Source organism: Chryseobacterium suipulveris (assembly GCF_022811685.1).
In the GTDB taxonomy this organism is placed as follows: domain Bacteria; phylum Bacteroidota; class Bacteroidia; order Flavobacteriales; family Weeksellaceae; genus Kaistella; species Kaistella suipulveris.
On record NZ_CP094532.1, the window covers coordinates 1,377,590 to 1,492,932 of the forward strand.

General features: G+C 40.5%; 105 protein-coding genes, 1 tRNA gene and 3 pseudogenes (2 of these 109 running past the window's edge). 59 read left to right on the forward strand and 50 right to left on the reverse strand.

The annotated features are described in order from the left end of the window. The 11 genes from MTP09_RS06560 to MTP09_RS06610 form a co-directional block, all read left to right on the forward strand. Nucleotides 1-292, forward strand: the final stretch of a protein-coding gene (locus tag MTP09_RS06560; protein WP_243551317.1) for an electron transfer flavoprotein subunit alpha/FixB family protein. Its footprint begins 656 nt before the window's first position; the window shows 292 of its 948 coding nt (coding positions 657-948); the start codon falls outside the window, past its left edge; it ends in the stop codon at nucleotides 290-292. Between the two features lie 157 nt (nucleotides 293-449). Further along, nucleotides 450-1,736, forward strand: a complete 1,287-nt coding sequence (locus MTP09_RS06565; RefSeq protein WP_243551319.1) for a sensor histidine kinase — start codon at nucleotides 450-452, stop codon at nucleotides 1,734-1,736. A gap of 161 nt (nucleotides 1,737-1,897) precedes the next feature. Further along, entirely contained in the window at nucleotides 1,898-2,494 is a 597-nt protein-coding gene (locus tag MTP09_RS06570; RefSeq protein WP_243551321.1) for a bifunctional nuclease family protein, read from the forward strand. A gap of 14 nt (nucleotides 2,495-2,508) precedes the next feature. After that, complete coding sequence (locus MTP09_RS06575) at nucleotides 2,509-3,768, forward strand: nucleoside permease (protein ID WP_243551323.1); 1,260 nt, start codon at nucleotides 2,509-2,511, stop codon at nucleotides 3,766-3,768. Between the two features lie 131 nt (nucleotides 3,769-3,899). Further along, on the forward strand, nucleotides 3,900-5,081 hold the full coding sequence (locus MTP09_RS06580) for an acetyl-CoA C-acyltransferase (RefSeq protein WP_243551325.1): 1,182 nt from the start codon (nucleotides 3,900-3,902) through the stop codon (nucleotides 5,079-5,081). 54 nt (nucleotides 5,082-5,135) lie between these two features. Next, nucleotides 5,136-5,456 (forward strand): four helix bundle protein, encoded by a 321-nt coding sequence (locus MTP09_RS06585; protein ID WP_317618776.1) that lies wholly within the window; start codon nucleotides 5,136-5,138, stop codon nucleotides 5,454-5,456. Nucleotides 5,457-5,566: 110 nt separating this feature from the next. Then, nucleotides 5,567-7,036: an MFS transporter gene (locus tag MTP09_RS06590; protein ID WP_243551327.1), complete on the forward strand. Its 1,470-nt coding sequence runs from the start codon at nucleotides 5,567-5,569 to the stop codon at nucleotides 7,034-7,036. 57 nt (nucleotides 7,037-7,093) lie between these two features. Beyond that, nucleotides 7,094-7,243: a hypothetical protein gene (locus tag MTP09_RS06595; RefSeq protein WP_243551329.1), complete on the forward strand. Its 150-nt coding sequence runs from the start codon at nucleotides 7,094-7,096 to the stop codon at nucleotides 7,241-7,243. A 190-nt stretch (nucleotides 7,244-7,433) separates the two neighbouring features. Next, the gene (locus MTP09_RS06600) at nucleotides 7,434-8,360 is read left to right on the forward strand and encodes a mevalonate kinase family protein (protein ID WP_243551331.1); all 927 of its coding nucleotides are present in this window, start codon (nucleotides 7,434-7,436) and stop codon (nucleotides 8,358-8,360) included. Between the two features lie 126 nt (nucleotides 8,361-8,486). After that, nucleotides 8,487-9,368, forward strand: coding sequence for a UbiA family prenyltransferase (locus MTP09_RS06605; RefSeq protein ID WP_243551609.1), 882 nt, complete (start codon nucleotides 8,487-8,489; stop codon nucleotides 9,366-9,368). 149 nt (nucleotides 9,369-9,517) lie between these two features. Then, nucleotides 9,518-10,627, forward strand: a complete 1,110-nt coding sequence (locus MTP09_RS06610; RefSeq protein ID WP_243551333.1) for a pseudouridine synthase — start codon at nucleotides 9,518-9,520, stop codon at nucleotides 10,625-10,627. Between the two features lie 238 nt (nucleotides 10,628-10,865). Here the strand turns inward: MTP09_RS06610 and rclC are convergent. Then, nucleotides 10,866-11,441 (reverse strand): annotated as a pseudogene (gene rclC / locus MTP09_RS06615) (reactive chlorine resistance membrane protein RclC). 627 nt (nucleotides 11,442-12,068) lie between these two features. After that, entirely contained in the window at nucleotides 12,069-12,893 is an 825-nt protein-coding gene (locus MTP09_RS06620) for a helix-turn-helix domain-containing protein (protein ID WP_243551335.1), read from the reverse strand. An 83-nt stretch (nucleotides 12,894-12,976) separates the two neighbouring features. On the opposite strand from MTP09_RS06620, the gene MTP09_RS06625 reads away from it, so the two are divergent. After that, nucleotides 12,977-13,471: an RNA polymerase sigma factor gene (locus MTP09_RS06625; protein WP_243551337.1), complete on the forward strand. Its 495-nt coding sequence runs from the start codon at nucleotides 12,977-12,979 to the stop codon at nucleotides 13,469-13,471. Between the two features lie 125 nt (nucleotides 13,472-13,596). Further along, on the forward strand, nucleotides 13,597-14,187 hold the full coding sequence (locus MTP09_RS06630; protein ID WP_243551339.1) for a hypothetical protein: 591 nt from the start codon (nucleotides 13,597-13,599) through the stop codon (nucleotides 14,185-14,187). 59 nt (nucleotides 14,188-14,246) lie between these two features. Here MTP09_RS06630 and MTP09_RS06635 read toward each other — a convergent pair whose 3' ends face one another. Beyond that, a complete protein-coding gene (locus MTP09_RS06635) occupies nucleotides 14,247-15,626 on the reverse strand; it encodes a TrpB-like pyridoxal phosphate-dependent enzyme (RefSeq protein ID WP_243551341.1) in 1,380 nt (459 codons plus the stop codon). A 345-nt stretch (nucleotides 15,627-15,971) separates the two neighbouring features. Continuing rightward, nucleotides 15,972-18,188, reverse strand: a complete 2,217-nt coding sequence (locus MTP09_RS06640; protein ID WP_243551343.1) for an NADP-dependent isocitrate dehydrogenase — start codon at nucleotides 18,186-18,188, stop codon at nucleotides 15,972-15,974. A gap of 203 nt (nucleotides 18,189-18,391) precedes the next feature. Between MTP09_RS06640 and MTP09_RS06645 the strand changes: the two genes are divergently transcribed. Further along, nucleotides 18,392-18,544, forward strand: a complete 153-nt coding sequence (locus MTP09_RS06645) for a hypothetical protein (protein ID WP_243551345.1) — start codon at nucleotides 18,392-18,394, stop codon at nucleotides 18,542-18,544. On the opposite strand, the gene MTP09_RS06650 is transcribed toward MTP09_RS06645, so the two are convergent. The 7 genes from MTP09_RS06650 to ku all read right to left on the reverse strand — a co-directional run bounded on the left by MTP09_RS06650 (nucleotide 18,541) and on the right by ku (nucleotide 25,275). Continuing rightward, nucleotides 18,541-19,269 (reverse strand): DNA-formamidopyrimidine glycosylase family protein, encoded by a 729-nt coding sequence (locus MTP09_RS06650; RefSeq protein WP_243551347.1) that lies wholly within the window; start codon nucleotides 19,267-19,269, stop codon nucleotides 18,541-18,543. The genes MTP09_RS06645 and MTP09_RS06650 overlap by 4 nt on opposite strands. Before the next feature lie 2 nt (nucleotides 19,270-19,271). Beyond that, nucleotides 19,272-20,375, reverse strand: a complete 1,104-nt coding sequence (locus tag MTP09_RS06655) for a DNA topoisomerase IB (RefSeq protein WP_243551349.1) — start codon at nucleotides 20,373-20,375, stop codon at nucleotides 19,272-19,274. Further along, nucleotides 20,376-20,639: a hypothetical protein gene (locus MTP09_RS06660; protein WP_243551351.1), complete on the reverse strand. Its 264-nt coding sequence runs from the start codon at nucleotides 20,637-20,639 to the stop codon at nucleotides 20,376-20,378. A gap of 29 nt (nucleotides 20,640-20,668) precedes the next feature. Next, entirely contained in the window at nucleotides 20,669-21,529 is an 861-nt protein-coding gene (locus MTP09_RS06665) for an SDR family oxidoreductase (protein WP_243551353.1), read from the reverse strand. Nucleotides 21,530-21,531: 2 nt separating this feature from the next. Then, nucleotides 21,532-21,696, reverse strand: coding sequence for a phosphatidate cytidylyltransferase (locus MTP09_RS06670; RefSeq protein WP_243551355.1), 165 nt, complete (start codon nucleotides 21,694-21,696; stop codon nucleotides 21,532-21,534). 80 nt (nucleotides 21,697-21,776) lie between these two features. Continuing rightward, complete coding sequence (ligD, locus tag MTP09_RS06675) at nucleotides 21,777-24,317, reverse strand: DNA ligase D (RefSeq protein WP_243551357.1); 2,541 nt, start codon at nucleotides 24,315-24,317, stop codon at nucleotides 21,777-21,779. Nucleotides 24,318-24,495: 178 nt separating this feature from the next. Beyond that, entirely contained in the window at nucleotides 24,496-25,275 is a 780-nt protein-coding gene (gene ku, locus MTP09_RS06680) for a non-homologous end joining protein Ku (protein ID WP_243551360.1), read from the reverse strand. Between the two features lie 151 nt (nucleotides 25,276-25,426). On the opposite strand from ku, the gene tpx reads away from it, so the two are divergent. The 8 genes from tpx to MTP09_RS06720 all read left to right on the forward strand — a co-directional run bounded on the left by tpx (nucleotide 25,427) and on the right by MTP09_RS06720 (nucleotide 30,467). Beyond that, the gene (tpx, locus tag MTP09_RS06685) at nucleotides 25,427-25,924 is read left to right on the forward strand and encodes a thiol peroxidase (RefSeq protein ID WP_243551362.1); all 498 of its coding nucleotides are present in this window, start codon (nucleotides 25,427-25,429) and stop codon (nucleotides 25,922-25,924) included. A gap of 76 nt (nucleotides 25,925-26,000) precedes the next feature. Further along, nucleotides 26,001-27,221, forward strand: coding sequence for a DUF763 domain-containing protein (locus tag MTP09_RS06690; protein WP_243551364.1), 1,221 nt, complete (start codon nucleotides 26,001-26,003; stop codon nucleotides 27,219-27,221). A 75-nt stretch (nucleotides 27,222-27,296) separates the two neighbouring features. Then, complete coding sequence (locus tag MTP09_RS06695) at nucleotides 27,297-27,872, forward strand: Crp/Fnr family transcriptional regulator (RefSeq protein WP_243551366.1); 576 nt, start codon at nucleotides 27,297-27,299, stop codon at nucleotides 27,870-27,872. 427 nt (nucleotides 27,873-28,299) lie between these two features. Then, nucleotides 28,300-28,626, forward strand: coding sequence for a cupin domain-containing protein (locus tag MTP09_RS06700; RefSeq protein ID WP_243551368.1), 327 nt, complete (start codon nucleotides 28,300-28,302; stop codon nucleotides 28,624-28,626). Between the two features lie 68 nt (nucleotides 28,627-28,694). Beyond that, nucleotides 28,695-29,150 carry a DinB family protein gene (locus tag MTP09_RS06705; protein ID WP_243551370.1) on the forward strand — a complete coding sequence of 152 codons (456 nt, stop codon included), beginning with the start codon at nucleotides 28,695-28,697 and terminating at the stop codon, nucleotides 29,148-29,150. An 83-nt stretch (nucleotides 29,151-29,233) separates the two neighbouring features. Continuing rightward, complete coding sequence (locus MTP09_RS06710; RefSeq protein WP_243551372.1) at nucleotides 29,234-29,599, forward strand: nuclear transport factor 2 family protein; 366 nt, start codon at nucleotides 29,234-29,236, stop codon at nucleotides 29,597-29,599. A gap of 20 nt (nucleotides 29,600-29,619) precedes the next feature. Beyond that, the gene (locus tag MTP09_RS06715) at nucleotides 29,620-30,063 is read left to right on the forward strand and encodes a VOC family protein (RefSeq protein WP_243551611.1); all 444 of its coding nucleotides are present in this window, start codon (nucleotides 29,620-29,622) and stop codon (nucleotides 30,061-30,063) included. A 2-nt stretch (nucleotides 30,064-30,065) separates the two neighbouring features. After that, nucleotides 30,066-30,467 carry a VOC family protein gene (locus MTP09_RS06720; RefSeq protein WP_243551374.1) on the forward strand — a complete coding sequence of 134 codons (402 nt, stop codon included), beginning with the start codon at nucleotides 30,066-30,068 and terminating at the stop codon, nucleotides 30,465-30,467. Between the two features lie 40 nt (nucleotides 30,468-30,507). Here the strand turns inward: MTP09_RS06720 and MTP09_RS06725 are convergent, their stop codons facing one another. After that, on the reverse strand, nucleotides 30,508-30,918 hold the full coding sequence (locus MTP09_RS06725; RefSeq protein ID WP_243551376.1) for a hypothetical protein: 411 nt from the start codon (nucleotides 30,916-30,918) through the stop codon (nucleotides 30,508-30,510). Between the two features lie 92 nt (nucleotides 30,919-31,010). Between MTP09_RS06725 and MTP09_RS06730 the strand changes: the two genes are divergently transcribed. The 10 genes from MTP09_RS06730 (at nucleotide 31,011) to MTP09_RS06775 (ending at nucleotide 38,067) form a co-directional block, all read left to right on the forward strand. Continuing rightward, entirely contained in the window at nucleotides 31,011-31,424 is a 414-nt protein-coding gene (locus MTP09_RS06730; RefSeq protein ID WP_243551378.1) for an SRPBCC family protein, read from the forward strand. A 53-nt stretch (nucleotides 31,425-31,477) separates the two neighbouring features. Then, nucleotides 31,478-31,894 (forward strand): SRPBCC domain-containing protein, encoded by a 417-nt coding sequence (locus tag MTP09_RS06735; protein WP_243551380.1) that lies wholly within the window; start codon nucleotides 31,478-31,480, stop codon nucleotides 31,892-31,894. A gap of 29 nt (nucleotides 31,895-31,923) precedes the next feature. After that, nucleotides 31,924-32,277 (forward strand): hypothetical protein, encoded by a 354-nt coding sequence (locus tag MTP09_RS06740; protein ID WP_243551382.1) that lies wholly within the window; start codon nucleotides 31,924-31,926, stop codon nucleotides 32,275-32,277. Between the two features lie 80 nt (nucleotides 32,278-32,357). Beyond that, on the forward strand, nucleotides 32,358-33,008 hold the full coding sequence (locus MTP09_RS06745; RefSeq protein ID WP_243551384.1) for a hypothetical protein: 651 nt from the start codon (nucleotides 32,358-32,360) through the stop codon (nucleotides 33,006-33,008). A 36-nt stretch (nucleotides 33,009-33,044) separates the two neighbouring features. After that, entirely contained in the window at nucleotides 33,045-33,911 is an 867-nt protein-coding gene (locus MTP09_RS06750; protein WP_243551386.1) for a VOC family protein, read from the forward strand. Nucleotides 33,912-34,386: 475 nt separating this feature from the next. Continuing rightward, nucleotides 34,387-34,797, forward strand: coding sequence for an SRPBCC domain-containing protein (locus MTP09_RS06755; protein WP_243551388.1), 411 nt, complete (start codon nucleotides 34,387-34,389; stop codon nucleotides 34,795-34,797). A gap of 264 nt (nucleotides 34,798-35,061) precedes the next feature. Further along, a complete protein-coding gene (locus tag MTP09_RS06760) occupies nucleotides 35,062-35,637 on the forward strand; it encodes an RNA polymerase sigma factor (protein WP_243551389.1) in 576 nt (191 codons plus the stop codon). A gap of 4 nt (nucleotides 35,638-35,641) precedes the next feature. Further along, nucleotides 35,642-35,986 (forward strand): hypothetical protein, encoded by a 345-nt coding sequence (locus tag MTP09_RS06765; RefSeq protein ID WP_243551391.1) that lies wholly within the window; start codon nucleotides 35,642-35,644, stop codon nucleotides 35,984-35,986. Between the two features lie 777 nt (nucleotides 35,987-36,763). After that, nucleotides 36,764-37,027: a hypothetical protein gene (locus MTP09_RS06770; RefSeq protein WP_243551393.1), complete on the forward strand. Its 264-nt coding sequence runs from the start codon at nucleotides 36,764-36,766 to the stop codon at nucleotides 37,025-37,027. Nucleotides 37,028-37,209: 182 nt separating this feature from the next. Further along, on the forward strand, nucleotides 37,210-38,067 hold the full coding sequence (locus MTP09_RS06775) for a c-type cytochrome (protein ID WP_243551395.1): 858 nt from the start codon (nucleotides 37,210-37,212) through the stop codon (nucleotides 38,065-38,067). On the opposite strand, the gene MTP09_RS06780 is transcribed toward MTP09_RS06775, so the two are convergent. Both MTP09_RS06780 and MTP09_RS06785 read right to left on the reverse strand, forming a co-directional pair. Next, complete coding sequence (locus tag MTP09_RS06780; RefSeq protein WP_243551397.1) at nucleotides 38,061-38,942, reverse strand: DsrE family protein; 882 nt, start codon at nucleotides 38,940-38,942, stop codon at nucleotides 38,061-38,063. The genes MTP09_RS06775 and MTP09_RS06780 overlap by 7 nt on opposite strands. After that, nucleotides 38,936-39,193 (reverse strand): hypothetical protein, encoded by a 258-nt coding sequence (locus MTP09_RS06785; protein ID WP_243551399.1) that lies wholly within the window; start codon nucleotides 39,191-39,193, stop codon nucleotides 38,936-38,938. Before MTP09_RS06785 ends, MTP09_RS06780 begins: the two co-directional genes overlap by 7 nt. 116 nt (nucleotides 39,194-39,309) lie before the next feature. On the opposite strand from MTP09_RS06785, the gene MTP09_RS06790 reads away from it, so the two are divergent. Both MTP09_RS06790 and gcvP read left to right on the forward strand, forming a co-directional pair. Continuing rightward, nucleotides 39,310-39,963 carry a J domain-containing protein gene (locus tag MTP09_RS06790; protein WP_243551401.1) on the forward strand — a complete coding sequence of 218 codons (654 nt, stop codon included), beginning with the start codon at nucleotides 39,310-39,312 and terminating at the stop codon, nucleotides 39,961-39,963. A 168-nt stretch (nucleotides 39,964-40,131) separates the two neighbouring features. After that, nucleotides 40,132-42,990: an aminomethyl-transferring glycine dehydrogenase gene (gene gcvP, locus MTP09_RS06795; protein WP_243551403.1), complete on the forward strand. Its 2,859-nt coding sequence runs from the start codon at nucleotides 40,132-40,134 to the stop codon at nucleotides 42,988-42,990. A gap of 75 nt (nucleotides 42,991-43,065) precedes the next feature. Here the strand turns inward: gcvP and MTP09_RS06800 are convergent, their stop codons facing one another. Then, entirely contained in the window at nucleotides 43,066-44,166 is a 1,101-nt protein-coding gene (locus MTP09_RS06800) for a hypothetical protein (protein ID WP_243551405.1), read from the reverse strand. A 101-nt stretch (nucleotides 44,167-44,267) separates the two neighbouring features. On the opposite strand from MTP09_RS06800, the gene MTP09_RS06805 reads away from it, so the two are divergent. The 6 genes from MTP09_RS06805 (at nucleotide 44,268) to MTP09_RS06830 (ending at nucleotide 48,076) form a co-directional block, all read left to right on the forward strand. Continuing rightward, a complete protein-coding gene (locus tag MTP09_RS06805) occupies nucleotides 44,268-44,519 on the forward strand; it encodes an AbrB/MazE/SpoVT family DNA-binding domain-containing protein (protein WP_243551407.1) in 252 nt (83 codons plus the stop codon). Continuing rightward, a complete protein-coding gene (locus MTP09_RS06810; RefSeq protein ID WP_243551409.1) occupies nucleotides 44,507-44,833 on the forward strand; it encodes a type II toxin-antitoxin system PemK/MazF family toxin in 327 nt (108 codons plus the stop codon). The genes MTP09_RS06805 and MTP09_RS06810 overlap by 13 nt, the downstream gene beginning before the upstream one ends. Next, entirely contained in the window at nucleotides 44,830-46,188 is a 1,359-nt protein-coding gene (dgt, locus tag MTP09_RS06815) for a dGTP triphosphohydrolase (protein WP_243551412.1), read from the forward strand. Before MTP09_RS06810 ends, dgt begins: the two co-directional genes overlap by 4 nt. A gap of 87 nt (nucleotides 46,189-46,275) precedes the next feature. After that, entirely contained in the window at nucleotides 46,276-46,587 is a 312-nt protein-coding gene (locus tag MTP09_RS06820) for a hypothetical protein (RefSeq protein ID WP_243551414.1), read from the forward strand. After that, a complete protein-coding gene (locus MTP09_RS06825; RefSeq protein ID WP_243551415.1) occupies nucleotides 46,577-46,876 on the forward strand; it encodes a type II toxin-antitoxin system RelE/ParE family toxin in 300 nt (99 codons plus the stop codon). The genes MTP09_RS06820 and MTP09_RS06825 overlap by 11 nt, the downstream gene beginning before the upstream one ends. A 270-nt stretch (nucleotides 46,877-47,146) precedes the next feature. Continuing rightward, a complete protein-coding gene (locus tag MTP09_RS06830; protein ID WP_243551417.1) occupies nucleotides 47,147-48,076 on the forward strand; it encodes an SPFH domain-containing protein in 930 nt (309 codons plus the stop codon). A gap of 33 nt (nucleotides 48,077-48,109) precedes the next feature. Here the strand turns inward: MTP09_RS06830 and MTP09_RS06835 are convergent. Beyond that, nucleotides 48,110-48,421, reverse strand: a pseudogene (locus MTP09_RS06835) (Mpo1-like protein). 6 nt (nucleotides 48,422-48,427) lie between these two features. Further along, the gene (locus tag MTP09_RS06840) at nucleotides 48,428-50,116 is read right to left on the reverse strand and encodes an APC family permease (RefSeq protein ID WP_243551419.1); all 1,689 of its coding nucleotides are present in this window, start codon (nucleotides 50,114-50,116) and stop codon (nucleotides 48,428-48,430) included. A gap of 402 nt (nucleotides 50,117-50,518) precedes the next feature. Between MTP09_RS06840 and MTP09_RS06845 the strand changes: the two genes are divergently transcribed. The 5 genes from MTP09_RS06845 (at nucleotide 50,519) to MTP09_RS06865 (ending at nucleotide 59,469) form a co-directional block, all read left to right on the forward strand. Continuing rightward, a complete protein-coding gene (locus MTP09_RS06845) occupies nucleotides 50,519-53,692 on the forward strand; it encodes a T9SS type B sorting domain-containing protein (RefSeq protein ID WP_243551421.1) in 3,174 nt (1,057 codons plus the stop codon). Between the two features lie 402 nt (nucleotides 53,693-54,094). Continuing rightward, nucleotides 54,095-57,055 (forward strand): tetratricopeptide repeat protein, encoded by a 2,961-nt coding sequence (locus MTP09_RS06850; RefSeq protein ID WP_243551423.1) that lies wholly within the window; start codon nucleotides 54,095-54,097, stop codon nucleotides 57,053-57,055. 108 nt (nucleotides 57,056-57,163) lie between these two features. Continuing rightward, nucleotides 57,164-58,936, forward strand: a complete 1,773-nt coding sequence (locus MTP09_RS06855; RefSeq protein ID WP_243551425.1) for a TonB-dependent receptor — start codon at nucleotides 57,164-57,166, stop codon at nucleotides 58,934-58,936. A 70-nt stretch (nucleotides 58,937-59,006) separates the two neighbouring features. Continuing rightward, nucleotides 59,007-59,080 (forward strand) — tRNA-Arg (locus MTP09_RS06860). 212 nt (nucleotides 59,081-59,292) lie between these two features. After that, entirely contained in the window at nucleotides 59,293-59,469 is a 177-nt protein-coding gene (locus tag MTP09_RS06865) for a DUF4160 domain-containing protein (protein ID WP_243551427.1), read from the forward strand. A gap of 152 nt (nucleotides 59,470-59,621) precedes the next feature. Here the strand turns inward: MTP09_RS06865 and fsa are convergent, their stop codons facing one another. From fsa to MTP09_RS06925, 12 genes are all read right to left on the reverse strand, one after another. Further along, nucleotides 59,622-60,275, reverse strand: coding sequence for a fructose-6-phosphate aldolase (gene fsa, locus MTP09_RS06870; protein ID WP_243551429.1), 654 nt, complete (start codon nucleotides 60,273-60,275; stop codon nucleotides 59,622-59,624). Between the two features lie 175 nt (nucleotides 60,276-60,450). After that, nucleotides 60,451-62,358, reverse strand: coding sequence for an acetate--CoA ligase (gene acs, locus MTP09_RS06875; RefSeq protein ID WP_243551431.1), 1,908 nt, complete (start codon nucleotides 62,356-62,358; stop codon nucleotides 60,451-60,453). A gap of 113 nt (nucleotides 62,359-62,471) precedes the next feature. Further along, nucleotides 62,472-64,358: an AMP-binding protein gene (locus MTP09_RS06880; protein ID WP_243551432.1), complete on the reverse strand. Its 1,887-nt coding sequence runs from the start codon at nucleotides 64,356-64,358 to the stop codon at nucleotides 62,472-62,474. A 135-nt stretch (nucleotides 64,359-64,493) separates the two neighbouring features. Next, nucleotides 64,494-64,883 (reverse strand): response regulator transcription factor, encoded by a 390-nt coding sequence (locus MTP09_RS06885; RefSeq protein WP_243551434.1) that lies wholly within the window; start codon nucleotides 64,881-64,883, stop codon nucleotides 64,494-64,496. A 106-nt stretch (nucleotides 64,884-64,989) separates the two neighbouring features. Continuing rightward, on the reverse strand, nucleotides 64,990-65,175 hold the full coding sequence (locus MTP09_RS06890; protein WP_243551436.1) for a hypothetical protein: 186 nt from the start codon (nucleotides 65,173-65,175) through the stop codon (nucleotides 64,990-64,992). Nucleotides 65,176-65,245: 70 nt separating this feature from the next. Next, nucleotides 65,246-65,596, reverse strand: a complete 351-nt coding sequence (tnpA, locus tag MTP09_RS06895; protein ID WP_243551438.1) for an IS200/IS605 family transposase — start codon at nucleotides 65,594-65,596, stop codon at nucleotides 65,246-65,248. Between the two features lie 109 nt (nucleotides 65,597-65,705). Continuing rightward, a complete protein-coding gene (locus tag MTP09_RS06900; RefSeq protein WP_243551440.1) occupies nucleotides 65,706-68,369 on the reverse strand; it encodes an ATP-binding protein in 2,664 nt (887 codons plus the stop codon). After that, complete coding sequence (locus MTP09_RS06905; protein ID WP_243551442.1) at nucleotides 68,362-68,556, reverse strand: hypothetical protein; 195 nt, start codon at nucleotides 68,554-68,556, stop codon at nucleotides 68,362-68,364. The genes MTP09_RS06900 and MTP09_RS06905 overlap by 8 nt, the downstream gene beginning before the upstream one ends. A gap of 156 nt (nucleotides 68,557-68,712) precedes the next feature. Continuing rightward, the gene (locus tag MTP09_RS06910; protein ID WP_243551444.1) at nucleotides 68,713-68,940 is read right to left on the reverse strand and encodes a DUF6814 family protein; all 228 of its coding nucleotides are present in this window, start codon (nucleotides 68,938-68,940) and stop codon (nucleotides 68,713-68,715) included. Nucleotides 68,941-69,048: 108 nt separating this feature from the next. Next, complete coding sequence (locus MTP09_RS06915) at nucleotides 69,049-70,638, reverse strand: MFS transporter (protein WP_243551446.1); 1,590 nt, start codon at nucleotides 70,636-70,638, stop codon at nucleotides 69,049-69,051. Between the two features lie 150 nt (nucleotides 70,639-70,788). Then, entirely contained in the window at nucleotides 70,789-72,108 is a 1,320-nt protein-coding gene (locus MTP09_RS06920; protein ID WP_243551448.1) for a hypothetical protein, read from the reverse strand. 248 nt (nucleotides 72,109-72,356) lie between these two features. Next, entirely contained in the window at nucleotides 72,357-72,773 is a 417-nt protein-coding gene (locus tag MTP09_RS06925) for an IS1/IS1595 family N-terminal zinc-binding domain-containing protein (protein WP_243551450.1), read from the reverse strand. Between the two features lie 241 nt (nucleotides 72,774-73,014). Here MTP09_RS06925 and MTP09_RS06930 point away from each other — a divergent pair, with 241 nt between their 5' ends. The 4 genes from MTP09_RS06930 (at nucleotide 73,015) to carB (ending at nucleotide 79,743) form a co-directional block, all read left to right on the forward strand. Then, on the forward strand, nucleotides 73,015-73,911 hold the full coding sequence (locus MTP09_RS06930; protein WP_243551452.1) for an aspartate carbamoyltransferase catalytic subunit: 897 nt from the start codon (nucleotides 73,015-73,017) through the stop codon (nucleotides 73,909-73,911). Nucleotides 73,912-73,996: 85 nt separating this feature from the next. Continuing rightward, the gene (carA, locus tag MTP09_RS06935) at nucleotides 73,997-75,079 is read left to right on the forward strand and encodes a glutamine-hydrolyzing carbamoyl-phosphate synthase small subunit (protein WP_243551454.1); all 1,083 of its coding nucleotides are present in this window, start codon (nucleotides 73,997-73,999) and stop codon (nucleotides 75,077-75,079) included. 412 nt (nucleotides 75,080-75,491) lie between these two features. Then, nucleotides 75,492-76,436, forward strand: a complete 945-nt coding sequence (locus MTP09_RS06940) for a serine hydrolase domain-containing protein (protein WP_243551456.1) — start codon at nucleotides 75,492-75,494, stop codon at nucleotides 76,434-76,436. 127 nt (nucleotides 76,437-76,563) lie between these two features. Continuing rightward, nucleotides 76,564-79,743, forward strand: coding sequence for a carbamoyl-phosphate synthase large subunit (carB, locus tag MTP09_RS06945; protein ID WP_243551458.1), 3,180 nt, complete (start codon nucleotides 76,564-76,566; stop codon nucleotides 79,741-79,743). Between the two features lie 104 nt (nucleotides 79,744-79,847). Here the strand turns inward: carB and MTP09_RS06950 are convergent, their stop codons facing one another. The 5 genes from MTP09_RS06950 to MTP09_RS06970 form a co-directional block, all read right to left on the reverse strand. Further along, nucleotides 79,848-80,690, reverse strand: coding sequence for a prephenate dehydrogenase (locus MTP09_RS06950; protein ID WP_243551460.1), 843 nt, complete (start codon nucleotides 80,688-80,690; stop codon nucleotides 79,848-79,850). Between the two features lie 140 nt (nucleotides 80,691-80,830). Beyond that, a complete protein-coding gene (locus MTP09_RS06955) occupies nucleotides 80,831-81,202 on the reverse strand; it encodes a hypothetical protein (RefSeq protein WP_243551462.1) in 372 nt (123 codons plus the stop codon). Beyond that, the gene (locus tag MTP09_RS06960) at nucleotides 81,203-82,396 is read right to left on the reverse strand and encodes an alanine dehydrogenase (protein ID WP_243551464.1); all 1,194 of its coding nucleotides are present in this window, start codon (nucleotides 82,394-82,396) and stop codon (nucleotides 81,203-81,205) included. A gap of 88 nt (nucleotides 82,397-82,484) precedes the next feature. Beyond that, the gene (gene tsaE / locus MTP09_RS06965; RefSeq protein WP_243551466.1) at nucleotides 82,485-82,892 is read right to left on the reverse strand and encodes a tRNA (adenosine(37)-N6)-threonylcarbamoyltransferase complex ATPase subunit type 1 TsaE; all 408 of its coding nucleotides are present in this window, start codon (nucleotides 82,890-82,892) and stop codon (nucleotides 82,485-82,487) included. A gap of 96 nt (nucleotides 82,893-82,988) precedes the next feature. Further along, entirely contained in the window at nucleotides 82,989-83,996 is a 1,008-nt protein-coding gene (locus MTP09_RS06970) for an isoaspartyl peptidase/L-asparaginase family protein (RefSeq protein ID WP_243551468.1), read from the reverse strand. Nucleotides 83,997-84,262: 266 nt separating this feature from the next. Here MTP09_RS06970 and dnaG point away from each other — a divergent pair, with 266 nt between their 5' ends. The 4 genes from dnaG to clpP all read left to right on the forward strand — a co-directional run bounded on the left by dnaG (nucleotide 84,263) and on the right by clpP (nucleotide 87,717). Beyond that, nucleotides 84,263-86,182 (forward strand): DNA primase, encoded by a 1,920-nt coding sequence (dnaG, locus tag MTP09_RS06975; RefSeq protein ID WP_243551471.1) that lies wholly within the window; start codon nucleotides 84,263-84,265, stop codon nucleotides 86,180-86,182. Between the two features lie 50 nt (nucleotides 86,183-86,232). Next, complete coding sequence (locus MTP09_RS06980) at nucleotides 86,233-86,529, forward strand: nucleotidyltransferase family protein (RefSeq protein ID WP_243551473.1); 297 nt, start codon at nucleotides 86,233-86,235, stop codon at nucleotides 86,527-86,529. Next, nucleotides 86,522-86,833, forward strand: coding sequence for a HepT-like ribonuclease domain-containing protein (locus MTP09_RS06985; protein WP_317618777.1), 312 nt, complete (start codon nucleotides 86,522-86,524; stop codon nucleotides 86,831-86,833). The genes MTP09_RS06980 and MTP09_RS06985 overlap by 8 nt, the downstream gene beginning before the upstream one ends. A gap of 200 nt (nucleotides 86,834-87,033) precedes the next feature. Further along, the gene (clpP, locus tag MTP09_RS06990; RefSeq protein WP_243551474.1) at nucleotides 87,034-87,717 is read left to right on the forward strand and encodes an ATP-dependent Clp endopeptidase proteolytic subunit ClpP; all 684 of its coding nucleotides are present in this window, start codon (nucleotides 87,034-87,036) and stop codon (nucleotides 87,715-87,717) included. Nucleotides 87,718-87,767: 50 nt separating this feature from the next. Here the strand turns inward: clpP and MTP09_RS06995 are convergent, their stop codons facing one another. From MTP09_RS06995 to ligA, 13 genes are all read right to left on the reverse strand, one after another. Further along, nucleotides 87,768-87,905, reverse strand: coding sequence for a hypothetical protein (locus MTP09_RS06995; RefSeq protein WP_243551476.1), 138 nt, complete (start codon nucleotides 87,903-87,905; stop codon nucleotides 87,768-87,770). 60 nt (nucleotides 87,906-87,965) lie between these two features. Next, nucleotides 87,966-90,098, reverse strand: a complete 2,133-nt coding sequence (locus MTP09_RS07000; protein ID WP_243551478.1) for a catalase — start codon at nucleotides 90,096-90,098, stop codon at nucleotides 87,966-87,968. Nucleotides 90,099-90,160: 62 nt separating this feature from the next. Next, on the reverse strand, nucleotides 90,161-90,694 hold the full coding sequence (locus MTP09_RS07005; protein WP_243551480.1) for a ferritin-like domain-containing protein: 534 nt from the start codon (nucleotides 90,692-90,694) through the stop codon (nucleotides 90,161-90,163). Between the two features lie 160 nt (nucleotides 90,695-90,854). Then, entirely contained in the window at nucleotides 90,855-91,106 is a 252-nt protein-coding gene (locus MTP09_RS07010) for a CorA family divalent cation transporter (RefSeq protein WP_243551483.1), read from the reverse strand. A 333-nt stretch (nucleotides 91,107-91,439) separates the two neighbouring features. Continuing rightward, a complete protein-coding gene (locus tag MTP09_RS07015; RefSeq protein ID WP_243551484.1) occupies nucleotides 91,440-92,624 on the reverse strand; it encodes a hypothetical protein in 1,185 nt (394 codons plus the stop codon). 227 nt (nucleotides 92,625-92,851) lie between these two features. Beyond that, nucleotides 92,852-93,682 (reverse strand): type 1 glutamine amidotransferase, encoded by an 831-nt coding sequence (locus tag MTP09_RS07020; protein WP_243551487.1) that lies wholly within the window; start codon nucleotides 93,680-93,682, stop codon nucleotides 92,852-92,854. A gap of 57 nt (nucleotides 93,683-93,739) precedes the next feature. After that, nucleotides 93,740-94,840 carry a carboxylate-amine ligase gene (locus MTP09_RS07025; RefSeq protein WP_243551489.1) on the reverse strand — a complete coding sequence of 367 codons (1,101 nt, stop codon included), beginning with the start codon at nucleotides 94,838-94,840 and terminating at the stop codon, nucleotides 93,740-93,742. A gap of 86 nt (nucleotides 94,841-94,926) precedes the next feature. Beyond that, nucleotides 94,927-95,880, reverse strand: coding sequence for an ATP-grasp domain-containing protein (locus MTP09_RS07030; RefSeq protein ID WP_243551491.1), 954 nt, complete (start codon nucleotides 95,878-95,880; stop codon nucleotides 94,927-94,929). Nucleotides 95,881-96,058: 178 nt separating this feature from the next. Beyond that, nucleotides 96,059-96,412, reverse strand: coding sequence for a four helix bundle protein (locus MTP09_RS07035; protein ID WP_317618778.1), 354 nt, complete (start codon nucleotides 96,410-96,412; stop codon nucleotides 96,059-96,061). A gap of 76 nt (nucleotides 96,413-96,488) precedes the next feature. Further along, nucleotides 96,489-97,199: an alpha/beta hydrolase-fold protein gene (locus MTP09_RS07040; RefSeq protein ID WP_243551493.1), complete on the reverse strand. Its 711-nt coding sequence runs from the start codon at nucleotides 97,197-97,199 to the stop codon at nucleotides 96,489-96,491. 86 nt (nucleotides 97,200-97,285) lie between these two features. Next, nucleotides 97,286-98,497 carry an ATP-grasp domain-containing protein gene (locus MTP09_RS07045; RefSeq protein WP_243551495.1) on the reverse strand — a complete coding sequence of 404 codons (1,212 nt, stop codon included), beginning with the start codon at nucleotides 98,495-98,497 and terminating at the stop codon, nucleotides 97,286-97,288. 141 nt (nucleotides 98,498-98,638) lie between these two features. After that, complete coding sequence (locus MTP09_RS07050) at nucleotides 98,639-100,057, reverse strand: M17 family metallopeptidase (RefSeq protein WP_243551497.1); 1,419 nt, start codon at nucleotides 100,055-100,057, stop codon at nucleotides 98,639-98,641. A gap of 184 nt (nucleotides 100,058-100,241) precedes the next feature. Continuing rightward, complete coding sequence (ligA, locus tag MTP09_RS07055; protein WP_243551499.1) at nucleotides 100,242-102,251, reverse strand: NAD-dependent DNA ligase LigA; 2,010 nt, start codon at nucleotides 102,249-102,251, stop codon at nucleotides 100,242-100,244. A 177-nt stretch (nucleotides 102,252-102,428) separates the two neighbouring features. Between ligA and MTP09_RS07060 the strand changes: the two genes are divergently transcribed. Both MTP09_RS07060 and MTP09_RS07065 read left to right on the forward strand, forming a co-directional pair. After that, on the forward strand, nucleotides 102,429-103,775 hold the full coding sequence (locus MTP09_RS07060; RefSeq protein WP_243551501.1) for an ammonium transporter: 1,347 nt from the start codon (nucleotides 102,429-102,431) through the stop codon (nucleotides 103,773-103,775). A gap of 784 nt (nucleotides 103,776-104,559) precedes the next feature. Continuing rightward, the gene (locus MTP09_RS07065) at nucleotides 104,560-104,700 is read left to right on the forward strand and encodes a hypothetical protein (protein WP_243551503.1); all 141 of its coding nucleotides are present in this window, start codon (nucleotides 104,560-104,562) and stop codon (nucleotides 104,698-104,700) included. 45 nt (nucleotides 104,701-104,745) lie between these two features. On the opposite strand, the gene MTP09_RS07070 is transcribed toward MTP09_RS07065, so the two are convergent. Both MTP09_RS07070 and MTP09_RS07075 read right to left on the reverse strand, forming a co-directional pair. Further along, nucleotides 104,746-105,567, reverse strand: a complete 822-nt coding sequence (locus MTP09_RS07070; RefSeq protein WP_243551505.1) for an alpha/beta hydrolase — start codon at nucleotides 105,565-105,567, stop codon at nucleotides 104,746-104,748. A gap of 972 nt (nucleotides 105,568-106,539) precedes the next feature. Continuing rightward, nucleotides 106,540-108,615, reverse strand: a complete 2,076-nt coding sequence (locus MTP09_RS07075; RefSeq protein ID WP_243551507.1) for an alpha-ketoacid dehydrogenase subunit alpha/beta — start codon at nucleotides 108,613-108,615, stop codon at nucleotides 106,540-106,542. 20 nt (nucleotides 108,616-108,635) lie between these two features. On the opposite strand from MTP09_RS07075, the gene MTP09_RS07080 reads away from it, so the two are divergent. Continuing rightward, complete coding sequence (locus MTP09_RS07080; protein ID WP_243551509.1) at nucleotides 108,636-109,046, forward strand: helix-turn-helix domain-containing protein; 411 nt, start codon at nucleotides 108,636-108,638, stop codon at nucleotides 109,044-109,046. Nucleotides 109,047-109,100: 54 nt separating this feature from the next. Here MTP09_RS07080 and MTP09_RS07085 read toward each other — a convergent pair whose 3' ends face one another. Beyond that, nucleotides 109,101-109,745 (reverse strand): DUF6266 family protein, encoded by a 645-nt coding sequence (locus MTP09_RS07085; RefSeq protein ID WP_243551511.1) that lies wholly within the window; start codon nucleotides 109,743-109,745, stop codon nucleotides 109,101-109,103. A gap of 440 nt (nucleotides 109,746-110,185) precedes the next feature. Here MTP09_RS07085 and cas9 point away from each other — a divergent pair, with 440 nt between their 5' ends. The 3 genes and pseudogenes from cas9 to cas2 form a co-directional block, all read left to right on the forward strand. Continuing rightward, nucleotides 110,186-114,334 (forward strand): type II CRISPR RNA-guided endonuclease Cas9, encoded by a 4,149-nt coding sequence (gene cas9, locus MTP09_RS07090; RefSeq protein ID WP_243551513.1) that lies wholly within the window; start codon nucleotides 110,186-110,188, stop codon nucleotides 114,332-114,334. A gap of 4 nt (nucleotides 114,335-114,338) precedes the next feature. Continuing rightward, nucleotides 114,339-115,232 (forward strand): type II CRISPR-associated endonuclease Cas1, encoded by an 894-nt coding sequence (cas1, locus tag MTP09_RS07095; protein WP_243551515.1) that lies wholly within the window; start codon nucleotides 114,339-114,341, stop codon nucleotides 115,230-115,232. Beyond that, a pseudogene (cas2, locus tag MTP09_RS07100) lies at nucleotides 115,229-115,343 on the forward strand (CRISPR-associated endonuclease Cas2) (its annotated part continues 68 nt past the right edge of the window); the annotation flags it as partial. The gene cas1 and the pseudogene cas2, both read left to right, overlap by 4 nt.

Below are 115,343 nucleotides of genomic sequence, written 5' to 3' on the forward strand. Positions count from 1 at the left end.
TGTTTTGGGAGCAGCGACTGCTTGTTCGAAACCAGTTTCCGACATCGGTTGGAGACCGCATTCAGAACACGTTGGACAAACCGGAAAAGCGATTTCACCGAACCTTTACGTGGCGGTAGGAATTTCTGGAGCGATTCAGCATTTGGCGGGAGTTAACTCCTCTAAAACCATCGTGGTAGTAAACAGCGATCCGGAAGCGCCTTTCTTCAAAGCCGCTGATTACGGAGTTGTGGGGGATGCGTTCCAAATAATCCCTGCATTGACCGAGAAAATCAAAGCACTGAAAGGATAAACTTCCTATCATTCAATAGTCAAAGTCCGGCATTTTTTGTCGGACTTTTTTAATGAAAATTGTTAACCAAAAATTGACGAAATTCGAATTTAGGTTCTGAGAGTTAATTCAAAAGCAATATTTTTACCTATTATATCAATCTGGACCAATATTTCTGATGGGTGATTTTATATGGGCAATGGCGGTTTCGTTCCAGACGCTGTTTATTATTTTAAGCGGCGTGATTTATGTCTATACCCGTGAAAAAAGTTTCAAATATTACGGTCTATACAACGTTTTTTTAATCATTTATCTTCTGAGCAGGTACGATCCGGTGTATGATGCTTTCGAAGGATTCGTCGGAAATTGGCTTGCGAGAAGAAATGCAAGGATTTTTACCAATATTCTGTTTTTTTATGTGCAGGTTCTTTTCTATAATTTCTATACGATTTTTGCACTTTACTTTCTCGATTTTGACAAGCATATCAAAAAGTATTTCAAGGGGGTTGTGCAGATTCTACGTGCGCTGTTTTTCTTTTTCTTGATATTTGGTGTCTTCTGTTTTTTCATTAAAGATGAAGATTTGTACATCTCTTTTTACACCTTTCTTTATTTGCCGGTGATGCTTTCAATTTTTGTCCCAACTGTGATACGGGCGATCAAATATTCGGGAAAGCATAAAAATTATTTCTTAATCGGTGTTACGACATTTGTGGCGTTTGCGTTGGTCGCCTTTGTTGGGAGTTTTGTGCCGTCATTAAATATGGAGAATCCGATCGCTTTCTTTTTTCTTGGAATCGTGATCGAGACGCTATTTTTTAGTTTAGGTTTGGCTTACAAGGTTAAAATTCTAAATGACGACAAAAACAGGGTTTATAACGAGATCACCCGGCACAAACATCAGCAGCAGGTAAGCAAGTTGCAGGGACTTCTGGAAGGTGAGGAAGCGGAACGAAAGCGTCTCGCTCAGGAACTCCATGACGGAATTGCGGGGGATTTGACGGCGATGAGGTACCAGTTGTCTTTCATTGATATGCAAAAAGAAACTCCGGAAAATGCAGATGTGATAAAAGAACTTGCCCAAATTGTCGAGCGGTCCTCAGTTCAAATCCGTGAGATTTCACACAACCTTTCACCTTCTTCCATCACGAATTTTGGTTTAATAAAAGCAGTGGAGAATTACTGCACGAAAATCGAGAAACACTCACCTTTAAAGATTCATTTTCATGTTGAAGAGGAAAGTCCCGATATTTCAGAACGATATGAAACACACATTTACAGAATCGTTCAGGAACTGATGAACAATATCATCAAACATTCCGGTGCAACAGATGCTTTTCTTGAGATAAACTTTGAAGACCCGAACCTCACAATCAATGTCAAAGACAATGGAAAAGGTTTTTTATTTGATGAAAACACCGATGGAATCGGATTCAGCAATATCAATTCGCGGATCAAGTTTTGAACGCGTCTTTTAAAAAAGAGAAAACCGACACTGGAAGTTCATTTGTAATTAAAGTCAATACGAATTACTTCAAACAAAACTAAATTCTGATAAATGTCTGCAATCCGCAATTAAAATCCCGAGAATGAACGGAAAATAAAAATTTCATTTATATTTGTGTTATGGATTACAAAAGACTGATCATTCGCGGTATTTCCTACAGCCAAACGCAATCCGGTGCTTATGCGCTGCTTTTGGAACATGAGGAAACCAACGTGAAGTTACCTATAGTTATCGGCAATTTTGAGGCACAGTCGATCTCACTCGGTTTGGAGAAAGATATTCATCCGCCGCGACCATTGACGCACGATCTGTTCTCAAAATTTGTCAGCTCCGCAAATTTCGACCTCACTTCTGTCATCATCTACCAAATTGTGGACGGTGTTTTCTTTTCCAATATCAACTTTAAAAACAAAACTTCGGGCGAGGAACTCATTATGGATGCAAGAACTTCGGATGCCGTTGCGATGGCGGTTCGTTTTGAAGCACCTATTTACACTACGCCGCAAGTTCTGAACGAGGCGGGAATCCTTCTCGAACTCGAAGAACCATCGAAAGAAGAGGAAGTTCACGAAGCGGTAACGAACGAGGGAGACCTTTCCACACTTTCGATTGCCGAGATCAACCGACTTTTGGAGGAGGCGGTGCGCGATGAAGATTTCGATGCCGCACTCGAACTTCAGAAGGAAATCAAAAAAAGAAACAAAAAAATCGACTAAACTTTTATTGAACTATGAATCTAAAACTACGGCTTACCGTGTTATCGTTCCTGCAGTTTTTCGTGTGGGGAGCGTGGCTCATTACCATCGGTGTATATTGGTTCGGAACCAAACAGTGGGGAGGTGAGGAATTCGGGAAAGTATTTGCGACACTGGGAATCGCATCGATCATTATGCCTGCTTTGACGGGGATTATTGCAGACCGTTGGATGAATGCGGAACGACTCTACGGAATCCTGCACATCCTATACGGAATCACCTTATTTTTCATTCCGCAGATGACGACTCCCGACAGTTTCTTTTGGGTAATGCTCATTGCGATGCTGTTTTATATGCCGACAATTTCTTTGTCCAACTCCATTGCGTATTATATTCTGAAAAATAATAGTTATGATGTAGTGAAGGAATTCCCTCCGATCAGAGTGTGGGGAACCATCGGATTTATCGCCGCAATGTGGCTTACCAATCTTTCAGGGAACAAGGATTCTGGAAATCAGTTTATTATCGCGGCAGTTTTTGCCATTATTTTGGGAATTTACGCATTTACTTTGCCAAAATGTCCGCCGCAAAACCTTATTCCAAAAGATGCCTCACTTTCAGAAAAATTAGGACTGAACGCATTTTCCCTGTTTAAGGATTACAAGATGGCGCTTTTCTTTTTCTTCTCAATGTTTTTGGGAGCTGCGCTTCAGCTGACGAATATGTACGGTGACGTTTTCCTTTCCGATTTCGGGAAAATCCCTGAATATGCAGAAAGCTTCGTGGTAAAACGCTCGACGATCATTATGTCGATTTCGCAGATTTCGGAAACGCTTTTCATTCTTGCAATTCCTTTCTTTTTGAAGAGGTACGGAATCAAAAATGTGATGCTGATCTCCATGTTTGCTTGGGTTCTACGTTTCGGGCTTTTTGCTTTCGGAGTTCCTGTAGGATTCGGTTTGGGACTGATTATCCTTTCCTGTATTGTTTACGGGATGGCTTTTGATTTCTTCAATATTTCAGGTTCGCTTTTCGTGGAAACGACTACCGACTACAAAATCCGTTCTTCTGCACAAGGATTGTTTATGATGATGACCAACGGTTTTGGCGCAATCATGGGAAGTTTGGTGAGTGGTTGGCTGATCCAGAAATATTTCACGCTTCCGAACGGCGACAAGATGTGGCACGAAATCTGGCTCGTTTTTGCAGCGTATGCTTTTGTGATTGCAGTTCTGTTTGCCATCATGTTCAAACACAAACACAATCCCGAAGAACTGGGCGAGATCAAACATTAATCACCATTAAATAAAGCAAAACACACTTTTTATCGGGTGTGTTTTTTTTCGTAATTTGGCAAGGTTAAATTCAAATTTTTTTAAGGGGTAAAATCCTAATCTAAAATCTGATATCTAAAATTATAATCAATATGAAAGAAGTATTCATCGTATCCGCAGCAAGAACACCAATGGGAAGTTTTATGGGAAGTCTGTCAACAGTTCCTGCACCGAAATTGGGTTCTGCAGCGATCAAAGGCGCGTTAAGTAAAATCAACCTCGATCCGAATCTGGTTCAGGAAGTGTATATGGGAAATGTTTTGCAGGCAGGAGAAGGTCAAGCTCCCGCTCGTCAAGCTGCATTGGGAGCAGGTTTGTCTAATGAAGTTCCTGCAACGACCGTGAACAAAGTGTGCGCGTCGGGAATGAAATCGGTGATGCTGGCTGCAAACTCCATCAAAGCAGGCGACCAAGAAATCGTGGTTGCAGGGGGAATGGAAAATATGTCGCAGGTTCCGCATTACTACAACGCAAGAAACGCAACAAAACTGGGCGACGTAAAAATGCAGGACGGAATGGTTCTCGACGGATTAACCGATGTTTACAACAAAGTACACATGGGAGTGTGCGCAGAGAAATGTGCTTCCAAATACGAAATCACAAGAGAAGACCAGGACAATTTTGCCATCGAATCCTACAAACGTTCGGCAAAAGCTTGGAGCGAGGGAAAATTCAAAGATGAGGTAGTTCCCGTGGAAATCCCCCAAAGAAAAGGCGATCCAGTTATTTTTGCCGAAGACGAGGAATACAAATCCGTAAACTTCGACAGAATCGGAACTTTGCCGACGGTTTTCCAAAAAGAAAACGGAACGGTTACGGCTGCAAATGCTTCAACTTTAAACGACGGAGCTTCTGCATTAGTTTTAATGTCTAAAGAAAAAATGGAGGAACTCGGGCTGAAACCTTTAGCAAAAATCGTTTCCTACGCAGACGCGGCGCATGAACCGGAATGGTTTACCACCGCTCCTTCGAAAGCACTTCCGATCGCTCTGAAAAAGGCAGGACTGGAAGTTTCCGATATTGACTTCTTCGAGTTCAACGAAGCGTTTTCTGTAGTGGGATTGGCCAACAACAAAATCTTAGGATTGGATTCAAATAAAGTAAACGTCAACGGTGGAGCGGTTTCTCTGGGACATCCGCTCGGAAGTTCAGGTTCCAGAATCATCGTCACTTTAATCAATGTCCTCAAACAAAACAACGGAAAATACGGTGCTGCCGCAATCTGCAACGGTGGAGGCGGAGCGAGCGCGATCGTGATCGAGAACATCTCTTAAATTTGTTCCAAGTTTCAGGTTTCATGTTTCAAGTTTAATTTTAAAATTAAAGTTATGGCAACGGTTAGAAGATTTGAGGATCTAGAAATTTGGCAAAATGCAAGGAAACTTTGCAAACAAATTTTTATTCAATCTAAGAAAAGCAATTTCAACAATGATTTTCGATTTAGGAATCAAATTTTTTCATCTTCGGGTTCCGTAATGGATAATATTGCAGAGGGATTTGAGCGTGACGGAAGCAATGAGTTCAAACAGTTTATTTCCGTTGCTAAAGGATCTTGTGGAGAAACTCGGTCACAACTTTATAGAGCAATGGATTTTGAATATTTAGAAGAAGACGATGCGGAAAAATTGATTGAAGAATATCAATTGTAGAGCGGTAAAATTAAAAACTTTATTGTTTATTTGCAGAAATCTGAATTAAAAGGAAACAAATTTAAATAGGCCGCAAACCTGAAACCTGAAACTTGAAACCTGAAACTTTAATGGAAACCAACATCAAGAACAACCCGAAAATCATGAAAGCGTGGGCGCTTTATGATTGGGCGAACTCTGTTTATTCACTGGTAATTACTTCAACGATTTTTCCGATTTATTACTCGATCCTTACGACGGCGTCGGAAAAGAAGGAATATGTGCAGGAAACAGGACAGTGGATTACCGTTCCAGTGCGGCATCTGATCAAGATTTTCGGGAAGGAATATCAACCTGATGCGATTTATGGGTATTCGCTTACGATTTCGTTTTTGATCGTGGTTTTGTTGTCGCCCATACTTTCGTCGTTGGCGGATACGATTGGGAACAAGAAGTCTTTCCTGCAGTTTTTCTGTTATCTCGGTGCGACTTCGTGTATGGGTTTGGCGATGTTTACGGGAATGCAGAATGTTTTCCTCGGATTGCTGTTCAGCATTACGGCGAGTGTCGGATTTTGGGGAAGTTTGGTTTTTTACAACTCGTTCCTGCCCGATATTGCAACTCCCGATAAACAGGACGCTTTGTCGGCGAAAGGGTATGTTTACGGCTATATCGGTTCGGTGATTTTGGTGATCATCTGTTTGGTGCTGATTCAGGTTTTGGCGAAAGATGCGGAACAGGCGAAAATGTACACCCGGATTTCGTTCCTTTTGACTGGGGCGTGGTGGTTCGGTTTTTCGCAATATACGTTTAAACATTTACCGCAATTTGGGAATGTTAAGGACCAGCTGCCGAAAGATTTGGTTCTTCTGAACTACAAAAATATTTTTCAGAAGCACGAAGAGCAGGGAGGTTTCTGGGAAGTTTTGAAAGACAATATCGCGTTCTATATCGACATTACAAAACAGAGTTTCCGTGAACTGTTTAAGGTGGGAAACAAGCTTTTCCGAGACCGAAACCTAAAGTTCTTCCTCTCGAGTTTTTTCTTCTACAGTGTAGGAATGCAGACCATTTTCCTGATGGCGACGCTTTTCGGTAAGAGTGAAATCAATATGGCGCAGGAAAAACTGATAATGACACTTTTGATTATCCAGATTGTGGCGATTATTGGTGCGGTAATTTTCTCTCGTCTGTCGAGAAGGATTGGAAACAAAAATGTGATTTCCATCGCGATTATTTTGTGGATTGTCGCTTGTCTTTCAGCATATTATCTAAAGCCAGAAAATCCAAACGTTGAATATCAATTTTATGGAATCGCGGGCATCATCGGTTTGGTAATGGGCGGTTTGCAGGCAATGTCGCGCTCGACTTATTCCAAGCTTTTACCTGAAGACGGGATGGACAATACCACCTATTTCAGTTTCTACGATGTCTTGGAAAAAATTGCCATTATCTTAGGAACCTTCATTTTTGCCACGATGATTGAGAAATACCACAATATGCGTTATTCGGCACTCTCGATGTCGCTGTTTTTCTTCGTCGGATTGGTGCTGATCAGGTTTTTGAAGGTGAAGGTGATGAAAGATAAAGATGTGATTTAGAATGCAAGGAAATGTTTAAGATTGATTTTGTAGATTTGTTTAATAAACAACGAGATAATGGAAACTTTAATTATTCAATATGACATCTTAATCAAAGAAAAGTTGATGAAATTGTTGAGTACATTTTCAGTGAAAGAGCTTGAAATTATTGGAAAACACGAAAAGTCAGAACAGATTAGAAAAGAACTTCACGAAGATTATGACTAGATGGTTCGAGAAGATGCCGAGTTTTATAATCACGATGACGCAATAGAACAACTTAAGAATTGGAGGGAAGAAAAAACAAACAAAATAACTTGCACCGATTGCAACTATTTGCATCAATTGCACCAATCTGCACCAACTTCACCAAATTTTCCTTAACTTTGCAATTGGAAATCAATGGATTAATTAAACTATGACCAATCCTTTATTTTACGCAAAAATCCTGCTGTTCGGCGAGTACGGAATCATTGAAGATTCCCAAGGTTTGACGTTGCCCTACAGCTTCTATAAAGGAACTTTGAAGTTTTCCGACCTTCAGGACGAGTTCGAGAAAAACTCGAATTCTTCTCTTCAGAAATATGCTGATTATTTGAAAGAGATTAAAGTTGAAGACCAGTTCAAACTCAATATTTCCAAATTTCAGAAAGATATCCAGAAAGGACTGTTCTTCGATTCCAATATTCCGCAAGGTTATGGAGTGGGAAGTTCTGGAGCTTTGGTTGCTGCGATTTTTGAGAAGTATTCCGTAAATAAATTCAATCCCGAAAGCATTTCAAAAGATCAGCTGAAAAACCTGAAAAAAGTTTTTGGTCAAATGGAGAGCTTCTTCCACGGGAAAAGTTCGGGTATCGATCCGCTGATTTGCTATATGAATCTTCCGATCCTCATTGAAAACAAAGAGAATGTCGATAAAGTTTCCATCCCCGAAAGTCAGGAAGGAAAGGGTGCGATATTCCTCATCGATTCCGGAATGACGGGCGAAACGGGACCGATGGTTCAGATCTTCTTCGAAAAAATGAAAACCGAAGGTTTCAGAAAGACGTTGAAGGAAGAGTTCATTCGTTACAACAATGCATGTATCGATGCGTTCCTGAAAAAAGAAATGAACCCGCTTTTCAAAAATCTGAAAAACCTTTCAGTTTGGGCGTATGAACATTTCAAACCGATGATTCCGGAAAGCATTTATAAAGTGTGGAAAAAAGGAATCGATACCAACGCTTATTACCTAAAACTCTGCGGAAGCGGCGGTGGCGGTTATATTTTGGGCTTCACCAAAGATTACAGCAAGGCCGAAAAAATGCTGGAAGGTTTCAATAAAGAGGTGATTTACAGATTCTAAAAAAATACGATATTGCCAATATTTATTTCCTAAGTACAAATTTCATCATTGGCAAATTCTCTTAAAAATAGAAGCTCTCGAAAGTCCCTCTCCGTTGGAGAGGGATTTAGGGAGAGGAATAATCCAATTTTTTACAGAATTTCGCAGATCGTTGGTTTCCTTTTGGGAGCAAGGGTTTTCGTGACTTTGCTGTTGACATTCGCACTCTACGTTTCCACATTTTTTCTTTTTAACCAGGAGGAGAGCATCCGAAATTTCGTTTTCGATTTCAAGGTTCACGGGATCATTTTCTGCACCGTGCTCAGTATTTTGGCGGGCGGAATCATAAACCAGTTTTACGACAGAGAAAAAGACCAGTTGACGAAACCTTTCCGAACCCGGCTGCAAAGTTTCCTCAAACAGAAGTATTTTCTGTATGTCTATTTATTGTTGAATCTGTTTTCGCTCACCATCGCATTTCTGATTTCGCCGCGAGTTTTCGTATTCTTCTTAGTTTATCAGTTTCTAATGTGGTTTTACAGTCACAAACTGAGTAAAATCTTAATCATCAATAACTTAACTTTTGTCAGTTTAACTTTGTATCCGTTTTTCGGGATGTTGGTTTATTACCAAACGTTTTCGATGAAGGTATTTCTGATGGCGGTTTACATTTTCCTGATGCTTTTGATTATCGACATCATTAAAGATACCTTAACCAAAAACGCCGACAAAGTTTTCGGCTATTTCACGATTCCCAACACTTTTTCTGCGAAAACTACGAAATCCGTGATCGTATTTCTGCTCGTTTCCGCACAGTTCATTTCGGCGCTGATCATCGCCAGAAAGGGACTTCACGGAATTATGACGTGGTATTTTGCACTCAGTATTTTCGTGCAGATTCTATCTGTTTATCTGGTTTTAAACAAAACGAAAAACTCAAAATTCATCAACCTCAATATATTGCGGATATGGATTCTGATTGGGATTTTCGCAATGTTGGCGAATGGGGTTTATTTGAAGTATTTTTAAAGAGCCAAGGAAAAAGAGCCAAGAGCCAAGTTACTAAGCCGAAAATAAGAATTGCGATTTTCCGAATTTTCAAATTGCCAAATTCTCTCATTTTCAAATTTGCTCCATCTTCCATCCAAATAAAGTATCTTTGCAAAAATTTTCAGAAAATGAGCAGAGACCGAAACAGCAACGATAAACCGAGAAGACCGCGAATTTCTTCTTCAAGACCAGCAAGACCTTCTGCAGGAAGTTCAAGACCAGCGTCTCCGCGAACCAGAAAGTCTGAAGATTCTGAGGAAAAAAAGCCATCGAAATCGGCAAGAGAACCAAGATTGTTTTCGCCATCAGAAGCTAAATCTTTTGAAAAATCATTTGAAAGAACGACAAGAAAACCAACAGGGAAGAGAACAGGAAAATCTTTCGATACCCGCGACAAATACGAGAAAGGCGATAGAAAATTCGGTCCGAAAAAACCATTCAATAAATTTAGCGAAAAAGACGAGGATCGTGCGAAATCGTTTGTACAGCGAAGAAGGTTGAACAAAATCGACAAAGATCTGCACAAAGACACCATCCGTCTCAACAAATATATCGCCAACTCAGGAATCTGCTCAAGAAGAGAAGCCGACGAACTGATAACTCAGGGATTGGTGCAGGTGAATGGAGCAGTGGTGACGGAAATGGGTTACCAAGTTCAGAAAACCGACAGAGTAGTTTTCGATGGACAGAAGATTACGCCTGAAAAACCTGTCTATGTTTTACTAAATAAACCAAAAGGTTACATCTCGACCACCAAAGATGAGAAAGCCAGAAAAACCGTGATGGATCTGGTTGCAAACGCTTCGCCGTACCGACTTTTTCCTGTGGGAAGATTGGACCGCACAACAACGGGAGTGATTCTCTTGACCAACGACGGACATTTGACCAAAAAACTGACGCACCCTTCATTTAATATGAAGAAGATCTATCACGTAACTTTAGACAGAAAACTTGACAGAGCCGATTTAAACGCAATTGCGGAAGGAATCCGTTTGGAAGAAGGTGTTGCCGAAGTTGACAGTATTTCCTATATCGACGGAAAACCAAAAAATGAAGTCGGCATCGAAATCCACATCGGTTGGAACAGGGTAGTGCGCAGAATTTTCCAGAAACTCGGCTACGAAGTGGAAGCACTCGACAGAGTAATGTTTGCAGGATTGACCAAGAAAAATGTGAAACGCGGACACTGGAGAATCCTCACTGAGCTTGAAGTGAATAACCTGAAGATGCTTTCGTAGAAGAGCATCGAGGTACTATATATTTTCAGAATAAACCTAAATTTGATTACCACACCCCTAAAGGGAGCAAATTTAGGTTTATTTTTTTTCGCAAAAATCTTAGTTCGTCTCGACGAATCCGGTAAAAGAAAATTACAAGATACCCATAATAAAAATTTCCCGTCAGAACTGGCGGGAAATTTCCGTTAAAACACATAAAAAACTAAACTATGAATAATCTAAACTTATTGAAGTTCAACTATTTCTTTTTTGCGGAAACCAGCCGTTTTGCTGATTCCGATGCGCAAACCAAACCTGCTCCCATCATAATGACGTCCTTCAGAACAAGTCGTCCTGCTCCCGAAAGATAAGGGAAACCGAAATCGGGACCGCCCAGATTTGGAACCCAAGTTTCAGGCGTGGTGATCAGGAAACTCAGCGTCACAATCGACATTACGAAGGTGAGCAAACCGCCCCACATTCCGATTTTTGGAAACCAGATTCCGAGCAGAACCAGGATTCCCAAAACCACGATCACTGTTCCCAATCCGTAGGAAAAAGCATAGGTTCCGTTCGCTTTGTGCCACTCGATATTTTCGGGAACCACTTCGCCTTCCTTGTTTTTGTAAAGTTTGTAGTTATCGGCGTCGTCCACACTTTTATTGAGGAAGAAACTCATAAAGGGCGAGTTTGCAACAAATGGGATAATTCCGTCCGCTTCGTATTGGTATGCCTTCAATCCACCAATCCACGCCATTACGATGAAAATTCAGATCCTTACAAAATTGATAAACTGTCGCTGCGAACCAGCCAAAAAATGAGTAACCTTCTCCATATCTTTCATTAAAAAAGCTTTGTAGTCCGCAGAAATAATCCTTAAAGAAAAGCTTCGTGCAAAGCGTTGCAGTTTTTTTACTTTTTAGATTTTCTTTCAAACCGCATTGCAAAAATACTTCTGATCCAACCCAAAAAAAATGGAAAAATCTGCCCATTGCATAGACAGATTTGGATTCTTTGTTAAAATAATGAATCGTCAATTCTGACAGAATAATGACGCCCAAAAGCAATTTTTGCGCATATTTTTACAAAACAGAAATATTTCCTGCCAAATGCGGACCGCTAAAATACATGCTTAATCATCGAACTTGTTCGCAATCTTTGCTTTCTCAATTTGCAAAGTAATAATAAAATCTTTGCGTTGAATTATTGTAAAGAAATCATTCGTGCATTCGTGGTAAAAATATTCGGCACAATCACGAAATCTACGAGAATAAGAAACCGCAAAGATTTCTACTTAAATGATTCTCTATTTTATGACAGCAAAGTATTATCCGCTAAAGCGAATTGATGAAGCGAACGCTTAATCAGCGGACTAGTTCGCAAGCTTTGCTTTCTCAATTTGTAAAGTAATAATAAAATCTTTGCGTTTCAAAAATATCCTAAAAAGAATTCTAAAACAGTTTTACAAATCCGCCACAACCGAGATCCCCACATCGTCCCGAAACTGCTTCGGAGAAATTCCCGTATTTTTTTTGAAGTATTTGCTGAAGTAGTATTCGTCCTCAAAATTCATTTCTGCCGCAATTTCCTTGATGGATTTTCGGGTGAGATGAATTTTCTTCTTGGCCTCCAAAACCACCCGTTCCTGAATGATCTGCGATGGAGTTTTATGGAATTCCTTTTTGATTTTCTTGCTTAAAGTATTCGGTGAGATATGCATCAAACCAGCATAAAAAGCTGGACTTTTCTCGTTGAGAAAATGCTGTTCCACCAGATTCTGAAAGGTTTTTAACTCCTCTAAATCTTCGACTTCCTGATTGTGCTCCTTTAGAATTTGGTTCTTCGTCTTACTTGAAAGCGCGAGAATGAGCTGGAGATAGGATCTGAGCACCGCGTTCGAAAATTCTTCGGAAGGATTGGTGTTCTGTATTTTGTTAAAGATTTCGGCGATTTCGTCAAAAGTTTCATCAGCTAACCCGAAATGCGGGAAAAGATAAATGTTGTTGAACAGCAATCCGTTGCAGGCGACTTCTTTTTTATGGTATTCGATACAGTAATAATCACCGTGGAAACTGAGCATTTGAATCTCGAAATTCTTCTTTGTCGAAAAACTGATGTTCTGATAAGGTGCGGTAAAAAGGATGGTTTTTCCCTCAAAATGGTATTCCGCGAAATCGATGGTGATCTTTCCCTTTCCTTCAAAAAGGAAAATATGGTACAGCTCGTCGCTGAAATTTTCGGAGAAATCAGCCGCTCTTTTTTGGTGGATAGAGAAAAGATGTTCCATTTTGTAAAAATAATGATTTTAAGAAAACTGAAAAATCTGTAACAATTCCCCAAATTTGCTACTTACCGATTTGAACTGTTTCAATGGCTGCGCTCGAAAAGGAATTTCTGCAAAAAATAGAAAAACACAAAGGAGTGATCTTCAAAATTTCCAAAATGTATATGGACAATTTTGATGATCAGAAAGACCTTTTCCAGGAGATTATTTTTCAGGCGTGGAAAGCGTTCCCAAGTTTTGAGGGAAGAAGTGCATTTTCAACCTGGCTTTATCGGGTGGCGTTGAACACCGCAATTATTTTCCTGAAATCTGAAAAGAAAAGGAGTTTCATCCAAAATTCGGAGGTCGGTGATTTCAGGATTAAAAATGAAGATTACAATGATGAGGAGGAGCAGAAACTGAAAATAATGTACGACGCGATCCACCGGCTGAACGCAATCGACAAAGCGCTGATTTTCTACTATCTCGAAAACTACTCGGGAAAGGAAATGGCGGAACAGCTCGGAATTTCGGAAGTCAATGCAAGAGTAAAGCTGAACCGTGCGAAGGAAAAACTGAAATTATTGATTGGAAATAGTTAGCATTAAGGAGAAGCCGAATGGCTTCAATTTGAATAGCCGTGAATGAAATTCATGGAACAGAAATAAAAATTTCATGAAGATTTCAACGCAGTTTAGGGAATGTTAAATAAGAAAAATTTTGAACAATGGAAATCGATCAATTAAAAGAAATTTGGGAAAAAGATCAGGTAACGGAAACTCCTGAGATTTCGGTTGAAAACCAGGAAAAGCTCAACGATCCCCTGAAAATCGTGCAGCGCAACCTGCGTTGGGAATTTTGGAGTATGATTCCTGTTTTTCCCGTTGTCCTATATATTCTGTACCGAACCATCCAAAATCAGGAATTGTTGATGTATGCAGTTGCTTTGGTTGTGGTTGCGATGATGGTGTGCGCTTTTTATGTCGTTAAGATTTACCGTTTTTATAGGGGGATTTCCAGCCACCAGTTTTCCAGTTACCAACATTTGCTGGAGCTGGAGTATAAGATCAAATATTATCGCGACCTTTATCAGTCGTATTACGTTGCGTTTGTTCCCATCTTGTTATGCGAATATTTTTTAATAATGGCTTTCGGTAAAGGTTTTCAGCACACCGATTTTCAGCTGCATTTTTGGACACTGATAATTTCGCTTGTTTTCTGTTTGGTGTCGCTTTTCCTTATTTGGAAGCTTTGTTATCATTATTTCTACGGAATCCATTTTAAGAAAATTAGAGAGTTGATCAAGCAGATTCGATAAAAAAAACTTCCCGAAAAATCTTCGGGAAGTCCTCATTAAACCAAATTATAAAACTACGATTACGTGATTGCAACTTCTTGTGGTTGAAGATTTTTGATTTTAGAAATACTGTTTTCAATTTCTTCTTTGGTCAACTTATGTTCTTCTAAATTTCCATTTTGATAATCCGAATACGCCATCATATCCACAAAACCGTGACCGCTTAGATTAAAGAGAATTGTTTTGGTAGTTCCTTCCTTTTTTGCGAGTTCCACTTCACGCAAAACCTGTGCGATGGCGTGATTGCTTTCAGGAGCGGGAATAATTCCCTCATATTTTGCGAACAGACTTCCGGCCTCGAAACATTCAATTTGAGGAATTGCGTTGGCTTCGATAATTCCGTCTTTCAGAAGTTGCGAGCACAAAACACTTGCGCCGTGGTAACGCAAACCTCCTGCGTGAATGGAAGCGGGCTCGAAATTATGCCCCAAAGTAAACATCGGCAAAAGAGGGGTATAACCTTGAGTATCGCCAAAATCGTACATAAATTTTCCTTTTGTGAGTTTTGGACAAGAAGAAGGTTCGACCGCAACACAACGCACTTCTTTATTTCCCTGAAGTTTTTCCCTCAGAAAAGGAAACGCAATTCCTGCGAAATTTGAGCCGCCTCCTAATGGAGCCACAATTACATCGGGATAATCTTCTGCCATTTCAAACTGTTTCAAAGCTTCTTCTCCAATAATCGTTTGATGAAGCAAAACGTGATTCAGAACCGATCCTAAAGAATATTTGGTGTGTTCATCCTGCACCGCCATTTCGACCGCTTCCGAAATTGCCATTCCCAAACTTCCGCTGCTGTTGGGGTTTTCAGCTAAGAAATTCCTTCCCGCCTGAGTTCTTTCGCTGGGTGATGGAAAAACATTTGCCCCGAAAGTATTCATCATTATTTTGCGGTAAGGTTTCTGGTTAAAACTCGATTTTACCATATACACATCGCATTCGATTCCGTACTGTGCGCAAGCGAAACTCAGTGCGGTTCCCCATTGTCCAGCTCCAGTTTCAGTAGTTATTTTTCTCACCCCAGCTTTTGCATTGTAGTAAGCTTGCGGAATCGCGGTATTCGGTTTGTGCGATCCGCTCGGACTTCCGCCTTCGTATTTGTAGTAAATTTTACAGTCGGTTCCCAATGCTTTTTCCAGTTCAAATGCTCTGATTAATGGCGAAGGTCTGTAGATTTTGTACTTTTCGAGAACTTCTTCGGGAATATCGATAAACCTTTCCTCAGAAACTTCCTGCTTGATCAACTCATCTGGAAAAAGTGGTGAAAGCATATCGGGACTAATCGGTTCCTTGGTTCCTGGGTGGAGTGGTGGCAGTGGTTTGTTGGGAAGATCTGCCACGATATTATACCATTTTTTTGGCATCTGATCTTCGTCGAGAAGAAACTTTTTCTTTTTCATAATTTTTAATTTAAGATTGATTTTTTTGATTTAAAGAGACAAAAAAAGACCGCCTGAAATACAGACGGTCTTTACAGATACTTGTAATATTTTCAATAATTCAATTCATCAAATAATACAACGGGTGTGTAAATCGCCTGTAGAAAACGATTGCCACCACCAATTGTTATTTAAGAATTGTTTCATTATTCGGTTAAATATGTTACAAAAGTAGAAAATTATTTTTACTGACCAAATTTTTTCAAAAAAAACTTCCCGAAGATTTCGAGATGTTTTTAGGGGTATTTAAACCACCCCGTCAAAAATTTGTAAAAATTTTTGACACCCCTCCAAAGGAGGGGAATTCTAAATCTGGTTAATAATTGTATTTAGCGTCGGACTCGGTCTCATCGCCGCATCCGTCTTCTCGAAATTGGGTTTGTAATAACCGCCAATATCCTGTTGTTTTCCTTGTGCTCCGATTAATTCGTCGTTGATTTTCTGTTCGTTTTCGGACATTGCTGCAGCTACAGGTTTGAACTGTTCTGCAATCTGCGAGTCTGCGGTTTGGTTGGCTAAAGCTTCTGCCCAATACATCGCCAAATAGAAGTGTGAACCTCTGTTGTCGATTCCGCCTACTTTTCTTGCAGGGGATTTATCGGTGGCAAGAAATTTTGCATTCGCTGTATCCAAAGCGTCGGAAAGAACTTTTGCCTTCGCGTTGTTCTGGGTTTGAGCCAAATGTTCCAAAGACGCCTGCAACGCAAGGAATTCTCCTAAGGAATCCCAACGAAGGTAACCTTCCTCGATAAACTGCTCGATGTGTTTCGGCGCAGAACCTCCTGCTCCGGTTTCGAACAAACCGCCGCCGTTCATCAACGGAACGATCGACAACATTTTTGCAGAAGTTCCCAGTTCCAGAATCGGGAACATATCGGTAAGGTAATCCCTCAAAACATTTCCGGAAACAGAAATCGTGTCTTTTCCTTCGCGGCCGCGTTTCAAAGTTTCCAGCATCGCGTCTTTCACATCCATAATGCGGATGTCAAGACCTGTTAAATCATAATTCTGAAGATATTTTTCAACTTTTTTGATGATTTGGGCATCGTGAGCTCTTCCTTTATCCAACCAGAAAATTGCAGGCGTATTCGAAAGCCGCGCTCTGTTCACTGCTAATTTCACCCAATCCTGGATCGGTGCATCCTTCGTTTGACACATTCTAAAGATGTCGTCTTTTTGAACCTTTTGCTCCAATAAAGTAGTGCCGTTTTCGTCTTCTACTTTCACGGTTCCATCAGAAGCGATTTGGAAAGTTTTGTCGTGGGAACCGTATTCTTCAGCTTTCTGTGCCATCAAACCAACGTTTGGAACAGAACCGAAAGTTCTTGGATCGATCGCTCCGTTTTTCTTCATATCGTCGATAATCGCTTCGTAAAAACCGGCATAAGTTCTGTCCGGAATCAGGCAAACGGTATCTTCCTCTTTTCCGTCCTTGTTCCACATTTTTCCGCCGCCGCGAACGAGTGCCGCCATCGAAGCATCCACAATCACATCCGAGGAAACGTGGAAGTTGGTGATTCCTTGGTCAGAATTCACCATCGCGATTCTTGGTCCGTTTTCAATTGCTTTTTCGATATCGGCTTTAATTTCAGCTTCCATCGGAGTTCCCGCGATTTTTTCATAAAGTGTCGCCAAACCGAAATTTGGATTAATGTCGAGTTCGGCAAAAGCATCTTTGTATTTTGCAAAAACGTCTTTAAAATAAGTTTCCACAATCGCTCCGAAAATAATGGGATCGGAAACCTTCATCATCGTGGCTTTCAGGTGTGCAGAAAGAAGCACATTCTTTTCTTTCGCTTCGTCAATTGCGGTTTGTACAAAATATTTCAATGCAGACATATTCATTACTGAAGAGTCGATCACTTCACCTGCTTTCAGTGGAGCATAATCTTTCAAAACCTTTTCTGAACCGTCGTTTCCGTAAAAAACACTTCTGAATTTTCCTTCATTTTCTAGGGTTGTTGAGTTTTCAGTTCCATAAAAATCTCCGTTTTGCATGTGTGCCACAGAAGTTTTCGAATCCGCGTTCCAAACCCCCATTCTGTGTGGGTTGGCTTTAGCGTAATCTTTCACCGATTTCGGTGCGCGTCGGTCGCTGTTTCCTTCTCTTAATACTGGATTCACAGCGCTTCCCAACACTTTGGAATATTTCTGGTTGATCGCTTTCTCCTCGTCGTTTTTAGGTTCTGCAGGATAGTTGGGAACGGCAAAACCTTGCTTCTGAAGTTCGGCAATCGCTTCCTCCAATTGCGGAACGGATGCTGAAATATTCGGAAGTTTAATAATATTGGCTTCCGGCTGCGTTGCCAACTGTCCTAATTCTGCAAGATAATCCGGGATTCTCTGCGCTTCGGTTAAAGCATCCGGGAAGTTTGCCAAGATTCTTCCGGCCAAAGAAATATCCGGAACTGCGATTTCAATTTCAGCAGTTTTGGTGAACGCTTTTACCATTGGTAAAAACGAATGGGTAGCAAGCATTGGTGCTTCATCCGTAAGGGTGTAATAGATTTTTGCCTGTGACATTTATGTTGTATTTTTTAATGAAAATTAAAGAAGTACAAATTTAATCAAAAAAAACGGCAATTTCTTATGGATTTAGGAGATAAAATGAGAGGTTTTAAAATATGATATTTTCAAACTTTTCCTTTGAATTGTGTAAGAGAAGTATGAAGCGGAAATTTTATTTTTGAATTATCTTGAGATAATAAACACAAAAAATAAATATTATGGCAGACAAAAAAAATACTCCTTCAAAAGGAGTGGTAATTGCAATAGGCGTTATTATTGGATTAATTATTTTCTATTTTATCCTGATGGCAATTTTCCCGGATTTGTTTCAGAATCTGAATACAGGCGAAGCGCAACCGGTAACCAATTAAGAATACAGTTTCTGAAGGCTTTCCACCAGGAAAGTCTTTCTTTTTATTGCCGGTGAAACATACATTTTTACATCTTCAGTCTTAAATTTTTCTTTCTGATAAACCGCTGAAGATGATTTCCAGATTCGTTTTTCAATGAGTTCCACCGAACTGATACTGAATTCTCTGATGTGGTGAATAAGTTCGTCTAATTTTTTGGACGGAATTTTCCCAACCGCACTTTCGGGGTGAATTTTGGCGAGAAACAAAACTTCGTTTCTGATGACGTTTCCCACACCCGGAAAAATCTCCTGGTTCATCAGCGCATCACCGATTTTTTTCGCAGGGAGTTTCTCAAGAAGCAGTTGTTTCATTTCATCAGACTCAAAATCTTTTGAAAAAACATCTAACTTCCTGTTGAAATAATCGTCAGCATTTCCATCAATTTTTTTGAGATTCACCACATAAAAATTCACATAATCATCACCAAAGTGAAGCGTGAAACTGGGGTTTACTTTCTTTTTGTCATTAATCAGATACCTGCCGTAAAGTCCGAAATGAACGGTAACAAAGAATTTATTGAACTGAAGAATCAGGTATTTCCCAAAAGTATCAACCTTTAAAAGTTTTTTGCCCGAAATGTCTTCTGCAAAAGGATTTCGGTAGCCGCCGCTTTTGGTGACGGTTTTACCTTCAAATTTTTTGATTTGTTTCTGATGTGCGACGATTGTTGGACCTTCAGGCATTTTTACAGTTTTTCGTTTTCCAGAATTTTCATCACCACCTGTTCCTCTTTGGTAAGTCCTGCTTTCCCGTCGTTGATTTCTATTTCATCCAGTTCATTCAAGTATTTTTCTATGGATGAATTTTCGTAAAGATTGACGATGAGCGGATGAACATAATATTTCCTGCAAACAGTTGCCGTATTTCCAAGGTTTTCCGCGACTTTTTCCAGGGCTGCCTTTACCTTGGATTTGTAATCTTTATCATTTTCGGCAAGTCCGATTTCTTTGAAAGCAATCAGTGCGTTCACCGTTCCGCTCCACGTTCTGAAGTCCTTGGCTGTAAAATCTTCACCGCTGATTTCCTTAATGTAGGAATTCACCATTCCACTGTCCACAGAATGGCGTTTACCTTCGTCGTCATAATACTGAAAAAGTTCTTTTCCTGGAATGTCTTTACAGTTCTGAACGGCTTTTGCAAGCCGGCGGTTTTTCAGATCAATATCGTGATAAACTCCTTTCTTGCCTTTGAATGAGAATTTTATTCGGTCACCTTTTACGTCGATGTGTTTGTCCTTCAACGTCGTTAAGCCAAATGAACCATAAAGCTTTTCATAAACGCTGTTGCCGATTCTGATATTGGTCCGCTCCATCAAACTTACTATCACCGCGAGAACTTTTCTTTCGCCAAGATTTCGTAACGCCAAATCTTGCTCCAACTGTAATCGGATTTTCGGCAGCGCATAACCGAACTGCAGCATTCTGTAAAATTTGGTGTGATTTCGAAGGGCGTTCCAAACAGGATGATACCGGTATTGTTTGCGCTGTTTCGCATCAATTCCTGTGGCCTGAAGATGTCCGTTGTTCAAAGCGCAAATCCACACCTGTTCCCAAGCCGGAGGAATGGCGAGCTTGTTAATCCGTGAAATTTCCTCGGTATCACTAATCCGGACACCATCGAGATAATAATGAAATTTTTTGCCGTATTTTTTACGGGTGATGCCTTCAAATTCCTTGTCGGTCGTGTAAACAAGTTCCACGGCTTTTGCAGATTTCACGGGGTCTTTTAAAATCTTCAGAATTTTTGAAGGTTTTAAAGAAGTAACGATTTCATTCGGCTGTAACTGCATTTATGGGTTCGGTTGATTTAGATAGGTGTGATTTTCAGAAAAATATTCGGTGAGACTTGCATCTACAGTTTCTTTATTCATTGCGTAGAAATTTTCAACATTTTCGTAATCATCACCGGTTCCGTTTGGCGTGAGTAGAATTTCACGCTCAAACTGCTGACCATTCATTTCAAAAGTTACATTTCTCTTGTAAACACCGTTATTTTCTGTGGAAGCGCCAAGTTTCACTATAGAAACCTCGTTTTCCTGTAGTTTAATTTTCATAATATTTTTAATTGTTTGATTTTTTAATTTTAACCGTTTACGATTTCGCCACCATTTGGATGAAGCACCTGTCCGGTAATATAAGATGAGTCTTCCGATGCCAGAAACAGAAAACAGGTGGCAACTTCATTGGTTTCACCTGCGCGTTTCATCGGCGTATCACTTCCAAATTCCGAAACTTTCTTTTTTGAAAAACTTGAAGCAATTAAAGGTGTCCAAATCGGTCCCGGAGCAACGGCGTTAACGCGGATTCCTTTTTCAGCCAGATTTGCGGAAAGGCTTCTTGTGAAAGATAAAACCGCGCCTTTGGTTGCCGAATAATCAATCAGATGTCCGCTTCCGCGATAGGCAGTAACTGAAACTGTGTTGATGATGCAACTGCCTTTTTTCAAGTGCTTCATTGCAAATTTAGTCAACCAGAAAACCGAAAAAACATTAGAGTGAAAAGTGTTCATCAACTGTTCCGTCGTAATATCTTCAAGATTTTTGGCTTCCCAGTGATTGGCAGCGTTATTGACGAGAATGTCAATTTTTCCAAATTCAGCAACGGTTTTTTCAATTACTTTTTTGCAGTGTTTTTCTTTGCCTAAATCACCTTTAATCAAAATGCATTTTTGCCCGAATTTTTCAACTTCCTTTTGGGTGTCTTTAGCGTCCACTGTTTCGCTTAAATATGGAATCGCAACATCACAACCTTTCTGTGCGAAAAGTATGGCAGTTGCCTTGCCAATTCCGCTGTCTCCGCCTGTTATGATAGCGACTTTTCCCTGGAGTTTTCCGCCCGACTGTTTCACAGGTTCACTTTCAGGAACGGGCGTCATTTTTTCTTCAACACCGGGTTTACGCTGCTTCTGTGGCGGACGAACTGCTGTTTTGGATTTTTTCTGCATGATTATTTTTTACCTCTTCCGAATAAGAAAAAAAGCACGCCAACGATGATGACTGCAATGATAATTCCATACCATTTTCCGGCTTCAAACACGGTTCCTACTGCTTCACAACTTGTTAAAGATATTAGCAATACTGCTAAAACTGAATAAATGCTAAATCGTTTCATAATTTTATTTGTTTGGTGTAGAAACACAATATCAAAAATGCAGCCAACGGAATATTAGAGAGAATTTGTGAAAGCGTTGATTATGCTTGAAGGTTGTCGAGCGCTTTCAGCATGTCGATTCCTTTTTTCAGAGTTGGCAAAAACAAATCGCCTTTTTTCTCGATTCTTGAAAGTGCATTTTCGATATTCCAATCGGTTGGTTTTAGGCCTGATTTCACTTCGCTCCATTCCAATGGCATTGAAATTGGTGCACCGTTTTTCGGTCTTAAACTGTAGGCGCTCGCCAAGGTTTGTCCGCGGCGGTTTTGTAGATAATCTAGATAAATTTTGCCTTTATCACGCTTCTGAAGACTGCGTTCCAAAGTGGTAATTTCGGGAAGTGCTTTCTGAACTTGCTGCATCAGGAGATGACCGAAATTTTTAACCTGTTCAAAAGAATACTGGCTTCCCATCGGAATATAAATGTGGATTCCTGAACTGCCGGAAGTTTTGGGATAGCCCTCAATTTTGGCTTTGTCAAGCACTTTTTTTACTTCTTTGGCGGTGGCGATAACGTCTTCAAAAGTATTGTTATCGGAAGGGTCTAGATCAAGAGCTAAATAATCGGGATTTTCAATATTGTCGATTCTGCTTGTCCACACGTTCATTTCGATACAGCCGAGATTGTTCAGGTAGGCAAGTGTCGCCGCATCGTTGCAGATGATGTAATTGATGTATTTATCGTTGCTGTCGGAGTAGATTTTGTGGGTTTCAATCCAGTCGGGAGTTTCGTCGGCAGCATCTTTTTGGTAGAAACTCATTCCGTCAATCCCGTTCGGAAAGCGGTTTAAAGACTGTGCGCGGTTTTTGAGATGCGGTAGAATAAATTCGGCAACGCTCTGATAATACGCCACAACATCACCTTTGGAAACATTGTCTTTTGGGAAATAAATTTTATTCTGATTCGTGAGTTTCACTTCCTGTTTTCCAATTTTGGTTTTGGCCTCGTTTTCTCGTGTGGTTACGGCGGTTTTCACAGGTTTGGTTGACTTTTTTTCCATTGGTTGTTCGGGTGTTTGCTGGTCTTCCTTTAAATCGGAAACTTCCTTGTCTTCCCTTAAATGAAGGAAAACGGGATGCCTGAAAATTCCGTCTTTGGTTTTTTCGGAATATTTTATTTCTGCAATCAGTTCGGGTTTTAACCAAGTAGCTTTTCCGTTGGTTTTCGGCAACGTTTTGAAAGGTGATTTTTCTACAATTAAAGGATGCATTACACCGTAAAGTTCCTTTAAAGTTTTGTCTGAAAATCCTGTTCCGATGTGTCCTGAAAATGTCAGTTCACCATCAATATAATTCCCTAAAATTAAGGAGCCAAAGTGTTTTCTTGATCCTTTAGGTTCGGTAAATCCGCAGATGATGACTTCGTCGGTTTGCTGTGTTTTTATTTTTAACCATTCAGATGAACGGATGCCGTCGCTGTAAGTGCTTTCGGTTTTTTTGGCGATAATTCCCTCGAGTCCCATCTGTTCAGCAAGTCGGAAAAATTCTTTTCCTTTTTCCAAAATATGATCACAGAATTTGATGTTTTCGGTTTCTTTTAAAGCATCTTTCAGCAGTTCCTTCCGTTCGAGATACGTTAAACTTCGGGTTGAATGACCATTCAAAAACAATAAATCAAAAACCTGAAAAATTATTGGGGTATTTGGTTTTTCACCAATATTTTGCAGCCATTGAAAATTCGGTTTTCCCATGTTGTCATAGGCAACCAATTCGCCATCCAAAACCATTTCGTGCTGCTGCAAACCGAGTTGATTGACGATTTTCTTAAATTTTGCTGAAAAGTCCAATCCGTTTCTCGAGTAGAGTTGAATGCCGTCGCGCAAATCTGCAATTGCGCGATAACCATCCCATTTTATTTCAAACGCCCAGTCTTTGCTGTCGAAAGGTTTATTGTCTGAAGGTTTCGCCAGCATCGGCTCGATAAATTTTTTCAGTTTCTTTTCTTTGGAAAGGGCAGGTGCGTAGTTTTTGTAGGATCTTGCTGTATTTTCGGAGACGTCCTTTTCAGATTTTTTTTTTAAAGCTGCTGTAACTTTTGAATTTTCGGAAGTGTTTTCTTCGGCATTGTAAAAATCGGTGGCAAAATCATCTTTGTGTTTGATGAGCAGCCACGACTTCCCATCATCAGAATTTTTAATTTTCACCAAAGCAAATTCACCCTGAAGTTTTTTGCCGTGCATTACGAATTTCAAACTTTCTTTGTGCAGTTCAGCGCGCATTACCAAATCATCTGTTTTTCCCTTTATTTTATTCAAAGGTTCATACCAGCCTTCGTCCCAAATTTCAACTTCGCCTGCTCCGTAATTTCCTTTCGGAATCGTGCCTTCAAAAGTGCGGTAGGAAAAAGGGTGGTCTTCAACCATCATCGCCAAACGTTTGTCCTTCGGATTAAGCGAAGGACCTTTCGGAATCGCCCAACTTTTTAGCACGCCGTCCATTTCCAGACGAAAATCGTAATGCAGATGCGATGCAGCGTGTCTCTGAACCACAAAACGAAGTTTCTCGCCCGAGTTTTCAGGAATTCCTGCAGGTTCGGAGGTTTGTTTGAAGTCGCGCTTTTTGTTGTATTCTTTTAGAGACATTTTGTTTTTTGTTTCTGGTTTCAAGTTTCAGGTTTCAGGTGGTTGCAATGGTTACAGATTGTTGCAGTTGTTGCAATTGTTATACTTGTTACACTCAATTACTCATTCACTCAATCACCGACTCTCCAACTCTCCAACTCACCCACACTCCAACTCAATCACACTCCAACTCAAAAAATCACCCCGCCTGCTTTTTCCCCGCTTCCAGACTTGCTTTCAGCTGTGCCATCAAATCACTTGGAGCGCTTTCTTTAGGTTCTTCTTCTGAGATTTTTACCGTTGCGCCTTTGGCTTTTTGGTTGATGATTTTCATCAAATCATCGTGATAGGTGTCTTTGAATTTCTCGGGTGTGAAGTCAGTGGCGAGTTGTTTGATCAGACTCTCCGCCATTTTGAGTTCTTCTTCCTTTGGATTTTTTCCTGCGGGAATATTCAAGTCGTCATATTTCCTAAGTTCTTCAGGAAAACGCATTCGGTTGACCATCAGGATTTTGTCTTCGTAAGGTCGTACCAAACAAAGAATCTCTTTTTCACGTAGAATAAAAGTTCCGATTCCTGCCATTTTGGTTTTTACCAAAGATTTCAGCAGTAGTTTATACGCTTCTTCACCATTTTTCTGCGGTTCTAGGAAATAGGGCGTTTCAAAATAAGCGGGATCGATTTCGTCGTGTTTCACAAACTGTTTCACCGACAAGATTTTTGATTTTTCGGGAGCAACGGCTTCGAAATCTTCTTTTTCCAGCACGATATATTTGTCGTCCATTTTATAGCCCTTCACTATATTTTCGTAGGCGACTTCTTTACCCGTTTTCTCGTTGACCCGTTTGAATTTGATATTGCTAAAATCTTTGCTGTCGAGCATATCGAGATCAAGCGTGCTTTCTTCGGATGCCGAGTACAGTTTTATGGGAATATTTACAAGACCAAAGCCAATGGCGCCGCTCCAGATTGCTCTCATAATTTTATTTTTTTAAAGGGTGGAAATAGAACATCAAAAATTGTGACAAATCCTTTCCACAGATAAATTTATGAATTATTTAACCTACCGTTACAAATAATTAAGGATAAAAATGTCTATTTTTGAAAATAACATTTAACTACAAAATATTATGGCAAATATCACATTAAAAGGGAATGCTGTGAACACTATTGGTAACCTCCCTGAAAACGGTTTATCGGTAAAAGATTTCGCTTTGGTAAATGAAAAACTGGAGGTGAAAACCTTGGCTGATTACGACGGAAAAAAGAAAATTTTCAACATCTTTCCAAGTATTGATACCGGTGTTTGTGCGGCTTCTGCAAGAAAATTCAACGAAAGGGCAGGAGAGTTGGATAATACTGTGGTCATCAATGTTTCCAAAGATTTACCTTTTGCTTTGGGCAGATTTTGTGCAGCAGAAGGTCTGAATAACGTCGAGACACTTTCCGATTTCCGCGGAAGTTTCGGCGACGATTACGGAGTTGCAATTACCGACGGACCGATGAAGGGACTTTTGAGCCGTGCAGTTATCGTAACCGACGAAAACGACCAAGTTATATACACCGAACAGGTTCCAGAAATCACTAACGAACCCAATTACGAAGCGGCTTTGAACGCATTGAAGTAGATTCAAAAAAAATAACAATACTCGTAACTTTGTCAAACTTCAATGATTTGGCAAAGTTTTTTTAATTCAAGAATAAATGAAACGCTCAGGATCTGCAACATTACCGCTACATTACGGCTACGTTCCACAGTGGCTTTATGAGCGTATGTCCAAATTGGGACTTGCAGTGTTTGAAGTGATTTTGGCAGATTACGGAAAAGACGAAGTCATCCACAGAATGAGCGATCCGTTTTGGTTCCAGTGTTTTGGAGCGGTGATGGGAATGGATTGGCATTCGTCGGGAGTTACAACTTCCGTGATGGGTGCGCTGAAAAGAGCAGTGAATCCAAGATCCAGAGAATTGGGAATTTATATCGCGGGTGGGAAAGGAAAGTTTTCAAAAGAAACTCCAAACGAACTGCTGAAGATTTCCGAAACTACCGGTCTCAATGGAAATGAACTGATTCGTGCGAGTAAACTTTCCGCAAAGGTTGACAATACCGCCATTCAGGACGGATACCAATTGTACACCCACAATTTCTTGCTGAGCGACGAGGGAAATTGGGCGGTCATTCAACAGGGAATGAACGTGCAGGACAAAACCGCACGACGCTACCATTGGCATTCCGAAAATCTAAAATCCTATGTTGATGAGCCACACACAGGGATTTCTGGAATCAACCAAGGCGAAATTCTTAACCTTACTTCTCACGGCGCAGCAGAAAACAGAAATGGAATTTTGGAGATTTCGCACGAAGCTCCTGAAAAAATTATGAAGGACATTTCTTTAATTCTTCCTTCACATCACGATGTTCAGGCAAGTGACGTCAATTTGAAGCGACTCGGAGCAATGTTGGCAATGACTCGCGAAATGCAACCTGAAAATTTTGAGGATTTATTGTTATTAAAAGGAGTTGGGCCAAGAACAATGCAGAGTTTGGCTTTGGTTTCAGAAGTGATTCATGGAGCGCCGTCCAGGTTTCAGGATCCTGCAAGATTTTCATTTGCACACGGTGGAAAGGATGGACATCCGTTTCCGGTCCCGATTAAGATTTATGATGAAACGATAAACATTCTGCAAAAAGGCATCGAAAAATCCAAACTCGAAAATAGCGACAAATTGAAATCGGTGGAAAAACTGCATTCCATCATTACCAAAGCGGAAGAAAACTTCACTCCCGATTTCGATATTCAAAATGTCATTACGGAAGAAAGGAAAAACTCGTGGAAAAACGGTGGTAAAACAGTTTTTTGGGATGCGAAACCACCAAAGAATGACCGCCTAAAAAATGGGGGAATTCAGTTGTCGCTGTTTTAGATTTCTTTCAAGAAAAGCAAAAAAAATAGTTGTAATTTGGCTTCTTTCGATTAAATTTGAGAGAAGTTTCCAACGATGTCCGAAGTCCTTAAATTCGTCTATCAACACCCGTTAATTTCTGAAGCCGATTTGGATAAAATCGCTTCACAGCATCATTTGGTGCAATTCAAAAAGAACGAATTCCTGCTGAAAGAAGGAGAAACTGCCGACGAATATTATATCTTAACCGAAGGTTTGGTGCGCGCATTTGTTCATGATTACGACAATAATGAAATTACTACCGAATTTTTTGTGGAAAATGATATTGTGATTATTCCGTCGTCGCTTTTTCAGAAAGTTGCTTCGCAGGAGAATCTGCAGGCGGTTACAGACTGTAGACTTTTGAAAATTCAGTATGATGATTTTCAGGAATTGTTCCACCAAATCGAGGGTTTCCGCGAATGGGGACGGCTTTGGTTTTCGTACCAGGTTTTTACAATGAAGCAGCGTTCTTTGGATGTGGTCATGAAAACCGCATCAGAAAGATATTTGAAGCTGATGAAAGAAAAACCTCAAATAATTCAGAATGTACCGCTCAAACAGATCGCCTCCTATTTGGGGATTACGGATACTTCTTTGAGCAGAATCAGAAGAGAAATTATGCAGACCTAACAGGTTTCAAAAACCTGTTAGGTCTTGTTTTGTCAATCAAACTAAATAAAATAATTTAAAAAAATGATTAACGTTACCGTTTCATATACTGTCAAAAAAGATTTTGTTGAAACAAACAAAATATTTCAACATTTTTAAACGACTTCAAAAATCTCGATCAGAACCGTTTTTCGTATCGGATTTTGCTAAAAGATGATGGCATTACCTTCGTTCATATTTCCAAGTATTCTGATGAGGAGATTCAGACTGAACTTTTAAATACTGCTTCGTTTCTTGAATTTCAAAAACAATGCGATGAAAGCGGGCTAAACGGTTCACACAAAGTTGAAATCCTTGAGTTCATTGGCGAATCAGGTAGTTTTTAGAATAAATTATTCAGACCTAACAGGTTTCAAAAACCTGTTAGGTCTCCAAAAAAAATATAATTATGGCAAAGACATTTGAAAAAGCAACACTTCTTAATTTCAGGAAGATGATTGATTATTCCGACGGTGGAGTAGTAAGCAAACAAATAATGAAAAATGAGGCGGGAAACATTACCCTGTTCTCTTTCGACCAAGGAGAAGGTCTGAGTGAACATTCCACTCCGTACGATGCATTGGTGGAAGTGATCGAAGGTAGGGTAGAAATCACTATAGGTGGCGAAAAACACACTGTTTCCGAAGGCGAGTCGATCATTATGCCCGCAACGATTCCGCACGCTTTGCATGGTGTTGAAAGATTCAAAATGTTGCTTACGATGATCAAGGGATAAATTTCTTGCCATAAGACAAGTGGTTTTGTTTGCATTTCGTTCTAAATTTGTTTTAAAGTTTTAGAGCAATGAAAGCAACCGCACACGAATTTTTAAAAATTCAACTCGATTTTAACAACTCCGTTATTTCGAAAAACATTTCGGGCATCATTCACGAAGAATCTATGGTTTTTCCTAATGGTGAGGTAAACTGCATGAACTGGGTTTTCGGTCACCTTATTTTTGTCCGAAACACGATGATTCAGATTTTGGGTGGTGAAAAAGTGTGGAACGATGATGAATTTTCGTTTTATGCAAGAGGCGAGAAACCTCTTTTACATCAGGAAAAATTCCCCGATTTTGAAACTTTGAAATCCTATTTCAAAGACACGGAGAACGAACTCAACCACGTTTTAGCGAAAACAGAAAACATCAAAGCCGAGAATCTTGAAGATTTGGCTGCATTGATGCTGCACGAAATTTATCATAGCGGACAAATCGGTTATCTGCGAAGGATTTTGGGAAAAGAGGGAACGATCAAGTAGCGTTAAATTTTTGCTAATTAAAAATTCGTTAACAAAAACAGCGGCTGACTTTCGCTATTTTTAGTAAACCAAAACAGAATAATATGGATAACAAACAAATCGCAAAACAGTTTATCGACAACCTTTTTGTAGATAACGACAAAGCTTACGAAGTCGTGGCAGAAGACGTTCGCGTCAATTGGCCAGGTTTCGGAATGGAGGACATTGTGGGAAAGCAAAACCTTCGGAATTTCTTGGATAACGGCGGTCCCGACAAAGTAATCTCGCAGAAAATCAACAATCTTATCTGTGAAAACAACACCGTAATCGGTGACGGAACTATTGTGACAGAAAGAAATGGGAAAAAGGAAACCTCACATTTTGCTGATGTTTACACCATAGAAAACGGAAAAATCACCCACTTGAACTCCTATATGGTGATGGATAAAAACAACGAATCTCAACCTTGACCTTAACCTTTACCTCTTTTATTATGAAACTCAACCCTTATCTCAACTTCGACGGAACCTGCGAAGAAGCGTTCAATTTTTACAAAAAAGTGTTCAAAACAGAGTTCAACCAGTTTGGAATCATGCGTTTTGGCGATCTGCCTCCACAGGAAGGAGTGCCGCCGTGTCCCGATGAAATCAAGGATCGCGTGATGCACGTCGGAATTAATTTTGGCGACCAAATGTTGATGGGAAGCGACATTATGCCAGGATTCGGAAACAGGCCTTTTCAAATCGGCGACAACAATTACGTGAGCATCCATCCCGATTCGCGTGAAGAAGCCGACCGAATCTTCAAAGAGCTTTCCGAAAACGGCGAAGTTGAAATGCCGATGCAGGATCAGTTCTGGGGCGATTATTTCGGAAGTCTCCGCGATCAGTTCGGCACTAACTGGATGATTAACTTTAACGCAAACTATAAATAGCAATGGAAAATACGCACTTCAACGTCTCGATGTGGTTCGAGATCTATGTTCAGGATATGGACAGAGCGCAGAGGTTTTATGAGGAAGTTCTGCAGATTAAGATGACGCCGATGTCGGATCCTACCGACGAAAGCATGAAAATGGTAGGGTTTCCTTCACCGAATTCGATGGAGAAAATGTTTCCCGGTTCATCCGGAAGTTTAGTGCAGATGCATGGTGTTCCAAGTGGCGGAAATTCAACTATTGTCTATTTCGGTTGCGAAGATTGCAGTGTTGAAGAAGCAAGGGTGGAAAATGCCGGAGGAAAAATCTTCAAGCCAAAAATGTCGATCGGTGAGTACGGTTTTATGTCGCTGGTTACCGACACTGAAGGGAATATGATCGGTTTGCATTCGATGAAGTAAAGTTAACGAACAAAAAGACCTAACAAGTTTCCAAAACTTGTTAGGTCTCTTTATGGCAAAAAATAAAATTTTCTTTATCATCAAACCAAGAAAGAACTTCCGCTCTCGCTAAAAGAGTTGGATTTTCGCTGACAATGGTGCGGTAAGAAGAATACCTGTAACGCTCCAAATCATTTGTTATACCGTGTTTTTTTGGATTTTTATGAATGTAAATTAAACTTTCACGCAAGTATTTTTCTTCGGTAATTCTTTTTCTACCAAAATGTTCCTGAGATAAACTTCCTCTTCTGTCATACTGTTTATTAATGGATTTTGTATAAGAGTTGAACATGTTGGCGAAATGTTGAAAGATTTTTTTCTTACGCAAATCTTCATGAATGTCATTTTCATCTTTTATCCAACCAAGAGGTGAAAATGGTTTTTCATTAGACAGTAAGCATATATTTCGCATACTGGAAGAAGATACTATTAATTATAGTAAAACCGCAAAACCTAACAAGTTTTTAAAACTTGTTAGGTTTCATCACCCATCACTCATCACTTATGGAACCAATCAAAATCGACATCACCATTTTAGAACCCGTTCAGAAAGTTTGGGATTACTTCAATGGTCCGAAACATATTGTCAATTGGAATTTTGCCCACGAATCGTGGCATTGTCCGGACGCCGAAAACGATCTTAAAGTCGGTGGCAAACTTAAAACCAGAATGGAAGCCAAAGACGGGAGTTTAGGTTTCGATTTCGTGGGAGTTTATGACGAAATCGTTCCAATGAAACTGATTAAATATCATTTGGAAGACGGCAGAAAAGTCGAAATACGGTTTGAGGAAATTGATCCCACAACAACAAAGGTTACCGAAATCTTCGATCCCGAAGCTTCGAATTCTATCGAGATGCAGCGCGACGGTTGGTACGCGATTCTGGACAATTTCCATAAGTATGTAGAGAATAACTAACGGATTCCCCGAATCCGAAAATATTCCGTAATTTTAGGGGAAATTTAATAGTTATGACCGACCCGATTACGATCAAGATCACGATTCTTCAACCTGTACACAAGGTTTGGGATTATTTCTATAACCCGAAACATATCGTTAAATGGAATTTTCCGACCACCAACTGGCATTGTCCGAAAGCGGAAAGTGATTTTCAGGAAGGTGGAAGATTTAATTACCGACTGGAGTACAAAGACAAGAGTTTTGGCTACAATTTTTCTGGCTATATCGATGAAATTGAGGTTTTGAAATATGTGAAAAGCCATTTGGACGACGGTCGGAAAGTGGAAGTTCATTTCAATAAAATTGATGACAATACCACCGAAATTATCGAAATCTTTGAACCCGAAATCCAGAACAGCCGCGAAATGCAGCGTGTTGGTTGGTACGCAATCCTTGACCGATTCCATAAGTACGTGGAGAAGCATTAGGATTAAATCGCAAGATCAGGATAAAACCGATGAAAATCCAGAGACTAAAAACAGGCGACGCTTCTAAAATGATGAAGTTGTCGGCATTGTTCAAAGACGTTTTTGAACTGGATCACACTGAACCTGCTTCAGAAAACCATTTGGAGCGGCTTCTGAAAAATGAAAATTCGATCTACTTGGCTGCCGAGGAAAATGGTGAGATTGTAGGAGGACTTTCCGCTTTTTTATGTCTTTTGTTCATGGGAATTCCGAGGTGTTTGTTTACGATTTGGCGGTGGTTAATCACTTGCAAAGACGCGGAATCGGAACACGCTTACTGGGAAACTCAAAGAGATTTCACAAGAAACGAATGCAGACGGAATACTGATCCCTGCGGAAAATGAGGACGATCATGCGATAAAGTTTTATCAAAAAACCGGTGGTGATCCTAAAACGAGGTAACACTGTTCTGGTACGAACTGAAATGACAGCAACAGAAAAACACATTAATTGTTTTCCGAAGGATGTTCAGGAAATCCTTCGCAGAATTAGAACAATTTTTTTGGAGGAAGTTCCTGATGCAACTAAGATAATCATGGTTGTAGGTTTGTTCATTTTTACATCCTGCCAAAAAACTGAAGCTGTAAAAGAGCAAAACACTGAACCTACGAGAACTGAAGAAAGCTTGCCGCCAGTACAAAAGCCGACAACCTACAAACAATTCAGCGGTGCGTGGTTCGATATAGAATATCCATCAAATTTCAAAGCTGAAAATTCTCAGAAATCTTCAACCAATTCCGAAGGTTTCGACAGTGCGGTTTTCACTTCGCCCGATGGAAAAGTTCAGTTTTATGTGTTCTCTCCGCAATGGAGCGGGAATCCATTGGATATAAAAGTGACTTCATGTGAAAAAATAATTGAAACCTCCCAACAAAAAGAAAACGACATTTTTGTGAAAAGATGGACAGTTGCAGCCGATGACGGAACTTATTTTCGTTCCTACGAAGAAACCGCAGAAACGCTCAGCAATATCAACAAAGTTTTTGGAATTAAATATGCCTCAAAAGCTGATTTAGAAAAATACAGAGAAGAATATCTTCATTTCAAAAAGTCGCTGAAACAGTATGCGGACTGAAAGCGATATTCTTCACCTAAACCTCAATTTCAATTTATGAACAACGATATTTTCCCGTGTCTTTGGTACGACGGAGACGCGAAGCAATCAGCAGAATTCTACTGCCAAGTTTTTGATGGAAAAATTACGGTCGATACGCCGATGGTGATCAACCTCGATCTTTTTGGTCAGCGAATAATGCTTTTGAACGGAGGTCCGCATTTTCAGAAAAATGCGTCGATCTCGTTTATGGTTTTGTGTGAAACTGAAGCGGAAGTTGAAAAATATTGGAAACTACTTTGTGACGGTGGAATAGTGCTGATGGAACTTGGCGAATATCCGTGGAGTAAGAAATATGGCTGGGTTCGCGATAAATTCGGGGTGACTTGGCAAGTTTATCTGGGCGAAAAAAAAGACGATCAGAAAATTATCCCAACATTGATGTACATCCATAAGAACAATGGGAAAGCGATGGAGGCGATGGAATTGTACACCAAAATTTTCCCGAATTCGAAGATTGGCGGAGTGCTGAAATACGGTCAAGGTGTCGGAAACGAAACCCACGAAGTTCCCGAAAATGTGCAGCACGCAGATTTCGAAATCGATGGATTTACAATGTTCTGTATGGACAATTCTTATGACCACCAATTTGATTTCAGCGAGGGAATCTCGATTGTGGTGATGACCGATAACCAGGAGGAAACGGATCATTTGTGGAATTCTTTAACTGCCGATGGTGGCGAAGAATCGATGTGCGGTTGGCTGAAAGACAAGTTCGGCGTAAGTTGGCAAATCACTCCGAAACGTTTATTGGAACTGATGAACGATTTCGAGGATACGGAACGTGCGCAAAGAGTTTTTCAGGCAATGCTGAAAATGCGCAAAATTGTGATTGCGGATTTGGAAAGTGCTTACAAATCATAATTAATCAACCACAAAAGGAACAAAAGCTTTATGTCAAATAATGATTATGTTGAACTAAAGCAAGCTAAAAGGACGCAAAAGTTTAAAAAAATTGAAGATTTTTTCTTTTGTTTTCTTCAATAAACAATAATTTGAGTTAAATAAATTATTGTTTTAAGCAGCATTCTTTTGTGACTTTTATGGTTAATTTTTTTGCAAGTATTAGAGCGCAAAATCGCGATCGCCGATTTGGAGACGGCTTATAATGCTAAGTGACAATACAATATTTGCTAATTCCTTAATCTCTTAGAGCCTGTTTAAATTTTACCAAATAAATCTGAATTTGTTTTCCCCAACCCTAAAAGGAGCACATTCAGGTTTATTTGGAAGGAAATTTCCCTCCCTTTAGGGACGGGGTAAAGAAAATTTCCGATATAATTTTTTTTTGAATAAAATTTAAACAAGCTCTTAATTTCTTAATCCCTTAATTATTAATATGAAATATTTAGAATATCAAACCCAAATCAACGCCACTCCCGAAAAGATTTGGGAAACGTTGACTAAGAATGAACATTACACCCAATGGACGAATGGAAACCGTTTTGAAGGCAATTGGGAAACAGGAAGCGAAATGAAATTTTTCGATCCGAAGAATAACGGAATGTACAGCGAAGTAGTAACCAATCTTCCAAAGCAGGAATTGAAGATGAAACATCTCGGCTGGATTTACGATGGGAAATTGGATCCGCAAGATTTTGGCGGTTCAGATGTTGCTTATCTTTTAGAACCGATAGAAAACGGAACTGTTCTAAGAGGAAAAGTAAATTCAATGGATGAATTTGAAGATTTTTATAACAGTTATTTCCCAAATATTTTTCAAAAAATCAAGGAGATTTCTGAAGGATAGTTTTTCAACTTTGCCAAAGATTTCAACTTTGGCAAAGTTTTTTCCGAACGAGAAACTGATAATTCTTTCTAGCCCCGATTGTAACGATTACCCCGCAGCAAGCCCTTCGGCAAGCTCAAGGACAAGCTTTGGGAAAAGCGTTGGCGCGAGGAGTAAAAGTGGAAAGCGGGACCGAAATCTCAGAGAAGCGAAAATTTTGTTGCTCCTAAGAAATATTTTGATAAAGTTTTAAAGTAAAATAATATTTCGCTCGTCATACCCAGTATGGAACTGGAATTAACCCATATGCCACAACATGAAAAGGACAGCATTATCGCACAAACCGTGAAAAATTACGGCGGGAAACTGATGTCCTTCATTCGGCCGAAAGTGCGCACTACCGAGGATGCGGAAGATATTCTGCAGGAGGTGTGGTACCAGTTCAGCAACCTGACCAATATTGGCGACATTGCGAATATCGGCGTTTGGCTTTACAGGGTTTCGAACAATAAAATCATCGATAAATACAGAAAGAAAACGACGGAAAACCTTGAGGATTTCGTGTATGAAGATGACGACGGAAGTTTTTCGGTAAAGGATATTCTGCTTTTGGATGATTCTGAAAACCCGGAACTTCTGGCATTTCGGGAAGAGGTTTGGAAGCAGCTTTTCGCCGCACTTGACGAGCTGCCCGAAAAACAGCGGCTCGCTTTTGTTGAGACCGAAATCGAAGGCAAAAAACTACAGGAGATTGCCGACGAACAAGGCGAAAATATTAAAACCATCATCAGCCGAAAAAATTATGCGGTGAAGCATTTGCGGAAGAGGATGGCTGGTTTGTACAAAGATTTGAAAGAGTAAGGTTATGAATAATAGATTTAAAGCAAAAATTGCACTGTTTGTTTTGGGCGGAATCGCAATGTTCTTTGCGGTGACGGGAATTGTGATGTTGCTCTGGAATTTGTTGCTGCCCGAAATTTTGGGAGTTAAGCCGATTAATTTTTGGCAGGCGATGGGAATTCTGGTTCTAAGCAAAATCCTTTTTGGCGGTTTCGGCGGTAAAGGCGGAAAAGGTTGGAAGGGAAAGGAAAAACTCCGACAGTTTAAGGAAGAACACTGCAACCCCATGAGTGACGAGGAAAAGGAACGGCTGAAAGAAATCTGGAAGAAACGCTGCGAACAAGGAGGTTTCTTCAGGAAAAACCAATAAGGCGGACAGTTTTTGTTCGCTTTTTTTTGGCTGAAAGACCTTAGAGAATTATTGGTTTTTCTCGCAGAGACCGCGGATTGCACAGATTTATGGGGATGAAAAAAAACGAAAATTTGCGAAGCTCCGTAGGAGCTTAAAGTTTGTAGAGAATCAACGGCCAAGTTTGGTGCGCTCCGTAGGAGCGCAATCTAAATTCCAATTATGGGAATCGTTTTCGCGCAGTAAGATATTCAAGGCCATTCGTGCATTAGTGGCAAAAAATTCTTCACAGTTCGTTGCAAAACAATCTGCACAATCCGCGCAATCTGCGAGCGAAACTATCGCAAAGATTTTGTCTCCGCTAAAGCGGATTGATGAAGCGAATGCTTAATCAGCGGATTGATCCGCAATCTTTGCTTTCTGAAATTAAATGCTATAAATGAAGACTTTGCGTTTTTTTTTGGATGATTATTAATTCACTAAAAACTCTCGCAGATACCGCGGATTGCACAGATTTATGGGGATGAAAAAAAACGAAAATTTGCGAAGCTCCGTAGGAGCTTAAAGTTTGTAGAGAATCAACGGCCAAGTTTGGTGCGCTCCGTAGGAGCGCAATGTCAAATAACATTTCAAGAATCGCATTTCTGTATAAACATTTTAAAACCATTCGTGAATTTGTGGCAAAAAAATCATTGCAATTCGCGGCAAAAAAGAATCAAAATAATTAAAGTAAATCCAGCTCCTCTTCGTCTTAACTAAAAGCAATATTGTAAAACGTAAAATTTAAAATTTAAGAAAATGAAAAATTCAGGTTTAAAAGGTGCATTAGGTGCACTTGCTGTAGTAGGAGTAGCTTTGGCTGCGAAAAAGATTTCCGAAAGAAGAAAATTTATGAAAGGAATCTTTGAGGAATACGATATCAAGGAAAGAAACCCTTTCGGTTTTGCCGACAAAATCCGCGAATTGGATGACGAAAAATACGCGGAGCTGAAAGAGAAATTCAGAAACGAGTTTGCTTCTAAATGTTGCAGAAAAAGCAGCTGCTGCAAAACGGAAGCTTAAAAAATCCCCTAACTAATCACTTTTGTGCGGGACGAAGAAATTCGCTCCGTTTTTTTTGGATTTTGGAAAGGTGTTTGTATCGAACAAAATTATTGATACCTTTACTCAAAACGAAAGCGGTGAGAATCAGTTATTTATTTTTTTTATGGCTTCTATTTTCCTGTCAGAAAAACCACGAACCAGTGAGCAAAGTTTCTATGCCAACTCATCCAAATCCTGAAGTTGCAGAAGAAATTGCCTACGGAAAGGAACTTATTCTCCACACTTCTGATTTTTTTGGTCCGAAAGGAAGTATTGCCAGAACTTCAAACGGGATGAATTGCACTAACTGTCATCTTGATGCAGGAACCGTCGATTATGGGAACAATTATAGAGCTGTTTTTGCTAACTATTCGAAGTTCCTTGAAAGAAGCGGTACATTAGAAAATCTCGAAAAAAGAATCAACGACTGTTTTCAGCGGAGCTTGAACGGTGATTCGTTGAGAAGTGGCAGCAAAGAATTGCGGTCGATGGTTTCCTATATCAATTTTGTTGGAAATGATGTTCCGAAAAACACGGTTCCAAAAGGAAGCGGGATCTATAAGTTGAAACTTCTTGACCAAGCTGCAGATCCGAAAAAAGGTCATAAAGTCTATACCGATAACTGTATGCGTTGTCATGGTGAAAATGGTGAAGGTTCGCTCAGCGGCGGCTATTCTGCGGATTATTTTGAGGTTCCGCCACTTTGGGGAAATGAATCCTTCAACACTTCGGCTGATTTGAACAGGATTATTAACCTCGCCGGATTTATTTACACCAATATGCCGCACAAAATTGCAAGCTCAAAAGAACCTGTGCTTACGCAGGAAGAGGCGTGGAATGTCGCGGCATACATTATTTCTAAACCACGCCCCCAAAAATTTTTCAAAGAAGATTGGCCAAATCTGAAAACAAAACCTGTCGATTACGCTTTCGGACCTTTTGCCGATGATTTTTCAGAAAACCAGCATCGATACGGTCCGTTTCAACCGATTATCGATTTTAGGAAAAAGAATCACTGACGTTGAGCATCGATTTTATGGAGAATGTAACCCTGTTTTTGGTAGGAAGTAAGCGCGGTTTTTGCGGAAAATGCCTCTTTCACGTCCTCTGTAAAATCTGAAAGTTTCCATCCTTGCCAAGTCATACTTTGTCCGCACACGACAAATTTCGCCCCCTTGCTTTGCAGCTGTTTGATGAGTGCCAGATTCGGATTGTCAACCTTGTATTTTTTCTTGTAGTTGTCGTTGTTCATCAGAATGTCCATCGCGTAACTGTGCAAAACATAAACGGGTTTATTTCTATCCGTTGGAATTCCAGAACCTGCGTGCAGATTAAGGATTCTCGTGGTTTCCACTAAAAAGTAATTTTCATTTTTATAGGCGGTTTCCTTGTCGCTTTTCCAATTGAAATCGGTGAGCTCGAAAAGGAGTTTGTAATCTTTAGTTAAATCGGGGAAATCATTTACTTCCTTTGGTTTGGTAACGGATGCCCACAAAGAGCCCGTAATAAACGGTTGCGAATATTCAGGAATATATCCTTTCACAATTGGTTGTCCGATTTCCAAGGTTTTTTCGGTAAACTGTTTCGCCAGTTCGAACGAAAGCAATGAACCTGCATCTTTAAAAGAAATAGAATCACTTTTTTTTAGCGTAAGTTTTTCTACAAACTCATCTTTTTGTTTGGCGAGTTCCTTAACTATTTTTGGGTCGAAAAAATACATCGCGCCCATCGTTCTGTCGGATTCAGGTTTCGACTTAAAGTCTTTTGCGAATTCCTCCGTAAATTTCTTGCGGAAAGTGTCGCCACCATTAGGATCTGCCTTCATCGCTTTTGCGTAGGAAACGAACGGGAAGTACAATTTCGGGAATTTTTCGTTGGCGGCATATTTTACCATTCCGTCATAATTTTTTGCAGGAGTAGGACTTCTGTCGCATCGTTCCCATATTTGCCATTTTTTTCGTCAATGGAATAGGGAGCCATCGCATCGATCAGTTTCGGCAAACTTGCTTTGTAGAGTTCACTGTTATTGAAAGCCGCGATGGGAAAATAAAATTTAAGGTTGTCCTTGTTCGCATCCACTTTCGATTGGGAAAAGCAGTTCAGTCCCATTAAGAGAAAGAAAGTCAATAATAATTTGATTTTCATAGCATTAAAATTTATTTTAATCAAAGTTAAATTATTTTTTTGCGAGGTAGTAAGCGTTTTTAACCCATTTTATCTTCATTTTAAAAAGATTAATTTTGTCGGGCAAAAAAAATCGTGTGAAAGATTACTATTACTTTCTTGGTGTTAAAGACAATGCTTCCGATGAGGAAATCAAAAAGGCATACCGAAAACTGTCTTTAAAATACCATCCCGATAAAAATCCCGGAGACGTTTTTTTTGAGCAGCGGTTCCGCGAAGTTCAGGAAGCTTACGAAATGTTGAGTGAACCCGAAAAGCGCAGGATTTATGATGAAAATCTCGCTAATCAGCAGCGAAGTTACCGCCCACATTTTCCGCCGTCGATTAAGAGTTTTACTTCGAATACAATCCGTGCAAAAAAAGGAGAGGAGGTCATCATCAACTGGAATACCCAGAATGCGGATGTTGTGAAAATCCTTCCTTTCGGTTTAGAAAAAGGATATGGCGAAAGGATTTTCCGCATTACCGAATTCAAGGAAGGAAAATTTCACCTGCTTCTTCACGCAACCAATACTTTGCTGAACAAAACTGTAGTTCAGGGAATTACCATTACCGAGACTTTTGAAAATGAAAAAGAACAGCTGAAAAGTGATGTTCAGGATTTCTTCAAACCCCAAAAACCTTCGAGAATGAATCCAGGAGGTCAGTCGCGCGGATTGAGAATTGTGTTGGCGGTACTGTTTTTCATTATCGCAATCCTGCTTTTAATTAAGACGTTTTCGGGGAATTAGCAAAGAGTTTGAGATTTGAGGTTTGAAGTTGAAGTTTGAAGTTTGATGAATCTTGAATCTTGAATCTTGAATCTGACATCTAAAAACGCCTGATTAAAATCAATTGCATCATTGCCTAAAAATCCGTATTTTTACGAACCTTTTTTCTAAAATAAATCAAGTAAAAATATGGACACCACCCAATTTGTAAACCGCCACATTTCGATGAACGAAGCCGATAAACAGGCAATGTTGAAGAGAGTGGGCGTTTCTTGTATGGATGAACTTGTTTCCCAAACCATTCCCAATGCAATCCGTCTGGAAAAAGAACTGAATATTTCGGCGCCGCTTTCGGAATTCGAAATGCTTGCACACTCGAAAGACCTTGCTTCGAAAAACCTTTCTTTCGACAACTATATCGGTTTCGGCTACCACAACACGATTTTGCCGAGCGCAATCCAGAGAAATATCTTAGAGAATCCATCGTGGTACACCGCCTATACTCCTTACCAAGCGGAAATCGCACAGGGAAGATTGGAGGCGTTGCTGAATTTCCAAACGGTAATTGTGGATTTAACTGGGCTTCCGTTGGCAAATGCTTCTCTTTTGGATGAAGGAACCGCCGCTTCTGAGGCGATGCACATGTTTTTTGAAAGCAGAACCAAAGAACAGAAAAAGGGTGGAGCAATCAAGTTCTTTGTTTCTGATTTGGTTTTCCCGCAAACCATCGCGGTGTTGAAAACAAAAGCGGAAGGATTGGGAATCGACATCATCGTCGGAAACCACAAAAACCATCAGTTCAACGATTCCTATTTTGGCGTGCTGTTGCAGTATCCTGGGAAAAATGGAATCATTTTAGACTATACCGAAAACATTAAATATTATAAGGAACATCAGCTTCAGGTTGCAGTTGCTTGTGATCCGCTTGCTTTGGTGAAACTGAAATCACCTGCTGAAATGGGTGCAGACTGTGCCGTTGGAACCACGCAACGATTTGGAATTCCGATGGGTTATGGTGGTCCTCATGCAGCATTCTTTGCCTGTAAAGAAGATTACAAAAGAGATATTCCCGGAAGAATTATCGGGGTTTCCCAAGATGCGTACGGAAAGCGAGCACTGAGAATGGCGCTCCAAACCCGTGAACAGCACATCAAGAGAGAAAAGGCGACTTCGAATATCTGTACTGCACAGGTTCTTTTGGCAGTAATGGCGGGAATGTACGCTGTTTACCACGGTCCGAAAGGTTTAGCTTTTATCGCCGACCAAATCCATTTCAAAGCAAACGGATTGCGCGACGGATTGAAAACACTTGGCTATGACGTTGTAGAAGAGCCGATTTTCGATACGGTGAAGTTCAGAATTCATGAGGAGGAAAAAAATGCATTGATGAGAATGATGCGCGACCACAAAATCAACCTGAATTATTTTACCGAAGGTTTTGTGAGCATCTCCATTAATGAATCTTCGACCGTTGAAAAATTGCAGAACCTGTTTGACGCGTTGGCAAATTTCAAAGATAAACAGAGTTTCGTGCTTCAGTTTAAACAGGAAATTGAAATTCCGAAAGAGCACCTCAGAACCGACGAAATCCTTAAAGACGAAGTCTTCAACAAATACCATACAGAAACCGAATTGATGCGCTACATCAAGCGTTTAGAAAGAAAAGACCTTTCTTTGACCCACTCGATGATTTCGCTCGGCTCGTGTACGATGAAGCTGAACGCCGCGACAGAAATGCTTCCGCTTTCCTGGGCAGAATGGGGAAGTGTGCATCCATTCGTACCGACAGAACAAGCAGGAGGTTACCAATTTATGATTAAGGAACTTGAAAAAGACTTGGCAGAAATCACAGGATTTGCTGGAACTTCCTTACAGCCAAATTCTGGAGCTCAAGGCGAATATGCTGGTTTGATGGTCATTCGCGAATATCATAAATCACGCGGTGAATCACATAGAAATATCGTACTGATTCCACAGTCTGCGCACGGAACCAATCCGGCTTCTGCTGTGATTGCAGGAATGAAAGTGGTGGTAGTGAAAAACCTTGAAAACGGAGAAATCGATTTCGAAGACCTGAAAACAAAAGCTGAACAGCACAGCGAAAACCTTTCTGCGGCGATGATTACTTATCCTTCGACTTACGGATTTTTTGATTCCAATATCAAGGAAATTACTCAGCTCATCCACCAACACGGAGGTCAGGTTTATATGGACGGCGCGAATATGAATGCACAGGTTGGCTTTACTTCGCCTGGAAATATCGGTGCAGATGTTTGTCACCTGAACCTTCATAAAACGTTCGCGATTCCTCACGGAGGAGGCGGTCCTGGAGTTGGCCCGATCTGTGTTGCGGAACATTTGGTGAAATTCCTTCCTTCAAATCCGAACATCAGAATCGGTTCGAAAGAAGCGATCGAAGCCATTTCGGCCGCTCCTTACGGTTCGTCTTTGGTGCTGAATATTTCTTACGCTTACATCAAAATGTTGGGAACTGAAGGATTGAAAAAAGCAACGGAATACGCGATTCTGAACGCGAATTATCTGAAAGAAATTCTTGCCGAGCATTTCCCAATCCTTTACGCCAACGAAAATGGAAGAGTGGCCCACGAATGTATCGTCGATTTCCGCCAGTTCAAATCTTTGGGAATTGAAGTTGCCGATGTTGCAAAACGTTTGATGGATTATGGTTTCCACGCACCGACGGTGAGTTTCCCGGTTGCAGGAACTTTGATGATCGAGCCGACCGAATCAGAAAGCAAAGCAGAAATCGACCGTTTCGCTGAAGCACTGATTTCCATTAAAAAAGAAATCGAGGAAATCGCCGAAGGAACTGCCGATGCCGAAAATAACGTGTTGAAAAATGCGCCACATACCGAACAAGTGGTGATTTCCGAATCGTGGGATAAACCTTATTCTCGCGAAAAAGCTGCGTATCCTTTGGATTGGGTTCGTGACCATAAATTCTTTGCATCCGTTTCGCGAGTTGACGAAGCGTATGGCGACAGAAATTTAATCTGTACCTGTGCACCGATCGAAGAATATATGTAAATCCTCGTAGAGACGCGATTTATCGCGTGTCGCTAAATACAATAATCCCGAATTTTTTTCGGGATTTTTTTATGTTCAGACACCAAAGGTAATCGTGTATTTTTTAGTGATATTCCATTTACCGTCTTTAAATTCTGCGGAAATGGTTCCATCTCCCGTCACATCGGAAAAGTCGGTGAAATACACTTCGGGGAAGTCTTTGTTGGTGCTCATTTTACTGTATTTTCTTGGGAAAAAATTGTCGAGCACATCTTCTTTTAGCGGGAGTTTTTCTTCCGTGGTGTAAATGAGGACTTTTCTGTTTTTCGGATTAATTTTTTGAAAGTATTCGCAGTCGGTAAGGATTTCGGTAAAAGTGTAGAAAAGTTTCGGCGAAGTTTCATCGGCAATCGCTTCGTACATTTCGGTGAACTTCGAGGTTTCGGATTTGAATTTCGGATTGCTGTCTTCGAAGTCATCGATTCCATCGCCATCGGTGTCTTTAGCGTTTGGATTCAGACCGACGAATGCTTCGAAAAGGTCGTTGTAACCATCACCGTCGGTATCTTTCCGAATCTCGTCTAAATGAATGGAGAACTCAATTCCATCCTTAATCACATCATATTTCGGAAGCATCGGAACCCTTGAAAGCCGCTGCACATTAACAATTGTTCCATTTGCAACAAACTGATTGTCTTTAATAAAATGTTGGTCTTTATTATAGAAATCGTTCAAATAGAAATTCTGCGTAATTCCCAGAAAATATGGTTTATACTGGTTTTGAACATTCTCCACAATCCAGAGTCCGTATTTGTTTTTTGCCAATGCAAAGTTTTCATTTATAGAGAGATAACTAAATTCTGGAAGCGCTTTGATCCATTCCTGAAATTTTGATCTATAACCGTCCGAATCGAAATATGCTATTTCCTTTTTTTGCAATTCTTCGGTTTGTATCTTATCATAACTGAATTTCTGAAACTCGGTGAGCTGTTTCTGTTGAATGTGTTTAGGCAAAGAATTCAGGATATCTTCGTTGGTCGGCGCAATGTAAGTGGTTTTGGTATTGTCGAAATTGATTCCCTGATTGGTGATAAAGCAGTTTTGCTCTATATTTTTTTTGGGAGCGGAAGTCGCCGGATTCTCTTTTTTATTACAAGCTGCCAAAACGATTAGCGCGAATAAATATTGAACTTTCATAACCAAATTTTTCAATAAATTTACGGAAAAAATGGATGATATCGGGAATGATATTTGTTGATGTTATAATAATGTTATAACTTTGATAAAACTTTTTTGTGATGACTACGCGAATCAGAAAAATAGGGAACTCCTCAGGAATCATCATCAGCAAAGCGATGCTTGACCAATTGAATATCGAACCAAAAGACGAACTCGAACTTTATGTGGAGGGAGATAAAATCCTTATTAAGAAAGTGAAGCAACCGAGAGAAGGTTGGGAAGAACAGTTCAAGAATGCTGATCTTCTGGAAGGTGAGGAGGATTTAATGGATTTCAATAACCAATTTGATGACGAAGAATGGACTTGGTAAAACGTTTTGAAATCTACTTTATTGAATTGGATCCTACAAAAGGAAGCGAAATCAACAAAACGAGACCTGCCGTAATTATTTCACCTGCCGAAATGAACGTTTCGTTGAACACCGTGATTGTTGCACCTTTGACTTCTACAATCAAGAACTATCCGTCGAGGATAAACACTGTAGTAAACAATAAAATTGGGCAAATTGCGCTCGACCAAATCAGAGCTGTGGATAAATCCCTAATCAAAAATAAACTCGCAGTTCTCCCCGAAAAAAGCCAAAACACTTTATTAGAAGTATTACAGGAAATGTTCTCGAAATGACAGATTTAAACCACCTCTTCACCAACCAACGCACAGGAAACCACGGTGCAACTTCCGCATCGAGAACTGATTTCCAAAGGGATTTTGACCGAATCATCTTTTCATCGGCATTTCGGCGGCTGCAGAATAAGACGCAGGTTTTTCCATTGCCTGGAAGTGTTTTCGTGCACAATCGACTAACACACTCGCTCGAGGTTTCTTCTGTGGGACGAAGCTTGGGAAACGCGGTTGGTGAATTCATTGTCAACAATTTTGAGAAAGAACTGGGTGAAGATTCAAAAAGTTTTTATCTCCACAATCTTCACAATGTCATCGCTGCTGCGTGTTTGTGCCACGATGTCGGGAATCCCGCTTTCGGACACTCTGGTGAAGATGCGATCGCGAGTTTTTTCGACAAAAACGAAAAAGATCTAAAACATAAATTCTCGGAAAAAGAATGGGCCGATTTGGTGAATTTCGAGGGAAATGCCAATGCAATCCGTGTTCTCACCAATCAGCAAATCGGAAAGGATGAAGGCGGAACCCAACTTACCTTCACCACTTTGGCGAGCATCGCTAAATATCCCTGTGAAGCGGTTGCCAAGAAAAAGGGAGTGATCCACCGGAAGAAATTCGGTTTTTTCCAAAATGAAAAGGAAACTTTTTTAGAAATTGCAAGATCGGTCAATATCACGCCGGAAAGCGATGAACCGACGATTTTTAAAAGACATCCTTTCGTGTGGCTTGTTGAAGCAGCAGACGATATCTGCTACAACATCATCGATATGGAAGATGCGCACCGACTGGGAATTGTTTCGACATTAGATTGCGAGAATCTATTCTTTGAACTTATTAAGTCTGAAAATCAAAATACGAAAAGGGTAGAAGAGAAGCTCTCTATTTTGACCAATCCAAACGAAAGGATTTCGTATTTGAGGGCAAAAGTCATCAATGCCTTAATCAATAAGTCAATTGAAATTTATCAGAAGAATTTTGATAAAATTTTAGATGGAAATTTAGACAAAGCACTTTTGGACATTTACAAATCTGAAAACAAAACTTTACAGGAAATCGAAAGCTTTTCCATCGAAAAAATCTACGGACACAAAGCTGTCGTGGAAATTGAAAACGCTGGCTACAACGTGATGTACGAATTGTTGAACCATTTCATTCAGCCGATATTAAAAGACAAAAACGAAATAAAATCCTACGACAAAATGGCTCTGAAACTTCTGCCGAAACAGTTTGTGTACGAACACGGAAGCGATTACCAGAAAGTTTTGGGCGTGATCGATTTCGTTTCGGGGATGACCGACAATTTCGCCACCGACCTTTACCGAAAAATCAAGGGAATCGATATCGGAATGACGATGTAGAGTACTTGGACAAATCGAGATTTGTTCATGAGTTTTGATTAGTATCAATATAATTTCATATCTTCGTACAGTTAATACTATATTAAAATGGTAGTAGAAATTGTAAACTATATTAAGGTTTTAGAAAATATCGATGTCGCTCTGAAAAGTTCACCCTTCAAACTTAACTATATCATTGAAAAATTGGGGTATAAGGAAAATACGTTTTTCAAGAAGTTAAAGGAGAAAAGGTTTACTCCAGAAGAACTTTTGAGCATTTCTGAAATTATAAGACCAGAAGAATATCGCGAATATGAGATCAACAAAATGATCGAGGAGGGCTTCAAAGATATGGAGGAAGGTCGTGTAAGAAATTTCAATGAGTTAATGGAAGAAAAGCGCAGAAAGTATGCTGATTGAGATTACCGAAAAGGCAGAACTCGACTTAGAGAAAATAGACGAATATGTCTTAGAAAGATGGAGTAAGAAGATTCTGCTGGACTTCTACAAAAAATTTGAGAAAATAATTGACAATATCGCAAACGGAAAAGTAGTTTATCAAAAACACGAGAACTCAAATTATCATAAAGCATTAATTACTAAGCACAACACGCTTGTTTATCATCTAACCGAAGATAAACTCACCATTATCAGAGTAATCAACAATTTTCGGTCAGAAGATAATAAAGAAGGTAGATTGATTTTCTAAGACAAAAGAAAAAAGGCAAAAGGCAAAAGACAAAAGATAAGCTCTCAACATCTATTTCGGTTTCATCGCGACGAATAATATCTAAACCTAAGGTTTCAACCTTATGGAAAAACCATCCTCAAATTCCCCGATTTTTTGTAACTTTAGACAATAGATTTCGACTGATAAAGTAGAAAATCAAAACACCTTTTTTAGCTATTAAATAACATCTCTGCTTGCAGCAGGCAAGAAACTTTAAACGTCAAACCTCAAACTTCAAATTTATTTACCATGGGATTTTTAGGAATTATTATCTTTTTCGGACTGGTCGTATTGTTTGCGTCCTTTTTTACGGTGAAACAGGCGACTGCGGCAATTGTGGAGCGTCTCGGCAAATTTCACTCCACGCGTCACGCGGGACTTCACTTGAAGATTCCGTTTATTGATCAGGTTGCAAAACGTATGAACCTAAGAATTCAGCAGTTGGATGTGATTATCGATACTAAAACTTTAGACAATGTTTTTATCAGGATGAAAGTTTCGGTACAGTATCAGGTGATCAAAGATCAGGTTGCTGACGCTTTTTACAAACTCGAAAACCCTGAGAACCAAATTACGTCTTACGTTTTCGACGTGGTTCGTGCGGAAGTTCCGAAACTGAAACTCGACGATGTTTTCGTACGTAAGGACGATATCGCGATTGCTGTGAAAGGCGAACTTCAGGAAGCGATGCAGAGTTATGGTTACGACATCATCAAAGCGTTGGTTACCGACATCGATCCCGATGAACAGGTGAAACACGCAATGAACAGAATCAACGCTGCAGAACGTGAGAAAACTGCTGCAGAATACGAATCCGAAGCTCAGAAAATCAGAATCGTTGCCGTAGCAAAAGCAGAAGCGGAATCCAAAAAACTTCAAGGTCAAGGTATTGCCGACCAAAGGAGGGAGATTGCTAAAGGACTTCAAGAATCCGTGGAAATGCTAAACGCAGCAAACATCAACGCACAGGAAGCATCGGCACTGATTGTGGTAACGCAGCACTACGACACTTTGCAGGCAATCGGGGGAAACAACAGGAGCAACCTTGTTCTCTTGCCCAATTCGCCAAGTTCAGCGAGCAACCTTCTAAATGACTTGATGGTTTCAATGGCCGCAACTCAAAGTATGGAGGATATTACGAAAGGCAAAGTTCCGCCACCACCGACGAATACTTTTTAAGACAAACTGAATCCCGATATTTTCGGGATTTTTTTATGGATTAAATTTTTGTCGTCCGATAAGTAGTTCGAAAAATAATCTGAAATCTGAAATCAGCGACCAAATCGGATATTTGAAAGTGGCAGGTTTGTTCTTCTCGAAAACTGCATGCGAAAATCAGGCAAAACCGTAACCGAAAATAGGGAGGTACCACAGAAATCTTTCCTTCCCCGATTTCACCACATAGAAAATCACAGCGAAAACCAGCAAAGTACCGATGAAGTGGAAAATCCTCGTCCACATTTTGCTGTGTTCCGTTAAATAAAATTGGTAAAACTCGCTGAAGTTTTTGATTCGATCTGCCATAAAACTTTAGTTTAAATCACCGTTCAGATCAGCATTGAGCTTGCTGTTTCTGTACCCGTATGAGAAATAAATAACCATACCGATCGTAAACCAAAGAATGAACCAAAACCAGTTATTGTGGCTCATTCCTGTTAAAAGATAAAGACATGAGCTTAAACCAATCAGCGGAATTAAGGAAAGGTTTCTTACAAACGCCAAAATACAAAGTATCAAATTAATGACAAGGAAAAAGAAAATTGAAATCCTAAACTCGCCTTCGTTGGGATCGTGCCACTCGAAAAGGTGCTCAAAAAATGAGGGTTGCCAGAAATAGAAAAATGCGAGTCCGCCCAAAAACAGCACTGGGAAAATAATTTTCGCGTTGATGTAGGGAAGGTGGAACCTGCCTTTCAGTTTTTCTTTTGTAGGTAATAGCAAAACTCCGCCACAAACGAGAACAAACGCGAAGATCGTTCCGATACTTGTGAAATCCAAGATGAAGGATTTATCGGTAAAAAGAATCGGGATTCCCACCACAATTCCCGTGATGATCGTTGCAAAAGAAGGCGTATTGTTTTTCGGGTGAATCTCCATAAACTTTTTCGGCATCAAACCGTCGCGGCTCATCGCATACCAAATTCTCGGCTGTCCCATTTGGAAAACCAGCAATACCGTGGTAATCGCGATAATCGCACCGAGTGAAACCACAAATTCCATCCAAGGAATATTGGCATTGGATTTTTCGAAGATGAAGGAAAGCGGATCACCGACACCGTCAAACTTTCTGTAATCGACCAATCCCGTCAAGACCAAGGTCAAAGCAATATAGATTGCGGTACACAGAATCAGGGAAATAATCATTCCTCGGGGTAAGTTTCTTTGTGGATTCTTGGTTTCTTCCGAAAGCACACTCAATGCATCGAAGCCGATATACGCAAAGAACACTCCCGAAACCGCGCTCATCACTCCCGAAAATCCATTCGGCATAAACGAACTTTCGCCCGTAATTTTACTCACCGGAAACCAGTTTCCAGTATTTATATACGCGACTCCAACTGCGATGACCAGAAGTATGATGAAGAGTTTCAGCAACACAAAAAGGTTGTTGAAGTTTTTCGACTCGCGCACTCCCACATAACAAAGCCAGGTGATCAAACCATTAATGACTAAAGCCGGAATATCGACGATGAATTTCAGATTTCCTATCAATGGTGCGTTTTTCCAGGCATTGATCAATTCAGCGTTGATTGACTGTCCCTCGAACGCCTTTCTTGCTTCGGTGTAGCTGCAGGTGAGATAATCCGGAATGTGGATTCCGATGCGGCCCATAAAACTGGTAAAATAATCACTCCACGAAAACGCCACATAAATATTTCCGAACGAGTATTCCATAATCAAAGCCCAACCGATAATCCACGCGATCAGTTCACCAAAACTTGCGTAAGCGTAGGTGTAGGCGGAACCTGCGGTAGGAATTCTACTCGCAAATTCTGCGTAACAAAGCGCGGTGAATCCGCACGCGAAACCACAGATCACATACAACACGATCACACCTGGACCGCCACGGAAAACGGCTTCACCCAAACTGGAGAAACTTCCCGCACCGATGATCGCGGCAATCCCGAAGAAGACAATATCCCAAACTCCTAAAACCCGCAGCAAACCCGATGAATGGTCGCTTTCGCTGTAATGTTTTCTTCTGAAAAGCTGGTTCATAAAAAAAATCTTTACACAAAAGTAAAAGAAAATTTCAGAAATTGTATTTTTTTACGTTGTAGAATAGATGGATTGGCAATATTTTAGCTACCATTAATTGCGTTATTTTTTAAAATTACAAGCGAACTCATGCGCAAGATTTCTCTTTTTGTTTTTACATTTTTTTATTGTTTTTTCTTTGGGCAAAATATCCCGATATTAAATCCTGGTAATGGTAATGCTGCTTATGGTGCAACTCAGTATTTTTGCCAAGGTCAGCAATTTAGTTTTGAGATAAATATAAATGCGACTTCAACAGGAGGATATGGTATTGCATCAACAAATTTTTCTTTACCCGCAACAACAAACTTTATCCCTTTTACTAACACTTTAGGAAATGACCATTTTAGTAAACCAATCACATTGCCGTTTGCTTTTGATTTTTATGGTAAGGTTTACGATAAAGTTGTGGTAGGTTCTAATGGACGGCTGATTTTTGGTAAAGGAAGTGATTTTGAAAATCTACATTTAGCATCAATCGATAAAACGCATAGTGGAAATGATGATTCATCAACAAATATAAAATTAGCTAGTGATGAATATCACAAACTAGATCCTTCTGATCCAAACAGAATCTTAAGTTTTTCGCAAATTTTTTTTGGTTTTACAGATCTCGGTTATTATAACGCGAGCGATTACAATAAACTGACTTATGGAAATGTGAATTATAACGGAAAGCAAGGTCTCTTATTTAATTTTGACCAGATTAGGGAGCGAACAGTAGCGGGTGGTTACTCTACCACTGTGACGAGTCAGGTGTTACTTCTGAATGACAATACTTACATCGTAAAAATAATAAAAGCTGACAGTCGAGGAAATGCTATTATTGGAATTCAAAATGAAAATGGAACAAAAGCACAGTGGCCGCCAAATTCAGAACAAACTTCTCCCTATAATAATGGAAAGTGGTCAAATAGTAGTAATGCCTGGCTTTTCACGCCCAATCAAACCTTGACGCCACAGTTTAAATGGTTTCTAAACGGTGCGCAAATTGCGGGACAAAGTGGAAATACATATTCTGGGTTTACCCCAATAAATGATGGAGATAAGATAAAGGTCGAAGTAACCTATCTTGAAGATCCAACAAAAATAGAAACTGGTGAAGTCATTTTCAGGAAAGTTCAAACCCCGGTAATTGAAGGAACTTTGAGTTGCGCGTATGAAATGTCAGTTAATGCCGCAACTTTTGATCCAGGAATGCGATATACATGGTATAGAGTAGGTGAAGCCACTCCGGTTGCAACTGGTAGAACTTTTTCTATCCATCGGTCGGGAGGAACGGTTGGTGATTATTATGTAAAAATGACAAACCAGGATGGCTCTGCAATTTGTCCTGGATTTGATGAAAGCAACAGATTGCGGTATGAAAAACAGCGTTTTCCAGGAATTATAAAGACAGACTATTACTTTTGTGATAATTCTGTTTCTCCTGCTGCAACGAAAACAATCAATCTTTACGAAGAATTTTATCCTAAATACAACGTTTCTTCGGGATTGGAACCATACCAAATCATTTTTGCTGCTAATGGTACACCGCTTTCTGATGCAGATGCTCAAAATTTTCAGCTTCCTGCAAATCAGAACGTTCTTATTCTTTATCAGGTTAAAGATGGTGCAGGTATTTACACTTGTCAAAACGGTCCGATGCACGCATATTTCTTAAGCATGAAAGCTGCTGAAACGATCACTGTTTGTGCATCAGCAAATACTTTTGATTTGAAAACTTACTTTGAAAAACCGAGTTATCCAACTAATTATAGGTACACTTATACATATTCTGACGGAACAGGTGCAGGAAATGGGAGTTCTGTAGATGTTACTAAAATTGTAAATATAAAAACTACTATTGGAGGCGCGAACTGCTCTACAACGACTACGGTTAATTTTGTTCATGGTTCAGCCATGACGTTGCCCGATATTCCCGTTCAGGAGAGATGTTCCGGAGCAGATACCAACGCCAACCGTTTTGATTTCAACCATATCAAAAATTTGCTGGATCCTTCAAATCAGTACGATGTGGAATTTTACCGAAAGGATAATAACCAACAAATTCTTCCCGGTCCAAGCGGAAGCTTTGCTAACCTGAACGCGGCTGGTTATTTCTGGACAAATGCTCAAGGTGACTTTGTGATTTATGCGAAAGTGATCAATAAAACCGATCCAACCTGTTTCGCGGTTTCCAGCGATATTGTCTTGCGGGTATATGTGCGTCCTACAAAATCTTCAGGTGCAGATGCCATTATGAAAAGAAAAGCATGTGGATCAACGGCGGTAAATCTTGAGATTCAGAATGTTTTTGATGTAGTGAATAACAACAATTTCGAGCAGATTCCAGTATTGAAATATTATGATGCTGCAGGAATTCAGCTTACCGCTTCAGAAGTTTCTGCGTATGCAATTTCTCGTGGAACTCCTTATGTTTTGGTTCAAAACGGAGCATGCGTTCCGCCTTTGAGAATTGATTTTAACTTAATCACCGCTCCGATTCCATTATTAAATCCATTACCGGAGACGCTTTGCGATGATTCCGACGGAAGTTTGGACGGAAAAATTAAAATCAAAATAGCGTCCGATAATTATAAAGCCAAATTTACATCTTCCTTTTCGGGGGCTACATTCAAGTATTATGTTGGGAGCACTTTAATTCATACAAGTACGCAATCAAGTGACAATTTCGAGTTTGAGATTTCAAATAATACCAAAATTACGGTTGCTGTTTCTCACCCAGATTTCTGTGATAATAATTCTGACATTACCTTTATCATTAACACGCCAAACCCGGTTCAGATTTCCGGAAATGTAAATCTTTGCTACGATGATTATTTGTTGATGAATGTTACCAACGCAGCAGATTATTTGCAAATTGAATGGTTCGATGCACAAGGAAATTTTATCGTAAAGGCAGACTCGCTGAACGTTCCTTACAAAGATGTAAAGTTTGAAACCCAATACAAAGTAGTTGCAACGGATATTGACGGTTGCATTTCACAAATAACTTTCACTCCATCAAAGAAAAATCAACCTGTAATTACTGCTATCAACCAAACCGATTCTTCGATTGAAGTCATTGCTACAGGCGGAAGTCCTCCGTACAAATATTACTTTAATGGTGTGAAGCAAAGTTCAAACATTCTCTACAATCCGACCGCTTCTTCTTATATTGTTCAGGTTGCGACTGCGGACGGCTGTCTCGGTGAGCCGAAAACGGTTTATCTCATTAAAGTCAATAATGCATTTACTCCAAATGCTGATGGAATCAATGATTTCTGGACGATAGAGAATCTTGGGAGAATGCAGAATATCACCGTGAAGGTTGCCGACCGCTACGGAAATATCGTTTATGAGTATGGCAGAGAAATGTCGATAACTTCAACCAGTCCAGGTTCATCGGGAAGTAATGATCCGGTTTGGGACGGTAAATTTATTGGAAAAGCATTGCCAACTGCAACTTATTGGTATATCGTTTCCTGGTTCGATCCTGTCGCTCAAAAGAACGAACAGCGACAAGGTTGGGTTTTTTTGAAGAACAGGGATTAAGGTATTTGTTTATGGGAATTTTTGGTGAGTTGGTGAGTTGGAGAGTTGGAGCGTTCGTAAGTTGGTGAAAAAATTTTCCTCCCTTTAGGGATGGGGTAAAGAAAATTTTTGAGTCGGTCAGTCGGAGAGTTGGAGTGTAGGTGAGTTTCAAAGTTGGTGAGAAAAATTTTCCTCATTTAGGGATGGGATAAAAAAAGTTTTCGAGTTCCAAGTTTGAGCGTGAAACCTGAAACTTCCAAGAACATCAAACCTCAAACTTCAAACCTCAAACTCCCGTAGTTTTCCACATTTCCACAATATGCAACTTTTCTTGTGTGAGCAATAACTTTTCTCTATTTTCGTTGATTAAATGTGGAAAGCGAAAAGCGTTCACCGACCGCTCCTAAAACAAAACCAGATTCAATGAATTCCAAAAAAATTATCATTGCAGCCGCAATGTTCTATTACGGATTTTCCGAGGCACAACAGTCGCAATACTTCAATGACCGCGAAAATTACCGCCTCAATCTTGCCGAAAATCTCTACAATTCTAAAATCTATAACGCATCCCAGTTCGAGTATTCCCGACAGTATTTCTACAACCAGTCGCTTTCTTCATCCAAGAAAGAGGCAGCACAGTTTTTTGACAACGTGATCGGAGTGATTTTACGCAAGAACCATGCAGAACAGGGATTGGAGGCGTTCATTAAGGAATATCCGAACTCCGCTTATTTTGCGCAGGCGAATCTTCCTTTGGCGGATTATTACCTTGCCCAAAAGGATTTTGAGAAAGCACTGGAAACTTTGAAAAACGTGAACCAGTACCAACTTTCACGCGAAGAAAACACGCAGTATGTGATGAAGCTGGGTTATGCGAAATTCATGACGGGCGATTCCAGAGGAGCGATCGACGCGCTGGAAGAAGCTCACAAAACCGCCGTGGATTCCGACAGAAACGATATTGCCTATATGTTGGGACACCTTTATTATGCCGATAAGCAGAATGACAAAGCGTTCAACTATTTTGACCAGATCAAGGATCAGGATAAATATGCGCGTTTGGTGAAGCCGTATTATGTGCAGATGTACTTCAACAACAAGGATTATGACCGTGCCATTTCTGAAGGAAATTCGTTGCTGAACGAATCGCTTTCCAAGGAATACAGTGCCGAAGTTCACAAGATTATCGGCGAAAGTTATTTTATGAAGGGAGATTACAGTTCTGCGTACCCACATCTGAAAATTTATTTGGAAAGCAAGAGTTCGCCATCAGAAAGTGATTTGTATGAAATGGGGTTTGTCTCCGCACAGCTGAAAAAATACGACGAGGCGGTTTCTTACTATAACCAGCTGATTAACAGTAATTCAGCTACTTCTCAAAATGCTTATTACCAGTTGGGAAATGCATACCTCGAAGTGGGGAAGAAGCAGGAAGCGCTTTCGGCGTTTCGTTCTGCTTATCAAATGAGTTATGACCCCAAAGTGCAGCAACTTGCTCATTTACAATATGCTAAGCTGAGCTACGACATTGGGAATCCGTTTGAATCTCCATCAAATGTGATCCAGAATTATCTTACGAAATACCCGAAAAGTACCGAAGTTGTAGAGTTGAAATCGCTATTGCTAAAGTCTTATCTCTATTCGGGAGATTACAAAGGAGTTTTGGCGGCGATCGACAAAATGCCAAATTCCACTCCAGAAACCAACAAAATTGATCAGGAAGTTTCTTTCCTTGTGGGGACCGAGGAATTTAACAAAGGAAATTTCAACGAGGCAGAAAAATATTTCCTGAGAAGTTTGGAGTTCAACATTAATAAAGAATTCAATACCCGAGCTGTTTACTGGTTGGCTCAAACCTATTATCATAAAGAAAATTATCCGTCAGCGATTGTGCGTTTCGAGAAAATCCTCAATGAGAATTTTCCTGAAAAACAGCAGCTGAACTACGATTTGGGTTATGCTTATTTTAAGTCGAAAAAATTCGATCAGGCAAAAAAATACTTCACCGAATATTTGAAAAACCCTAAACCTGAATTTAAGAATGATGCAGAACTTCGATTGGCAGATACTTTCTATGCCAACAACGAACTGAACGAAGCCATCGCAATCTACGACAAAACTGAAAATGCGAACGATTATACACTGTTTCAAAAAGGAATGGCTTTAGGTTTCAAGGGTGATACTGAAGCGAAAATCACCATGTTGAAAAAGCTCATTTCGCAATACAAAAATTCGGAATATGTGGATGATGCTCAATATGAAATCGGCGTTGCCTACGCAGCTCACGACGATTATGCGAATTCCAACGAGTATTTTACACAAGTGATCAAATCCAGTCCCGACAAAGATTTGGTTGCCAATGCGCAGATTTACCGTGCGCAGAATTATATTGACCTGAACCAGCACGACAAGGCGCTTTCCGAACTGCGCTCACTTGGAAATCAGTACAGAAATACCGCGTTTGCGGCGAAGATTGTTCAGGCGTCCCGACCGATTTTTATGAAAAACGGCGATGTTGCGGGTTATCAGAGTTTTGCCCAAAGTTTTGGCGTAAGAATCGACGCTTCCGAAATTGATGAGATCAACCTGAACTCGGCAAGAAATTATTTTGCCCAGAAAAACTATAAAGCCGCAATTCCACTTTATGAAAAGTATCTGACCCAAAATCCGACAGGTGACGGACTTTATCAGGCGCAATACCAGTTGGGAGAAAGTTATTACCAAACCCAGAATCCGACTAAAGCTTTGCTTGTTTTGCAGGAAGTAGCCAATGTACAGAATGATTATCAGGAGGATGCGCAAACCAGAATCGCCCAAATTTACTTGAGTCAAAACAATACCAATGAGGCGAAAAAATACCTGGAACCACTTTCTGCATCAGAAAATGTTACGCTCAGAAATTTTGCCAACCTCGAACTGATGAAGATTTTCGCCGAGGAAAAGGATTTCAGAAAAGCCGAAAATTTTGCGGACCTCGTTCTGAAAAATTCCAAAAACTCAGTTACGGTAATCGAACAGGCGAAAGTAATCAAAGCCAGAAGTTTGATGAACAACGGCAAAGACAACGATGCGAAAACTGCTTATGCCGCTTTGGAAAAATCATCCAACACCGAAGTTGCCGCGGAATCCCTTTATGCAAAGGCATTTTATCAAAACAAGGCAAAAGCGTTTAAGAATTCCAACGAAACCATTTTCAAATTGGCCAACAATTACGCTTCGGAAGAATATTGGGGAGCAAAATCACTTCTGCTGATGGCGCGAAACTATATCGGTCTGAAAGACAATTATCAGGCGAGCTACACGGTGGACCAAATCATCAACAATTACCAGGATTTCCCTGAAATTGTGGCCGAAGCGAAGGAGATTAAAAAGACGATTAGATAATTTGATAATTAGATAATTTGGAAATTTGGAAATGATGTAGAGACGCGATTCATCGCGCGTCACGTAAAGACGACACATAAAACAAACCCGAATCCCGCAACAACAAATATGAACTCAACAATAAAAATATTGCCATTACTATTCCTTGGAATTTCACAGGTCGCATTTTCACAGATCAAGGAAGAAAAACTCATCCTCGACAAAAAACGCGAACCCGAGGTAAAGAAAATAGAGAAGAAAAAAACTTCAATAGAAAAAGAAAAAAATTATCCACCCGAAGAAAAATCGCAGGTTCCCGTGAATTACGACATTACCAACGTTCCCGCTGCTTCGGATTTCAAAACTTCAACCATTCAAGGTGAAGATATCTCGCCAAAGTTTGACGCAGAGTACCAGAACAACTATTTCCAACTCGGAATGGGGAACTACGGGAAAATTTTGGCCGATGGAAATATTTCGACCACGCTCGAAAACAAGATGGAAGTGGGAGCAGATCTGCATTACCTTTCCACATCGGGTTTGAAGAAGGAATATGATTGGACTTCGAAACAGAGTTCCGCCAATCTCGGAGCTTACCTAACTTCTTACGGTGATTTGGGGAAATTCAGCATCAATGCCGATTATGGGCTCAATGACTACAACTATTACGGAATCTATGCGCTGCAACCTTCGGCAGATGTAGATTTACAGCAGAAAGTGAACCGATTTAAAGTGAACGGATATTACGATTTTTATTCGAATGAAATCTTGAATGATGTGCGCGTAAAATCTTCATTTTTGAGTGACAGGTTTGGAGCGAAGGAAACTCAGGCGGCGATTTTGCTCAACCTTTCCAAGCACCACTTGATGATTCCGAACCTGAACGATATTCGTCTGAATGCTGATTTAGGGTTGGGTTTAGAAACATTGAAATCGACTTTCGATCTTTTGGATAAAAATACTTCAAATGTTTTCAACACCACACTTTCACCGAAATTATCTTTTTTTAAGGACAAATCTTATTTGATGATCGGCTCGGATTTTTCCTTCTATAATGGAAAGAACAACAGTTTGGCTTTACCGGAGGAAACTAAGACCAACAAAATATATTGGTTCCCAAAAGCAGAAGTTCAGATTGCAACATCTGATGAGTTCAAGTTTTATGGCGGTGTTGACGGCGGTTTGAAAATTAATTCCTATTCGGAGCTGCTTCAGGAGAATCCGTACCTCGTTTCGGATCAGCAGTTGCGCGCGACAGAAACAAAGTACAGACTTTATTTCGGATTACGTGGTGATATTGATCAAAACATTAAATACGACATCAATGCGGGGTTTGCGAAGATGAACGATATTCTGTTCTTCAAAGCCAATGATCTCTTCAACCACGAGTTAACGCTTGACCGACCTGCTTATGATTTTGCGAACACGTTTTCCGCAGCTTACGATAACGGCACGGTGAGCGAAGTTAGGGGAAGTGTTCAATATTTCCCCTTGGCTAATCTTGCTTTGGATGGCGAACTTGGTTTTGCAAAATACAAACTGGATCGTTACGAGAATATTTTCAATAAGCCATTGATAAAGGCGAGTTTGGGTGCGAAATACACGATGCTCGACAAGAAACTGAACTTGGGTGCAAAAGCCATTTTCGCTTCGGATATGACGACTAATTCGTTTTCCATTAATGATGGAGTTACTGTTCCGCCAACTTATGTTTCCACTGAGAATTTAAACGACAAAGTCGGTGGGTATGCGGATTTAAATTTGTCGGCGGAGTATAAAGTTCACAAAAATTTCAGTATTTTTGCGCTCGGAAATAATTTACTGAACACCAAGTATCAAACTTTCAAAGCATACAAAGTTTTGGGAGCGCAGGTTTTGGGAGGAGTGAAAATTACTTTCTAAATGTTGGAGTGTGGGAGAGTTGGGGTGAAGCTCCTTTTCTCACCGACGCACCGACACCTCTACACAACAAGGCCCGATAGTTCAACTGGATAGAATATCAGATTTCGGCTCTGAGGGTTGAGGGTTCGAATCCTTCTCGGGTCACTGAAAAGTCGCTGTAATGGCGACTTTTTTTGTTTGATTTGCTATTTTCTGCATCGCAGGTTTTCAACAAATAGATTTTCGCAGCTCATTTCACCTAAGTTGCTAAACTTATTCTCATTTTGTAATATTTATTTATAAATTTGTTACGAAATGCCAACACTCTTCACATTTTTTGGTTTTCTATTCGAATGACCATGAACCATTTCATGTTCATGTATAAGGGCAGTGGCTTAGCGAAGTTTCAGGTTTCTCCAGAAATTATTTTGTTGAGCAGCAAAAATATGAAGCCAAGAGATCTGATTTTAGCCGAGGAGATTGTTGAGGATAAAAAGCAGGAAATAATAGATAAATGGAATCAATTTTTTAATAAAGAAGGAGATGAAAATTAGGAATACATTGGTCAGAGCTTGATGAAGATTTGAGTTTGAAAGGATTTTATACTTACAAAGTAAATTTGAGATCTGAAGATATTTATGAAAAGATATAGAAACATGAAAGCCACCAGAATTGGGTGGCTTTCTATTAGTCGACTAATTCTTTCTTAACTCATCTTCTTCGCATCCGCAACAAACTGAGCCAGACCTTTGTCGGTTAACGGGTGGTTCAGGAGATTCAGGATTGAAGCGAGTGGGGAAGTCACCACATCTGCGCCGATCTTCGCACAGTTGATGATGTGCATCGGCGAACGGATCGACGCTGCAAGGATTTCGGTATCCAGCATATAGTTATCGAAAATCACGCGGATTTCCTCAATCAAGTTCATCCCGTCCACAGAAATATCATCGAGTCGTCCAAGAAAAGGGGAAACGTAGTTTGCTCCCGCTTTTGCTGCGATGACCGCCTGTCCTGCAGAAAAAATCAGGGTACAGTTGGTTTTGATTCCTTTATCGGCAAAATATTTCAAAGCTTTAACACCGTCTTTAATCATCGGGATTTTCACCACGATATTCGGGTGGATCGCCGCCAGCTCTTCTCCTTCCTTAATCATTTCATCATAAGTGGTGCTGAGAACTTCCGCCGAAATATCGCCGTCAACGATTTCGCAAATGGTTTTGTAATGGTTCAGGATCGCGTCTTTCCCGCTGATTCCTTCTTTCGCCATTAGTGACGGGTTGGTTGTAACACCATCAAGGATTCCTAAATCCTGTGCTTCCCTGATCTGGTCTAGATTTGCCGTGTCGATAAAAAATTTCATGTCCTTTTTATTTTTTGCAAAGGTAAGGTTTTGTGCAGGATTCTGAAAACGGTTTGTTTAATGAAAAAACCTTGCGTTTCAGCAAGGTTTTTAATAAAGAACTAAACCACCTCGTCTTCAAAAATTTTCATTTTTGAATCCACCCAGAGATTGCTTCGTTCCTCGCAAAGACTTTCTAAATCTTCTCATTTTTAATTTCCTCTACAATTTCAGGATTAAGAAGTGTGGATGTATCCCCGAAATTATTGAAATCTCCTTCGGCAATTTTTCTTAAAATTCTCCGCATAATCTTTCCAGAACGCGTTTTCGGCAATGCGGAAACAAACTGGATTTTGTCGAGTTTCGCAATCGGACCGATCGTGTCGGTAATCAGCTGGTTGATTTCCTTGCGGAGATTGTCTCTGTCGCGGCTTTCACCGATGTCTTTGAGCATCACGTAACCGTAGAGTGCGCTTCCCTTGATGTCGTGCGGATAACCGACAATCGCGGATTCAGCAACTGCAGGGTGTTGGTTGATGCTGTCTTCAATCGGCGCGGTTCCGAGGTTGTGTCCCGATACGATGATCACGTCGTCAACACGTCCGGTGATTCTGTAATAGCCGGTTTCATCTCTCAAAGCGCCGTCACCAGTGAAATATTTACCGGGAAATGCCGTAAAATAAGTTTCCTTATACCGTTGATGATCACCCCAAATCGTTCGTGCAATTCCAGGCCATGGAAAACGGATGCAAAGATTTCCGTCCACCTGATTTCCCGTGATCTCGTTTCGCTTATCGTCCATCAATACGGGCTGAATTCCAGGAAGCGGGAGTGTAGCATAAGTCGGCTTAGTCGGCGTTACGAAAGGAATTGGCGAGATCATAATTCCACCCGTTTCGGTTTGCCACCATGTGTCAACGATTGGGCATTTTTTCTTTCCGACGTGGTCGTTGTACCAGTGCCACGCTTCGTCGTTAATTGGTTCGCCAACGGATCCGATTACCCTTAAACTCGACAAATCGTGCTTTTCAACCCAGGAAGTGGATTCTTTTGCCAAAGAACGGATCGCGGTTGGAGCGGTGTAGAATTGGGTAACTTTATGTTTCTCAATGACTTCCCAGAATCTGTCCGGTTCGGGATAAGTCGGAACTCCCTCAAAAATAACTGTGGTTGCACCATTTGCGAGCGGACCGTATAGAATATACGAATGCCCAGTAATCCAGCCGATATCGGCAGTACACCAGTAAATATCGTTTTCTTTATAATTAAAGATATTCTTGAAAGTATAAGCAGTGAACACCAGGTAACCCGCAGTGGTGTGAAGCATTCCCTTCGGTTTTCCTGTGGAGCCCGATGTGTAAAGGATGAACAGCGGATCTTCCGCATCCATAATTACCGATATGAAATCTGATGGTGCTTTTTCATAAAGCGGTTCCAGCCAAAGATCGCGGCCTTCCTTCATTTTTACTTCACCGCCGGTTCTTTTCACTACCAAAACTTTTTCCACGGTTGGGCATTTTTCCGCAGCTTTGTCGATGATTCCTTTCAGGTCGATGGCTTTGTTTCCGCGGTAGCTTCCGTCGGAGCAGATGATGATTTTCGCTTCGCAGTCATTCACTCTGGAAGAAACCGCAGTGTCAGAAAATCCCGCAAAAATCACGGAGTGAACAGCGCCCAATCTCGCACAAGCCAACATCGAAACGGCGAGTTCGGGAATCATCGGAAGATAAATGCAAACGCGGTCGCCTTTCTGCACGCCCAAATCCCGCAGAACATTCGCCATCTTGCAAACTCTCTCATGAAGTTCTTTGTAGGAAATATGCTGCGCTTCTTCCTTCGGATCGTTCGGTTCCCAAATTATAGCGGTTTTGTCTCCACGCACCGAGAGGTGTCGGTCAAGGCAATTCTTGGTAACGTTCAATTTCGCGTTTTTGAACCACTTTATTTTGGCTTCCTGCATGTCATATTCTACCACTTTAGACCAGCGTTGGTACCACACGAAACCTTCGTCTGCGATTTTGTCCCAGAATTTTTTAGGATTTTTGATCGACTTTTTATACTGCTTGAAATAATCAGGCAAATCGTCGATATACAAGTTCTTCATATAATAGATTTTTAGTTAATTTTTGTTTCAAGTTTCAAGTTTGAAGTTTGAAGTTTGAGGTTTGAATTTCGTATTTCGTATTCTGTCCTTCGTAATTTATTAATTCTTCATTATTAATTTTTATAAAATTCGTATTTTTCCTGAATTTCACTGATGATTTGCTCATCGTCGATGGTGGACGGAATTTGGAATTCCTTTCCGTCGAGCATTGTGCGAATGAGTTTTCTTAGAATTTTTCCAGAGCGGGTTTTCGGTAACCGGTTCACGATCATCACATTTTTCAATGAGGCAACCGCGCCGATTTTTTCTCTGACTAAAGAGATTATTTCCTTTTCAATTTCGGTATCTCCTTTAGTTACTCCTGCTTTGGTCACTGCGACTGCAAAAGGAATCTGACCTTTCAGCTGGTCCTCAATTCCGACTACTGCGCATTCGGCGATTTCAGGGTGCGACGAAACTACTTCCTCCATTTCAGAAGTGGAGAGGCGGTGTCCCGCAACATTGATGACGTCATCAACTCTTCCTGTCACGAAAATGTAGCCGTCCTCATCTTTAATGGCGCCATCTCCCGAAAAATAATATCCGGGAAACTGCGAAAGATAGCTCTTCTCAAATCTTGGGAAATCGTTCCAAATTCCCTTCATTGCACCTGGAGCGAGCGGAAGTTTGATTACGAGATAACCTTCGTGGTGAGCGTCGAGTTCATAACCGTTTTCATCAAATACCTTGATGTCATAACCAGGAATCGGTTTTCCGGCAGAAGCTCTTTTAATCTTGAAATCGTCGAAATAGGTGAGGAGTCCCAACATCGGAGAACCCGATTCAGTTTGCCACCAGTGATCCACTGCAGGAATCCCGATATGCTCATCAAACCAGTCGAGGGTTGCAACATCGCATCTTTCACCAGCAAGAAACTGTTTTTTGTAATGGGAAAGGTCGTACTTCTTGATGAGTTCGCCGTTCGGATCTTCTTTCTTAATTGCACGAATCGCCGTTGGAGCCGTAAACATCGTGTTTACTTTATGCTCAGAAATTACCCGCCAAAAAGTGCCCGCATCGGGTGTCATTACAGGTTTTCCTTCAAAAACAATGGTGGTGTTTCTGTTGATCAGGGGACCATAAACCATGAAGGAATGTCCAACCGCCCAACCAAAATCGGAAGCTGCCCAGAAAGTTTCACTTGGCTCCATTCCGTAATGGTATTTCATCGAAAATTTTAGAGCAGTGGCGTGTCCACCGGTGTCGCGTTCCACACCTTTCGGTTTTCCTGTGGTTCCCGAAGTGTAAAGCAAATAAAGTGGATGTGTAGATTCCACGGATACATAATCTGCAGGTTGCGACCGATCGACAAGTTCCTGATAATCAATAGTTCCCTCAAAATATTCGTGTTTGTTGTCGATCAACTGCCGGTCAAAAACTATTACGTGATCCACTTTGTCCTGAGCAAGCCGAATCGCTTCCTCAACAAGCGGTAAGTACGGAATTCGCTTTGCAATCTCGACTCCCGCTGTGGAAGTAATGAGCACTTTCGGTTTGCAGTCGTCGATTCTCACCACCAGTTCGTTCGGAGCAAAACCACCGAAAACCACATTGTGGATCACGCCGATTCGCGCGCAAGCCAACATGGTGAAGAGTGTTTGCGGAATCATCGGCATATAAACTACTGCGGTGTCGCCTTTCTTTAAGCCAAGAGAAAGTAGTCCGCCTGCAAGTTTAGAAACCTCGACTTTCAGTTGGTTGAAGGTGTATTTCTGCTGTTTTCCAGTGACTGGCGAATCGTATATTACAGCGACCTGCTCACCGAATCCGTCCTCGATATGTTTGTCGATACAGAGGTATGACATATTCAGCTTTCCATCGGCAAACCATTGCGGATAGCCGTTTTCGTCATCAGAAAGAATGGTTTTCGGGAATTCAAACCATTTGATATTTTCTGCCTGTTTAGCCCAGAAACCTTCTCGGTTTTCTATGCTTTCCTGAAACATTTCCTGTGCTTTCATCGATTTTAATTTTTGTCCCCCTTTCCCCCAAAGGGGGAGCGGTGGTTGTGTTAGTATTATTTTTTAGATTTTCAAAAGTTATTTTTCATCTATTGCATTACTCAGCAAAGTCCCGTTTTTTAGTTGATTCAATTTTTAAGAATTGTTCTCCCCTTTGGGGGAAAGGGGGATCAGTTCTTCCACCTTTTCCATCAGTTTTTTAATGGAGTAGGGTTTTGTGACATAAGCGTCTGCTCCCAGTTCCAATCCTTTTTTAATGTCTTCTTCTCCTGTCTTCGCGGAGAGGAAAATGACTTTTACTTTGTTCAGTTTTTCATTTTTCTTGATTTCGGCAAGGGTAGTGTAACCGTCGACATTTGGCATCATAATATCGAGCAAAATCAGGTCGGGAATTTCCGTTTTCAAAATTTCCAGGACTTCCGCGCCATCGCGTGCAATAAAAACTTCGTAACCTGCTTTGCGAAAGCTGTATTCCAAAGTCATTATGATTTTGTGTTCGTCGTCGGCGATGAGTATTTTTTTCATTTTTTTCTTTTTCCCGCAGATTTTATCTACGGCTATTCGTATTGAACTCTTCGAGTTCCTTTGTCGTTTCATCTGTTCCCGAGGATTTCATCCACGGCTATTTATATTAAACCCTTCGGGTTTTTCTTGCTTTCAGACTCTTGCAGGTCCACGAAGTGGACAAATTTGAATAGCCGTGAATGCAATTCACGGAATCCATTTTCGTCACGATTTCGCAACCGCGAAGCGGTTGAATTTTTTCTTCCATCTTCCATCTTCCATCTTCCATCTTAAAGCAGATATTTTTCATCATAATCAACATTGTTTTCTTTTAGCAACCTTTTGATTTCTTCTTCGAAGGTTTCAATTTTGTGATGCTCTTTTTAATTTTTCACATAATTGATGATCATGTCTTTTTCCCGTTCAGAGTATGGGAAAGCGCTGTAACTTTCCTGCCATTCTTCAAAATCTGGAAACAATCCACTTTTTTTCATCCAAAGATTACTTGCAACTTTAATATCTTTTACAAAATCACTTAGGCAAACTGTCGGATGTAAATCTGAAAAAATATGAATATGGTCATGCATTCCGTTTATCCTGTAAAGTTTACATTTTTTGTTTCTGATAATTCCCCAAATGTATTTATAAAGTTCTGCATCGTGTTCCAAATTCAGAGTGGTTTTTCTGTACTTGGTTGTAAAAATAATCTGATAATAAATTTGTCTGTAAGGCATTCTTATTTATTCTTTTTCGAGGGTTCTGTCCCCAACAATTTATATGGATCTCTTCGAGTTCCTTTCCTGTTTCTATTTTTTCCGGGGATTTCGTCCACGGCTATTCACATTAAATCTTTCGGGTTTCCACATCTTCCGTCTTCAAATAAATCTCAAAACTAACCCCAATGTCCTTGTTCTTTACCGCGATTTCTCCGCCATGTGCATCAATAATTTTCTTACAGATGGCTAAACCAAGTCCGCTTCCGACGGGTTTCTGGAGGTTTTGGTTTCTGCTTTGGTAAAACTTGTCGAAGATGTATTTCAGATCTTCTTCAGGAATTGTTTTTCCTGTATTGAAAATTGAGATTTTCAGTCGGTTTTCTTTCTGCTGAAACTTTGTCTGGATCATTCCCTGTTCGTTGGTGAATTTCAGTGCGTTTCCTAAAATATTTTGAAACACCTGAATAATCCGCTGTTCGTCGAATTCATAAAACTCATTCTCCAAGAGATTTACTTCCGAATGGTGGAGGTTTCTTTGCTCGAAAAGGTGTATCAGAGGTTTCACCGCTTTGTGAAAAGTGTCGATGATATTGTTACGCTGAATTTGGAGCGGGAATTCACCTGTCTCAAGTTTGTCGAGGTAGAGGATGTCGTTGATGATTTCATTGAGACGGTCGGATTCAGTGATGATGTTTTCCAGAAAGTCTTTTCTAATTTCCAAAGGCATTTCGTCATCGTCCATCAAAATTTCGCTCGTCGCGCGGATTGCGGTGAGCGGAGTTCTCAACTCGTGTGCAACAGTATCTAAGAACTCGTCTTTTTCCTTGTCTTTAACCAAGAGATTCTGATTGGCGCTTTGCAGCTCCGATGAGAGTTTGGTGAGTTGTCTCGACTGTTCGGTGAGCTGTTTGTTGAGCGTGATGTTCTCTTTGGATTCCTCCAGGATTCTCAGCACTTCGGGGAGCGAGATTTTGTCTTCTTTGGTTACGCCCTCAATTAAAATTTTTGCTGAAGCTGTGCCGATTCTTCCGCTCAGTAAATTTTCTGAAAACTTGATGAACCTTGAATCCGCGGTATCGTTTTCGTCGCTGATATTGTATTTTAGGTTAAAGATTTTCAGTGCCTGTTCCGTCTTTTTTTCACCGAGAAAACGGGTGAGAATCTTTCTGATATCTGAAATATTGGCGGTTCCTTTCCAGATATAGGCATTTTCGTGGCTTCGGATGTAGTCGTTGATGTCCACAAAAAGTTCCGCGAAATTTCTTTCCCGATAATGAGCGACAACATTGGTGGAGATCATGATGAAAAGTCCCGCATTGACCAACAAACTCCAGAAAAAGGTATTGGCAACTGGCGACAGATACGGAATCGTGAAAAATTTGAAGAGTCCCGAATTTTGATAAGTGGTGTCAAAGTAATTGGGAAGGATCAGATTGAGGTAGCAGATCAAAACTCCCGCAATAATTCCCACAACCGCACCCGAAAAACTACCGCGTCGCCAGAAAATCGCCCCGAAAAATGAAGGCGCAAGTTGAGCCGTCAATTCAAACGCGATGAGCCCAACCGAAAAGAGCGTTGAATCCGAAATCAGATATTTGTAAAAGATGAAGCCCGTGATAATCATCGAGAAAATGCTGAACTTTCTGATGTTCATAATCGTTTTGTTGTTGGCGTTTTCCGTTTCCGTTTTGAAATTGTCCAACCATCCGTAAGGAATGATGATATTGTTGGAAAGCATCACCGAAAGGGAAATACTCGAAATGATGATCATTGAAATACAGGCGCTTAACCCACCAAAAAAAACCATCGCCGTAACGAGAATATTGCCAAGTTTTTGCGGAATCAAGATAGAGTAGAACTCGGGATTTACATTTTCGTTCAGAAACAGAACTTTTCCGCCCCACGCAATTGGGAACACGAATACATTCATCAGCAAGAGATAAAGTGGAAACAACCAGATTGCAGTTTTCAGATGTTTCTCCGTTCTGTTTTCGATAATCGTGGTGTGAAACTGTCTTGGTAAAAGGAAAATCGCCGTCATCGAAAGGATCGACATCAGGAACCAGTTGAAGCCGCCATCTAAACCGTTAATGGTGTTCTTCTGAGCGAAATCCGGAAGTTTTGACGCCCTTTCATAAATGTCATCAAAACCATTAAATACACCATAAACCACAAAAAATCCGAGAACGATGAAGAAGATCAGCTTCAGAAAACTTTCAAATGCCAAAGCCGATACAATCCCGATTCTCTTTTCGGAGGCATCAACATATTTTGTTCCATAGTAGGCGGAGAAAAGTGCGATAATGAGTACCACATATGTTGCGCTGTCCAACAGGATATTGTCTGAATTTTCGGTAAGCGTCACCAGATGAAACGTCTCCGAAATCGCCTTGATCTGCAAACCGATATAGGGAATCACCGCCAAAATGCAGACTGTAGCGACCAAAGCTCCCAGAAAACGGCTGTTTCCGTACCGAAGGGAAATAAAGTCGGCAATGCTTGAGATTTTATTAACCCGGGAAATTCTGATGATTTTGGTATTGATGTAAATCCACGACGGAATGATGATTACGGGTCCGATATAGACTGCGAGAAACTCCAGACCTTGGTTTGCTGCAACACCGATGCTTCCGTAGTAAGTCCACGCCGAACAGTACACCGCCAGTGAAAGCGAGTAGATGTAGGGATTGTTGACCCAGAAATTGCTTTTCTTCTTTTCTGCCAAAAAGGCGATGAAAAACAAAAGTCCGAGGTAAATGACAACCAAAATAAACAACAGCGGACTACTCATCGTATTTCTTGAAAACTAAAAATGATGCTACCGAAGCAAAAAACCAAACCCCGAAAATGTAGGTGTAGATCATTGGTAAGCCGAACAGTTTTTCGTGCTTATTGAACAAAAGCAAAAACGGCGCATTAAACATCACGAATAAAATGATGCTGATGATGACCAGTTTTTGCTTATGTCTTTTTTTCATTTTGTTAGATATCAGATTTCAGATATCAGATTTCAGTTTTTTTTCTTTTGAAACTGTAAATCTTTAATTATTATTAGATTTCATCTACGTTCTTACGGCGACAATTTTCTTTGAATTGTCTGAAATCTGAAATCTGACATCTGAAGTCTATAAAAACTACATTTTTTCCTGAGAATATTCACCTTTCAGCGCGTACCAACCGAAAACCGCCATTCCACCGACAACTATCGGAAGTAGAATGAACACGATGATGATCCCAAAAACCAAATCCTCCTGTTTTCCAGACACCAGTTTCGGGATTCCCATTACGGTAATTCCGAGGTAGAGTACCGCTGCAGCGATGGCGAGCCAAACAATTCCTAATATTTTTTTTATTGAATCCATTTTTTTGTTTTTTAAAGTTAAGAAATTTTTTAAAGTCGGAAGTCAGAAGTCGGAAGTGGGTTTCGTGTCCTTAGTTTCTTCGGACCTCCGTCTTCCGACTTCCATCTTTTAATCCGTGACTTCTTTGTCTTTTCCGTTAAGGTAAATCAACCCGATCACGAAACAGATTCCCGCAACAACGATCGGATACCAAAGTCCTTCAAGATACCATTGAGCGTGTCCCGCATCTTTTCCGCTGGTTACGAGATACGTAGCAACTGCAGGTAAAAGTCCGCCGAAGACACCGTTTCCGATATGGTAAGGAAGCGACATTGAAGTGTAGCGAATCCTTACTGGGAACATTTCAACGAGGAACGCCGCAATCGGCCCATAAACCATCGTCACGAAAATCACCTGGATGAAAACCAGCAGAATTAGTAGCCATCTCGTATCGGAATTTACCGTAATCGCCGTTTTCAAAGTTGCAGGTTCAGGTTTTCCGTCTTTGATGATCGGACCGCTTGGTGACCAGTGCACGATGCTGTCTTTCTTCATCGAAGTTCCGTCGGTAAATATTTTTTCGGTATGGAAGGTGATTAAACTGTCGGTTGTAATTTTTTCGTGAAGTTTTGCGGTACGCTTTTCGGTAACTCCATTTTTCTCAAGGGTTTTTTCGGTTATTCCCACTGATTTAAACATCTTGTCGTAAATCGGTCTGTAAGCCAAAATCGCAATCAGCATTCCCAGAAGGATAATCGGTTTTCTACCCACTTTGTCGGAGAGCCAGCCGAAAAATACGAAGAACGGTGTCGCAAGGAACAGAGCGAGTGCCATCATCGTATCCACTTGTGCAGAGTCGATGTTCATTACTTTCTGCATAAAGTTCATCGCGTAGAACTGACCAGTGTACCAAATCACACCTTGTCCCATCACCGCACCAAATAGCGCGAGTAGAACGAATTTGAAATTGTAGCGGTTGCCGAAAGATTCCTTTAATGGATTTGATGAAGTTTTTCCCTCTTTTTTAGCTTTTGCGAAGAGTGGGGATTCCTTCATATTTCTTCTGATGACGTAGGAAACTCCAACCATCAAAATTGAAATCCAGAACGGGATTCTCCATCCCCAATTGTCAAATTCTTCGGCGGTTAATGATGTTTTTGTCACCAAAATTACGATGAGCGAAATAAATAATCCGGCAGTTGCAGTCGTTTGAATCCACGATGTCCAGTAACCTCTTCGTCCTGGTTGCGCGTATTCTGCGACATAAGTTGCGGCTCCTCCGTATTCGCCGCCGAGTGCCAAACCTTGAAGCAATCTCAAGATCAGAACCAAAACTGGCGCGATGAATCCGATGGTTTCATAAGACGGAACGCAACCGATCAGGAATGTTGAGAATCCCATAATTAAAAGTGTAACCAGAAAGGTGTACTTTCTGCCGATCATGTCGCCCAATCTTCCGAAGAACAGTGCGCCGAAAGGTCTCACCACAAATCCCGCCGCAAAAGTTGCCAAGGTGGAGAGAAACGCCGCAGTTGGATTATCTGCAGGGAAAAACTTGGTGGCGAGAACCACTGCCAAACTTCCGAAAATGTAGAAGTCGTACCACTCAATCAGAGTTCCGAGGGACGAAGCCATGATTACGCCCCAAATCGTGCTGTTTTTTTTCTTTTCTTCAACGTAAGCGTCGTGCTCCTGCTGAGAATTAAAATGTTGACTCATAGTATATTTGATTTTTTTGTATTAGATATTAGATATCAGATATCAGATGTCAGGTTTTCTTATTTTTGCTTTCTTAATTAGTTTGTTCTTCAACCTCAAACCTCAAACCTCAAACATTGAAACCGTCTGAAATCTGACGTCAGTTGTCTTTTAAAAGGAGTACATTACTCTCACCATTCCACGGAAGTTTCCAACGTCTTTGCTATTGTTTCCGGCGGTTGCATCGGGATTCAGGTCACCCCATTTTGCTGCGGTGTATTCCAGTTCGGGTGCGATGTTGAATTTATTTTGTTTGAATTCGACTCTTGCGGAAGCTCTCCACACATTGTCGAGCACTCTTGTTCCTGAAACTCCTCTCATATAAAGGTTTTTGAAACCTGTGTCGACTCCAGAATTCTTGGTGTATCCAAAGAAAACTCCAGGAGCAATTTTCGCGTGGTTGCTTGCAACATCAATCCAGAAAGCGGAGGTCTTGGTCGGTTTGTAATATTCGATTCCGCTGGGTTCGGTGTATCCCGCGAAACCGCCGATCATTACGAGATGGTGAAGGTTTCCGCCCGTAATTCCGTAAAGTTTGGTGATGATCTTGTCGTTGGAATATTTGAAGTAGCCGAGGAAATTGGCAGAATTTACTTTTTGGTCGGAAGCAAGTCCGCCGGATTCGATCACGGGTTGTAGCGATTGGTATTCTCCCGCGATTCCCGCGACGATATTTTTATTCTTGTACTGAAGTTGTCCATGGAAAGTTGGGAGTGCAGAGTTGAAGGTCGCACTGTTTGCCGAAGCTCCGGTCGCATTTGCGGTTTGGAATTCACGATCCTTATAAACGACTCCGATAAAGGAAAGTTCAGGAGTGAATCTTTGCTGAACCCTGATTTGTCCCGCCCAACCAAACGGATTAAACATAATTCCCGTATTGAAATTGGCAACTCCAGGGAACACTTCGGGAATAAAGGATGGATACCAAGTCTGCCCGAAAGTCACAGCGGTTTTTCCCCAATCGAGTGTCGCGGTTGCGTGACGGAGCCGTAAAAGTCCAGTGCTTCCCGTTCCAGCTGTAGTTTTATTGAGTTCCGTGTTTCCGAAGAAGTCGGCTTCTATTTTTCCGGTAGCTTTTGCGCCCCAAACATCTGGTCCCTTGAAATTAATTCCTACTCTTGAAGTAATCGCCAGAAAATTGCTTGCTCCCGCTGAGTTGATGTCTTTTCCATTCGCGTCGAGTTTTTCGTCTAAAGGATATAGGTTCAGATTGTACTCGCGCGAATAGGAAGATTGTCGGCTGTCGAAATTGTATTCGGTTCGAACCCAGCCGTAAATGGAGGCGTCCCATTCTTTCGGTTTGGATTTTTCGGCTTCCAGTTTTTCAATTCTTTTGAGAAGTTCTTCGTTCGAAGGTGTTTCCTGAGCTCGTGCGCTTTGTGAAACGATTGTTGAAAATGTGATTCCCAACAAAACTACAAATCTCTTCATGGGTTGATAATTTTTAGTTCGTTTTTTTGATGAAACGAAATTGAAACTAAAAATTTAACTGAAGAAATTTAATATATATATGTGTAAACAGGATACAAGATACAAGAGACAAGTAAAAAGAAACAGGATAAAAGTAAAATGACAAAAGGACTGTATGAAGAAAATATCTATACAGTTCATAAGATTCTCATTTACTTTGCCTTATCCTAAACCTCAACCTTGTTTCTTTTGCCTTGTATCTTGTGTCTTTACTTTTTAAACCTTTCCCATTTAATCATCATATACTTGTCGCCAAACTCGGTGATGATGATTCCCGATCCTTTGATATTTGCTTCGTTTTGCATGAATTCGATCAGCTCGCTTTGTTTAAAAACTTTATACACAGGATGGAAATCGGAATGGGGCGGTCTTTTGATATTGTATTTTCTGATCCAAGAACTTACCGTAACGTGTGAAACGCCGATGATTCTTTCGATTTCGCGGTAGCTTAAACCTTCCAGATAGAGTTGGAGCGCCTTCGTTACAAAGTAGTCGTCGATTTGCTTCCCAAGCTTTTTTACAGTGAAATAATAATTGCAGTCTTTGCAGTAGAACCGCTGTCTTTCGTTGATGATACCGCTTTTAACAATGTTTTTCTCGTTGCATTTCGGGCAGGAATTGGGCATAACTATATTATTTTAGCAAAGATATATTAATTTAGCAATAAAGTAGTTTTTTTAATTTCAATGTTAAAGAAAATTTTGTGGTTCAACTTATTTTCCTAATTTTGCAGCTAATGAAAAATACCCATTTTTTCTACGATACTTATGGAAGCGGAAACGCTGACGAATATGATATTTATTATTAGAACGAAGTCAAAACCGACTTCGTTTTTTTTTAATTTTATCGGACTAAATTCTTAGAATTATGATCAAGCTATCAAGAATAAGCAAAGAAGACATCGAGAAAATACTGAATGCCGCGCTGGAATTTGCCGACGGAAAAGTGTGTAAGGCGAAATCGGACGTTTTTGTTTCCAACCTCTTTTTTGAAGACAGTACCAGAACAAGGGTAAGCTTCGAGGTGGCCGAAAGAAAACTGGGACTCCACGTCATTCCTTTCGATGTGCAGACAAGTTCCGTGAATAAAGGCGAATCGTTATACGACACCATCAAAACTATCGAGTCGATCGGGATTGACCTTGCTGTAATCAGACACAGTAAGGACCGATATTACGACGAACTGATTGACGCAGATTTAGCGCTGATCAACGCAGGTGACGGAATCGGCCATCATCCGAGTCAGAGTTTGCTGGATCTGATGACCATTAAGCAAGAATTCGGAAGCTTTGAAGGACTCACTGTCGGAATTGTAGGCGACGTAAAGCACAGCAGAGTTGCCAATTCCGATGCGGATGCATTGCGAAGATTGGGAGCAAAAGTTCACTTCTCTGGTCCTGAAGATTGGTTCGGACAAGGTGAAATGATGAACGGAACTTACCGGAACCTCGACCACCTTATTCCTGAAGCCGACGTAATTATGCTGTTGAGAATTCAGCACGAAAGACACAGCAGCGAAATGCAGATCAGCGATTATCTGAACAAATACGGAATGACCAAGGAGCGCGAGAAAAGAATGAAACCAGGTGCAATCATTATGCATCCTGCACCGATTAACCGCGGTGTGGAGATCGACAGCGACTTGGTGGAATGCGAACGTTCGAGAATTTTCAAGCAAATGGAAAACGGCGTTTATGCGAGAATGGCGATTCTGAAAGATGCGCTCGAAAAGAAGGGCTTCGAATTCGAAGAAATCAAGAAATAATGATCAATGGGCTTTTTGCCCATTTTTTTTAAGTTAAATTTTAGTCAGATGTCTGAAATCTGACATCTGAAATCTAATAAAAAGAATGAAAAAGAAATTAATTTTAGAATCTGGTGAAGTTTTTCACGGTACGGGTTTCGGAGCAGATACCGATACGGTAGGAGAAGTAGTTTTCAACACAGGAATGACGGGTTATCAGGAACTGATTTCCGATCCGTCGTACAGCGGACAGTTGGTTTGTATGACATACCCGCTCATCGGAAACTACGGCATCAACCGGGACGACTACGAAAGTATGGAACCTGCGATGAAAGGATTGATCGTGAAAGAACTCTGTGATTTCCCTTCCAATTTCAGGAACCAGATGACGGTCGACGAACTGTTTAAAAAGAAAAACCTTTCCGGAATCCAGGGAATCGATACCCGCAAACTGACGAGAATCATCAGAAATAAAGGCGTTGTTCGCGGAAAGATAGTGAACGAAAATGTCGATGAACAGGAAGTTGTGAATTTTCTCAACAATTTCGAAGTCCCTTCAAACCAGGTCGAAAGCGTCTCCACCAAAACAGCGTACGCTGCTCCTGGAAGAGGTTTCAAAGTAGTATTGGTAGATTTCGGGTCGAAGTTGGGAATCATCCGCGAACTTTCTCAAAGAGATTGCGATATCACGGTCGTTTCGCAGGACACCACCGCTGACGAAATCCTTCTGATGAATCCCGATGGAGTGATGCTTTCCAACGGTCCTGGAAATCCGGAAGATGTGAAAGGCGCTAAAGAAATGATCAACGGAATCATCGGTAAAGTCCCTGTTTTCGGGATTTGCCTCGGTCATCAGTTAATCGGTTTGGCGTGTGGTGCGAAAACCTTCAAACTGAAATTCGGTCACCGCGGAGGAAACCATCCCGTTCTCGATATTGCAAGAAACCGTGTAGAAATCACTTCCCAAAACCACGGTTATGCCATCGATTCTGAAAGCTTAAAATCTACAGATTTAGAGGAAACCCACATCGCACTGAACGACAGAACAAACGAAGGTTTCCGACATAAAGTTCACCCTTGTTTCTCGGTGCAGTACCATCCGGAGGCAAGTCCAGGTCCTGAAGACACCAATTATCATTTTGAAGAGTTTATTGATCTAATGTATCAATTTAGAAATGGGACAATGTAACAATGTAACAAAGTAACAATTTCTGGTAATAATAGCGATTTATTAAGTCTTGAAATTTTAAAACTGTCGATTTCGACGGGTTTAAAGAAAGGTAAAATAAATGTCCGATTTTTTCGGACGATTGAGAAACACAGATGACTACATATTATTGTCAATTGAAAAAATAAGTTTAACGAAGCCGAAAGGTTCAATTTGAATAGCCGTGAATAAAATTCACGCAATTAGAAGGCAAAACATCAATAGAAATGGGCTTTAGCCCGTTTAATAAAAGAAAATACAATTGGCTTTAGCCTAAATTTATATGAAAAAACTGTCAGGATTTATTTTCCTTTTTGTGGTTTTAATATCATTAATGAGTTGCACATCAAAAAAAAAGCTGAGCAATAAATCCATTTTTTCTAAAATTGACATTTTGATTCAATCCACCAATCCCCGAACTTTCAGTGGAGTAGTTTTTATTTCCGAAAATGGAAAAACAATCTATCAAAAAACTAAAGGTTTCTCGGAAGAAGAGAAAAAAGTGTCTTTAAAAATTGATGATAAATTTTCATCAATGTCTATTGCAAAGCAGGTTACTTCAACTTTGGTCATGCTTGAGGCAGAAAAAGGAAATATCAATCTTGATGCTCCCATTAATCAAAATCTGAAAGACATCCCATATTCTTGGGCATCAAAAGTAACAGTTCATCATTTGCTGAATAACACTTCGGGAATAGATTCTTGGGAACTCAAGGAAAATCTCTTATTTGAACCAGGAACTCAATTCAAATATTCAAATATTGGTTATGGACTTTTAAGCAAAATTTTAGAAAACGCTTCAGGTAAAAAATATTCCGAATTGGTGAACCGTCTTTTTTCGGATCTAAAAATGAAAGACAGCCATTATCCAACTGAAAGTTTTCCACAGGTTAAAAGTTATTTTATTTCGAAAGAAAAAGGAAAGAATTTGGTCATCGAATTTCCTTTAAAATCGGAATATTTTCCCGGAAGTAATCTTACGGTTTCTGCAACTGATCTAAATAAATGGAACTTTGCTTTACACAATGGGAAAATCCTTCAACCTGAAAGTTACAGGAGAATGATAAATTATTCCATTACCAATCTTCATACGCTTTTCAGTGAAAGAGAAATTGGTTACGGATATGGATTAAGAATTAATGATAAAAACGGATTTGTAGAATACGGACATACAGGATTTATGCCGACAGCAGGATTTACAGCCGTTAATCTTTATTATACGAAAAATAATATCAGCGTTATCGTTTTGGAAAATCAGGCAACTGATAATTTTGATATTGCCTATTATTTTGAAGAGCAAATTAGAAAAATTGTAGTTGAAAGTGATTTAATTAAGTAATGAAAATTTTAAACCAAATTCTACTATTAATCATTGACAAAAAACTAATAAAGAAAAAATAAAAATCTAATAAAAATTCCCCAATAACTCCCTCTCCTTTGGAGAGGGTTGGGGTGAGGAAAAAAATATGAAACGAACCGACATAAAAACCATTTTAGTAATAGGAAGCGGCCCGATCATTATCGGTCAAGCTGCAGAATTTGATTATGCAGGAACTCAGGCGTGTTTGGCGCTGAAAGAGGAAGGATACCGAGTCATCCTCATCAACTCCAATCCAGCGACAATTATGACCGATGTCGAAATTGCCGACAAAGTCTATATTGAGCCAATTTCGCTCCCGTTTGTAAGCCACATCATCAGGAAAGAAAGACCGGACGCACTTCTGCCGACACTCGGCGGACAAACCGGACTCAACATGGCGGTAGAACTGGAAAAATCCGGTGTTCTTGCCGAATGTAAAGTCGAAGTTTTGGGTACCAAACTTTCCGCTATCAACAAAGCGGAAGATCGGGATCTTTTCCGCGAATTGATGAAGGAATTGAACGAACCGGTTCCTGAAAGCGACATCGTGCATACTGTGGATGAAGCTTTGGCTTTCGCCAACAAAATCGGTTATCCGGTGATTGTTCGACCTGCATTTACAATGGGTGGAACCGGTGGTGGAATTGCCGATAACGAAATCCAGCTCCGTGAAATTACTGATTTGGGATTAAAATATTCGCCGGTAACACAATGTCTGATCGAGAAATCCATTGCCGGCTTCAAGGAAATTGAGTACGAGGTAATGCGGGATGCGAATGACAACGCGATCGTAGTCTGCAATATGGAAAACATCGATCCTGTGGGAATCCACACCGGAGATTCGATTGTGGTCGCACCTTCGCAAACGCTTTCGGACAGGGAATACCAACTGTTGAGAAATGCTTCGCTAAAAATTATCCGCGCATTGGGAATCGAGGGTGGTTGTAATGTGCAGTTGGCTTTAGACCCGCATTCCTTTGAATATTATGTGATCGAAGTGAATCCGAGGGTTTCGCGTTCATCGGCTTTGGCGAGCAAGGCGACCGGTTATCCGATTGCGAAAATTGCCGCCAAAATCGCAGTCGGTTTAACCCTCGACGAAATCATGAATCCCGTTACAGGAAAGACTTACGCGTGTTTCGAGCCGACGCTGGATTATGTTGTGACCAAGTTTCCGAGATTTCCGTTCGACAAATTTGAAACTGCTGACCGACGACTTTCAACCCAAATGAAGGCGACCGGAGAAGTGATGGCAATCGGTAGAAATTTTGAGGAATCTATCCAGAAAGCGATCCGTTCTTTGGAAACGGGATTGAGACATATCGGCTTAAAAACTAAACAGGCGGAATCCTTAACCGATGAAGAAATCGAACGAAGAATCAGGATCTGTGACGACGAGCGACTCTTTATCATCGGTGATGCATTGCGACGCGGTTACGATTGGGAAAAAATTGTGGAGTGGAGCCAGATCGATAAATTCTTCATCTATAAAATCAAGAAACTCATCGATTTTGAGAAGACCATTGCCGAAAATAAACTCAACAAAGAGATTTTACTTCAGGCAAAAAAACTCGGTTTTTCCGATCTCAGCATCGCCGTTTTATGGAATATGACTCAGGAAGAAGTTTTCAATTTCCGCAAGGAAAACGGGATTATGCCGGTGTACAAAATGGTCGATACCTGCGCCGCGGAGTTTGAAAGTGAAACACCTTATTTCTACGGAACTTATGAAGACGAGAATGAAAGCGTTCCGTCTGACAAAGAAAAAATCATCGTTCTCGGTTCGGGACCGATCAGAATTGGACAGGGTGTGGAATTCGACTACGCCACCGTTCATTCGGTTTGGGCGATCAAGGAACTCGGTTACGAGGCGATCATCATTAACAATAATCCGGAAACGGTTTCCACGGATTTCTCGATTTCCGACAAGCTTTATTTTGAGCCATTGACAGAAGAAGACGTGATGAACATCATCGAGCTTGAAAAACCAAAAGGAGTAGTGGTGCAGTTCGGTGGACAAACCGCCATCAATCTTGCCGAAAAGCTTGCAAAATACGGAGTAAAGATTTTGGGAACTTCGCTGGAAGATTTAGACAGAGCCGAAGACAGAAACAAATTCGAAGCCGCGCTGCGCGAACTGGAAATTCCGCAACCGTTAGGAAAAACCTGCTTTACCAAAGAAGAAGCACTGAAAATCGCCCAGGAAATCGGATTTCCGGTTTTGGTTCGTCCGAGTTACGTTTTGGGAGGAAGAGCGATGGAAATTGTGTACGACGAAAAAGAACTCGACCATTATATGACCAATGCGGTGCTGGAAAATTCTGAACATCCGATTCTGATCGACCGTTACCTCACCGGAAAAGAAGTGGAGGTGGACGCGATTTCCGACGGAGAAACCGTGGTGATTCCGGGAATTATGGAGCATATCGAAAGAGCGGGAGTTCACTCCGGAGACTCGATTGCAGTTTATCCGCCACAGAATATCACTCCGAAACAGATCGAGACGTTGGTTGATTATACCCAAAGATTAGCCAAAGGTTTGAATGTCATTGGTTTAATGAATATTCAGTACGTTCTTTATGAAGGTGATGTTTATGTGATAGAGGTCAATCCGCGTTCGTCGAGAACCGTTCCTTTCCTTTCAAAAATCACCGATGTTCCGATGGCGAAACTGGCGATGAAGACGATTCTCGGACAAAAACTAAAAGATTTGGGTTACCAAAACGGACTAGTTCCCGAGAAAGAGGGAATTTATGTCAAAGTTCCAGTATTCTCTTTTTCGAAATTAACGAAAGTCGATGTGTCACTCGGTCCCGAAATGAAGTCCACCGGAGAAGTGATGGGTAAAGATTCCACCCTCGAAAAAGCGTTGTACAAAGGATTAATAGGGGCAGGAAGAAAAGTTCCGCTTCACGGATCGATCCTCTTCACCGTTGCCGACAAACACAAAGCGGAAGCATCTGAAATGGCGCGACGATTCCAGCAGATCGGTTTTGGAATCTGGGCGACGGAAGGAACCGCGAAATATTTTGAGGAAAAAGGAGTGAAAACCAAGATCGGCTACAAAATCGGCGAAGAAGATGTAAACCTGATCGACCTGATCCAAAAAGGAAAGGTACAATACGTTGTAAATACCACCACCAAAGGAAAACAGGCAGAACGCGACGGTTTCCAAATCCGCAGAAGCTCTGTGGAAAACGGTGTTCCGTGTTTGACGTCAATGGATACGGTTGAAGCGGTGCTGAAGGTGATTGAGAGTATGAGTTTTAAGATGGAACAGATGTAGGTAATATCTACGGATGCCGAGTTTACCACCGGAATTATTAAGAATTAAAATGAAAAGATGACTTCACCACTTTGCCAAAGTTCCCAATTTTGGCAAAGTTTTTTTTATTTCAAAATCCCACGAATTCTGTTGGCGTTTCTGATGAGTTCTTCCAGATACTCGTAGTTCTCTTTTTCCAATGCGGATTTGAATTTTCGGAGTTGGGTGATGTGTTCATTCAGCACATCCAGCACGTTTTCTTTGTTTTGTTTGAAAATCGGCACCCACATTTCGGGATGCGATTTTGCGAGACGAACAGTGCTCGAAAAACCGGTACTTGCCAACTGAAAAATGGTGTCTTCTTCACGTTCTTTTTCTAAAACTGTATTTGCCAAAGCGTAGGACGTAATATGCGAAATGTGTGAAATATACGCAGTGTGAATGTCGTGATCTTCGGCGTTCATGTAGAGGAGGTTCATTCCGAGATTCTCACCGAGTTTTTGCACTGTTGAGATCGCGTCTTCAGCAGAATATTCGCGGTCGCAGATTACTGCAGCTTTACCTTCGAAACTTTCTGAGGTCGCAGATTTCGGTCCTGAATTTTCCGTTCCCCACATTGGGTGGAATGCGACGAAGCGGTTTCTTTTCGGATGGTTTTTCACCGCGTTGACAATTCCAAGTTTGGTAGAACCTGCATCCATAACCGTTTGATTTTCATTAATTAAATCAAGAACGGTTGGCAAAATTTTTTTTGCCGCATCCACAGGAATTGCGATGATGATTAAATCGGCATTCTTGACCGCATTTTCGAGTGAAGAAATCTCATCAATAATTCCCAACTCTTTAGCTTCACTTAAATGGTTTTCATCAAGATCGACTCCATAAACAAAGTTGGTGAACCCATTTTTCTTCAGCTTTAAAGCCATGGAACCACCGATTAATCCGACACCTATAATTGCAATCTTCATCTATTAATGATAATTGGTTTTGAAAAATGAATAATTAATAATGAATAATGAGAAAATGCGACTTTTCTTAACCGTTCGCAAAGTTTATGATTTAGCTGATGATTCAGCTGGAAAACAAGACAAAAATTTCTTGTGAAGCTTTACCTCAATTTTTTTAAAGAATTAAAAGTCACCTGCTTCTTACATTTCTCGAATGCAACTTCAAATTTTGGATTTTTTTTGGGATAGTTCAAAACGTAATCAGGACACGGTTCTTTCTGGGCGTGACTTCTCTCGAAATCGACTTCACCTTTGGTGATGATGCTGTCTTTCAGGAACTTTTCATCTATTTTGCTGAGTTCCATTTCGGTTTTAAAGCTGTCGGAATACTGGAATTCTTTAGATAAAGTCTCCGCAATCACTCTTGAATTAGGAAGATATCCGCTGCAGCTCGCACCTTTTTTATTAAAGATGAAAAACATGAAGACCAATCCGGGAATCAGACCGATCAGGAAAAATTTAATTTTTCTCATTTAGAAAATTAAAAGGTTGATGTCGTGATAAGTAAGGTCGAAACGGTCGCAAATGATTTTCTTGGTATGGCGGCCTTTGTACATATAGAGCGACTGCTTCATCTCGTTTTTGCGAACCAGCATATTTTCGAAACCGCCTTCTTCATCGTAGTTTAAGAGGTAGGAAAGGAAGAAGTTGGAAATCGCCTTCGTCGTCGTTCTCGGCATTTTCGAGGTCAGATTCGGCAATCCGCTGTGAATCACTCCGTGTTTGATGATGTACGGATTTTCCATATCGGTCAGTTCCGAAGTCTCGATCACATTGCTGTTGTCGATGGTCACGTCGATGATTACGCTGCCTTTTTTCATTCCTGCAACCATTTCTTCGGTAATCACCGGAAACGCGCTGTACTTGGAATAGGCACCGATTACAACATCGGCTCGCTTCAAGCTTTTTGCCAATTCTTTGGGATCGATAATCGACGTGGGAACTCTTCCGTCAACCATCATGTGCAAACGGCGAAGTTTGGAAAGTGAATTGTCGAAAACCTTCACGCTCGCTCCTAAACCGAGTGCAGCTTTTGTGGCAAATTCGCCCACAATTCCTGCTCCCAACACCACGACTTCCGCGGGACGAACTCCTGTGATTCCACCCAACATCAAACCGTTGGAAAGCGCCAAAAGTTCAGCTGCATAAAGCACCGAGATATTTCCTGCGATTTCGCCGATGAGCCGAACCAGCGAAAGTTGCTTGTATTCATCCACGATAAATTCAAAAGCAATCGCGTTGATTTTCTTCTCGGATAGCCGTTTGAAATATTCCTTGTCGCGAAGATTGATCTGCAGTGCAGAAACCAGATAAGTATTGGGTTTCAGGTATTCGATTTCCTCCACGGTGGGCGGATTGATTTTCAGCACCAGATCCTGCTCGAAAGCTTCACGTGGATCATTGGTGATCTGCGCCCCAGATTCGGAATATTGAAGGTCGGTGAAAAACGAACCTTCTCCGGCACCGGATTCCACGATGATGCGATGTCCGTGCTTAACCAAAACCTGCACTGCGTCGGGAGTGATGCAGGTTCGTCGTTCGTTCAGGCAGGTTTCTTTCGGAACTCCAATGCTGTATTGCTTTCCTTTTTTTACAACCTCAAGTTTTTCTTCTTTCGGCATCAGTTCCTCCTCGGAAAACGGTGTGAAAACGTGCGTGTTACCCATTGTCTATAGATGATGAATGTAATTGATGAGCGATAATGATTTACCGCGGAGCAAAGATAAGACGATTTAAGGATTAGCAAAGGAATTTTCAGTGGAAATTGACGATCCGCGAATCTCCCGAAGTTTCGATGGAAATCTCGTGATGGGGGAGATCGGCAAGTTCTTCCTCATAGATTTCGGGCCACTCGATGATGTTCAGAAATCCGCTGTCGAGATATTCCTCGATTCCGATATCGTAAACTTCGCCGATGTTTTTCATACGGTAAAGGTCGAAGTGAAAAATTTTTCCTTTCGGCGAATGATACTCGTTGACAATGGCATAAGTAGGAGAGGAAACCTCGTCTTTGCTTTCCAAACTTTTAAGCAAAAACTGCGTGAAAGTCGTTTTCCCTGCTCCGAGATTTCCTTTTAATAAAAGGATATTGTGCTGAAGTTTCGGCAAAATTTCGTCGACCACTTTCTGCCATTCTTCGATGGTATTGATATTGAAATTCATATTATGTTTGAAGTATGAGGTTTGAAGTTTCGGGTTTCAGGTTCCAAGTTCCAGTTTTTGTATGATTCACTCAAAGAAATTCACAGCGAAGCAAATTCACTCTTTATAGATCTCCACCTCAATCTCGCCATTTTCCGTCACCGCGCCACGATACATTCCCGCTGTATTGAAAGGCATTGCGATATTTCCATCTTTGTCTAAAGCGATCAATCCACCGTCCCCTCCCATTTTTCCAATTTCTTCGATGGTTTCCTGTGCTGCGGATTTGATGTCTTTATTTTGATATTCCATTTTTGCGGCAACAGTTCTTGCAGCGGTTGAACGGATGAAAAATTCGCCCCATCCAGTTCCCGAAATTCCGACTTGTGAGTTCGCGTAAGTTCCTGCACCGATAATGGGGGAATCACCGATCCTGTTCCACTTTTTGTTGGTCATTCCACCCGTGGAAGTTCCAGCGGCGATAATTCCGTTTTTGTCCAAAGCAACGGCGCCGACTGTCCCAAATTTCTGATCGATTTCGTAAGATTCAGGGCGCTTGTTTTGAGAAGTTTTCGGTGAGGTTTTCAGCGCTTCTTTTTGTTTGATTTTCTGCAAACCTTCCCATCGGTCTTTAGTCCAAAAATACTTTGGATCGACGATTTCTAAGCCCTGTTCTTTAGCAAACTGTTCCGCACCAGTTCCTGAAAGCATCACGTGTTCGGATTTCTTCATTACCGCGATTGCCGCTTTAATTGGGTTTTTAATGGTGTGAACTCCCGCAACTGCACCTGCAGATTTATCTTTCCCGAACATAATGGAAGCGTCGAGTTCGTTTTTTCCGTCGGCGGTGAAAACAGCTCCTTTTCCTGCATTGAAAAGTGGTGAGTCTTCTAAAATAATGATGGATGCAGCAACCGCGTCAACTGAAGATTTTCCTTTTTGGATTTCAGCATAACCGGCTTTTAATGCTTCGGTGAGTTTTTCACGGTATTGCTTTTCTTTATCGGCGGTCATATTTTCTTTGGTAATGGTTCCTGCACCGCCGTGAACGACGAGGACGTATTTTTTTTGGGTATAGAATAATGTTGCAAAAAAGAGCGCAAAAAGAATTCCTGTTTTTTTCATTGAAAAATTTTCTCAAAATTAGGCAAATTTTTGATGAAACGGTAAAGGAATCTCCAGCGGGTTTTCGTCAATCTTCAATAGTTTAGGTGACGTTTCCTGCGCGAGGGATTGCAGTGAAAAGCCCGCAGTTGCGTTGGGATTGCTGCTGTACGAGGACTTGTAGCGGAAAGCCCGACCTGAAGATGGTGGTTCAGCTTTGGCGAAGGTCGCGCCCAAATAATTGAAAAGAAAATTCTAACTTCCAACTAAATCCTTATTTTTACAGAATGATTTCTAAAGCAACCATTGACAAGATTTTTTCCGCAATCCGTGTGGAGGAGATTGTTGGTGAGTATGTGCAGCTGAAAAGGGCGGGTTCTAATTTCAAGGGTTTGAGTCCGTTCCACGACGAGAAGACTCCAAGTTTCATCGTTTCGCCCAGCAAACAGATTTGGAAGGATTTCTCTTCTGGGAAAGGAGGTACAGCGATTTCTTTTTTAATGGAGATTGAAAATTTCACCTATCCTGAAGCGCTTCGTCACGCCGCGAAAAAATACGGAATCGAAGTGGAGGAGGATCGCCGCGAGTACACCGAGGAAGAAAAGCAGCAGCAAACCGACAAGGAACTGCTCTACAAAATCCACGAGGTGGCCAATGATTTTTTCCAGAACCAACTTTTTGAGAGCGAGGAGGGAAAAGCAGTGGGATATTCTTATTTTAAGGAAAGGGAATTGCGCGACGAAATCATCAGGAAATTTCAGTTGGGTTATTCACCTGAGCAAAGAAATGCATTTACGGAATATGCATTGAATAAAGGGTATTCCAAAGAAATATTGGAAAAATCGGGACTTTCGGTTTTCCCTGAAAGCGTTCCGAATGGAGTGGACCGTTTCCGTGAAAGAGTGATTTTTCCGATTCACAGTTTTTCGGGAAGGGTTTTGGGTTTTGGTGCGAGAATTTTGAAAAGTAACGTCAAGACCGCGAAATACCTCAATTCCCCTGAAACGGAAATTTACCATAAATCCAACGTTCTTTATGGCTTAAACCAGAGCAAACAGGCGATTTCTAAGAACAACCTCTGTCTTTTGGTAGAAGGTTATATGGATGTGATCGCGCTTCACCAAGCGGGAATCGAAAATGTGGTTTCCAGTTCGGGAACGGCTTTAACGGTGGAACAAATCAAGCTCATAAAGCGACTTACCGAGAATGTTACCATTCTGTTTGATGGTGATGCAGCAGGAATTAAAGCGAGTTTCAGAAGTATCGATATGTTGCTTTCCGAATCGATGAACATTAGGATTCTTCTATTTCCGGATGGTGATGATCCCGATTCTTTTTCCCGAAAACATCCGCAGGAATTTGTCGAAAATTTCATTAAAAACGAAGCCAAAGACTTTATCGATTTCAAGGCGGAAATTCTTCTGAAAGAAGCAGGAGAAGATCCCATCAAAAAAGCCGAGGCGATCCGAGATATTGTGAAATCGGTCGCTTTCGTGCGGAACGCGTTGAAGCAGGAAGTTTATTTAAAGGAAATTTCCAACCGATTCGGTCTTTCTGAACAGTCGCTCTTTAACGAACTGAATGTTCAGAAACAGATTAAGAACCAGCAAACCCAACCGCAGCAAAGACAGGAAACCAAGCTCAAACTCGAAAAGGTAACCGAAGCTTTCGAAACGGTGAATCCGCTTTTGGTTCTGGAGGAAAAATTGGTGGAACTGATGCTGAAATACGGTGACCGAATTTTGGACCGAAAAGACGAAGAAGACCAAGCTTACCAAATCACGGTAATCGAAGAAATAATCAGCCATTTGGAGGAAGATTCCTATGAGGTGCAGTCCGCTTTGAACCAAAAAATTATTGAAGAAATCAAGCAAGGAATAACTGAAAATGAATTGAGGGCAGGAAATTTCTTCCTCACCTTAATGGATGAAAACGTCGCGGGAACTGTTGCAAATGCCTTAGTGGAACCGTACGAAACCAGCAATTGGGAAAAACACCAGATTTATTTCAGTACAGAAGAAGAGGTGGTTCCGAAGATTGTGCAGGACGTGATTTACCGCCACAAACGGGAGTTCATCAATAAAATCATCAACGATATGAAGACTGAACTTTCTGAAACGGAAGACAACGAGGAAACCTACCGAAAAATCATCAGCTTGAACCAGTTGAGAAAGCAGCTTGACGAAAAACTGTACCGCGTGTTGTGACAGATTGTCGGAATTTTGGTTGTGGAATATTGTTTGCGTAAATTTGGGAGATGAGAAGCCATTTAAACATCGCTGAAATTGTAAAACTTTGTGAAGTTCACAAAGTTGCTCAACTGTATGTGTTTGGTTCTGTCCTCACCGAAAAATTCAATGAAGAAAGCGATATTGATTTTCTTGTGAATTTTAAAGAGGTGAAGATCTCGGATTATGCGAATAATTTCTTTAACCTAAAGTTTTCACTGGAAGATTTGCTCCAGAGAAAAGTTGATTTAGTAGAGCAAAAAGCGCTTAAAAATCCTTATTTCATTGAAAGTGTAAATACTCCAAAAGAATTAATTTATGGATAAAGATATTAGAGTCTGGCTCTTCGATATCCAAAATTCCATTAATGAAATCAAGAGTTATTTTGATGATGGTGTGGTTTTTGAACATTATCAAAAAGACATTAAGACAAAAACGGCAGTAGAACGAAATTTTGAAATCATTGGCGAGGCGGTGAACAGGATTACCAAGAAAGATCCGGCTTTTGAAATTTCCGACGCGAGAAATGTTATCGGTTTACGAAATCAAATTATTCACTCGTATGACTATGTTTCTGATGATCTGGTCGATTATTACGCAGCATCTTCCAATCTTAGAGAAAGAGATTAAGGATTATTTGAAATAACGTGAATGATAACGGTAACTGGACTTAAATAAGCTTCAGCAAGGTCTCGAAAAGGCCTACCAAAAAATGCTGGATTTCAAAAGAAGAATGAATTCCGAACTCGTCGTGATGAAGGATGGGAAAATCGTGAAAATAAAATTAGAACAAACAAATTCAGAATTTAAAGTTTAAACAAAAATATAAAATGGACATAAAAAAAGATTTCAGAGATTTCTCTGTAAAACATTTAGGGAACAGCGGTTTGGCTACAGACCAGTACATGGGAATGTTTAACCCGACCAATCTCACTCCGTATATCATGGAAGAGCGTCGGTTGAACGTGGCACAAATGGACGTTTTCTCGCGTTTGATGATGGACCGAATTATTTTCCTTGGAACAGGAATCGACGACCAGGTCGCGAATATCGTGACTGCGCAGCTGCTTTTCCTGGAAAGTGCCGATGCTTCGAAAGACATCCAGATCTACATCAATTCTCCTGGTGGAAGCGTTTATGCTGGATTGGGAATTTATGACACGATGCAGATTATCAAACCCGATGTTGCCACGATCTGTACCGGAATGGCGGCTTCAATGGGAGCGGTTCTTTTGGTGGCGGGAGAAAAAGGGAAACGTTCCGCGTTGAAACATTCCAGAGTGATGATTCACCAACCTTCAGGTGGAGCGCAAGGTGTTGCTTCCGATATGGAAATCAACCTCCGTGAAATGCTGAAGTTGAAACAGGAGCTGTACGACATTATCGCACATCATTCAGGACAAACCTACGAATGGGTAGAGAAATCTTCGGACCGCGATTACTGGATGACTTCCACCGAAGCGAAAGATTTCGGAATGGTGGACGAAGTTCTGCAAAGAAGCACAGAAAAGTAGTTTTCAACATAGTCAAAAAGAAAATCCCGATTCGAATGAGCCGGGATTTTTTATGGTTGTATTTGACTTTTATGCTTCAAAAAACGCAGTTGAACCTCCATAATCGCCTGAGTTTCGTTCTCAAATTTGATGGAGGAAACCGTGTCACTAAATGCGCCTTCTTTCTGTTTTGGAATATCTGATTTCATATCATAAAATAAACTTTGCCAAAACTTTAAAATTTTGGCAAAGTTAAATATGTTTTAGTTTTACGCCGGAACTACTGGATGAAGTTCACGATCCCAATTTCTTCCCGATGCAATGGCTTTTACAAAATCTTTCGGAGTTTTATCCACCAAAAGAGATTTGTCATCTTTATCGGTAGGAATATCCGTGTTTTCTAACAATTTTTTCGCATTTCCATCAATCGCAATTGCTTTGCAATGTTTAAAGGCTTCATTCAGCAAATGTTTTGCAACTTCGTGATTTACAACTTCATTAGAAATTCCGTTTGGAACGAAAACCGCTTCGAAACAAACAGAAGTTACCGTTAGGAAATTTTCGTCCACTTTTATTTCCGTGCCTTTGTTTCCTTTTATTTTTCCGCCTTTCGGTGCGATAATTTTGCAACTTGCACCTTCTTTTTCCAAAACTTTTTTGAACTGGTTTAAAGAATCTTCATCCACATTGTTGTCGCACAAAATTCCAATGACTCTTGTTTTGATGTCGCCTTTGTTATGCGCTTCCATTGAAAGTTTTTCAGATTTTTCTTTCACGAAATTGGCATCTTTTGGTTGGTGATTTTTTGGATTTTCATCGGCACCAATAGCCTGATTAATCGGCATTTCCACTTTTCCCGGAATTTTAACACCAATTTCGTCTGCCACTTTTTTCGCGACGTCTATATCGATCATGCTCAAGTGATGACAAACCCTTTCCTTAATATGGTCGTAATTTACTTTGCTTAATTCAAAAGCAAATGCGTTGATCATGTGACGCTTTTCGTGCTCCGAAAGTGAATTCATGAATAATTTCGGCTGCGAAAAATGGTCGCTGAAACTTTCGCTTCGGTTTCGGATTTTTTGGGCATCAATTCTTTCGTTGAAACTTGCAAATCCACCTTCGGCAATCATCGCCTGATAAGGACAACCGCCACCCAAACTGTTTGGATGATAAGCGGTTTTTCCTTTATTCACCGTCATTCTCATGTGAGCATCACGCTGATTGTTATGAACGGGAGCAACGGAACGATTGATGGGAATTTCGTGGAAATTAGGACTTCCCAAACGCGAAAGTTGCGTATCGGTGTAAGAAAAAAGTCTTCCCTGCAACAAAGGATCGTTGCTAAAATCAATTCCCGGAACCAAATGTCCCGGATGAAAGGCAACCTGTTCTGTTTCGGCAAAGAAATTTTCAGGATTTCTGTTAAGCGTCAATTTGCCCACAATTTTTACCGGAACCAGTTCTTCGGGAATTAATTTTGTAGGATCCAAAAGATCGAAATCATATTTAAATTCGTCTTGTTCGGGAACGATTTGCAAGCCCAATTCCCATTCCGGAAAGTTGCCTTGGTCGATGTTTTCCCACAAATCTCTTCGATGGAAATCAGGATCTTTCCCGGAGATTTTTGTGGCTTCGTCCCAACAAACAGAATGCACTCCCAATTTCGGTTTCCAGTGAAATTTCACGAAACTTGATTTTCCTTTTTCATTAATCAGTCTAAAAGTATGGATTCCGAAACCTTCCATCATTCTCAAAGATTTTGGAATTCCGCGATCGCTCATCACCCAGGAAACCATGTGCATCGTTTCCGGAACCAAAGAAACAAAATCCCAGAAAGTGTCGTGTGCAGAAGCAGCTTGAGGCATTTCGTGATCAGGTTCAGGCTTAACGGAATGTATGAAATCAGGAAACTTCATCGCATCCTGAATGGCAAAAACGGGAATGTTGTTTCCAACAAGGTCGAAAATCCCTTCATCGGTATAAAATTTCACGGCAAAACCGCGAACATCTCTCGCCAAATCCGTAGAACCTTTCGAACCTGCAACAGTTGAAAACCTTACAAAAACAGGAGTTTTTCGGGAAGTGTCATTCAGAAAGCCGGCTTTGGTAAATTCGCTCTGACTTTCATACAGTTCAAAAATTCCGTGTGCGCCGCTTCCTCTTGCGTGAACAATTCTTTCAGGAATTCTTTCGTGGTCAAAATGGGTAATTTTTTCCCTTAAAATAAAATCTTCGAGCAGGGTAGGTCCGCGTTCTCCGGCTTTCAGGGAATTATTGTTGTCATTGATCTTTAAACCTTGATTGGTGGTAAGAAACTGGTTATCGGACACAGAAATGTTTTTCTCCAAATCCACAAGCTTTTTGTTGACGTTTTTGTCGTCTTTCTTTTGATCTTTCATAGATGTTAAAATGATATTTGTGGGATTAAAGCCAAAAAAAGCGGTCATAAACCGCTTCACATTTATTTCGCTTTAAGGTTGATTTCAGTTTTTGCGAGTTTGGTTAAATCTTTGTCGCAGGTTTTTTCCTGTTTTAAAGTTTCCAGGAGGAGTTTTAAAACTTCTTTTTGTCCTAAAAGTTTGGCGTACGTCGCCAGTGTTCCGTAAGATGCAATTTCGTAATGTTCCACTTTTTGTGCTGCAGCTATAATTGCGGCATCGCGAACTGCACCCGGTTCGGTTTCTTCCAAAATTCCTTCAGCTTCTTTCAAAAGTCCGTCCATCGCGTCACATTTCACGGCTTCGGGTTTCAATTTCAATGCTTTGAAGGCATCTTCCAGTCTTTGCACCTGCCCTTTGGTTTCTTCCAAATGGCCTGCAATGGCAGCTTTTAAATTTTTGGATGTTGCATTTTTGTGCATTTTCGGGAGATTTTTTACCAATGCTTTTTCAGCCCAGTATAAATCTTTCAAACCATCAATCATAAAGTCTTTAAGCTGATCCGCTGCATCAGCTTTAGGTTTTACCTTACCTGTCTTAGTTGTTTTCGTTGCCATAATTTTTTATGTGTTAAATTAATAATTAAATGTAAGAAAATTAAAAATAATTAAAACATAAAAAATATTTTTTAACAAAATATTAACAAAGAGGCTATATCTTTTGAAAAGTGAAAATACAAGTGCGATTTTTAAAATAATAAAAATTTTATGGACATCGCTACCATTTCTTCCTCCTAACATATATGAAAGTAAGCAGCGCAATAAATGCCATTAATCCCAAGGTAAAGAAATAGCCATATTTTTGGTGAAGTTCGGGCATATTGTAGAAATTCATTCCGTAAATCCCCGCAATAAAAGTAATCGGGAAAAAATACATGGAATAAATCGCAAGAACTTTCATTACCTGATTCGCTGTTTGGTCGCTCAAGGCAAGATACATCGAAATTAAGTTGGTAATCTGCGCGTTCAAATGTTCGAAATCTGCGATTACATCTTATATTTATCTGTCAAATCCGTTACTGCAGCTTCTTTTTTAGGTTTAAAATTTTGAATTTATCCTCCCAAACTGTGGAGATGTTCATTATTGTCCATCGTTTCCATCAAATTTTGTGATTCGTCGTCGTAGGATTTCATCACTTTTAAGGCGAGATTCAGGGCAATTTTGTCGGCGTGATTTCTTTATTCTCGGGTAAAAATATTTCTTTTTTCAGCTCATAGATACTTCGGTTTTTCATTCCGTGCGTCGTGATGATGATACTTACTTTTGGTTTAAATACTCTAGAATATATCAAAGGCTTGGGATTCAAACCTTTTCAAAAAAAGCGGTAGAACCTCCTATCCAAATCGCGTCCTTTTTATTGAAATCTACGTTAACCATCGCTGCTTTGGTCATTCTTACAAGATGTTCCATCAGTTTTGGGCGTTCCTCGTTTTCTTTCCAAATGTACAGAAGGCGGATTTCAGCTTTGGAGAATTCACCGTTCGGATCTTTGAAAAGTGGGGCATAGCTTACTTTTCTTTGAAGGATAAAGTTGTCTTTTTCGGTAATGGTATCAATATCTTCTTTGGTCGGATTGAGATTGACGCCGCTTCCAGCAAAAGAAAACAATGGTTTCAAAACGAAATTTTCCAGATTTTCATCGGTAGGAAAATCGCTCACAAAATAACTTTTCGGAACAAATTCGTGTTTCAGTTTCGGGAGGATGAATTTTGAGATTTTGAAAAACCAGTTCGGGTGAGTAATCCACTTTACATCAAGCTCTTCACGAAAGTCGAATTCCATTTTCAAATCAGGAATCTGGTCCAGTTCGTCGAAGATGACGCGGTTATATATTCGTTTGATTTCCGTTAGTTTTCCGTTATTGTCATAAAACAGTTTCTTACCCTGTTTTTGGACTTTAGTAATACAAACCGGCTTTATTCTCAGTCTTTTTTCGGTGAGGTAAAAGTCGATGTTTGTTTTTTGCTTATCGGGAAAAATTTCGAGCAGCACTACATTCTCTGGATTTTCATTACCCACGATCAGATCCCTCAGTTCAGCATAATATGCGTCATCAGAAATCTGCGGCTTCATTTCGTTCAAGAAAGGATAAACTTTCATTAAAGAATTATGAAGCTCCTTCTGAAAACAGTACAAAGTTGGAAACGCCTGAAGTTCGATCAATTGGGGAACAACTTCGCCTTTTTCGTTTTCACAGATTCCAAAATCGATCGTGAAAAAGTGGGGTTGTTTGGTGTCATTCGGAACATTGCAGTTTTCAGGAATGGCTTTGCTGAGCTCTTCCGGAGACATTTCTTTGATTTGAGAAATAATGCTTTCACACGCATCGTGAAGTTTTTTCCTGAACTCTTCCGTCAAGAAAATCGGACTTTCAGAAACCCTGAACAGTGGCTTGATTCCACCGGCATTTTCTAAAAGTTTCAGAACTTCCTTATATTTTTCTTCACTAAAATCAGCGTTGAACTGTTCTCTGTATTTTGGAATCATTGGTTTATTTATAAAGAAAATTCTTTTGGAGTAATTTTTTTTTAGATATGCTTTCCTTCGCTAACTCAGGATAAACTTCACCTCAGCATGACAAATTAACGAACATTTTTCACGTCGTCGATAATATTGAAATTGCGCTATTTCGAAATCCATATCAATGTATTCTTGAACTATGTCGTGCTGAGGTTCTCGAAGCATAAAAATTAAGCTGAAATCCAAAACTTTTCTCACGCCATTTCGTATTCCTTCATAATCTGTTCGGCGGCATTGGCTAGAAATCTCGGCAGAATCTGTTGTTGCGTTAAGACGATCTTATCGGGATCGTCAATTCTGTCCACGGTTTCCAGGTATTTTTCAACCCCGAAGTTTTCAATCATGGCTTCACGGTTTTTGTCCTCTTTCAGATTTTCCAGCATTCCTTTCGGATCTGCTTCAGGATGGAACTGTGTTCCAAAAATTTCGTCAGAAAACCGAATCGCCATCACCGCTCTTTCTAAATGAATATGTGGGCGGACTTTTTCCAGTGCCACGATTTTCATTCCCATTTCGTCAAGCGTTTTCTGATTTGGCTCGATGAACTGGAACGCTCTGGAATCTACCGCATAAAACGGTTCAGGCAGGTTCTTCAGCAAGAAATCTTCTTCGCCGTCTTCTGTTTTATGGATTGGCATCACGCCGAAAGAGTAGGACTTCCTTTTGCAGATGTTGCCCAAATTCCAGTGGATACTTGCCATTTGGAAAGAATGGCAAATCAGGAAACAAAACTTTTTCTGTTCTGAGTTTTTGTTGTGGTTCCAGAGTGTATCAAGAAAATCGGCGAATTTCTGTTCCCATTCGTAACCCTCTCTGTGTGGATTTCCTGGACCGCCGGAAGAGATGAAAATATCAAAATCATCAACATTTGGAACCTCATTTTTGTAGCGCACATCAAAAACGGTGATCTCCACAGACTCACTCCAGGTTTCCTTGAACTGCTGAGAAATCTCCTTGATATTGCGCATTCCTTGGTTTGCTCTGTTGTTGTTCATATCGAGCAAAGCCAGTTTTATTACTTTCATCTGATAAAAAATTGCGCTACAAAATTAAGAAATATTCAAAAAATCGATTTTTGAGCATTAGCAAATTCCTTGTTCGGTCTCGGAAATCATATAGTCAACCACCGCTTTCAGATCGTGGGTCTTTTCAAAAACCGCCAACTGACGATCAGCTCCTGTTCCGTTTTTCATAATTTCCCAGGCGTATTCCACTTCCTGTCGGCTGTCTAATTCATCCACCACATCGTCGATAAAGCCCAGAAGTTCTTTAAGCAAATCCACATACGGAACACTGGTTTCCTTTCCAAAATCGATAAGGTTTGCGTGGATTCCGTCTTTCGAAGCTCGCCATTTATTCTCGTTCAACATCAATCGACGATAACTTCTGAAACTCATATTCTGCTGATGCAACTTGTAAATTTTCGCGGTCAGTGCCTGCATAATTGCGGCAAGGCAAACGGTTTCGTCAATTCTCAGCGGCATATCGCAAATCCTGAATTCTATCGTTGGATAGAACGGATGAACCCGCAAATCCCACCAGATTTTCTTGGCATTGTCGATGGTGCCTGTTTTGATCATCAAATTTACATACGCGTCAAACTCCGCTGCAGAACTGAAATAACTCGGAATCCCCGTTCTTGGGAACTTCGCGAAGACTTCCTGTCGGTAAGATTTGAAACCTGTATTTCTGCCGATCCAGAAAGGCGAGTTGGTCGAAAGCGCATAAATGTGCGGCAGGAAATAGCGCATCACGTTTTGGATTCTCACTCCTTCTTCACGATCAGGAATTCCAATATGTACGTGGAGTCCGAAAATTAAATTCGAACGCGCCACATCGCCCAAATCACTTACGATTTTATCATAGCGGTCAGCTTTCGTAATCTGGTTGCTTTTCCAGTCAGAAAAAGGGTGGGTTCCTCCTCCCGAAACACGCAATCCGTTTTCGTGGGCTACTTTGCAGAGCCGTTTCCGCAAGTCGGTCAATTCTATTTTTGCCTGTTTGATGTTTTGGCAAATTCCAGTCTCCATTTCCACGACGGATTCGTGCATCTCGTGTTTCAGATGCTCATGGAGCGTGGCTTTGCCGCCCTCGATAATTTTGGAGACGTGGGAGACCAAATCCCGACTTTCAATGTCGATGATCTGATATTCTTCCTCAACGCCGATGGTAAATCTGTGCATATCTGTGTTTTTTTCAATGTATCAATGTGAAAATGTACCAATGTAATAATTTGATTGTTACATTGGTAAATTGATAAATTGGTAAATTATTTAATGGAGTCCTTCACAAAGCTTCCCCAGGAAATGTTTGGTTTTCCTGGTACGTATTCCTTGGCTTTTTCAATGGCCAGTTTCGCGGCGTGCTCGATGATCCACGCAAAGTTTTCTTCACCCACGGAATTTCTGTCGGCATCCGGAGCTGGGTTACAGAAATCGATGGCGTAAGGAATTCCGTCTCTCACGGCAAATTCCACCGTGTTGAAATCATAACCTAATGCCTCGTTCATTTTGATCGTGTAGTCGTGAATGGTTTTCAACAGTTTTTCGCGTTCTGCTCCTTCAGTTTTGTGGGAAGTCGCATATCTCAAATGGTGAGGGTTTCTCGGTTCATACGGCATAATGTGGACGTACTTCTTGCCAAGACAGTACACTCTGTAATAATCTTCGAACACGATTTCTTCCTGAACCATCATCACCAATTGCTCAGTTTCGCCCAGTTTGTTCCAGAGATCTTCCGCATTTTCTACTCGGTAAACATTTCTCCAACCACCTCCGTCGTGCGGTTTCATATACGCAGGAAATCCGATGTAGTTGAAAATATAATCCCAGTCATGCGGAAACTTCAGGTTTCTGAAAGAAGTTTCGGTCGTGTTGGTCGGTCGGTCGTTGGAAGGAAGCAAAACCGTTTTCGGGAGCGGAATTCCGAGTTTGGTCATTAAGGCATTGTTAAAGAATTTCTCGTCCGCGCTCCACCAAAACGGATTGTTGATCACGTAGGTTCCGTTCAGCGCTGCATTTTTCAGATATGCCCTGTAAAAAGGTACATCCTGAGAAATTCGGTCGATAATCACGGCGTAACCGTAATCTACGCCTTGCTCCAACTTGTCAATCATTACGGGTTCAGCGGTCACTTCGCCATTTCCCAGTTCATTTACTTTTTTAATGAATTCCCATGGAAACGTGTCTTCCATACCGAAAAGAATTCCTACTTTTTTTGCCATTACGTATTTATGTTTAAGGTTTTAAGTTTGATGTTTGAAGTTTGAAGTTATTTGAGGTTGTTTGAACTTGTTTGAGATTGTTTGATTTGGTTTGAGATAGTTTGAGGTTATTTGAGATTGTTTGATTTTGTTTGAAGTTGTCACTTTTTATATTTCTGTCCTTTGATTTCACACTTTTTCAAGTATTCGATGAAATTTTGAGTTTTACACTTAATGCGATATACCGTTCTTTAAGGTTTTTCAATTCTTCTTCGGAGATCATTTCCTGATCAAAAGCACGATAAAGTTGAGATCGCGTTTCTCCTGCAGATCCCTTGCTGATATACAGTGCCTGTTTAAATTCTGCATTTCCTTCCCGTTCAAATCCTTCAGCAATATTGTCCACCACAGAACCTGAAGATCCTTTGATCTGCATCTTCAGTTTCAAATCTCTCGAGAACTCGTTTCGTTCTGCTAACTTGCATACTTCCTTACAAAGTTGTCTGGAAATTTGCCAAATTTCTAAATCTTCAAATCGTTTAATGGTTGCCATAATTAATAGTTTTATGATTAGTATTTCATCAACAAATTCAAATCTTTTCAAACAACCTCAAATCATTTCAAACAATTTAAAAAAATCGCCCGACAAAAACAGGAAACATCATCCTCCAAAGCGGCCAGTCGTGGGAAATCCATTTCTGTTCGTCGTACCAGTGGTTGATTCCCTTTGAAGCGAGGATTCCCGCCATTTCACGAGTTTGGTTCAGGCAGATGTCTTCATCGGATGTGCTCAAAACGATGTGCATGTGTTTGTATTTCCACGCTTCATCGTTACGAACAAATTCTCTGGGACAGTTGAAATAGACCAACTCATTGCTGAAACCATCCATAAAATTCCTGATGGAAAAAGCTCCCGACAAGCAAAATAGGTGCGAAACCACGTCGGGAAACCTGAACGCGAAATTCGCAGCATGATATCCACCAAAACTCGCTCCTGCAACCGCAACACGGTGTTCAGAATGCAATTTCTGGATGTACGGGATGAATTCCTGAATCAAGAATTGCATATACAGCTCATAGTTCCTGATCCGCTGTTCCGGACTGATATTTTTATCGTAAAAACTGAACTTATCAATCGTTTCAATATTGTAAAGTTTCACCCGTCCCTGTTCCACAAACCAGTTGATGCTTTCGTTCAGCTTGAAGTCGTGGTTTTGGGTGTACTGTCCCTGCGAAGTGGGAAACATAATGATCGGGTAACCGTAATGTCCGGTTACTTCCACTTTCAGCGAGATTCCCAAAATGTGGGAATAGTAGTCGGTGTGCTCTATTTGGGGCATAAGAAAAATTTAAAGTTTGAGGTTTGAAGTTTGAGGTTTGAATGATGAAATTTATCGCTCATCATCTATCACCAATCACTCATATTTTAAGCGCTTGGCTTCGATTTCGGTGGCAGAATATTCAGGAATTTTTCATTGATTTTTATCGCTGCATTATCCAACAGTTCCTGTATTCGGTTTTTGTCATTCGATTTATAAACGATTCCGACGTGGTAATCGAGTGGAAGAAAACGAACCACTTCCTCGCATTTGAATTCCTCGTAATCGGGATTTTTGTCTTTTGCCAACGCAATGATCAACCCTGCAGAAAATCCTGTGGGTTTGCCGATTTCATAAGGTGAATTTTTCAAAAGGGCGTTTTCGATTTTTGCCCATTCGCGCCAGATATTGATTCCGCTCGAAGCTTCCACCAAATCGGGAATATGCGCACCGCCAACTCTGGACGATGTTTCCAGGAAATACCATTTACCGTCGTCTTTTCCGCGAATGAATTCGGTATGGGTAGCTCCGTTTTTCAAACCGAAACTCGTGAGGACTTTTTTGTTGGCCGCTTCAAGCGCTTTGTATTCATCGGAATATCTACCCAAAGTTTTCGTACGGAAAACGCCGCCTTCGTGCGAAACCTGCATCGGTGGAGCAAGGTATTTTGAAGCTGAAGTGAAAACGATTTCGCTGTTGTAAACCAAACTGTCCACGTGGAAAACGTCACCAGGTTTGAAACTTTCCAGCAGAAATTTGTGGCGCTCTTCCTGGGTTTCCTCAATGGCTTGCCAAAGTTCTTCCGACGATTTTATTTTCTTAATTCCTGTTGCAGACGCTTCCGAACGAGGTTTCAAAACCCAAGGAGCGGGAACGGTTGAAATAAATTGATTTACCGCTTCATCATTAAAGACCGCCGAAAACTCGGGAACATCAATTCCTGAATCTTTGGCTTTCTGCCTCATTGCGAGTTTGTCGCGGAAATAGCGGTGCGTAGTTTGTCCCATTCCGGGAATACGGAAGGTTTCGCGAATCAGTGCCGCCTTCTCCACATCGTAATCGTCGAGCGCGACTACGGCGTCCACTTTTCGGGTCTTCATCAGGTAAGAAAAACCCTGCACCAAATGATCGAGATTCCAAATCGAAGGTTCGGTTTCCTCCATATAAAAAGTCTCGTCAATCGCGTGCCACGGCCAGTTTTTATCACGAAGTTTCTCAGAGGTTACCAAGATGACTTTATTGCCGAGTTTCTTCATCTCGTCCATAAAATCATATCCTTTATAATAACATGAAATGCAGACAATCGTTTTTTCCTCCATACATTGTTTCTTTAAAAATGATAAAGTTTCAAAAAAATTAACGGTTTATTATTAAATAATTAATATTGATTTTTACGAACCGTTCAATATTTGAAAAATCATATTCAATGATACAGAGAATTTTTTTATTATGCTAATATTTTATGAAATATTTTCAAGGAAATCAACCAACAACTGAACTCCATATCCAGTCGCTCCCTTTTCCTTCATGTACTGCACGTTTCCGAACGCAACACCCGCAATGTCGAGATGTGCCCAGTTCGGATGTCCCTCAATAAACTGTTCCAGAAATTTCCCTGCAACGATGCAGTCTCCGAAAGGTTTTGACGAAATATTTTTGAAATCTGCAACGTCAGATTTAAAGTCTTCTTCCCATACATCCCAAAGTGGAAGGTTCCACAATCGTTGGTTTGTTTTGTCTGCCGAAGTTTCCAGCGATTTCTTCAACGTATCATTGTTCGAAAAATAAGCGCCGCAAGTATAGCCGAACATGCGTACGGAACTTCCCGTCAATGTTGCCAAGTCGATCAGCACGTCGGTTTTATAGTTTTTGGCGAGGTAGGAGAGTCCGTCAGCAAGTGTCATTCTTCCTTCTGCGTCGGTGTTCAGGATTTCGATGGTTTTCCCGTTGTAAGCGGTGATCACGTCGCTCGGAATATAGGAATCGTTAGAAACTGCATTGTCGGTAATTGGTAAAATCGCCACAATATTCACAGGGAGTTTCTTCTCAGCTGCAGCGATTAAGGTTCCGATCACCGCGGTTGCTCCGCCCATATCGGATTTCATATAATGCAGATTTTCAGAGGGTTTAATGGAAATTCCGCCCGTGTCGAATAGCACACATTTGCCGACTAAACCAACAGTTTTCGCATTCTTCTTTCCGCAAATGTATTCGATGATGGTGAAAGCTGCGTCCTGTGAACTTCCCTGATTCACCGCGAGAAAAGCACCCAACCCAAGTTTCTCAGATTTCTTGCGATCGAATACCGACAGTTTGAAACCATATTTTTTGGAAATCTCTTTCAGGTATTCTGAAATCTGTGGAACGCGTTTAAAATTTTGCGGTTTGTTGAGCCATTCCATACAGTTGAACTGACCTTCGCAAATGGCGTTGGTTTCGGTTTCAATTTCCTTCAAAATTTTTGTTGAAACTTTATCTAAAATTAAATTGAACTTTTCATTTAGCACAGGATGTTCCGCTTTAAATGGATAGGAATAACTTCCTAAAAACAAACCTTTTATAATTTCGTATATCAATTCTACTTTAAGTTGGTTTATATTGGCCAAAGTTGCTGTTGGCTGAATCTTTTTTCTAAAATCATAGGAAAATTTAGAACAGATATTCTGCACTTCAAATGGCTTTGGATTTTCTCCCAAACCGATAAGATAATGCACAGAATCTTCTTCCATCAAAACAAAGGTTTCATTTTTTTTTGCGGAAAAGTTATGTTCAAGGTTTTTTGCAAAATTTACTTTTTCCGTTGTCCAAATTTCTTCAGTAAAGAAGGAGAATTTTTGCGGAATCGTTTTGGTGGGTTTATTTGATAGGTTAATGTTCATTAAGTTTAAAATTTGAAGTTTGAAGTTAGAGGTTTGAGATTTGTTTCAAGTTCCGGGTTTCCAGTTCCCAGTTTCATCCCACATTCGCAGGACAGAAGTTTAAAGTTTGAATTTCTATTGTTGTTTTTTTGTGCGTATTTTCTTTTATCTTTTTCCTTTTGTCTTTTATCTTTTATCTATTTTCTTATCTTTTTCCTTCAATCAGCTCCAAAAATCCCTGTTCGTCGAGGATTTCTATCGTGCCGATTTCCTGCGCTTTTTTGAGTTTGCTTCCGGCTTTTTCGCCCACCACCAAATAGTTCAGGTTTTTGGAAACCGCAGAAATATTTTTGCCGCCGTGTTTCTCGACTATTTCTTCGGCGGCGTCTCTTGTGAAAAGCGTGAGTTTGCCTGTGAAAAGAAAGGTTTTGTTTTCCAGAGTGTTGCTCAATACTTCGTTCGTGCTTTCTCCTTTCTCAAGATGAACGCCATAAGATTTCAATCTTTCGATCATCAGAAGGTTTTCCTGATTGGTGAAAAATTCGGTGATACTTTCTGCAATCTTTCCGCCGATGTCTTCAACCTGGGTGAGTTCTTCTGCGGTAGCTTCTCTCAAAGCGTCGATGGATTCGAAGTTCTTGGCGAGTTTCTTGGCAACGGTTTCTCCCACATGTTTGATCCCGATTCCGAAAAGAACTTTTTCAAAAGGGATTTCCTTTGATTTCTCGATCCCGTCCAAAATATTCTGTGCCGATTTCTCCGCCATTCGTTCCAAAGGAAGCAGTTGTTCTTTCTTCAAAACATAAAAGTCTGCAGGGTTTTCGATGAGTTTTTCTCGGTACAATTGAGCGATAGTTTCCTGACCTAAGCTTTCAATATTCAGTGCTTTTCGAGAAACATAGTGAATCATTCTGCCAATTACCTGTGGTGGACAGTGCAACTCGTTCGGACAAAAATGGATCGCCTGATCCTCGATCTTCACCAGTTCGGTTCCACATTCAGGACAATGCGTGATATACTGTATTTCGGGACTTTCGGGATTTCGCTTTTCGGTATTTACACCGACAATTTTCGGAATAATCTCGCCGCCTTTTTCCACATAGACGAAATCGTTTTCATGGAGTCCAAGTTTTTTGATAATGTCCTCATTGTGAAGCGAAGCTCTTTTTACCACAGTTCCGGCAAGAAGTACGGGTTTCAGGTTTGCGACGGGAGTAATCGCTCCGGTTCTACCGACCTGATAAGTGACTTTTTCGAGTTCGGTTTCCACCTTTTCTGCCTTAAATTTATATGCCATCGCCCAACGCGGGGATTTTGCGGTATAACCCAATTGCTGCTGCTGTTTCAGTGAGTTGACTTTCAAAACAATCCCGTCAATTTCAAAAGGCAGTTCGTGACGTTTCGAGTCCCAATAATTGATGAAATCCTTTACTTCATCCATATTGGAACACAATTTTGCCTGATCAGAAATCCTGAATCCCCAATCTTTTGCTTTCTGCAGCAGTTCCCAATGGGTTTGTGCGGGAACTTCATTCGAAATAAACTGATACAAAACCGCTGAAAGTCCACGTTTTCGTACTTCGCCCGAATCCTGAATTTTCAAACTTCCGGATGCGGTATTTCTTGGATTCATGAAAAGGTCTAAACCTTCTTCTGCACGGCGTTCATTGATTTTGTCGAAGTTTTTTCGGGTCAGGTAAATCTCGCCGCGCATAAAGAATCGTTCAGGAACATCACCCTTCAAAACCATGGGAATGTCTGAAATGGTTTTTACATTTGCAGTAATCTCGTCGCCCTGAAAACCGTCGCCACGTGTAACTGCTTGAGAAAGCTGGCCGTTTTCATAAAGGATGGAAATCGAAGCGCCGTCGTATTTCAGTTCCGCAACAAATTCCACCGGTTCGTCAATCGCCTTAAAAATCCTCTTTTCCCAATCTTCCAAATCATTAAAATCGTAGGAATTATCCAGGGAATACATCCGAAACTGATGCTGAACCGTCGGAAAATTTTTGGTGATTTCGCCACCAACACGCAAAGTAGGAGAGTTGCTGTCATAAAACTCGGGGTGATTTTTTTCAAGTTCCTGAAGTTCTTTGAGCTTCAAATCGAATTCAAAATCTGAAATTATAGGTTCATCTAAAGTGTAATAATTATAGTTATGTTGATGAAGTTCTTCGCGCAGATCTTCTATTTTTTTTTGAATATTTTCCGACATTTTGAAGGTAGATTTTTACAAAAATACTAATTCTATAGAAACCACAAATTGACTATATCGTTTTAAGTAAAAACATATAAAATTAAATTTACTCCTAAATTTTAAAAGGGTTACATTTAAAAATTGTATTAATTTTAAAAATAAATACTAATTTAGCAGGGGTTAAAATAAAAGACTATGAAAATTGAGAAAAGATGGATTACTTCTTTTGTTGTAATTACAATTATTTCACTCGCGGCATTATTCTGGAAAACTGAAATTCCTGTTCCAAACTCCGGCGAATTCCTTAGCGAAGACCAAATCGTAGGCGCTGATGTTGCCTGGATTTTAGCCGCAGCTGGTTTGGTTTTATTGATGACTCCCGGCCTTTCGTTTTTCTACGGCGGAATGGTTGGTAGCAAAAACGTGATTTCCACGATGTTGCAGAGTTTTATTGCACTAGGTGTAATTTCCATTCTTTGGGTGGTTGTTGGTTTCAGTCTTTCCTTTGGTGAAAGTTTAGGTTTCACTTTCCACGGCATTCATTACGGAATCATCGGAAATCCTTTGAGTTACCCTTTTTTAAGTGGGGTAGGTGCACTTCCGCATCATCTAATGGCGCCCACAATTCCTTTTATTTTGTTCGCATTGTTTCAAATGAAATTTGCGGTAATTACGCCGGCTTTAATCACTGGTTCGTTTGCTGAAAGGGTTCGTTTTATTTCCTATCTTTTATTTATGGTTCTCTTCAGTTTGTTTATATATACGCCACTTTGCCACATGGTTTGGCATCCGGAAGGTTTGCTGAATAAATTTTTCGGAGTAAAAGATTTCGCCGGAGGAACGGTAGTTCACATGAGTGCAGGTTTCGCAGCACTTGCCGGCGCAATTATTTTAGGAAGAAGAAAAAATCCACATCATCAACCTTCGAATATTCCATTTGTTTTATTAGGAACCGGAATGCTTTGGTTTGGATGGTTTGGTTTCAATGCTGGTTCTGCTTTAGCGGCTAATGCAACTGCTGCGATGGCTTTTGGTACCACCACTATAGCATCGGCTTCCGCAATGATCACCTGGATATTTTTTGATCGAATTAATGGAAGAAAAGTCTCTGCCTTAGGCGCTTCCATTGGTGCGGTTGTCGGTTTGGTAGCAATTACCCCAGCTGCGGGATTTGTAACAATTGCTGAAAGTCTGTTCATCGGGTTTATCTCTGCAATTGTTTCTAATTCAATGATGCACTGGAAAAAACTCAAAAAAATAGACGACACTTTGGATGTCTTTGCCTGTCATGGAGTAGGAGGAATTATGGGAATGATTCTTACCGCAATTTTTGCGCATGGCGAAAATTCAAGTTTGTTGCATGGCGGCTGGTCGGTTTTTGGGCATCACATGCTGGCTTTGGTTCTGGTTTCGGTGGTTACATTTTTTGGAGCTTTACTACTCTACAAAATCACTGATTTCATCATTCCACTGCGGGTTTCGGAAGAATCAGAGCACCTCGGACTTGATCTTTCTCAGCACGATGAATCCATTGGTTTTTAATTTTAATGAAAAAAGCACCGTTTCAATCTCGGTGCTTTTAGTTTTTTAATGACTTAACATTTCCTTTATTTTCTCAGAAACCTTTTCCGCATTAGGTAGCATTTCTTTTTCTAGAATTAAGTTAATTGGAACTGCAGGTAAATTTAAAGAACCCACGGCTTCAACCGGCGCATCTAAAAATCTGAAGCAATTCTTGGAAATTCTATGAGCAAAAGCTTCGGCGAACGAATTAAATTCACGCAGATTACGCAGATGCCGCGGGTTTTATTTAAAGCCGCGAATATAAATCTGCACAATCCCTGTGATCGGCGAGAAAATATTAGATGAATTGGTTTTGGTCTCACGAATTTCTACGATTGTAATAGAAACGCTCGACTTGCCGCACCTACAGAGCTGGTTTTATCTCATGCTGCTTTCGCTACAAAATTTCGGCTTCTACGAAGCCACTTCGTCACCGTTATAGTTCGCAAAAAGCTCCGTAGGAGCTACACGTTTGTAGCATAGGAGCGAAGAAAAAGGGGAGCTCAGTGTAGCGAAACGTCGATAGTAATGATATCTATTTGGAAGAAGCAAGAAATAAATCAAAATGATTCAAACCAATTGAGAAAATCTGCGCAATCGCCGTAATCCGCGAGAAAATTATCGCCCGCAGATTACGCAGATGCCTCAGATTTTATTTAGAATTTTATTTAATGCAACGAAAAGGAATCCGCACAATCCGCATGGTTAGCGAGAAAATATAAAATGGATTGCTTATGGTCTTACGAATATTTTTATGATTAAAATGAAAACGCTCAACTTGCCGCTCCTCCGGAGCTGGCTTTATCTCTTGTTACTTTTGCTACAAACTTTCGGCTTCTACGAAGCCGACAAAAAAGCCGACACCTTAATCAAAACCGCAAGAAGGGAGTACAAAATTAAGTGATGAAAATGTAGTTAGGCAGCTTTACATCCTCTCTGAACACTGCTCTCATTTTTTTTTTTTCCCAATGGTCCAGATCAATGCCTTTTCCTTGGTCGCCCGGAAAATGGTTGTATGTTTTTCTTTGGGTTCGTCGGAATAGTTCCATTGAAGTGCAGCCGGCTTTTCCTGCTGTAAAATACTTGACAGTTCCTTAGTATAGGGCGATATGTCGGTGGCGCCGGAACCTGCGAACCAAAACTTAATTTCTTTTTCCGGAAACTTGGCGAGGTGCTCTTTTGCAGTTCTTACCAGATAATGGTTATTCCACCACAGGGAAGGGTCGAACGCGATGTAGAAATCAAACATTTCAGGATCGAGAAACAGGGTTTCCGTAACGAATAACCCGGATGCCGACTCGCCGATGATTCCGCGCTTTTGGTTGGTTCGGTATCTGCTTTCAATCTCGGGGATCAGTTCATTCTTTATAAAGTTCCGGAAATTTTCGGATCCGCCGACGACCGGTGCAATTTTTTTGTCTTCGGGTATTTCTGTAAAACCTGTAAGATCTCGTCTGCGTTGCGTGTTTTCGATACCCACCAAAATAATTGGCGTGATTTTGTTCTGCTTGATCAGCTTAGAGAGCGTGTTTGCGATATGGGGAAAATCCTCCTTGATTCCTCCGTCTGCCATATAGAGTACGGGTAATTTATCGTTATTTTTCTTATAGTTTTCTGGCAACCACACATTGATTACCCTGTTTTCGCCAACAGCTTTGGAGTAGATTTCGAAAGTATCGTGGGATGGGATGGCGTCGCCTGCTTTGGAATTAGCGCAGTTTAAAATCAGCAGCATCGATAAGACGCTAAGGTACAGGAAGATTGTTTTCATAAGTTTTTGTGTTAAGGTTAAAGACGTTTCTTCTGAAAAGAATTGGTTCGTGGTCAACTTGCCGCTCATACGGAGCTGGTTTTATCTCTTGTTGCTTTTTCTACAAACTTTTGGCTTCTGCGAAGCCGACACAAGACACTGCCAAATAACGAATTAATTATGGCTTTATCCCAATCATAAAAGTCTCCGTAATCAACGAGAAAATAATTAATGAATTGGTTTTGGTCTCACGAATATTTCTGTCATTGAAATGGAAGTGCTTGACTTGCCGCTCCTACGGAACTGGTTTTATCTCTTGTTGCTTTTTCTACAAACTTTTGGCTTCTATGAAGCCGTATCAAGACACTGCCAAATAATGAATTAATTATGGCTTTATACCAATCCTAAAATCTCCGTAATCAACGAAAAAATAATTAATGAATTGGTTTTTGGTCTCACGAATATTTCTGTCATTGAAATGGAAGTGCTTGACTTGCCGCTCCTACGGAGCTGGTTTTATCTCTTGTTGCTTTTTCTACAAACTTTTGGTTTCTATGAAGCCGTATCAAGACACTGCCAAATAATGAATTAATTATGGCTTTATACCAATCCTAAAATCTCCGTAATCAACGAGAAAATAATTGATGAATTGGTTTTTGGTCTCACGAATATTTCTGTCATTGAAATGGAAGTGCTTGACTTGCCGCTCCTCCGGAGCTGGTTTTATCTCTTGTTGCTTTTTCTACAAACTTTTGGCTTCTGCGAAGCCGTCTTATCACCGGCGTGGTTAGAAAAAAGCTCCGTAGGAGCTACAGGTTTGTACAAGATAGAGCGGAGAAAGTGGGGAGCTCAGTAGGAGCGAAAAGTCGATGGTAATGATATTTATTTGGAATATGCGAGAATTAATCAAAATGATTCAAACCAATTGAGAAAATCTGCGCAATCCCTATAATCAGCAACAAAAAAACTCGACTAATCCTTTCAAATAAAACCTCAACTCCTAAACATTTCCCCAATCTTAGCCGCCAATTTCTCGGCATTCGGAAGCATTTCTTTTTCCAAAACAAGGTTGATTGGTACCGCCGGTAAATTCAGCGCACCCATCGTTTCTACAGGAAGATCCAGATAACGGAAGCAATTTCTCGAAATTCTGTGAGCAATCGCCTCCGCAAAAGAATTTTGAAGCTGCTCCTCGGTGAGTACGATGCATTTTCCGTGGCGTTTGACGCTTTCGAAAACCAGCTCCTCATCCAAAGGAATCAGTGTCCTCAAATCGATGATTTCAACTCTTCCCTCAAAGGATTTCGCGGCTTCTTTTGCCCAGTAAACTCCCATTCCGTAGGTGACGATAACCAGAGTTCTGCCTTTTTCAGTCTCGGTTTTGTCGGCTTCCAGAATTACATTTCCTTTTCCAAAAGCAAGGATGTAGTCTTCTGCGGGTTCAATGGTTTTTGCGTCTTCCGTACCTGGAACTTTGCTCCAGTAAAGTCCTTTATGTTCGAGCATCACTACCGGATTCGGATCGTAATAAGCTGCCTTAAGCAAACCTTTAAAATCTGCCGCATTGCTCGGATAAGCGATTTTTATTCCTTTAATATTGGCCAAAATGCTTTCCACACTACCGCTGTGATAAGGGCCGCCTCCTCCGTAAGCTCCGGTCGGAACACGGATAATATTCGAAACCGGGAATTTGCCGCGGCTCAGGTAACTTGACTTTGAAATCTCCGTAATCAGTTGGTTGATTCCGGGGTAGATGTAGTCTGCAAACTGTACCTCGACAATCGGTTTAAGTCCGACCGCGCTCATTCCCACCGTGGAACCAATGATGTACGCTTCCTGAATCGCGGTATTGAACACTCGTTTGTTTCCGAATTTTGCACCGAGTGTCACGGTTTCTCTGAATACGCCGCCGATTCTTTCGCCCACATCCTGTCCGTAAAGCAGCGCTTCAGGATGTTTCCACATAATTTCCTGGATGGCGTGGATCGCCGCATCGACCATCACGATTTTTTCGGTGGCTTCTGCGGGAACTCTCGTTCCGGTTTCTTCGGTGATGGGAGTGGGAGCGAATACAAATTCCTCGACTGTTTCTGGTTTAGGACCTTCCGCGGCTATTGCTTTTTGGAATGCCTGTTCTGCCTCCAGTCGGGCTTTCTTTTCGATTTGTTTGAGGAGGTCTTCGTCGATACCGTCATCAAGGAGTCGTGCTCTCAGCAAATTTCCAGGATCTTTGGCGCGGTGTTTTTCAAGGTCGGCTTCGTCGCGATAGAATTCCCTGCGAACGCCTGAAGTATGATGGCCAATCAATACGGTTTTTGCGCAAACCAACATCGGTTTTCTTTCGGTTCGTACAAAATCTACTGCTTTTTTCATCGCGGTGAAACTATCTACAAAGTCGGTTCCGTCAACTCTCATTCTGTTCAATCCTACAAATCCAGCCGCATAATCGTAAGCATCGGAAGTTCTGGCTTCCTCTTTGGTCGCGGAGATTCCCCATTCATTATCCTGAACCAGAAAAATCACCGGCAACTGATGAAGCGCGGCAAACTGGAATGCTTCGGAAACTTCGCCCTCGGTTACGGAATTGTCGCCCATTGAGCAAACCACGACCGGATTGTTATCAAATTCCTGCAGTTTAAATTCCTGCAGATACTTGATTCCCTGCGCAACTCCCGTCGTAGGAATTGCCTGCATTCCTGTGGCGGAACTTTGGTGGATGATCTTCGGTTTGTCTTCTTCGCGGCTTGATGGATGCGAATAGTAGGAGCGACCGCCGGAAAATGGATCGTCGGCTTTGGCGAGGAGCTGCAGCATCAGTCGGTACGGCTCGAAACCGATTCCCATCAGCAAACTTTCGTCTCGGTAGTATGGCGAAACCCAGTCGTCTTTGGTCAGCTGATAAGCCGCAGCGAGCTGAATCGCTTCGTGACCGCGCGAAGTGCTGTGCACATACTTGGTAATCTGCCTGTTTTCCTCATAAATATCAGCCATCGCTTTCGCCAGCATCATGTGGTTGAAAGCTTTCAGTAGGATTTCTTCCGAAACCTGTAGTTGAGTGTCCAATTCCATAGCTAACAAATATAGGACTTTTGGAGGAAGTAGGAAATTCCAATTTCTATATCACTCTTAAAAAAAATATTTTACTGCTTTTGCAAATTCAGGTCTTTTCACCCGGAATTTATCCGTCACAATTATTGATATTTGTCTCAATATCTATTAAATCCATTACCATGAAAACCTCAGCACACCACCAGAACCACGAAGTTTATGAAGCGCTATTGGTGATCCTAAGCGATCTGGCCAAAGCGATGAACCAGAAAAAGCAAACTAGGGAGCTGTATTACGATAATGCCGACATGATGAAGCTTTTTAAGACCAGCGCCAGTACGCTTTATCGCTTACGCAAAAACAAGCAGGTCACGTTTTTTAAGTTGGGTAAAAAGATTCATTATCCTGCTGAGGAAATCAGTCGGATTTTCGGTGATCAATCCGATCGTTGAGTGACGCCGAATGTCCAAATAAAAAAATCCACCCCATAACGGAGTGGATTCTCTCTACGGCAGTACCATCACTTCGCCCGCATACAGGGAGTTGGATGCCTTGCTGCGGTCAGCATTCCTGAAGAAGCAGTACAGATGCACAGGTTTTCCGCGGAACCGTTCCGGGAGGATTTGGCTTGCAGTGGCGGCATCTCTCTGCTCATTGTTGTCAAATGTTTGGAACTCTTCCAACTCGTCGCAGTACACGAGCGTTTCGAAACAGTCGGTTGCTTTGGCATACGCTTGTGCAGAATTGTCGGTCCAGCCGAATTCCAGTTCGCCACCTGCTTTCGGGGTCACGCTGAAGTTTTGGAAACCGGGGAGTTCGCCCTTGGTAAAGATCACCTTGTTGAACACCAGTTCCGGGATTCCGGCATTGAGCACCACCGCTTCCCTGATCGTGTAGGAGCAGGCGAGGTTCAGGCGCGACCTTGCGCCGGCGTTGCTTCCGAAATACATTTTTGGGATTGCGCTCACTGGAGTGAGGAATTTCATGACCAGCCGGAATTTCAGCTGCTGCTGGATCTGAGCTTCGGTCGGCTCTTTACTTGACTTTTTCGGTCGGCTTCGGATAATGTCTTTTCCGCGCCAGTTTGCGCCCACTACGGTACCTACCGTACCACTGAATCCACCGAGGATTCCCTTTGTTATTGTGCCCATAATTTTAATTTTTTTGGGTTTAACATGATTAATAATTTTAGCACGATGCTGAACCAAAGGTAAGCCCATATTCTGCACATTTCCAAGCATTTTGCCCCTCATGACCGCTTATGACCGGTACTGACCGCTTATGACCGCTAATGACCGCCAACATTTTTGCGTTGTTCGGAAATTGTTCGGGTTTTGTTCGGGTTTTGTTCGGAAAAAGGGGTGTTTTTGCGAAGGAAAGTGGGAAGTGGGTGGGAGGACAAACGAATTATCGATAAAGCAGAAGAATGGGAGAAAGTAAAAAATATATTGTTTTTTCAGGAGGGTTTAGGAAAATTTTCTTAGATTTAAACAAAAAAAATCCCACGGAGTACGCAGGATTAAGATAATCTTCGGCTTATAGCCTTGTTGTGAATTGTCTTTCGACACAAATATATAAAAAATTAATAATTATGGACAATACTTTAGGAATTGATTTAGGTACGAACTCAATTGGAATGACTCTGAGACATGAGAATTCTTTTAAGTGGTACGGGGTTTATACTTTTAGAAAAGGCGTAGGTGATGGAAAATCTGGCGAATTTTCTTTAGCAGCTGAGAGAACTAAAAACAGATCGTCAAGAAGATTATATAACGCCAGAAGATATAGGAAATGGGCAACATTAGAAGTATTAATTAAGAATGATTTATGTCCGCTTCCTATTGAGGATTTGAAAAAATGGAAGCATTACGATAAAGGAGTCGGTAGAAAATTTCCTGTAAATAATGAAAAATTCAATCAATGGATAAAACTGGATTTTAATTTTGATGGTGTTCCGGATCATTCAAGTCCATATCAGCTCAGAAGAGAGGTAATAACCGAAAAATTAGATTTAACAAACCAGGAAAATAGATATAAAATTGGGCGTGCACTATATCATATTTCGCAAAGAAGAGGTTTTAAGAGCAGCCGTAAAATTGGAACGAATGAAAAGACAGCTGTTTATAAAGGAAGTAAAGAAACTGGTACAATTGGAAGAAATGTATATGAAGATCTGATAGAAAAAAACGGGAGTTTAGGAGCAGCTTTTGCTAAATTAGAAGATGAAGGAATTAGAATTAGAAATAGATATACCTTGCGCTCAGACTATTATAAGGAAGTTGAAAAAATATTGACATTTCAGGAAATTTCTGATGAAAATCTGATTCAGGCAATACTCAAAGCCATCTTTTTTCAAAGACCATTACGCTCGCAAAAAGGTTTAATCGGAAAATGTACGATGGAACCGAATAAACCACGTTGTCCAATAAGTCATCCAAATTTTGAAGAATACCGAGCATGGTCATTTGTGAACAATATAAAATATAAAGAAACTGAAGAAGATGACTTTCAACCGTTACCGCTTCCATTAAAAGAGAATTTGATTAAAGAGAAATTATTTCTTAAAAAGAATAATGTTGATTTTTTACAGTTACGAAAGTTCATCTGTAAAGATGAGAGGAAAAACTGGATTTTAAATTATTCCAAAAGGATGGACAAGGTTTCCGCTTCAACCTGTCCTGTTTCTACACATTTACAAGCTGCATTTGGAGAAAACTGGAGAGAAATTCAGATTAAATCGAATCGGATAAGAAAGGACAATGGAAACAACGTATTTTATAATATCGAAGATATCTGGCACATTCTGTTTTCTTTTGAAGATGAAGAATATTTTGAAGAATTTCTTTTAACTAGCTTAGAATTAGAAGAAAACCAAATCTCTGTATTACTCAAACTATGGAAAAATTTTCCAGTCGGTTATGCTAATTTGAGCTTAAAAGCAATCAATAATATCCTGCTATTTTTGAAAAAAGGAATTATCTATAGTGAAGCAGTATTTCTTGCAAAGATTCCGGAAATGATTGGTAAACAATTATTTGAAGATAATTCTGAAGAATTGATTTCCAAGTTCGAAGAAATTATTGACAGGGTTAAGTATCAAAAATCAATAATAAATATTACCAATTCATTAATTGCAACTTATAAAGGGCAAGAAATTGACGAGCAGCACGCAAGGAAAGATTTTACCTATCGATTGAGTGAGTATGATCAAAAAGATGTACTCAAAACTCTTGAAGAATATTATGGGAAAAAGACTTGGGGAAGTATAAATGAAACTGAAAAACAAAATGTAATAAAAGATGTAGCAGCCGAGTATCAGGAATTTTTTAATGATACAAAAAGAGACTACCGCAAACAGCCTAAATTGGTTGAGGCTTTTTACAACTTCTTAATTGATAATTTTAGTCTAAATGAAAAACAATTAAAAAGATTGTATCATCCCTCAATGATTGATATCTATCCAAGTGAAGACGATCAAGTTCTCTTAAAATCTCCGAAAACCAGGGCGTTTAAAAATCCAATGGCTTATAAAACACTCCATAAATTGCGTCACGTAATTAATCATTTAATAGAGAAGGGATTAATTGATAATGAAACTCGAATTGTTTTAGAAGTTGCCAGAGAATTAAATGATAAAAATAAGAGAGCGGCTATTGAGGATTATCAAAGAGAAAGAGAAAGGGAAAATTTGGAATATGCGGCGGCAATTTCTGAATTGATCAATGATCCTGATTTCTCGGGAAATGCAAATCCAAACAGCTTAACTGACCGTGAGAAGTTCAGAATGTGGTCAGAGCAAACAAATGTATGTGAAGATGAATTAAATGAAATATTTAAAGCCGATAGTTCTGTTAAAAAATACCGTTTGTGGAAGGAACAAAATGCCATTTGTCTCTACACAGGGCGTTTTATAAGTTTAACTGATTTATTTAATGAAAATATCATTGACTTTGAACACACTATTCCGCGAAGTCTATCTTTTGATAATTCTCTGGCAAACTTAACTGTCTGCTATGCGGATTATAACAGAAATGTAAAAAAGAATCGAATACCGACGCAATTACCAAATTACTCTGAGAGTTTTGTAGGATATCAGGCGATTGAGCCAAGATTAGAAAATTGGAAGAAGAAGATTGAATCCTTAGAGAATCAAATTGAAACTCAAGTTATTAAATCAAAAACGGCACAAGATAAAGAAACAAAAGACAATGCAATCAGAAGAAGACATTATTTAAAAATGCATTTGGATTATTGGCTAAACAAATTGGACAGGTTTACACGCGAGGATGTGCCGACCGGTTTTAGAAACAGCCAACTTGTGGACACTCAACTAATTTCTAAATATGCATATCATTATTTAAAAACTGTTTTCAACCAAGTAGATGTTATAAAGGGTTCCACCACAGCAGAGTTTAGGAAAATATTTGGGATTCAGCCATCAGATGAGAAAAAAGATCGGTCAAATCACTATCATCATGCTATTGATGCGGCAGTTCTTACTTTGTTGCCATCAAGTGCACGAAGAAAAGATATTCTTGAAAAGAAATATGAGTATGAAGAAAAATATAAAAATAAGTCTTATCACGAAAAACCCTTTGAAAACTTTGATTATTGGATGATTGAAAAAATTAAGAGAGAGATTTTAATCAATAATATGAATGATCAGGATAAAGTGCTTGCACCAGTAATTAAGCGAGTTCGTACTAGAGGGAAAATAGAATATTTGAGAGATAAAGATGGTCAGTTAATAAAAGACGGTGACGACAAAAGAATTCCCAAAATAAAGACAGGTGATGCAGTTCGTGGTCAGTTACATTTAGACACATTTTATGGTAAAATAAAGATCGCTGCTAAAGATGAAAACGGAAGTTTATTGAGAGATGAAAATAGGGAAGTTTTATATAATCAAGTAGATGGAAATGATGAAATCTGGATGGTAATTCGTAAACCAATTGAGTCAGTCAACTTTGATTCTGATGTTATTGTAGACCAAATGCTTTCAGAGCATTTGAAAAAGCAATTGAATTCTGGAGTAAAGACTAATGAATTAGTTGACTTCAATAATAAGGTGGTTCGCAGACTTAGATGTAGAACAAAAAAGGCCAGAGGTTTTTTAAATCCTGATAATGTAACTATTGTTAAGGAGCAAACCTATAAATCAAAAAAGGACTACAAGAATTACTACTATGCGGATTCCGGAGACAATTATATGTTTGGTTTATATGAAAATGAATATGGAAGAAAAATTATTCCAGTGAATGTTTTTGAAGCCACACAGTTTTCGAATAATCAGAATGAAGAAACGAAAGCGGATATTTTTAAGATCAAAGAACCTGTTTTAATCGGAAAAGGAAATCACCAAAAGCCCGCGGACCTAAAGCATATTTTTATGCCAGGACAAAAAGTAATTTTCTTTGTAGAATCAAAAGAGGAGTTAAAAGAACTATATATAGATGACAAAGAAGAATTTTCAAAAAGATTGTATTATGTTAAGACTTTGGCAGATGCTAATACCCAAAGAATATTGTTTCAGCATCATATGGAGGCAAGAAACAACGAACAATTAGCAGAGGATTTTCCTAAGAAAGAATTTGGAACAAAAGGGAAAGATGGTTTTTCAAGATTTTCAGCAGATTTTCTTGCACCACGACTGCTTTTAACACCGAGTAATTTTAATTTCTTAGTTGAAGAAATTGATTTTGAAATGGATGTGACTGGTCAAGTAAACTGGAGATTTTAGAACGATGCTCTTCCGCTCCATCTACATTGGTAATCCTGCCTATCTGAAACTGAAAGACCATCAGATGAAAATTCTGTGTCCGGAAACCAAAACTGAAAAAGGAAGTGTTCCGGTAGAAGATTTGGGTTTGCTGATGCTTGACAATTTTCAGATTACGGTTTCGCACCAACTGATTCAGAAAATGATGGCAAATAATGTGGTAGTCATCAGTTGCGACGAACAGCATATGCCGAAAGGGCAAATGCTGCCGATTTTCGGTCATACCGAACATTCTGAAAGGGTAAAATACCAACTGGAAGCAAGTGAACCTTTAAAAAAACAATTATGGAAACAAACAGTAGAATCCAAAATTTCCAATCAGATAAAAGTTCTAGAACGATTGGATAATTACGCTGAACCCATGTATGATTATTTGAAGAATGTAAAATCTGGTGACATGACCAATATGGAAGGAATTGCGGCGCAACACTATTGGAAGTATTTGATCAGTCCTGATTTTCTTCGTGGCAGATATGGTGATAGTCCAAATCATATTTTCAATTTCGGATATATTGTCCTACGAAGTATTGTTGCCCGATCCATTGTAGAAACCGGTTTGCTTCCGGTTCTAGGGATTTTTCACAAAAACAAGTACAATCCCTATTGCCTTGCTGATGATTTGATGGAACCTTACCGTCCGTATGTCGATTTAATGGTGATGCAGTGGTTGAAAGCAAACCCCGACGCAGAAGAATTAACCAAAGAACTGAAAGCATATCTGATTACTATTGCAACAAAAGATACGAGAATTGATAATGTAAATCGACCTTTACTGGTTGCCGTGAAAAGCACCGTTTCATCTCTTTACAGATGTTATGCCGGTGAAAAAAGACAGATTTCGTATCCAGAATTACTATGAACGCCGAACGGTTTAATGCCTACCGAATTATGTGGGTGATGGTTTTATACGATTTACCGACCGAAACTAAAGCAATGCAGCGGGCAGCCAATCTCTTCCGGAAAAGACTGG

Coding starts and splice junctions, on each gene's coding strand:
- MTP09_RS06735 (WP_243551380.1), top strand. CDS start 31,478: ATGACCGACCCGATTACGATCAAGATCACGATTCTTCAACCTGTACAC.
- tnpA (WP_243551438.1), bottom strand. CDS start 65,596: ATGCCTTACAGACAAATTTATTATCAGATTATTTTTACAACCAAGTAC.
- MTP09_RS06695 (WP_243551366.1), top strand. CDS start 27,297: ATGTCCGAAGTCCTTAAATTCGTCTATCAACACCCGTTAATTTCTGAA.
- MTP09_RS06830 (WP_243551417.1), top strand. CDS start 47,147: ATGGGATTTTTAGGAATTATTATCTTTTTCGGACTGGTCGTATTGTTT.
- MTP09_RS06575 (WP_243551323.1), top strand. CDS start 2,509: ATGAATCTAAAACTACGGCTTACCGTGTTATCGTTCCTGCAGTTTTTC.
- MTP09_RS06890 (WP_243551436.1), bottom strand. CDS start 65,175: ATGATGAAAAATATCTGCTTTAAGATGGAAGATGGAAGATGGAAGATG.
- fsa (WP_243551429.1), bottom strand. CDS start 60,275: ATGAAATTTTTTATCGACACGGCAAATCTAGACCAGATCAGGGAAGCA.
- MTP09_RS06905 (WP_243551442.1), bottom strand. CDS start 68,556: ATGAAAAAAAGACATAAGCAAAAACTGGTCATCATCAGCATCATTTTA.
- MTP09_RS06915 (WP_243551446.1), bottom strand. CDS start 70,638: ATGAGTCAACATTTTAATTCTCAGCAGGAGCACGACGCTTACGTTGAA.
- MTP09_RS06805 (WP_243551407.1), top strand. CDS start 44,268: ATGACTACGCGAATCAGAAAAATAGGGAACTCCTCAGGAATCATCATC.
- MTP09_RS06650 (WP_243551347.1), bottom strand. CDS start 19,269: ATGCCTGAAGGTCCAACAATCGTCGCACATCAGAAACAAATCAAAAAA.
- dnaG (WP_243551471.1), top strand. CDS start 84,263: ATGATTTCTAAAGCAACCATTGACAAGATTTTTTCCGCAATCCGTGTG.
- MTP09_RS07000 (WP_243551478.1), bottom strand. CDS start 90,098: ATGAAAGATCAAAAGAAAGACGACAAAAACGTCAACAAAAAGCTTGTG.
- MTP09_RS06655 (WP_243551349.1), bottom strand. CDS start 20,375: ATGCAGTTACAGCCGAATGAAATCGTTACTTCTTTAAAACCTTCAAAA.
- MTP09_RS06585 (WP_317618776.1), top strand. CDS start 5,136: ATGGCAACGGTTAGAAGATTTGAGGATCTAGAAATTTGGCAAAATGCA.
- MTP09_RS06900 (WP_243551440.1), bottom strand. CDS start 68,369: ATGAGTAGTCCGCTGTTGTTTATTTTGGTTGTCATTTACCTCGGACTT.
- MTP09_RS07085 (WP_243551511.1), bottom strand. CDS start 109,745: ATGGGCACAATAACAAAGGGAATCCTCGGTGGATTCAGTGGTACGGTA.
- cas1 (WP_243551515.1), top strand. CDS start 114,339: ATGCTCTTCCGCTCCATCTACATTGGTAATCCTGCCTATCTGAAACTG.
- MTP09_RS06745 (WP_243551384.1), top strand. CDS start 32,358: ATGACAGCAACAGAAAAACACATTAATTGTTTTCCGAAGGATGTTCAG.
- MTP09_RS07065 (WP_243551503.1), top strand. CDS start 104,560: ATGAAAACGCTCAACTTGCCGCTCCTCCGGAGCTGGCTTTATCTCTTG.
- MTP09_RS06910 (WP_243551444.1), bottom strand. CDS start 68,940: ATGGATTCAATAAAAAAAATATTAGGAATTGTTTGGCTCGCCATCGCT.
- carA (WP_243551454.1), top strand. CDS start 73,997: ATGAAAAAGAAATTAATTTTAGAATCTGGTGAAGTTTTTCACGGTACG.
- MTP09_RS06925 (WP_243551450.1), bottom strand. CDS start 72,773: ATGCCCAATTCCTGCCCGAAATGCAACGAGAAAAACATTGTTAAAAGC.
- carB (WP_243551458.1), top strand. CDS start 76,564: ATGAAACGAACCGACATAAAAACCATTTTAGTAATAGGAAGCGGCCCG.
- MTP09_RS06670 (WP_243551355.1), bottom strand. CDS start 21,696: ATGAAACGATTTAGCATTTATTCAGTTTTAGCAGTATTGCTAATATCT.
- MTP09_RS06760 (WP_243551389.1), top strand. CDS start 35,062: ATGGAACTGGAATTAACCCATATGCCACAACATGAAAAGGACAGCATT.
- MTP09_RS06920 (WP_243551448.1), bottom strand. CDS start 72,108: ATGAAGAGATTTGTAGTTTTGTTGGGAATCACATTTTCAACAATCGTT.
- MTP09_RS06645 (WP_243551345.1), top strand. CDS start 18,392: ATGGCAGACAAAAAAAATACTCCTTCAAAAGGAGTGGTAATTGCAATA.
- MTP09_RS06730 (WP_243551378.1), top strand. CDS start 31,011: ATGGAACCAATCAAAATCGACATCACCATTTTAGAACCCGTTCAGAAA.
- MTP09_RS06785 (WP_243551399.1), bottom strand. CDS start 39,193: ATGAAAATCAAATTATTATTGACTTTCTTTCTCTTAATGGGACTGAAC.
- MTP09_RS06590 (WP_243551327.1), top strand. CDS start 5,567: ATGGAAACCAACATCAAGAACAACCCGAAAATCATGAAAGCGTGGGCG.
- MTP09_RS06985 (WP_317618777.1), top strand. CDS start 86,522: ATGGATAAAGATATTAGAGTCTGGCTCTTCGATATCCAAAATTCCATT.
- ligD (WP_243551357.1), bottom strand. CDS start 24,317: ATGTCTCTAAAAGAATACAACAAAAAGCGCGACTTCAAACAAACCTCC.
- cas9 (WP_243551513.1), top strand. CDS start 110,186: ATGGACAATACTTTAGGAATTGATTTAGGTACGAACTCAATTGGAATG.
- MTP09_RS06960 (WP_243551464.1), bottom strand. CDS start 82,396: ATGGGTAACACGCACGTTTTCACACCGTTTTCCGAGGAGGAACTGATG.
- MTP09_RS06780 (WP_243551397.1), bottom strand. CDS start 38,942: ATGGTAAAATATGCCGCCAACGAAAAATTCCCGAAATTGTACTTCCCG.
- MTP09_RS06950 (WP_243551460.1), bottom strand. CDS start 80,690: ATGAAGATTGCAATTATAGGTGTCGGATTAATCGGTGGTTCCATGGCT.
- MTP09_RS07060 (WP_243551501.1), top strand. CDS start 102,429: ATGAAAATTGAGAAAAGATGGATTACTTCTTTTGTTGTAATTACAATT.
- ku (WP_243551360.1), bottom strand. CDS start 25,275: ATGAGAGCAATCTGGAGCGGCGCCATTGGCTTTGGTCTTGTAAATATT.
- MTP09_RS06955 (WP_243551462.1), bottom strand. CDS start 81,202: ATGAGAAAAATTAAATTTTTCCTGATCGGTCTGATTCCCGGATTGGTC.
- MTP09_RS06595 (WP_243551329.1), top strand. CDS start 7,094: ATGGAAACTTTAATTATTCAATATGACATCTTAATCAAAGAAAAGTTG.
- MTP09_RS06970 (WP_243551468.1), bottom strand. CDS start 83,996: ATGAAAAAAACAGGAATTCTTTTTGCGCTCTTTTTTGCAACATTATTC.
- MTP09_RS06800 (WP_243551405.1), bottom strand. CDS start 44,166: ATGAAAGTTCAATATTTATTCGCGCTAATCGTTTTGGCAGCTTGTAAT.
- MTP09_RS06850 (WP_243551423.1), top strand. CDS start 54,095: ATGAATTCCAAAAAAATTATCATTGCAGCCGCAATGTTCTATTACGGA.
- MTP09_RS07020 (WP_243551487.1), bottom strand. CDS start 93,682: ATGAAAGTAATAAAACTGGCTTTGCTCGATATGAACAACAACAGAGCA.
- MTP09_RS06580 (WP_243551325.1), top strand. CDS start 3,900: ATGAAAGAAGTATTCATCGTATCCGCAGCAAGAACACCAATGGGAAGT.
- clpP (WP_243551474.1), top strand. CDS start 87,034: ATGGACATAAAAAAAGATTTCAGAGATTTCTCTGTAAAACATTTAGGG.
- MTP09_RS07030 (WP_243551491.1), bottom strand. CDS start 95,880: ATGGCAAAAAAAGTAGGAATTCTTTTCGGTATGGAAGACACGTTTCCA.
- MTP09_RS07025 (WP_243551489.1), bottom strand. CDS start 94,840: ATGCACAGATTTACCATCGGCGTTGAGGAAGAATATCAGATCATCGAC.
- MTP09_RS06640 (WP_243551343.1), bottom strand. CDS start 18,188: ATGTCACAGGCAAAAATCTATTACACCCTTACGGATGAAGCACCAATG.
- MTP09_RS06750 (WP_243551386.1), top strand. CDS start 33,045: ATGAACAACGATATTTTCCCGTGTCTTTGGTACGACGGAGACGCGAAG.
- MTP09_RS06820 (WP_243551414.1), top strand. CDS start 46,276: ATGGTAGTAGAAATTGTAAACTATATTAAGGTTTTAGAAAATATCGAT.
- MTP09_RS06810 (WP_243551409.1), top strand. CDS start 44,507: ATGGACTTGGTAAAACGTTTTGAAATCTACTTTATTGAATTGGATCCT.
- MTP09_RS06725 (WP_243551376.1), bottom strand. CDS start 30,918: ATGCGAAATATATGCTTACTGTCTAATGAAAAACCATTTTCACCTCTT.
- MTP09_RS06720 (WP_243551374.1), top strand. CDS start 30,066: ATGGAAAATACGCACTTCAACGTCTCGATGTGGTTCGAGATCTATGTT.
- MTP09_RS06700 (WP_243551368.1), top strand. CDS start 28,300: ATGGCAAAGACATTTGAAAAAGCAACACTTCTTAATTTCAGGAAGATG.
- MTP09_RS06600 (WP_243551331.1), top strand. CDS start 7,434: ATGACCAATCCTTTATTTTACGCAAAAATCCTGCTGTTCGGCGAGTAC.
- MTP09_RS06930 (WP_243551452.1), top strand. CDS start 73,015: ATGATCAAGCTATCAAGAATAAGCAAAGAAGACATCGAGAAAATACTG.
- gcvP (WP_243551403.1), top strand. CDS start 40,132: ATGGACACCACCCAATTTGTAAACCGCCACATTTCGATGAACGAAGCC.
- MTP09_RS06880 (WP_243551432.1), bottom strand. CDS start 64,358: ATGAAAGCACAGGAAATGTTTCAGGAAAGCATAGAAAACCGAGAAGGT.
- MTP09_RS06630 (WP_243551339.1), top strand. CDS start 13,597: ATGGAAATCGATCAATTAAAAGAAATTTGGGAAAAAGATCAGGTAACG.
- MTP09_RS07075 (WP_243551507.1), bottom strand. CDS start 108,615: ATGGAATTGGACACTCAACTACAGGTTTCGGAAGAAATCCTACTGAAA.
- MTP09_RS06755 (WP_243551388.1), top strand. CDS start 34,387: ATGAAATATTTAGAATATCAAACCCAAATCAACGCCACTCCCGAAAAG.
- MTP09_RS06770 (WP_243551393.1), top strand. CDS start 36,764: ATGAAAAATTCAGGTTTAAAAGGTGCATTAGGTGCACTTGCTGTAGTA.
- MTP09_RS06840 (WP_243551419.1), bottom strand. CDS start 50,116: ATGAACCAGCTTTTCAGAAGAAAACATTACAGCGAAAGCGACCATTCA.
- MTP09_RS06710 (WP_243551372.1), top strand. CDS start 29,234: ATGGATAACAAACAAATCGCAAAACAGTTTATCGACAACCTTTTTGTA.
- MTP09_RS06980 (WP_243551473.1), top strand. CDS start 86,233: ATGAGAAGCCATTTAAACATCGCTGAAATTGTAAAACTTTGTGAAGTT.
- ligA (WP_243551499.1), bottom strand. CDS start 102,251: ATGTCGGAAAATATTCAAAAAAAAATAGAAGATCTGCGCGAAGAACTT.
- acs (WP_243551431.1), bottom strand. CDS start 62,358: ATGAAGAACTTGTATATCGACGATTTGCCTGATTATTTCAAGCAGTAT.
- MTP09_RS06995 (WP_243551476.1), bottom strand. CDS start 87,905: ATGAAATCAGATATTCCAAAACAGAAAGAAGGCGCATTTAGTGACACG.
- dgt (WP_243551412.1), top strand. CDS start 44,830: ATGACAGATTTAAACCACCTCTTCACCAACCAACGCACAGGAAACCAC.
- MTP09_RS07050 (WP_243551497.1), bottom strand. CDS start 100,057: ATGAACATTAACCTATCAAATAAACCCACCAAAACGATTCCGCAAAAA.
- MTP09_RS06765 (WP_243551391.1), top strand. CDS start 35,642: ATGAATAATAGATTTAAAGCAAAAATTGCACTGTTTGTTTTGGGCGGA.
- MTP09_RS06620 (WP_243551335.1), bottom strand. CDS start 12,893: ATGGAACATCTTTTCTCTATCCACCAAAAAAGAGCGGCTGATTTCTCC.
- MTP09_RS07015 (WP_243551484.1), bottom strand. CDS start 92,624: ATGATTCCAAAATACAGAGAACAGTTCAACGCTGATTTTAGTGAAGAA.
- MTP09_RS06865 (WP_243551427.1), top strand. CDS start 59,293: ATGTATAAGGGCAGTGGCTTAGCGAAGTTTCAGGTTTCTCCAGAAATT.
- MTP09_RS07040 (WP_243551493.1), bottom strand. CDS start 97,199: ATGCCCCAAATAGAGCACACCGACTACTATTCCCACATTTTGGGAATC.
- MTP09_RS06635 (WP_243551341.1), bottom strand. CDS start 15,626: ATGAAAAAGAAAAAGTTTCTTCTCGACGAAGATCAGATGCCAAAAAAA.
- MTP09_RS07045 (WP_243551495.1), bottom strand. CDS start 98,497: ATGGAGGAAAAAACGATTGTCTGCATTTCATGTTATTATAAAGGATAT.
- MTP09_RS06825 (WP_243551415.1), top strand. CDS start 46,577: ATGCTGATTGAGATTACCGAAAAGGCAGAACTCGACTTAGAGAAAATA.
- MTP09_RS06690 (WP_243551364.1), top strand. CDS start 26,001: ATGAAACGCTCAGGATCTGCAACATTACCGCTACATTACGGCTACGTT.
- MTP09_RS07070 (WP_243551505.1), bottom strand. CDS start 105,567: ATGAAAACAATCTTCCTGTACCTTAGCGTCTTATCGATGCTGCTGATT.
- MTP09_RS06660 (WP_243551351.1), bottom strand. CDS start 20,639: ATGAAAATTAAACTACAGGAAAACGAGGTTTCTATAGTGAAACTTGGC.
- MTP09_RS06885 (WP_243551434.1), bottom strand. CDS start 64,883: ATGAAAAAAATACTCATCGCCGACGACGAACACAAAATCATAATGACT.
- MTP09_RS06570 (WP_243551321.1), top strand. CDS start 1,898: ATGGATTACAAAAGACTGATCATTCGCGGTATTTCCTACAGCCAAACG.
- MTP09_RS06740 (WP_243551382.1), top strand. CDS start 31,924: ATGAAAATCCAGAGACTAAAAACAGGCGACGCTTCTAAAATGATGAAG.
- MTP09_RS06610 (WP_243551333.1), top strand. CDS start 9,518: ATGAGCAGAGACCGAAACAGCAACGATAAACCGAGAAGACCGCGAATT.
- MTP09_RS06565 (WP_243551319.1), top strand. CDS start 450: ATGGGTGATTTTATATGGGCAATGGCGGTTTCGTTCCAGACGCTGTTT.
- MTP09_RS07005 (WP_243551480.1), bottom strand. CDS start 90,694: ATGGCAACGAAAACAACTAAGACAGGTAAGGTAAAACCTAAAGCTGAT.
- tsaE (WP_243551466.1), bottom strand. CDS start 82,892: ATGAATTTCAATATCAATACCATCGAAGAATGGCAGAAAGTGGTCGAC.
- MTP09_RS06705 (WP_243551370.1), top strand. CDS start 28,695: ATGAAAGCAACCGCACACGAATTTTTAAAAATTCAACTCGATTTTAAC.
- MTP09_RS06625 (WP_243551337.1), top strand. CDS start 12,977: ATGGCTGCGCTCGAAAAGGAATTTCTGCAAAAAATAGAAAAACACAAA.
- MTP09_RS06665 (WP_243551353.1), bottom strand. CDS start 21,529: ATGCAGAAAAAATCCAAAACAGCAGTTCGTCCGCCACAGAAGCAGCGT.
- MTP09_RS07035 (WP_317618778.1), bottom strand. CDS start 96,412: ATGGCAACCATTAAACGATTTGAAGATTTAGAAATTTGGCAAATTTCC.
- tpx (WP_243551362.1), top strand. CDS start 25,427: ATGGCAAATATCACATTAAAAGGGAATGCTGTGAACACTATTGGTAAC.
- MTP09_RS06855 (WP_243551425.1), top strand. CDS start 57,164: ATGAACTCAACAATAAAAATATTGCCATTACTATTCCTTGGAATTTCA.